Annotated in this window: 98 protein-coding genes (1 of these 98 running past the window's edge); 48 read left to right on the top strand and 50 right to left on the bottom strand. The window is 66.4% G+C overall.

From position 1 onward, the window contains the following. Both LQV39_RS17330 and LQV39_RS17325 read right to left on the bottom strand, forming a co-directional pair. Positions 1-438, bottom strand: the 5' portion of a protein-coding gene (locus LQV39_RS17330; protein ID WP_230027385.1) for a penicillin-insensitive murein endopeptidase. Its footprint begins 33 nt before the window's first position; the window shows 438 of its 471 coding nt (coding positions 1-438); it begins with the start codon at positions 436-438; the stop codon falls past the left edge of the window. 12 nt (positions 439-450) lie between these two features. After that, a complete protein-coding gene (locus tag LQV39_RS17325) occupies positions 451-942 on the bottom strand; it encodes a type VI secretion system tube protein Hcp (RefSeq protein ID WP_230027384.1) in 492 nt (163 codons plus the stop codon). A 230-nt stretch (positions 943-1172) separates the two neighbouring features. Here LQV39_RS17325 and LQV39_RS17320 point away from each other — a divergent pair, with 230 nt between their 5' ends. After that, positions 1173-2462 carry a sugar MFS transporter gene (locus tag LQV39_RS17320; protein ID WP_230027383.1) on the top strand — a complete coding sequence of 430 codons (1290 nt, stop codon included), beginning with the start codon at positions 1173-1175 and terminating at the stop codon, positions 2460-2462. Positions 2463-2474: 12 nt separating this feature from the next. After that, on the top strand, positions 2475-5039 hold the full coding sequence (locus LQV39_RS17315) for a family 20 glycosylhydrolase (RefSeq protein WP_230027382.1): 2565 nt from the start codon (positions 2475-2477) through the stop codon (positions 5037-5039). Between the two features lie 3 nt (positions 5040-5042). On the opposite strand, the gene LQV39_RS17310 is transcribed toward LQV39_RS17315, so the two are convergent. Genes LQV39_RS17310 through LQV39_RS17290 form a run of 5 tightly spaced genes read right to left on the bottom strand, consistent with a single transcriptional unit; the run spans position 5043 to position 11901 of the window. Beyond that, entirely contained in the window at positions 5043-5780 is a 738-nt protein-coding gene (locus tag LQV39_RS17310; RefSeq protein ID WP_230027381.1) for a FadR/GntR family transcriptional regulator, read from the bottom strand. A gap of 32 nt (positions 5781-5812) precedes the next feature. Beyond that, positions 5813-7123, bottom strand: coding sequence for an MFS transporter (locus tag LQV39_RS17305; protein WP_230027380.1), 1311 nt, complete (start codon positions 7121-7123; stop codon positions 5813-5815). Then, the gene (locus LQV39_RS17300) at positions 7120-8202 is read right to left on the bottom strand and encodes an alpha/beta fold hydrolase (RefSeq protein WP_230027379.1); all 1083 of its coding nucleotides are present in this window, start codon (positions 8200-8202) and stop codon (positions 7120-7122) included. The genes LQV39_RS17305 and LQV39_RS17300 overlap by 4 nt, the downstream gene beginning before the upstream one ends. Positions 8203-8216: 14 nt before the next feature. After that, positions 8217-10430, bottom strand: a complete 2214-nt coding sequence (locus LQV39_RS17295; protein WP_230027378.1) for a TonB-dependent receptor — start codon at positions 10428-10430, stop codon at positions 8217-8219. Positions 10431-10488: 58 nt separating this feature from the next. Beyond that, positions 10489-11901 (bottom strand): FAD-binding oxidoreductase, encoded by a 1413-nt coding sequence (locus LQV39_RS17290; protein WP_230027377.1) that lies wholly within the window; start codon positions 11899-11901, stop codon positions 10489-10491. A gap of 176 nt (positions 11902-12077) precedes the next feature. Between LQV39_RS17290 and LQV39_RS17285 the strand changes: the two genes are divergently transcribed. Beyond that, a complete protein-coding gene (locus LQV39_RS17285) occupies positions 12078-12812 on the top strand; it encodes an alpha/beta fold hydrolase (RefSeq protein ID WP_230027376.1) in 735 nt (244 codons plus the stop codon). On the opposite strand, the gene LQV39_RS17280 is transcribed toward LQV39_RS17285, so the two are convergent. Beyond that, a complete protein-coding gene (locus LQV39_RS17280) occupies positions 12790-16263 on the bottom strand; it encodes an indolepyruvate ferredoxin oxidoreductase family protein (protein WP_230027375.1) in 3474 nt (1157 codons plus the stop codon). The genes LQV39_RS17285 and LQV39_RS17280 overlap by 23 nt on opposite strands. A 128-nt stretch (positions 16264-16391) precedes the next feature. Here LQV39_RS17280 and LQV39_RS17275 point away from each other — a divergent pair, with 128 nt between their 5' ends. Continuing rightward, positions 16392-16862: an Lrp/AsnC family transcriptional regulator gene (locus LQV39_RS17275; RefSeq protein ID WP_230027374.1), complete on the top strand. Its 471-nt coding sequence runs from the start codon at positions 16392-16394 to the stop codon at positions 16860-16862. On the opposite strand, the gene LQV39_RS17270 is transcribed toward LQV39_RS17275, so the two are convergent. Continuing rightward, positions 16825-18219: a mannitol dehydrogenase family protein gene (locus LQV39_RS17270; protein ID WP_230027373.1), complete on the bottom strand. Its 1395-nt coding sequence runs from the start codon at positions 18217-18219 to the stop codon at positions 16825-16827. The genes LQV39_RS17275 and LQV39_RS17270 overlap by 38 nt on opposite strands. A 109-nt stretch (positions 18220-18328) precedes the next feature. On the opposite strand from LQV39_RS17270, the gene LQV39_RS17265 reads away from it, so the two are divergent. After that, a complete protein-coding gene (locus LQV39_RS17265; RefSeq protein ID WP_230027372.1) occupies positions 18329-18949 on the top strand; it encodes a TetR/AcrR family transcriptional regulator in 621 nt (206 codons plus the stop codon). Beyond that, a complete protein-coding gene (locus LQV39_RS17260; RefSeq protein ID WP_230027371.1) occupies positions 18946-19827 on the top strand; it encodes an esterase family protein in 882 nt (293 codons plus the stop codon). Before LQV39_RS17265 ends, LQV39_RS17260 begins: the two co-directional genes overlap by 4 nt. A 6-nt stretch (positions 19828-19833) precedes the next feature. On the opposite strand, the gene LQV39_RS17255 is transcribed toward LQV39_RS17260, so the two are convergent. Then, positions 19834-20187, bottom strand: coding sequence for a hypothetical protein (locus LQV39_RS17255; protein ID WP_230027370.1), 354 nt, complete (start codon positions 20185-20187; stop codon positions 19834-19836). A 199-nt stretch (positions 20188-20386) separates the two neighbouring features. Then, positions 20387-21031: a PEP-CTERM sorting domain-containing protein gene (locus tag LQV39_RS17250; protein WP_230027369.1), complete on the bottom strand. Its 645-nt coding sequence runs from the start codon at positions 21029-21031 to the stop codon at positions 20387-20389. Positions 21032-21296: 265 nt separating this feature from the next. On the opposite strand from LQV39_RS17250, the gene LQV39_RS17245 reads away from it, so the two are divergent. Beyond that, the gene (locus LQV39_RS17245; protein ID WP_230027368.1) at positions 21297-23504 is read left to right on the top strand and encodes a TonB-dependent siderophore receptor; all 2208 of its coding nucleotides are present in this window, start codon (positions 21297-21299) and stop codon (positions 23502-23504) included. Here the strand turns inward: LQV39_RS17245 and LQV39_RS17240 are convergent. Beyond that, a complete protein-coding gene (locus tag LQV39_RS17240; RefSeq protein ID WP_230027367.1) occupies positions 23455-24450 on the bottom strand; it encodes a GlxA family transcriptional regulator in 996 nt (331 codons plus the stop codon). The two genes, LQV39_RS17245 and LQV39_RS17240, sit on opposite strands and share 50 nt — an antisense overlap. A gap of 97 nt (positions 24451-24547) precedes the next feature. Here LQV39_RS17240 and LQV39_RS17235 point away from each other — a divergent pair, with 97 nt between their 5' ends. Continuing rightward, positions 24548-25339: an MBL fold metallo-hydrolase gene (locus tag LQV39_RS17235; protein ID WP_230027366.1), complete on the top strand. Its 792-nt coding sequence runs from the start codon at positions 24548-24550 to the stop codon at positions 25337-25339. Here the strand turns inward: LQV39_RS17235 and LQV39_RS17230 are convergent. Genes LQV39_RS17230 through LQV39_RS17215 form a run of 4 tightly spaced genes read right to left on the bottom strand, consistent with a single transcriptional unit; the run spans position 25323 to position 30393 of the window. Continuing rightward, on the bottom strand, positions 25323-26462 hold the full coding sequence (locus LQV39_RS17230; protein WP_230027365.1) for a serine hydrolase: 1140 nt from the start codon (positions 26460-26462) through the stop codon (positions 25323-25325). The genes LQV39_RS17235 and LQV39_RS17230 overlap by 17 nt on opposite strands. A gap of 51 nt (positions 26463-26513) precedes the next feature. Then, the gene (locus tag LQV39_RS17225; protein ID WP_230027364.1) at positions 26514-28838 is read right to left on the bottom strand and encodes a xanthine dehydrogenase family protein molybdopterin-binding subunit; all 2325 of its coding nucleotides are present in this window, start codon (positions 28836-28838) and stop codon (positions 26514-26516) included. After that, the gene (locus LQV39_RS17220) at positions 28835-29869 is read right to left on the bottom strand and encodes a xanthine dehydrogenase family protein subunit M (RefSeq protein ID WP_230027363.1); all 1035 of its coding nucleotides are present in this window, start codon (positions 29867-29869) and stop codon (positions 28835-28837) included. Before LQV39_RS17220 ends, LQV39_RS17225 begins: the two co-directional genes overlap by 4 nt. Further along, positions 29866-30393, bottom strand: coding sequence for a (2Fe-2S)-binding protein (locus tag LQV39_RS17215; protein ID WP_230027362.1), 528 nt, complete (start codon positions 30391-30393; stop codon positions 29866-29868). Before LQV39_RS17215 ends, LQV39_RS17220 begins: the two co-directional genes overlap by 4 nt. Before the next feature lie 485 nt (positions 30394-30878). Between LQV39_RS17215 and LQV39_RS17210 the strand changes: the two genes are divergently transcribed. From LQV39_RS17210 to LQV39_RS17200, 3 genes are all read left to right on the top strand, one after another. Continuing rightward, positions 30879-32786: a diguanylate cyclase domain-containing protein gene (locus tag LQV39_RS17210; protein ID WP_230027361.1), complete on the top strand. Its 1908-nt coding sequence runs from the start codon at positions 30879-30881 to the stop codon at positions 32784-32786. Between the two features lie 65 nt (positions 32787-32851). After that, positions 32852-34411 (top strand): GGDEF domain-containing protein, encoded by a 1560-nt coding sequence (locus tag LQV39_RS17205; protein ID WP_230027360.1) that lies wholly within the window; start codon positions 32852-32854, stop codon positions 34409-34411. A 21-nt stretch (positions 34412-34432) separates the two neighbouring features. Beyond that, positions 34433-34873, top strand: coding sequence for a MarR family winged helix-turn-helix transcriptional regulator (locus tag LQV39_RS17200; protein ID WP_230027359.1), 441 nt, complete (start codon positions 34433-34435; stop codon positions 34871-34873). 57 nt (positions 34874-34930) lie between these two features. On the opposite strand, the gene LQV39_RS17195 is transcribed toward LQV39_RS17200, so the two are convergent. Beyond that, complete coding sequence (locus tag LQV39_RS17195) at positions 34931-37405, bottom strand: TonB-dependent siderophore receptor (protein WP_230027358.1); 2475 nt, start codon at positions 37403-37405, stop codon at positions 34931-34933. 254 nt (positions 37406-37659) lie between these two features. On the opposite strand from LQV39_RS17195, the gene LQV39_RS17190 reads away from it, so the two are divergent. The 4 genes from LQV39_RS17190 to LQV39_RS17175 all read left to right on the top strand — a co-directional run bounded on the left by LQV39_RS17190 (position 37660) and on the right by LQV39_RS17175 (position 42986). Further along, positions 37660-38622, top strand: coding sequence for a LacI family DNA-binding transcriptional regulator (locus tag LQV39_RS17190; protein ID WP_230027476.1), 963 nt, complete (start codon positions 37660-37662; stop codon positions 38620-38622). 36 nt (positions 38623-38658) lie between these two features. After that, entirely contained in the window at positions 38659-41010 is a 2352-nt protein-coding gene (locus LQV39_RS17185) for a glycoside hydrolase family 65 protein (protein ID WP_230027357.1), read from the top strand. Next, positions 41007-41657, top strand: coding sequence for a beta-phosphoglucomutase (pgmB, locus tag LQV39_RS17180; RefSeq protein WP_230027356.1), 651 nt, complete (start codon positions 41007-41009; stop codon positions 41655-41657). Before LQV39_RS17185 ends, pgmB begins: the two co-directional genes overlap by 4 nt. 66 nt (positions 41658-41723) lie before the next feature. Beyond that, positions 41724-42986 (top strand): sugar MFS transporter, encoded by a 1263-nt coding sequence (locus tag LQV39_RS17175; RefSeq protein WP_230027355.1) that lies wholly within the window; start codon positions 41724-41726, stop codon positions 42984-42986. Positions 42987-43051: 65 nt separating this feature from the next. On the opposite strand, the gene LQV39_RS17170 is transcribed toward LQV39_RS17175, so the two are convergent. Together LQV39_RS17170 and LQV39_RS17165 are read right to left on the bottom strand one after the other, a co-directional pair. Beyond that, entirely contained in the window at positions 43052-45169 is a 2118-nt protein-coding gene (locus LQV39_RS17170) for a bifunctional diguanylate cyclase/phosphodiesterase (protein ID WP_230027354.1), read from the bottom strand. An 83-nt stretch (positions 45170-45252) separates the two neighbouring features. Next, positions 45253-46047 carry a hypothetical protein gene (locus LQV39_RS17165; RefSeq protein ID WP_230027353.1) on the bottom strand — a complete coding sequence of 265 codons (795 nt, stop codon included), beginning with the start codon at positions 46045-46047 and terminating at the stop codon, positions 45253-45255. 96 nt (positions 46048-46143) lie between these two features. Between LQV39_RS17165 and LQV39_RS17160 the strand changes: the two genes are divergently transcribed. The 4 genes from LQV39_RS17160 (at position 46144) to LQV39_RS17140 (ending at position 50896) form a co-directional block, all read left to right on the top strand. Further along, complete coding sequence (locus tag LQV39_RS17160; RefSeq protein WP_290368598.1) at positions 46144-47223, top strand: aldose epimerase family protein; 1080 nt, start codon at positions 46144-46146, stop codon at positions 47221-47223. Positions 47224-47393: 170 nt separating this feature from the next. Then, on the top strand, positions 47394-49070 hold the full coding sequence (locus LQV39_RS26420; RefSeq protein ID WP_290368597.1) for a methyl-accepting chemotaxis protein: 1677 nt from the start codon (positions 47394-47396) through the stop codon (positions 49068-49070). 198 nt (positions 49071-49268) lie between these two features. Then, positions 49269-49964, top strand: coding sequence for a fumarylacetoacetate hydrolase family protein (locus LQV39_RS17145; RefSeq protein WP_230027352.1), 696 nt, complete (start codon positions 49269-49271; stop codon positions 49962-49964). Further along, positions 49961-50896 (top strand): 2-hydroxyacid dehydrogenase, encoded by a 936-nt coding sequence (locus LQV39_RS17140; protein ID WP_230027351.1) that lies wholly within the window; start codon positions 49961-49963, stop codon positions 50894-50896. The genes LQV39_RS17145 and LQV39_RS17140 overlap by 4 nt, the downstream gene beginning before the upstream one ends. A 123-nt stretch (positions 50897-51019) precedes the next feature. On the opposite strand, the gene LQV39_RS17135 is transcribed toward LQV39_RS17140, so the two are convergent. Genes LQV39_RS17135 through LQV39_RS17120 form a run of 4 tightly spaced genes read right to left on the bottom strand, consistent with a single transcriptional unit; the run spans position 51020 to position 55624 of the window. Beyond that, a complete protein-coding gene (locus tag LQV39_RS17135; protein ID WP_230027350.1) occupies positions 51020-52177 on the bottom strand; it encodes an HlyD family efflux transporter periplasmic adaptor subunit in 1158 nt (385 codons plus the stop codon). Between the two features lie 24 nt (positions 52178-52201). Then, on the bottom strand, positions 52202-53629 hold the full coding sequence (locus LQV39_RS17130) for an efflux transporter outer membrane subunit (protein WP_230027349.1): 1428 nt from the start codon (positions 53627-53629) through the stop codon (positions 52202-52204). Between the two features lie 19 nt (positions 53630-53648). Then, positions 53649-55148 (bottom strand): MDR family MFS transporter, encoded by a 1500-nt coding sequence (locus LQV39_RS17125; RefSeq protein WP_230027474.1) that lies wholly within the window; start codon positions 55146-55148, stop codon positions 53649-53651. Between the two features lie 26 nt (positions 55149-55174). Next, entirely contained in the window at positions 55175-55624 is a 450-nt protein-coding gene (locus LQV39_RS17120) for a MarR family winged helix-turn-helix transcriptional regulator (RefSeq protein WP_230027348.1), read from the bottom strand. Between the two features lie 130 nt (positions 55625-55754). Here LQV39_RS17120 and LQV39_RS17115 point away from each other — a divergent pair, with 130 nt between their 5' ends. Continuing rightward, a complete protein-coding gene (locus LQV39_RS17115) occupies positions 55755-56612 on the top strand; it encodes a hypothetical protein (RefSeq protein ID WP_230027347.1) in 858 nt (285 codons plus the stop codon). A gap of 249 nt (positions 56613-56861) precedes the next feature. Here LQV39_RS17115 and LQV39_RS17110 read toward each other — a convergent pair whose 3' ends face one another. Further along, positions 56862-57896, bottom strand: coding sequence for an asparaginase (locus LQV39_RS17110; RefSeq protein ID WP_230027346.1), 1035 nt, complete (start codon positions 57894-57896; stop codon positions 56862-56864). A 279-nt stretch (positions 57897-58175) separates the two neighbouring features. Between LQV39_RS17110 and LQV39_RS17105 the strand changes: the two genes are divergently transcribed. Then, positions 58176-58550 (top strand): hypothetical protein, encoded by a 375-nt coding sequence (locus LQV39_RS17105; RefSeq protein ID WP_230027345.1) that lies wholly within the window; start codon positions 58176-58178, stop codon positions 58548-58550. A 58-nt stretch (positions 58551-58608) separates the two neighbouring features. Here the strand turns inward: LQV39_RS17105 and LQV39_RS17100 are convergent, their stop codons facing one another. Continuing rightward, positions 58609-59466 carry a pirin family protein gene (locus LQV39_RS17100; RefSeq protein ID WP_230027344.1) on the bottom strand — a complete coding sequence of 286 codons (858 nt, stop codon included), beginning with the start codon at positions 59464-59466 and terminating at the stop codon, positions 58609-58611. A gap of 111 nt (positions 59467-59577) precedes the next feature. Between LQV39_RS17100 and LQV39_RS17095 the strand changes: the two genes are divergently transcribed. The 7 genes from LQV39_RS17095 (at position 59578) to LQV39_RS17065 (ending at position 70338) form a co-directional block, all read left to right on the top strand. Then, entirely contained in the window at positions 59578-61110 is a 1533-nt protein-coding gene (locus LQV39_RS17095; protein WP_230027343.1) for a dipeptidase, read from the top strand. Between the two features lie 330 nt (positions 61111-61440). Continuing rightward, complete coding sequence (gene galT / locus LQV39_RS17090; RefSeq protein WP_230027342.1) at positions 61441-62556, top strand: galactose-1-phosphate uridylyltransferase; 1116 nt, start codon at positions 61441-61443, stop codon at positions 62554-62556. Then, complete coding sequence (locus LQV39_RS17085) at positions 62553-63656, top strand: Xaa-Pro peptidase family protein (RefSeq protein WP_230027341.1); 1104 nt, start codon at positions 62553-62555, stop codon at positions 63654-63656. Before galT ends, LQV39_RS17085 begins: the two co-directional genes overlap by 4 nt. Beyond that, positions 63653-64753, top strand: coding sequence for a galactokinase (gene galK / locus LQV39_RS17080; RefSeq protein ID WP_230027340.1), 1101 nt, complete (start codon positions 63653-63655; stop codon positions 64751-64753). Before LQV39_RS17085 ends, galK begins: the two co-directional genes overlap by 4 nt. Beyond that, a complete protein-coding gene (locus tag LQV39_RS17075) occupies positions 64740-66548 on the top strand; it encodes a glycoside hydrolase family 2 protein (protein ID WP_230027339.1) in 1809 nt (602 codons plus the stop codon). The genes galK and LQV39_RS17075 overlap by 14 nt, the downstream gene beginning before the upstream one ends. A gap of 154 nt (positions 66549-66702) precedes the next feature. Continuing rightward, entirely contained in the window at positions 66703-69351 is a 2649-nt protein-coding gene (locus tag LQV39_RS17070; protein WP_230027338.1) for an NAD(P)-binding protein, read from the top strand. 3 nt (positions 69352-69354) lie between these two features. Beyond that, positions 69355-70338: a TraB/GumN family protein gene (locus LQV39_RS17065; RefSeq protein WP_230027337.1), complete on the top strand. Its 984-nt coding sequence runs from the start codon at positions 69355-69357 to the stop codon at positions 70336-70338. Here the strand turns inward: LQV39_RS17065 and LQV39_RS17060 are convergent, their stop codons facing one another. The 7 genes from LQV39_RS17060 to LQV39_RS17030 all read right to left on the bottom strand — a co-directional run bounded on the left by LQV39_RS17060 (position 70339) and on the right by LQV39_RS17030 (position 75319). Continuing rightward, positions 70339-71064 carry a hypothetical protein gene (locus LQV39_RS17060; RefSeq protein ID WP_230027336.1) on the bottom strand — a complete coding sequence of 242 codons (726 nt, stop codon included), beginning with the start codon at positions 71062-71064 and terminating at the stop codon, positions 70339-70341. It abuts the gene before it with no gap. 148 nt (positions 71065-71212) lie between these two features. Beyond that, on the bottom strand, positions 71213-71593 hold the full coding sequence (locus LQV39_RS17055) for a VanZ family protein (protein WP_230027335.1): 381 nt from the start codon (positions 71591-71593) through the stop codon (positions 71213-71215). Positions 71594-71724: 131 nt separating this feature from the next. Then, the gene (locus LQV39_RS17050) at positions 71725-72045 is read right to left on the bottom strand and encodes a hypothetical protein (protein WP_230027334.1); all 321 of its coding nucleotides are present in this window, start codon (positions 72043-72045) and stop codon (positions 71725-71727) included. Positions 72046-72513: 468 nt separating this feature from the next. Then, positions 72514-73278, bottom strand: coding sequence for an SDR family NAD(P)-dependent oxidoreductase (locus tag LQV39_RS17045; protein ID WP_230027333.1), 765 nt, complete (start codon positions 73276-73278; stop codon positions 72514-72516). Between the two features lie 56 nt (positions 73279-73334). Continuing rightward, positions 73335-73856, bottom strand: a complete 522-nt coding sequence (locus tag LQV39_RS17040; RefSeq protein WP_230027332.1) for a TPM domain-containing protein — start codon at positions 73854-73856, stop codon at positions 73335-73337. After that, complete coding sequence (locus LQV39_RS17035; protein ID WP_230027331.1) at positions 73856-74716, bottom strand: YgcG family protein; 861 nt, start codon at positions 74714-74716, stop codon at positions 73856-73858. Before LQV39_RS17035 ends, LQV39_RS17040 begins: the two co-directional genes overlap by 1 nt. A gap of 15 nt (positions 74717-74731) precedes the next feature. Continuing rightward, positions 74732-75319 carry a LemA family protein gene (locus tag LQV39_RS17030; RefSeq protein WP_230027473.1) on the bottom strand — a complete coding sequence of 196 codons (588 nt, stop codon included), beginning with the start codon at positions 75317-75319 and terminating at the stop codon, positions 74732-74734. A 192-nt stretch (positions 75320-75511) separates the two neighbouring features. Between LQV39_RS17030 and pyrF the strand changes: the two genes are divergently transcribed. Next, entirely contained in the window at positions 75512-76333 is an 822-nt protein-coding gene (pyrF, locus tag LQV39_RS17025; RefSeq protein WP_230027330.1) for an orotidine-5'-phosphate decarboxylase, read from the top strand. Between the two features lie 3 nt (positions 76334-76336). Here pyrF and sbcB read toward each other — a convergent pair whose 3' ends face one another. Continuing rightward, positions 76337-77791 carry an exodeoxyribonuclease I gene (sbcB, locus tag LQV39_RS17020; protein ID WP_374199440.1) on the bottom strand — a complete coding sequence of 485 codons (1455 nt, stop codon included), beginning with the start codon at positions 77789-77791 and terminating at the stop codon, positions 76337-76339. Positions 77792-77880: 89 nt separating this feature from the next. Continuing rightward, positions 77881-78840, bottom strand: coding sequence for a diguanylate cyclase (locus LQV39_RS17015; protein ID WP_230027328.1), 960 nt, complete (start codon positions 78838-78840; stop codon positions 77881-77883). Positions 78841-78948: 108 nt separating this feature from the next. Here LQV39_RS17015 and LQV39_RS17010 point away from each other — a divergent pair, with 108 nt between their 5' ends. Continuing rightward, positions 78949-79755, top strand: coding sequence for a helical backbone metal receptor (locus LQV39_RS17010; protein WP_230027327.1), 807 nt, complete (start codon positions 78949-78951; stop codon positions 79753-79755). On the opposite strand, the gene LQV39_RS17005 is transcribed toward LQV39_RS17010, so the two are convergent. From LQV39_RS17005 to LQV39_RS16985, 5 genes are all read right to left on the bottom strand, one after another. Further along, a complete protein-coding gene (locus tag LQV39_RS17005; RefSeq protein ID WP_230027326.1) occupies positions 79749-80132 on the bottom strand; it encodes an HPF/RaiA family ribosome-associated protein in 384 nt (127 codons plus the stop codon). The genes LQV39_RS17010 and LQV39_RS17005 overlap by 7 nt on opposite strands. Before the next feature lie 76 nt (positions 80133-80208). Continuing rightward, positions 80209-80889, bottom strand: a complete 681-nt coding sequence (locus LQV39_RS17000; protein ID WP_230027325.1) for a DUF1345 domain-containing protein — start codon at positions 80887-80889, stop codon at positions 80209-80211. Beyond that, positions 80886-82124, bottom strand: coding sequence for an MFS transporter (locus LQV39_RS16995; RefSeq protein ID WP_230027324.1), 1239 nt, complete (start codon positions 82122-82124; stop codon positions 80886-80888). Before LQV39_RS16995 ends, LQV39_RS17000 begins: the two co-directional genes overlap by 4 nt. A gap of 215 nt (positions 82125-82339) precedes the next feature. Further along, positions 82340-83077 (bottom strand): class I SAM-dependent methyltransferase, encoded by a 738-nt coding sequence (locus tag LQV39_RS16990; protein ID WP_230027323.1) that lies wholly within the window; start codon positions 83075-83077, stop codon positions 82340-82342. 30 nt (positions 83078-83107) lie between these two features. After that, positions 83108-84136 (bottom strand): CDP-6-deoxy-delta-3,4-glucoseen reductase, encoded by a 1029-nt coding sequence (locus tag LQV39_RS16985; RefSeq protein ID WP_230027322.1) that lies wholly within the window; start codon positions 84134-84136, stop codon positions 83108-83110. A gap of 12 nt (positions 84137-84148) precedes the next feature. On the opposite strand from LQV39_RS16985, the gene LQV39_RS16980 reads away from it, so the two are divergent. Together LQV39_RS16980 and LQV39_RS16975 are read left to right on the top strand one after the other, a co-directional pair. Further along, positions 84149-85057 carry an NAD-binding protein gene (locus tag LQV39_RS16980; RefSeq protein ID WP_230027321.1) on the top strand — a complete coding sequence of 303 codons (909 nt, stop codon included), beginning with the start codon at positions 84149-84151 and terminating at the stop codon, positions 85055-85057. A gap of 147 nt (positions 85058-85204) precedes the next feature. Continuing rightward, positions 85205-85474 carry a hypothetical protein gene (locus LQV39_RS16975; RefSeq protein WP_230027320.1) on the top strand — a complete coding sequence of 90 codons (270 nt, stop codon included), beginning with the start codon at positions 85205-85207 and terminating at the stop codon, positions 85472-85474. Between the two features lie 62 nt (positions 85475-85536). On the opposite strand, the gene LQV39_RS16970 is transcribed toward LQV39_RS16975, so the two are convergent. The 3 genes from LQV39_RS16970 to LQV39_RS16960 all read right to left on the bottom strand — a co-directional run bounded on the left by LQV39_RS16970 (position 85537) and on the right by LQV39_RS16960 (position 90468). Further along, on the bottom strand, positions 85537-86313 hold the full coding sequence (locus tag LQV39_RS16970; RefSeq protein WP_230027319.1) for a hypothetical protein: 777 nt from the start codon (positions 86311-86313) through the stop codon (positions 85537-85539). Between the two features lie 293 nt (positions 86314-86606). Next, positions 86607-88457 (bottom strand): CHASE domain-containing protein, encoded by a 1851-nt coding sequence (locus LQV39_RS16965; RefSeq protein WP_230027318.1) that lies wholly within the window; start codon positions 88455-88457, stop codon positions 86607-86609. A gap of 253 nt (positions 88458-88710) precedes the next feature. Then, a complete protein-coding gene (locus tag LQV39_RS16960) occupies positions 88711-90468 on the bottom strand; it encodes a glutamine--tRNA ligase/YqeY domain fusion protein (protein WP_230027317.1) in 1758 nt (585 codons plus the stop codon). A 124-nt stretch (positions 90469-90592) separates the two neighbouring features. Between LQV39_RS16960 and LQV39_RS16955 the strand changes: the two genes are divergently transcribed. The 8 genes from LQV39_RS16955 to LQV39_RS16920 all read left to right on the top strand — a co-directional run bounded on the left by LQV39_RS16955 (position 90593) and on the right by LQV39_RS16920 (position 95336). After that, a complete protein-coding gene (locus LQV39_RS16955) occupies positions 90593-90742 on the top strand; it encodes a hypothetical protein (protein ID WP_230027316.1) in 150 nt (49 codons plus the stop codon). 61 nt (positions 90743-90803) lie between these two features. After that, on the top strand, positions 90804-91094 hold the full coding sequence (locus LQV39_RS16950) for a DnaJ domain-containing protein (protein ID WP_230027315.1): 291 nt from the start codon (positions 90804-90806) through the stop codon (positions 91092-91094). Positions 91095-91127: 33 nt separating this feature from the next. Continuing rightward, a complete protein-coding gene (locus LQV39_RS16945; protein WP_230027314.1) occupies positions 91128-91643 on the top strand; it encodes a hypothetical protein in 516 nt (171 codons plus the stop codon). Further along, the gene (locus LQV39_RS16940) at positions 91640-92437 is read left to right on the top strand and encodes a hypothetical protein (protein WP_230027313.1); all 798 of its coding nucleotides are present in this window, start codon (positions 91640-91642) and stop codon (positions 92435-92437) included. The genes LQV39_RS16945 and LQV39_RS16940 overlap by 4 nt, the downstream gene beginning before the upstream one ends. Before the next feature lie 17 nt (positions 92438-92454). Then, the gene (locus LQV39_RS16935; protein ID WP_230027312.1) at positions 92455-93339 is read left to right on the top strand and encodes a hypothetical protein; all 885 of its coding nucleotides are present in this window, start codon (positions 92455-92457) and stop codon (positions 93337-93339) included. A 47-nt stretch (positions 93340-93386) separates the two neighbouring features. After that, positions 93387-94595 carry an MFS transporter gene (locus LQV39_RS16930; protein ID WP_230027311.1) on the top strand — a complete coding sequence of 403 codons (1209 nt, stop codon included), beginning with the start codon at positions 93387-93389 and terminating at the stop codon, positions 94593-94595. A 76-nt stretch (positions 94596-94671) separates the two neighbouring features. Then, a complete protein-coding gene (locus LQV39_RS16925; protein WP_230027310.1) occupies positions 94672-94899 on the top strand; it encodes a hypothetical protein in 228 nt (75 codons plus the stop codon). Positions 94900-95012: 113 nt separating this feature from the next. Next, positions 95013-95336 carry a hypothetical protein gene (locus LQV39_RS16920; RefSeq protein WP_230027309.1) on the top strand — a complete coding sequence of 108 codons (324 nt, stop codon included), beginning with the start codon at positions 95013-95015 and terminating at the stop codon, positions 95334-95336. Positions 95337-95415: 79 nt separating this feature from the next. Here the strand turns inward: LQV39_RS16920 and LQV39_RS16915 are convergent, their stop codons facing one another. Next, positions 95416-96660: a CaiB/BaiF CoA-transferase family protein gene (locus tag LQV39_RS16915; RefSeq protein WP_230027308.1), complete on the bottom strand. Its 1245-nt coding sequence runs from the start codon at positions 96658-96660 to the stop codon at positions 95416-95418. 35 nt (positions 96661-96695) lie between these two features. Next, positions 96696-98459 carry a cation:proton antiporter gene (locus LQV39_RS16910; protein ID WP_230027307.1) on the bottom strand — a complete coding sequence of 588 codons (1764 nt, stop codon included), beginning with the start codon at positions 98457-98459 and terminating at the stop codon, positions 96696-96698. A 131-nt stretch (positions 98460-98590) separates the two neighbouring features. Between LQV39_RS16910 and LQV39_RS16905 the strand changes: the two genes are divergently transcribed. Further along, positions 98591-100393, top strand: coding sequence for an ATP-binding protein (locus LQV39_RS16905; RefSeq protein ID WP_230027306.1), 1803 nt, complete (start codon positions 98591-98593; stop codon positions 100391-100393). On the opposite strand, the gene LQV39_RS16900 is transcribed toward LQV39_RS16905, so the two are convergent. Together LQV39_RS16900 and LQV39_RS16895 are read right to left on the bottom strand one after the other, a co-directional pair. Next, positions 100383-101300, bottom strand: a complete 918-nt coding sequence (locus LQV39_RS16900; RefSeq protein WP_230027305.1) for an MORN repeat-containing protein — start codon at positions 101298-101300, stop codon at positions 100383-100385. The genes LQV39_RS16905 and LQV39_RS16900 overlap by 11 nt on opposite strands. A 13-nt stretch (positions 101301-101313) precedes the next feature. Then, a complete protein-coding gene (locus LQV39_RS16895; protein WP_230027304.1) occupies positions 101314-102147 on the bottom strand; it encodes a hypothetical protein in 834 nt (277 codons plus the stop codon). A 146-nt stretch (positions 102148-102293) separates the two neighbouring features. On the opposite strand from LQV39_RS16895, the gene LQV39_RS16890 reads away from it, so the two are divergent. Next, positions 102294-102725: a hypothetical protein gene (locus LQV39_RS16890; protein ID WP_230027303.1), complete on the top strand. Its 432-nt coding sequence runs from the start codon at positions 102294-102296 to the stop codon at positions 102723-102725. Positions 102726-102740: 15 nt separating this feature from the next. Here LQV39_RS16890 and LQV39_RS16885 read toward each other — a convergent pair whose 3' ends face one another. Next, complete coding sequence (locus LQV39_RS16885; RefSeq protein WP_230027302.1) at positions 102741-105068, bottom strand: family 1 glycosylhydrolase; 2328 nt, start codon at positions 105066-105068, stop codon at positions 102741-102743. A gap of 286 nt (positions 105069-105354) precedes the next feature. On the opposite strand from LQV39_RS16885, the gene trpS reads away from it, so the two are divergent. Continuing rightward, positions 105355-106383 (top strand): tryptophan--tRNA ligase, encoded by a 1029-nt coding sequence (gene trpS, locus LQV39_RS16880; protein WP_230027301.1) that lies wholly within the window; start codon positions 105355-105357, stop codon positions 106381-106383. 120 nt (positions 106384-106503) lie between these two features. Continuing rightward, a complete protein-coding gene (locus LQV39_RS16875) occupies positions 106504-107553 on the top strand; it encodes a zinc ribbon domain-containing protein (protein ID WP_230027300.1) in 1050 nt (349 codons plus the stop codon). A 10-nt stretch (positions 107554-107563) separates the two neighbouring features. Here the strand turns inward: LQV39_RS16875 and LQV39_RS16870 are convergent, their stop codons facing one another. From LQV39_RS16870 to LQV39_RS16860, 3 genes are read right to left on the bottom strand one after another with little or no spacing between them, the layout of a single operon-like run. Next, positions 107564-108688 carry a HAMP domain-containing sensor histidine kinase gene (locus tag LQV39_RS16870; RefSeq protein WP_230027299.1) on the bottom strand — a complete coding sequence of 375 codons (1125 nt, stop codon included), beginning with the start codon at positions 108686-108688 and terminating at the stop codon, positions 107564-107566. Positions 108689-108731: 43 nt separating this feature from the next. Continuing rightward, complete coding sequence (locus LQV39_RS16865) at positions 108732-109196, bottom strand: DUF3597 domain-containing protein (protein WP_230027298.1); 465 nt, start codon at positions 109194-109196, stop codon at positions 108732-108734. A gap of 17 nt (positions 109197-109213) precedes the next feature. Beyond that, positions 109214-109729: a hypothetical protein gene (locus LQV39_RS16860; protein WP_230027297.1), complete on the bottom strand. Its 516-nt coding sequence runs from the start codon at positions 109727-109729 to the stop codon at positions 109214-109216. Positions 109730-109897: 168 nt separating this feature from the next. Between LQV39_RS16860 and LQV39_RS16855 the strand changes: the two genes are divergently transcribed. The 4 genes from LQV39_RS16855 to LQV39_RS16840 all read left to right on the top strand — a co-directional run bounded on the left by LQV39_RS16855 (position 109898) and on the right by LQV39_RS16840 (position 113793). Then, on the top strand, positions 109898-110872 hold the full coding sequence (locus LQV39_RS16855) for an alpha/beta fold hydrolase (RefSeq protein WP_230027296.1): 975 nt from the start codon (positions 109898-109900) through the stop codon (positions 110870-110872). A gap of 47 nt (positions 110873-110919) precedes the next feature. Next, positions 110920-111252, top strand: a complete 333-nt coding sequence (locus LQV39_RS16850) for a DUF1294 domain-containing protein (protein ID WP_230027295.1) — start codon at positions 110920-110922, stop codon at positions 111250-111252. A 4-nt stretch (positions 111253-111256) separates the two neighbouring features. Next, on the top strand, positions 111257-112033 hold the full coding sequence (gene ugpQ, locus LQV39_RS16845; protein WP_230027294.1) for a glycerophosphodiester phosphodiesterase: 777 nt from the start codon (positions 111257-111259) through the stop codon (positions 112031-112033). 77 nt (positions 112034-112110) lie between these two features. Further along, complete coding sequence (locus LQV39_RS16840) at positions 112111-113793, top strand: flagellinolysin (protein ID WP_230027293.1); 1683 nt, start codon at positions 112111-112113, stop codon at positions 113791-113793. The last annotated feature ends 173 nt before the right edge of the window (positions 113794-113966 follow it).

Raw genomic sequence — 113966 nt, 5'->3', positions numbered from 1 at the left:
ATGATGCACCAGGGGCAAAACCAAATGGTGAAGCTCCGGATCGTTGAAATAAATCTTTCCCACTCCAGGATAAGCACGGAAGAGCTCAATTAGCTTCGCTGTAGCTGTCTGATCGTACTGATCGCTCCATTGCCAGTACACCGGTATCCGCTTCCCATCCTTCCGTAGAGGACGTACATCGACTTCCAATCCCGTTTTGTGGGACCGGTGTTTTGCATATTCGCCACCGCCCGCCAAACTGATGTTCCCGATGACAAACTTCCGGCTGTCCAATGTCAACCACTGCCTTTCAACGAAAAGGAGCATGCTCATCATGGCTGGATGTGCGTATTGTCCCCCGCCTTCGCCTGGCGTCCCGTACACGTAATAACCCGCTCCTTCAGGCACTTGGGGCAACATGAAGTAACCCCGCTTGTCCTTTGGTTGGACTTCGAGCATGGCCGTCACCAATCAAGCGATCTTATTGCTCGCCAAGTCCCAGCCGCCGGATGTATTCCCGCCAGCTCCGCCGCCAATCTTCTGCTGGGTGTACTTCCATTTGATCTTGGAGAAGCGCAAAGCGACGGAATCCTGAAGCAGACCACCTTCATGGATCGCCTGGTTGACGCTGGCGATAAGCACATTTTCCATCTCGACTTCGTAGTATTTGATTCGCTCCCCGTGTCCATCGGCACGGAAGAACTCGAGCTTGGCTTTTGGGATCGTTTTGCCTGCCGAGGAAGTTTGCATCAGCATCGGCGAAGAGAGGTCAGCTAATTTCGTGAGTGTGACGCTCCGGTGTTCGCAGCGTTCGGCAGTATGGCCGCCCCCGGTCGATGCGGTTGCCGACTTGGGTTGATTAACCCCCCATTGAGCAGAAGTAATCTCGATCCAGTCTTTGTGCTTGTCGTCTTGGGATTCGCCCTTGATACCGTCGATCTGCAAATACACGTCAATTGCCATGTTGTTCTCCGAAGTTGATGAGGTCAGCGGATTCAAGAGCGCATTGTTGCGCTGAGCTGATCTACGGTATTTGGCTGGAGTCAACGCAAAGCACTTCGGTCCAAGAAGTTCTCTTTTAAGAGGACTTGTTTACTAGAACGAACGAGACATCCCTCAACAAATCCCCAACGCTAGACTTGCCCCCAACCCACTGCTAGCATGCCTCATCGACAACTCCCAAGGCACCGAGCATGGAACTCAGCGCAAGCCCGCAAGAAGAACAAGCGACCAGCTCGACCCGCGACGTCATTACCGGCATGCTCTTCGTCGGCCTGCTGTTCTTCATCCTCGGCTTCGTCACCTGGCTGAACGGCTCGCTGATTCCCTTCCTGAAGATCGTCTGCCAGCTCACCAACTTCCAGGCGCTGCTGGTCACCTTCGCTTTCTACATCGCCTACACCGTCATGGCCCTGCCGTCGGCGGCGGTGCTCAAACGGGTTGGCTACAAGAAGGGGATGACGCTGGGCCTGGGCGTCATGGGCATCGGCGCTTTGCTCTTCATCCCCGCCGCGCAGAGCCGGCACTATGAGCTGTTCCTGGCCGGGCTGTTCACGCTGGCCACCGGCATGACCTTGATGCAGACTGCGATCAATCCCTACATCGTCTGCCTCGGCCCGCGCGAGAGCGCCGCCATGCGGATCAGTATCATGGGCCTGTTTAACAAGGGCGCGGGCATCGTCGTGCCGCTCATCTTCGCCAGCCTGATGCTGAAGAATGTGGACACCGCATCCCAGGACGTGCTGGCCGAGCGCCTGATCTTCCCCTATGCCTGCATGGCCGCGGCGCTGTTCGCGATCATGGTGTTCATCCACTTTTCGAAACTGCGCGAGATTCCACCGGAAGTCGACGGCGCCGATGGCCGCATCGATGCGACCTCGGTGCTGCAGTTCCCGCAGCTGGTGCTGGGCGCGCTGGCGCTGTTCGCTTATGTCGGCGTGGAGGTGATCGCCGGCGACACCATCGGCCTGTACGGCCACGAGCTGAAGGTCGCGAACTTCGGCGTGCTCACTTCGTACACGATGATGTGCATGGTGATCGGTTACCTGGTCGGCGTGGTGGCGATTCCGCGCTATCTGTCGCAGCAGCGGGCGCTGGTGCTGTCCGGCCTCGTCGGCCTGCTGCTGACCATTGGAGTGGCGGTCGGCTCGACCCACAACACGGCGCTGTCGCAGATGCTGCTGGGCTGGACCGGCGCGCCGCTGGTGCCGAACACTGTCATGTGCCTGGCGCTGCTCGGCCTCGCGAATGCCATGGTGTGGCCGGCCATCTGGCCGCTGGCCCTGCAGGGACTGGGACGCCATACCGCCAGCGGTTCGGCCGTGCTGGTGATGGCGATCGCCGGCGGTGCGCTGCTGCCGCTCTTGTATGGCCATCTGTCGGACATCGTCACCCCGCGCAGCGCCTACTGGCTGATGCTGCCTTGCTATGCGCTGATCCTGTGGTACGCCGCGGCGGGCCACAAGATCCGCAGCTGGCGCTAATTGGAGAACACCTTGAGTCACCGACCACTGGCTGCGCGTACGCTGGCCTTGTTGATTGCGCTCGCCGCGCCGATGGCGATGGCGGAAGCGCCGGCCCCTGTGACGCAGCAAGCACACGCGAACCTGAACCAGGTCGCCAGCGCCACTAAACTTCAACTGCGCTGGGACCTGCAGCGCAACCTGTTCAGCGCCCAGGCCCCGCACGGCCGTACGCAGGCCCGCCTGATCCTGACCAACCACGACAGCCAGCCTTTGCCGGCGCAGGGCTGGTCGCTGTACTTCAACTGCCTGGACCGCCTGCAGCCAGGGCCGCTAAAAGGCAATTTAACACTCGAGCAGGTCGCAGGCTCCCTGTTCCGCCTGCGTCCGGGTCCCGGCTTCGAAGGCCTGGCGCCGGGGCAGACGCTCAACATCGACTACAACTACGCGGGCCTGGTCATCAAGCTGTCGAAGGCGCCGGTCGGCTTCTATCTGGTCTACGATGCCGCGCCGGACGTGGGCGTGGCGATCACCGACTTCGCGCTGCTGCCGGTCACGCGCCCCGAGCAGCTGGACCGCGGCACAAGCGGCCACAAGCCGGTGGTGACACCTGCGGACACCTACCGCCGCAACGCCCAGGCCGACCTGCTGCCGGTGAACGAGGTGCCCCCGGTGCTGCCGACGCCTCTGCACATCCAGCCGGGCGAGGGCAAGCTGCTACTGAGCGCCCAGCCGACGATACAAGCGCCGCCCGCACTGAAAAACGAAGCCGCGCTGGCGCGCTCGCTGTTCCGGCAGTCGCTGACGGCAGGCGGTCCGCCGCTGAAACTGAGCGTTGGCACGGTGCAAGGGCAGGCTTCGCCGGAAGCCTACCGCCTGACGATCCAAGCCGGCAAAGGCATCGCCATCGTCGGCAACAGCGCCGCCGGCGTCGCCTACGGCCTGCAAACCCTGCGCGACCTGCTGCCGCTGCCCGGTGCGAAAGAGCAGGCGCTGGATGAGCTGACCATCGTCGACGCCCCGCGCTTCGGCTACCGCGGCTTCCAGCTCGACGTCGCCCGTAACTTCCACGGCAAGCAGACGGTGTTCAAGTGGCTGGATCTGATGGCCCGCTTCAAGCTGAACAAATTCCACTTCCACCTCACCGACGACGAAGGCTGGCGCCTCGAGATCGCAGGCCTGCCGGAGCTGACGACGATAGGCGCGGTGCGCGGCCACAGCGCCAAGCCGGGCGTGCGCCTGCAGCCGGCTTACGGCTCCGGTCCCGATCCGAAGGACCCGAGTGGGAGCGGCTACTTCAGCCGCGCCGACTACATCGCCATCCTGCGCTATGCCCAGGCGCGCCACATCGAGGTGATTCCGGAAATCGAGATGCCCGGCCACATGCGCGCCGCAGTGCAGGCGATGGAAGCACGCTACTACCGCATGAAGGCGGCCGGACGCAAGGACGCGGCCAAATATCTGCTGAACGATTTCGAGGACCAGTCCAAGTACAGTTCGGCGCAGTACTTCAGCGACAACGTCATCAACCCCGGCCTCGATTCGACCTTCAATTTCATCGACCACGTGGTTACGCAGATCGTGGCACTGCACGTTGAAGCCGGCGTGCCGCTGCGGACCATCCACATGGGCGGGGACGAGCTGGCCAACGGCGCCTGGGAAAAGTCGCCGGCCAGCCTCGCGCGCATGAAGAAGGAAAAGCTGGCGACAACGGAAGACTTGTGGGATTACTTCTACGACCGCGTCGACGGCATTTTGCGCCGCCACGGCGTGTCGACCTCGGGCTGGGAGGAGCTGGCCGCGCGCAAAACGAAACTCGCCGGCCGCAGCAAGCTGATTCCGAATCCGCGCTTCACGACGCGCGGCTTCACGGCCTGGGTCTGGAACAACACGCGCGGCGCCGAGGATCTCGCCAACCGCCTGGCCAACGGCGGCTACGACATCGTGCTGGCGCCGGTATCAAGCATGTACCTGGACATGGCGGCCAATCCGAATCCGGAGGAGCCGGGCGTCAACTGGAACGACTACGTCGAACTGGACACCGTCTACGACTTCGTCCCCTTCGACATGCTGCGGAATCTGAGCGAGACTGCACGCGCAAGCAAGGACGGCCTGACCGACTACGGCAAGGGTCATGTGCGCGGACTGGAAGCGACCCTGTTCAGCGAGACCGTGCGCAACGACGAGCGCATCGACTACCTGGTCATGCCGCGCCTGGTCGCACTGGCGGAACGGGCCTGGGCTGCGGACCCGTCCTGGGCGCTCGAAACGGATCCGGCCAGGTCGGCTGCGCTGCACCGCAAGGCATGGTCGGGCTTCGTGAATGCGCTGGGCCAGCGCGTGCTGCCGCGCCTCGATCTCGAGCAGCCGGCGGTCGCTTACCGCATCGCGCCGCCGGGCCTGATGCTGGATGGCGAGCAGGTGCTGGTCAACCACGTCCTGCCCGGCATCACGCTACGCTACACCAGCGACGGCAGCGATCCCACCGCAGCCAGCAAGCCGGTCACGGGGCCGATCGCGGAGCATGGGCTAATCAAGGTGGCGGCCTTCGACCGCAGCGGCAGGCCGGGCCTGGTGGCCAGCATCGACCGCCGCTGAGCCTCAGGCCGTGGCCGCGGGCAGCTCCGCTTCCTTGCGGATCACGTGCAGGATCGAGATATCGAAGTGGTAGGACATCGCGGACACCGCGCCCATCGCATCGCCTTCGCAGATGCGGTCGACCACGGCTTCGTGGGCGTCGATCACGCGCGCCAGTTCGGCTTCGCTGCGGCGCCTGTCGGAGTGGATGCGCGCCGATGCTTCGAGCGGCGTGCGCAGGGCGGCCAGCAGGATGCTGTTCAGCGGATTGCCGCTGGCCTCGGCGATGACGGTGTGGATGGCGGTGTCGCAGGTGGCGCGGCGCACGTCGTCGGCGCCGGCCGAACGCATTTCGGCCATCAGCTCGCGCAAGGTCTGGCGCTGCTCGGGCGTGGCGTAGCGCGCGGCCAGCTGGGCGCTTTGCAGCTCGATGGCGCGGCGCGTTTCGATCACATGCGCGACGCTGACCTGGGCCGTGTTCAGCGCGTAGTCGAACACTTGCGCCAGCACCTGCGGGTCGATGGCGCGCAGGCGCGGGCGGCGGCCGCCTTCGATTTCCAGGATGCCGAGGGCGGCCAGCGTGCGGTAGGCTTCGCGCACGCTGCCGCGGCTGACCTTCAGGTCGAGGCCGATCTGGACTTCGCTGGGGACGGTATCTCCCGGGCGCAGCTGCTCGCGCTGCACCAGCGCCAGCAGGTGGCGCGCGACCTGCGCCGACAGGGTCGGGCGTTCGAGCGTGGAGATGGGAGCAATGGAATTCATCCGGCTAAGCCTAAACCCTGGCGCCTGACCTGTCAAACAGGATGGCCCGGCTGTGCGGGCGGGTAAACACGGTCGATGCGGCGCGACAGCGTCCAGAAAAACAGCCCGGTCAGCAGGTTGATGGAGGCGATCGCCGTCATCGCCATGCGCAGTCCACCGACGCCGCCGCCGGTGGTGTTCAGCGCATCGCTGAGCATCCCGACCAGCATCGGTCCCATGCCCTGGCCGATGATCACGCCGGCCACGCCGATGATGGCGACCGCGGTGGCACGCGCCTGCGGCGCCACCAGGTCCTGCACCGTGCCGAACACCGGGCCGGCCAGGGTGCCGGCCACCAGGAAGGCGACGAACAGCAGGGCCATCGCCACCAGCGGCTGCGGCACGTAGAAGCTGGCGATCAGCGGCACTAACACGCCCCAGCTGACCCAGGCCGAGTAGCGCGCGCCGAGCGAGCGGGACTTCTTCGCCTGCGCCACGCTGATCTTGCCGCCGACCAGGGCGCCGATGCCGCTGGCCAGGCCGATGCACAGGCCCAGGCCCAGGCCGATCATCGCCGGCGTGAGCGCGAAGGCGCGCTCGAAATAGCTGGGCAGCCAGGCCATCACCGAGCCTGCCAGGCCGACGAAGGCGAAGGCCAGCACCAGCATGAAGAAGCATTGCAAATCGCCCAGCTGGCGCCAGATGCCCTTGCCGATCGTGTGCGCGGGCGGCTGGTCGACGCGCAGCGGTTCGCGCACCGTGAAGTGGAAGACCAGGGCCAGCACCATGCCGCCGATGCCGAGGGCGATGAAGCCCATGCGCCAGCCGACCGTCTGCACCAGGATGCCGCCGCCCAGCATCCCGCCCAGCATGCCGAGATAGACGCCGCTGAAATGCGCCGCATAGGCCTTGCCGCGCAGCTCGCGCGGATAATAATCGCCCAGCATCGAGTGGCTGGCCGGAACGCAGCCCGCTTCGCCGACGCCGACGCCAATACGCGCCGCCAGCAGCAGCACGAAGCTGGTCGCCATGCCCGAGGCGCCGGTCATGAGGGTCCAGGCGATGAACGAGAGCACGATGATCCACTTGCGGTTGCCGCGGTCCGCCATGCGCGCCAGCGGAATCGAGACCAGCCCGCCGAGCAGCGAGAAGGCGAGGCCGTTCATCAGGCCGAGCTGGGTGTCGCTGAGCAGGAACTCCTTCTTGATCGGCTCCATGAACATCGAGATCACGACCTTGTCGACGGAGCACATGAAGCCGACCACGGCCAGCGCCACCAGCACGTAGGTGCGGTAGGCGGCGGACATCGGCTTGAGCGTCGCTGGCGACGCCGCTGCGGAAAGCATATCGGTAGCGGGCTTCATGCTGCCTCCTCGCGATTGCGATCGAGCGCATCGAAGCCGGCCGCCTGCCATTCGGAAGGCGGGCAGGCCATGAACACGCGCAGTTCGTCGGCCCACAGGGCGGCGTCGGCGCCGGATGCGAAGTGGCCCTTGTCGCTGTCCAGTTCCACATACGAGAAGTTATCGGCGCCCGGCAGCCGGCTCACCTCGCGCGCCAGCGCGGGCGAGAACATCGGGTCGGTGCGCGACAGCACGTACAGCACGGGAATGCCGGCTGCCGCAATCGCCGGCAGCGCGGGCCGCACGTCGAAGCCTTCGGCGGCGCGCATCAGGGTTACCAGCGACATCGGATCGAATTCCTCGGCCCATTCGCGCGCCAGGCGCGCCACCTCGGCGGCGCGCCTGGCCGGATCGGGAATGCGCGGCGTCAGCTCGGCATCGACGCCATATAAGGTCAGGGTCTTGATGCGCTGCGCGGTCAGGTAGGGCAGCATGGCTTCGCGGTCGCCTGCGCAGTAGGCGGCCCAGCCGGCGTCCGCCTCCAGTGCCTGCAGGATCGCCGACGAAGCGCCGGGCGGCCCCGGATGCCAGGGTGCGCCGACGGCCGCCACCACGCGTTCGACCAGCTGCGGATAGCTGGCCGCCCACTGGAAGGATTGATAGGCGCCGAAGGAGGGACCGGCCACCGCCGCCAGCTTCTTCACGCCCAGCCCGTCCAGCAAGGCCTTCTGCGCGTGCACGATGTCGCGCGCCGTGATGTCCGGGAAGGCCGGACCGTAGGCGCGCCCGGCGACGGGCGAGATGCTGGCCGGCCCGGTCGAGCCGTAGCAGGAGCCGAGCATGTTCGGGCAGATCACGAAGTACTCGTTCGAGTCGATCGGCTTGCCCGGTCCCACCAGTTCGGCCCAGGAACCTTCGGCCACGTTGGCGCCGGCTTCCAGCATGGTCGGGCCGGTGGTGTAGCCGTGCAGGACCAGCACCGCATTGTCGCCGGCTTCGTTCAGGGCGCCGAGCGTACGGTAGGCCACCGTCATCTCCGGCAGCACGGCGCCGCTCTCGAGGCGGAAGTCGCGCAATGTAAAGGCTTGTCGTGTCGTCATGGCGGATCCTGCGCTCAGAAGCGGTAGCCGAGTTCCGCGCCGATGGTGCGCGGGGCGATCACGCCGGCGGCGAACGGGCTGCCGGTCGGGGTCAGGGACATCGACTTCACGAAGGTGATGCCGCGCTTGTCGCCGATGTTCTTGGCGTACAGCGACAGGCGCCAGTTGGCGTTCTCGATGCCGCCGCTCAGATTGACCGTGGCGTAGGAAGGCACGTCGACCACGCCGCGCTGGCTGAAATCGGAGCGGCGCTCGCCGGTGTAGTTGACCGAGGCGCCGGCGGAGGCGGCCCAGTTGCCGAAGGCGTTCCAGCGGTAGTTGGCGCCAAGCGATCCGGTCAGCTTGGGCACGAAGGGCAGGCGGTCGCCCGAGATGCCGCCGGCCGCCGGCGCGTCTTCGGTCAGGTAGGCGTCGGTGTAGCCGGCGGAAGCGCGCAGCGACAGGCCGGCCATCGGGAACACCATGAGCGAGGCTTCGGCGCCGCGGCTGGTGGCGGCGCCGCCATTCACCAGGAAGTTGAAGCCCGAGGCGCTGGTCTGCACCTGGATGTCCTTCCAGCTGGTGTTGAACAGGGCGGCCTCGATCGAGACCTTGCCGCCCTGGAGCACCGACTTGTAGCCGACTTCATAGCTGGTGAGCGTGTCGGGCTGGAAGGTCTGCGGGGCGTTGGCGATGCCGGTCGGCGGCAGCGCGTTCGGGCCGCCCGGGCGGTAGCCGGTGGCGACGCGCGCGTAGAAGGCGTCGGTGGTCGAGGGCTTGTAGCGCGCCGTCGCCAGGTAGGTGGTCTTGTTGTTCTTCGAGCCGGAATCGATCAGCACGGGCGCCGGGCCGACCAGCAGGCCGCTGTAGTCCTGGTGGTATTTCTGGTCGTCCTTGCCGTAGCGGATGCCGCCGAGGATGTCGAACTGCGGCGTGATCGCATAGGTCGCGTTGGCGAACAGCGAGTATTCCTTGTAGTTGGTGTCGATCGAGGCCTTGACGATGTTCGGCAGCGGGTAGGCCAGGCCGGTGGTGGTCGAGAAGGGGTTGAAGCCGGGGATGCGGTTGGTGTCGTCTTCCTTGGTGTAATACAGGCCGCCCTCGTAGTCGAGGCGGTTGTCGAGCGCCGAGGAACGCAGGCGCAGTTCCTGCGACACGCGGTGCGTCGTGGTCGACTGCACCGATTTGATGCCCAGGTCCGGGATGCCGAAGGCCGCGCCCAGCGCCACGCCGTAGCCGAAGCTGCCGTCCGCGCCCTGGTCGGCATCGACATCCTGCACGGTGGTCGAGGACACCAGCTCGAAGGCGCCCAGCTGGCCGTGCACGGTGATGTTGGCGACGTCCAGCTTGACCGAGTTCGGCTCGCTGGTGAAGCGCTTCTGCTTCAGGTCTCCGTACAGCGGGGCCAGGGTGCCCGGCGCGACGTCGACCACGCTGCTGGCGTCCGAGCTCACGCGCTGGGTGAGGGCAGAGGCGTTGACTTTCCAGTCCGGGTTGATCATCCACGCGAAGGCGGCGCGGCCACCCTTGATGCGGGCCTTGTTGACGTCCTGCTTGCCTTTCACATCGTCGATGAAGCCGGCGTCGGTGCGGTCGAAGGCCGAGACGCGCAGCGCCATGTCGTTGTCGCCGAAGGGGATGTTGAGCGAGACGCGGCCCACCGAGCCGTTGCCGCCATTCTTCACCTTGCTGCCGCCGACGGTCACGCTGCCGTGCATCTTGCGGAAGTCCGGCGGCGCCGTCACGTAGCGCACCAGGCCGCCCATTGCGCCGGCGCCGTACAGCGTGCCCTGCGGGCCTTTCAGGATCTCGACGCGCTGCAGCTCGGCCGGGTCGATGTCGGGCGTGACCGCGCTGCCGGCGGTGTAGGCGTTGACCGAGCCGATCGGCGCTTCGTCGATGTAGAAGGCGGTGGTGGAGGCCGACTGGTTGACGCCGGTGGTGATGCCGCGCAGCGCGACCTGGGTGAAGCCCTGGCGATACGAGGACAGCGACAGGCCCGGCACCTGGGCCACGTAGTCTTCCAGCCTGACCTTGCCGTCCCTGGCCAGCTGTTCGGTGTTGACCGAGGTGACCGAGGCCGGGACGTCGATCGCCGCCTGTTCGCGCTTCTGCGCGGTGACGATCACCTTGTCGATGGTCTGGTCATCGGTGGCCTGCTGGGCTAGCGCGGGCAGGGCCTGGGCGGCGCATAGCAGGGCGGTGGCGGCGGCGATGGCGGTACGGGTAGTGCGCGGTGCGTTTTGCATGATGTCTCCAGTATTTTTATTTGAGTGCTGCGCCGAATATGTTTTCGGCTGCCGCTTCTTAACTACAGATCTTGCCGGGGTTGAGAATGCCATTCGGGTCCAGCGCCTGCTTGATCGACGCCATCAGGCCGACGACCTCGCCGCCGTATTCCTGCAGCAGCTTGGCCTTCTTGCCCATGCCGATCCCGTGCTCGCCGGTGCAGGTGCCGCCGGCCGCCAGCGCGTGCTCGATCAGCGCGCCATAGACGCGGTCGACGGCTGCATGCTCTTCCGGCTGGTCCGGCATCGGCATGAACAGCACGTGGAAGTTGCCGTCGCCGACGTGGCCGAGGATGGGCGCGATGAGTCCCTCTTTATCGATCATGGCGCGGGCCTCGCGCACGCAGTCGGCCAGCGCGGACATCGGCACGCAGATGTCGGCCACCACCGAGGTGCAGCCGGGACGCAGCGCCAGCGCCGCGAAATAGGCCAGGTGGCGCGCATGCCACAGGCGCGAACGGTCTTCCGGCCGCGTCGCCCACTGGAAGTCGATGCCGCCGTAGGACGCCGCGATCTCCTGCGCGAGTTCGGCCTGCTCCTTGACCGCCAGTTCGGTGCCGTGGAATTCGAGGAACAGGGTCGGCAGCTCTTTCAGGCCCAGCTGGGAATGCAGGTTGCAGGCGCGGACCTGGATATCGTCGAGGAATTCGATGCGCGCGAAGGGCACGCCGGTCAGCGACATCTCGGTGACGGCTTCCACCGCCGCATCCAGGGTCGGGAAGGCGCAGGCGGCGGCCGCCACTTCGGTCGGCAGCGGATGCAGGCGCAGGGTGATCTCGGTAATGACGCCGAGGGTGCCCTCGGCGCCCGTCATCAGGTGCACCAGGTCGTAGCCGGCCGAGGACTTGCGCGCGCGCGAGCCGAGGCGCACCAGGCGGCCGTCGGCCAGCGCCACTTCCAGGCATTGCACGTTGTGCGCCATCGAGCCGTAGCGGATCGTGGTGGTGCCGGAGGCGCGGGTGGAGACCATGCCGCCGATGGTGGCGTTGGCGCCCGGGTCGACCGGGAAGAACAGGCCGGTGCCTTTCAGGTGGGCGTTCAGGTCTTCGCGGGTGATGCCCGGCTGGACCACGCAGTCGCTGTCGGCCGGGTTGACCTGGATGACGGCGTTCATGCGCGACATATCGATGCACACGCCGCCGTAGGGCGCGCTGACGTGGCCTTCCAGCGAGCTGCCGGCGCCGAAGGCGATGACCGGCACGCGGTGAAGGTTGCACAGGGCGAGGATGGCGCAGACCTCGTGTTTGTCGAGCGGCCAGACGACGGCATCCGGCGCCAGGCTGGTGGCCAGTCCTTCGCCGCGCGCATGCTGCTCGCGCACCGCCCTGGCCACGCTGACGCGCTCGCCGAAGCGCGCCTGCAGCTCGCCGACGATATGGTCGACCGCGCCAAAGGCAGCCTGGGCCGGCTGCTGCGGATCGTGCTGATTCATGTGTCTCCTCGTTTTTAGGACTTGTTGAGGCGAGAGTAACCCCCAAATATCCAACCTGTCAAACATGTTAAACATGTTGTATCGGTGCGACTGCATTGGCTGTCATAGTCAGCACTTGCCTGCCAGCTCGGTGTAACCTGTAAGATAGGTTAATAAAAATATGAGAAGGAGACGACATGCAGCCGACCATCATCCTCATCCACGGCGCCACCCTGAACGGCGCTTCCTGGGCGCCCGTGCGGCGTCGCCTCGAATCCAGCTGGCGCGTGCTCGCGCCGGACCTGCCCGGCCACGGCAGCCGCCGCGGCGAAGCCTTCACGCTGCAGGGCGCGGTCGATACCGTGGTTTCAGCCGCGCGCTCGGCGGGAGGGGCACCGCTGGTGCTGGCCGGCGATTCGCTCGGCGCCTACACCGCGCAGGCCGCCGCCGCTTCGCTGCCGCGCGAGCAGCTCAAGGGACTGGTGCTGGGCGGCGCCAGCCAGGAATTCCGCGGCCCGCAACTGTGGCCGCACCAGCTGAAGGCGCTGATGTTCCGCCTGATCTTCGCTTTGAAGGACGAGCGCAGAATGGTCGACGCCAAAATGCCCGGCGCACTGCGCGATCTCGGGCTGGATGAGGAAGACGCGCGGGCGACCATGGACGCGGGCGTCAGCATGACCGTGTTCCCGCAGGCCGTGAAGGAACTGCGCGGCTTCGATTTCAAGTCGGCGCTGGCGGCGATCGAACAGCCGACGCTGTTCGTCAACGGCGACCAGGACAGCTTCCACGTACGTGGCGAGGCCGCCTACGTCGCGGCCGCACGTGACGCTACCGTGCACCGGTTCGCCGATTGCGACCATGGTGTCAGCCTGCGGCGTGCCGCAGGCTATGCCGACCTGGTCGACGGCTTCACGCGGCGCGTGTGCGCTTGAGCGAGCCGTCCTGCGCGTTGCCGCCCGCATCGCGCAGTGCGTCCAGGCGCTGCCGGTAGGCGTCCATCGCCTGCTGCTTGACTGGGCCATAGCCGCGGATGTCCTGCGGCAGGCGCGCCAATTGCACGGCGTTCGCGTGGCGCTTCCCGTCCAGCGACGCAGCCTCGCTGCGCACCAGAGCTTCGAACTCGTCCACCAGCCGCCGTTCCATGCGCCGTTCGGCGCTGTAGCCGAATGGATCCCAGCGGGTGCCGCGCAAGGCCTTCATGCGCGCCAGCAGGCGAAAGGCCGTGAAGACCCAGGGGCCGAACTTGCGTTTGCGCGGCCGCCCCGTGGCCGGGTCGATGCGCGACAGCAGCGGCGGCGCCAGCCACAGCGACAGCTTGCCGGTGCCGGAAAACGCCGTGTCCAGGCTGGCGCGGAAAGCCGGTTCCGCGTACAGGCGCGCGACCTCGTACTCGTCCTTGTAGGCCATCAGGCGGTATGCGCTGAGCGCCACCTCGCGCGCGAATTCCTCGGACGGTTCGGGAAGGCGCCGTTCGGCGACCCGCGCCAGTTCGACCAGTGCACGATAGCGCGCCGCGTAGCGCCCATCCTGGTAGGCGCTCAGGTCGCGCACGCGCTCTTCGATCAGGCCGTCGAGGGTCGCGGCAGCGGGCGGCGCGCCACGGCCGCGCACGCGTTCCAGCACGTCCGCATGCATGGCGGCGATGCGGCCCCACAGGAAGGCGCGCCGGTTCTGCGCCACCGCGGCGCCGTTCAGCGCGATGCCGCGATCGATCGTCTCGTTCGACAGCGGCACCAGGCCCTTTTGCCACGCGTAGCCCAGCATCAGCGTGTGGGCCGTGACGGTATCGCCGAACAGGGCCTGGCTGAGCGAATTCGCCGGCAGCGTATGAAAGTGGCCCGGCATGCAGCGTCGGCGGATCCGCTCGGCCATGTCCGCCGACGGCTGGACGGCGTCGCGGTTGCGCACGATTTCCGACGTCGGGGTTTCGTCGCTGTTGAGCACTGCCGCCGAGCGCCGCGACGAGAGCCGGGCCAGGTTATCGGCGGCCGCGGCCACGACGGCATCGGCGCCCAGCAGCAGATCGGCGCCACCGGGCCCGATGCGGACTGCCTTGACGCCGTCCGGCGCCGGCGCGATCCGCACCTGGCTCACCACGGCGCCATTTTTCTGCGCGAGTCCGGTGAAGTCGAGCACGGTGGCGCCCTTGCCTTCAAGGTGGGCGGCGCCGCCGAGCAGGGCGCCCATGGTGAGCACGCCGGTGCCGCCGATGCCGGTCACCAGCACGTCGAAGCGGCCGCTGGACGCGAGCATGGCCGGCATCGGCAGATCGGCGGACAGCTCGGCTTCCAGTACCAGCAAGCGCTCTGCGTCGGGCTGGCGCAAGCGCGCCCCGGACACTTCGACGAAACTGGGGCAGAAGCCTTTCGCGCACGAGAAATCCTTGTTGCAGGCGCTCTGGTTGATCCTGCGTTTGCGGCCGAAGGCCGTTTCCAGCGGTTCGATCGAGATGCAATTCGACTGCACGCTGCAATCCCCGCAGCCTTCGCAGACGCGCTCGTTGATGAAGACGCGGCGGTCGGGGTCGGGCAGGGTCTTGCGCTTGCGTCGGCGCCGCTTTTCGGCCGCGCAGGTCTGTTCATAGACGATCGCGGTCACGCCCGCGATCTCGCGCAGCGCGCGTTGGACGGTGTCGAGCTCGGCGCGGTCGTGGACCGTGACCGAAGAGGCCAGTGCGCGTTCGCTGCGCCAGCGTTCGGGTTGGTCCGATACCAGTGCGATGCGCTCTACCCCTTCGGCTTCGAGCTGGCGGGTGATGCGGGCCGGGTCGAGCGCCCCCTCGGCTGCCTGGCCGCCGGTCATCGCAACCGCGTCGTTGTAAAGGATCTTGTAGGTGATGTTGGCCTTCGCGGCCACGGCCGCGCGGATCGCCAGCAGCCCGGAATGCTGATAGGTGCCGTCGCCGAGGTTCTGAAACATGTGCCTGGTGGCGGAAAAGGGCGCCGCGCCTATCCATTGCGCTCCTTCGCCGCCCATCTGCGAAAAGGTGGTAGTGCGCAGTTCCGGCTGCGCCAGCGCCATTACGTGGCAGCCGATGCCGCCGCCTGTGCGTGAGCCGTCCGGCGTCCTGGTCGAGGTATTGTGGGGGCAGCCGGAACAGAAATAGGGCGCGCGGATCGGGATCACCGAAGCGGATACTGGCTCCCGCGCGGCTTCCAGGGCGGCGAGCCGTTCCCGCAGCAGCGGCAAGGCGGCGCCGAAGCTGGACGCCAGCGCACGCGCGGCAATCAGCGGGCTGAATTCAGATACTTCCGGCAGCAGCGCCACGCCGCCGGCGGTGGATTTGCCGTCGATGCGCGGACGGTCGCCGGCCGCCAGATGGTAGAGCGCGTCCTTCAGTTGGGTCTCGACATTGGCGCGCTTTTCTTCCATGACCAGCAAGGCTTCATGACCACGCGCGAAGGCGGCCGCGCCTTCTGTCTCCAGTGGCCAGCTCATCGCCACCTTGTACACCGAGATGCCCATTTCTTCCAGCGCCGCGTGCTCGAGCCCGAGGTCGTCGAAAGCCTGCATCAGGTCCTGGTGCGCCTTGCCGACCGTGACGATGCCGAAGCGGCGGCGCGGCGCTTCGATGATGGTTCGATCGAGCCGGTTGGCGCGGGCCCAGGCGCGCGCCGCCGGCAGGCGCAGCTCGATCAGGCGGCGTTCGAGCTCGGCCCGCTGGCCCGGCCAGGCAATGGCTGGATCCCAGTTCAGGCCGGCCGCCGGGGCGCCGGCAGGATCGGCGAAATTCGGCAGGCCGCCGAGGTCGAACGAGGCCGCCGTCTCGACGACTTCGGCGATGGTCTTCAAGCCGACCCACAGGCCGCTGTAGCGCGACAGCGCAATGCCGGCCAGCCCGAGCTCGACGACTTCGCGAACGCTCGCCGGCTGCAGAACGGGTATCGACGCGGACTGGAAGATGCCGTCGGTCTGGTGCTGATACATCGACGATTGGGCCGCGTGGTCGTCGCCCGACACCGCCAGCACGCCGCCGAGCGCCGAGGTCCCGATGACGTTTGCGGTACGGAACACGTCGCCGCTGCGGTCGACCCCCGGGCCCTTGCCGTACCAGATCCCGAACACGCCATCGACGCGGGTGTCGCCGAAGGCCTTGTGCATCTGGGCGCCCCACAGCGCGGTCGCGGCCAGGTCTTCGTTCAGGCCGGGCTGGAACACGATGTCGTGCGCCGCCAGCTCCTTGCTCGCCTTCCAGAGCTGCTGGTCGTAGGCCCCCAGCGGGGAACCCCGATAGCCGGAGACCAGGCCGGCCGTGTTCAGGCCGCGCTCGCGATCGCGCCGCCGTTGCAGCATCGGCAGCAGGACCAGGGCCTGGATGCCACTGAGGAAAACGCGGCCCTGCGTGGCGGCGTAGGGACTCGTATTGGATGCTGCTTTGTTCATGGCTGTCGGTAGGTGGTGGCTAGTCGAAAAATATTAAGCCAAGGACCCGAGTAAATTTCGCCAATCTCGATTACGATATTCTATGAAATTAGTGAAAATGACTAACCGCGACGATTATTTGGGTAAATATGGCTAGTACAAGCGAGCTCGACAAGATTGACATGAAGATCCTGAAGGAGCTGGCGCTCGACGGCCGCCTTGCATGGAGCGCGCTGGCAGAGGAAGTGGGGCTGTCGCTGACGCCCACGCTGCGCCGCGTGCATCAGCTGGAGGAGGCAGGCTATATCAAAGGCTATGCGGCGCAGCTCGACGAGGCGCGCCTTGCGGGGCGCATCAGTGTGTTCGTGGCGGTTACCCTGAGCGCACAGGCCGAGGACGTGATTGCCCGCTTCGAGGAAAGGATCGCGCTCGCGCCCGAAGTCATGTTCTGCTTCCAGATGACGGGCGACGCCGACTATACATTGCGGGTGGTGGTGCCCGACCTCGAGGCTTACCAGCAGTTCCTGACACGGACCCTGACCCGTATTCCAGGCGTCGCCCACATCAAGTCGAGCTTTGCGCTCAAGACTGTACTGATGCGTCCTTCGCCATTGCTGTAGCGGCGTCCATGGCTGCGCGCACCGCCTGCTCCAGGCGCATATCGCCAGCCAGCTCGCCCCACAACAGGGGCTGGTCGCAAAATACTGCGACCGGATCGCCGGCGGCGCAGATGGCGCCGGCCACTGCCGCGTCATAGGCCTGGTCGCGGTAGTGCACTTCCAGCCGTCCCGCGTGCCAGCGCAGCAGCACCTGGAGGAACAGCGCGGGCAGCACGGCGGCGCTGTCCAGCGGCAGGCTGCGGCGGATGCGCTCGCGGATCGTCGGCACCACAAAGCCGGGCAGCTTCGAGAAGCTGTCGGCCAGCACGCGCTCCACCGTATCCCGGTTCGACACGCTTGCAAAGCGCTCCAGAATCGAATCGCGGTAGGCCTCGAGATCGATGGGGCTGGGGCGCAGGCAGTCGAATACGGCGTCCGTGATCCACGCGTGCGCGAGCGCGCGGATGCGGGTGTCGCGCAAGGCCTCGTCGATGAAGCGGTAGCCGGCCAGGCTGCCGGCCCAGGCGATCGCGCTGTGGCTGGCGTTCAGCACGCGGATCTTCGCTTCCTCATAGGGTTCGACCGCTTGTACCAGCTGCGCGCCCACGTTTTCCCAGGCTGGGCGGCCGTTGCGGAAATCGTCTTCGAGCACCCACTGGAGATAGCTTTCCGCGCCGACCGCGGCCAGGTCTTCGCGTCCCGTGGCGGCGCGCACGCGTTCCTGCAGGGCGGGCGTGGCGACCGGCGTGATGCGGTCGACCATGGTGTTCGGGAAGCTGGTGTTGGCCGCGGTCCAGGCGGCCAGTTCGGCGTCGCCGGCCAGCGCCAGGAAGTCGGCGAACGCGCGCTGCACGCGGCGCCCGTTGTGGCGCAGGTTGTCGCAGCAGAGCAGGGTGATCGGCCCGGCGTTGCGGTCGCGGCGAAGGCGCAGGATCGCGGCCAGCACGCTGTAGATGCTGCCGCCCGCGCGGCCGGCCTGGGCGTCCGCCACGGCCTTTTGCACCTCGCCGGCGGCGGCATCCAGGCGGCCTTCGCTGTCGAGCTGGTAGCCGGCTTCGGTGACGGTGAACGACACGATGCGCGTCGACGCTTCCGCGCCCACGGCCAGCAGTTCGCCCAGGCCGGGCGTCCAGGGCAGGGCGTCGCGCAGGGACGTGATGCGGCGCCAGGTGCGCTCGCCGGCCGGGCTCACGGTTTCCAGGGTATAGGCGCATTCCTGGCTGCGCAGGATGACGGCCGGGTCGAGCGGGTCGGGACGGATGTTCCCGCTGACGTAAGCCCAGCGCGTGTCGCCGGCATCGTGGAGATCCTGCATGGTGGCCAGCTGGTGGGCGCGGTGGAAGGCGCCCAGTCCGAGGTGCAGCACGGTCGACGTCATATTCGCAACCTGTCCGATAGGATTGATAAAAAATGCCAGGAAATTTGATCCACTGAGTAAATTCTACAGTAACATGTATGACAGGTTTAAACAATAAACGGAGGCGACCATGACCTTCCTGCGTAAATCGGAGACAACCCGCGCCGCCATCATCGAGCGCGCCCTGGACCTGGCCAGCCACGAAGGCCTGGAGGCGCTCACGCTCGGCTCGCTGGCGGATTCCATGAAGATGAGTAAAAGCGGGGTGGTGGCACGCGTCGGCTCGCGCGAAACCCTGCAGCTGGCGGTGCTGGACGATTACCGGCGCCGCTTCGAAGCCCAGGTGCTGCGCCCGTCCACGAGCCGGCCGCCGGGATTGCCGCGCCTGCGCCTGCTGTTCGAGATGAGCCTGGCGCAGGTGGGCGAGGGCCGTACCGCCGGCTGCTTCTACATCAGTTGCGCCGCCGAGTACGACGACCGGCCCGGCGCGCTCAGGATTGAGGTCAGCAGCAGCGTGGCCGCCTGGCGCGAAGCCTTCGAGCGCAGCGCCGCGCAGGCGGTGGCGCTCGGGCAGCTGGCGTCCGACACCGATCCGGCCCAGCTGGTCTTCGAGATCTACGCCCTGCTGCTGGCCGCCCAGCACGACACCCGCCTGCTGGAGCGCAGCGAGGGCATCGCCCACGCCCGCGCCGGCTTCGAGCGCCTGCTGGCGCGCTGCCTTCCTTCCGATAAAGCGACAATCGCACCATGAACCCACTCGAACCCATCATGCAGGCGCTGGCCGCCCAGCTGCCCGGCATCCCCGAGCGCGACCTGGCGCACTTCGCACGCGCCCTCAGCATCGCTGAACCCTACCGTGCGCAGGAGGTGGCGGACAGCGTCCCGACCGGGCAGCTGATCGAAAGAAGACACCGATCGGATAGCGTCTATCCCGGCGTCGAACGCGCCTACGTGCTTTACGTGCCGGCGCAATACGACGACAGCGTCGACGCCGGCCTGCTCGTGTTCCAGGACGGCGCCCGCTATCTCGGCCCGGAAGCGAATGCCGCCCGCGTGCTCGACAGCCTGATCGCCGAGGGCAGCCTGCCGCCGGTCATCGCCGTCTTCGCCGAACCCGGCGAGCAGGGACCGGGCCTGCCGCTGTACGGCGGCAGCGGCAACCGCAGCGTCGAATACGATGCCGCCGACGACGCTTATGTGCGCTTCCTGCTGGAGGAGCTGCTGCCCGAGGCGACCGCCGGCTACCGCGTGACGCAGGATGCGCGGCAGCGCGCCATCGCCGGCCTGAGTTCGGGCGGCATGTGCGCCTTCAACGCCGCCTGGGAGCGGCCGGACGCCTTCGGCAAGGTGCTGAGCCATTGCGGCAGCTTCGTCGACATCCGTGGCGGCCACCTGATGGCGCAACGGGTGCGGCGCGAGGCAGCCAGGCCGCTGCGCGTGTTCCTGCAGACCGGCGAGAACGACCTCGATATCGTCTTCGGCAGCTGGACGCTGGCCAACCGCACGCTGGCGGCGGCCCTGGCCTATCGCGGCTATGCGCACAAGCTGGTGGTGGGGGAGGGTGGACACTCCCTGAAGCACGGCGGCGCTTTGCTGGCGGAAGCGCTGCGCTGGCTATGGCGGGAATAGGCGTATTCAGCGCGCCCGCGCGCGGCGCGGCCCGCCGCTGCGGCGCTCCTCTTGCGGCGCCGGCTGGATCGCATAGGCCGGCATGGCGCCGTTGCCGTCGATGCCGAATTCGATCACGCGGCGCAGCCCGCGCAGCGTGACCGGCTTGGGCAACACCGCGATGCGGCCCGCGTGGTAATGCGGGACATGGGTTTCGTTATCGAGCAGGAGCACCACCGCGGCCTGGGGCGCCAGCCGGGTGATCTCGCCGATGAAGGAACGGCGGTCGTCCGCGTTGAAAGTGGTATAGGTCAGGACCAGGTCGAAGCGCACCGTCTGTGCCGTGTTCAGGGCAGCGCGTGGGCTGTCGGTGGTCGCCACGATGTATCCGAGCGATTTCAGCAGGGCTGCAATTTCCCCACAGGCTACAGGATCATGTTCTACGAGCAGTGCGCATCTCATTGGGTATCCTCCTGATGGATGGATGACGACTCCCAAGAGAAGTTCAAGCGCCGATTTGTAACAATTATTCTCATCCATACGCGCTGCCGGCCTGGCCCGGCAACGCGTTGGAGTCGATTTATCGCGGTGCGCGCTTCATGGTAGCGCCGCGGCGGCGCGCAAACCAGCCGGCCAGTCCGCCCGCCGCAAGAATGGCCAGGCTGCCCGGTTCCGGCAGCGGCTGTTCCTGGGGCAGGGGCCCCGTGCTGAACATCCGGCCAAGTTCGCCACTGCAGGGACGATAGGCAAAACCGCAGCCTTCCGCTTCGTCACTGTGGGCTTCCACCATCGTAAACATCGAACCGTCGCTCTGCATGGTGAAATCGGAAAAGCCATCGTTTGCCATGATCGAGCCGGCCAGGTGGCCATCTTCCAGGAATCGCAGCGTCATCGAGAACTGCTGCCAGCCCGGCAGCATTTCATCCCGGTACTTGTAATCGATCAGATTCCACGTTTTGTCGCCGTCGGGTCCCGCATACCAGTAGCGCAGCGACAGCAGACTGTCCTGTTGCTCCTCGCAGTATCCCGCCGACGCGCACAGGTTTGTGAAGGCTAGTGTCAGGTTGCGTTTGGCGACGGCAGCATCGCTGAAAGTCATTTCGAGGTGCAGACCGTCCGGCATGGTCGAAACATGTTGTACCTGCTGCCAGGAGTAGACGACATTCGCCGAAGCGGCTTGGGTAAAAAGGGCGGTGGCGGCCAAACAGAGAATCTTGCGCAACATTTTGTGTCTCCAAAAAAGATTCCATTTAACAAGCAAATATTGCGCCTGCATGTGCAACTTCTTGATTTGAAAAAGAATTTAACAATGATTTGTGATTCCACGTCACAAATGTGTAAAGCGCACCGACAGTGCCCAACCGTACATATCGCCATGCAGCATTTCGCGCCCGATTTTCGACGCTTCGTCGCATCGCCCTGTCGGGTGTACTTACTGCAGGGCATGATGCGGGCTCGATCAACCGCTCATCGCCACTACAACAAGAACCATGTCACGCCAGAATACGAACACCCTCGTCCGCCTGCTGCTCGCTTCGCCCGCCATCTTCGGCATGTTCAGCGCCCATGCGGCGGAGCAGGCCACCACCGCCGACAAGCCGGCCGCCGACAAATCCGCACAGATGCAGAAGGTCGAGGTAAAGGGCCAGGCTGCCGCCTACGACGCGCGCCGCGACGACACCGCCACCAAGATCGTCGTCAACCAGGAAGAGATCCTGCGCCATGGCGATACGACCCTGGGCGAGGTGCTGAAGCGCCTTCCGGGCATCACCGTGGGCGGCGTGCAGGGCCGCGGCGGCAACGTCCGCATGCGCGGCCTGGGCAACGGCTATACGCAGATCCTGCTGAACGGCGAGCCGGCGCCGCCGGGCTTCTCGCTGGACCAGGTGTCGCCGGAGATGGTCGAGCGCATCGAGATCATGCGCGCCGCCACCGCGGAGTACAGCACCCAGGCCATCGCCGGCGGCATCAACATCGTGCTGAAGCGCCAGGTACAGACGGCGCAGCGTGAACTGAAGACCGGCGTCCAGGCGGAGCACGGCGCCTACGGTGCGGTGTCGACCTTCCAGCTGTCGGACAAGAGCGGCAAGATGTCGTACGCGATGAGCGGCAACCTGCTGTACGGCCGCCAGGACCGTCCTTCGCACATCGTCACCGAAGGCTATGACGCGGCCGGCCGCGAAGTCCTGCACCGCGTTGCTTACGACGGCAACCGCGGCCGCCTGCTCGGCATCGGCCTGTCGCCGCGCATCAACTGGAACATCGGTCCCGGTGAAGTGATCACCTCGCAGAACTTCATCAACGTCGCCCGCTCGCACGGCGATGCGCCGGAAACCGTGGTGACTTCACTGGGCGCGCCGCCGCGCTACGTCGCCACCGCCACCGACGTCGAGAACAAGATGGAAATGCTGCGCAGCGACCTGTCCTGGACCAAGCGCCTGGAGCAGGGCGCCAAGCTGGACGCCAAGTTCGGCGTCAACTACGCGCACCGCGACAGCAACATGGGCCAGCAACAGTACTACGCCGACGAGGTGCTGGCGCTCGACCGCGACATCGCCAACGACGTCACCGAAAAGGGCTGGAGCAGCACCGGCAAGTATTCGCGTCCGGTCGGCGACGGCCATTCGATCGCGGTCGGCTGGGACGGCGCCTACAGCCTGCGCAACGAAGCCCGGCTGCAGCTGGAGACCACCACCGTCGGCGCGCCAATCAATAACCGCGACGAAGGCTTCGACGCCACCGTGCGCCGCCTGGCCCTGTTCGCCCAGGACGAATGGAGCGTGACCAAGCAATGGTCGGTGTACTTCGGCCTGCGTTGGGAAGGCATCCAGAACAAGAGCGAAGGCAACAGCTACGCGCCCATCGACAGCAAGTCGAGCGTCTTCAGCCCGGTGTTCCAGACCCTGTACAAGATCCCGGGCTCGAAGAACGACCAGCTCCGCGGCGGCATCACCCGCACCTACAAGGCGCCGAGCCTGGCTGCGCTGGTGCCGCGACGCGGCATCGCCTCCAACAACAGCCCGACCACGCCGGACACCATCGGCAACCCGCAGCTCAAACCGGAACTCGCCTGGGGCCTGGACCTGGCCTATGAACACTACCTGCCGGGCGGCGGCCTGCTGAGCGCCAGCACCTATGTGCGCCACATCGACGACATCACGCACTCGCGCGTGTTCTTCATCGATGGTTTGTGGGTGTCGATGCCGGTGAACGACGGCGCGGCGAACACCCGCGGCATCGAGCTGGAAGCCAAGCTGCCGCTGCGCCAGATGTTCCCGGGCTGGCCGGCGCTGGACCTGCGCGCCAACGTCTCGCGCAGCTGGTCCAGCCTGTCGATGGTGCCGGGCCCGGACAACCGCCTGGACCAGCAGACGCCGCTCTCCGGCACCTTCGGCTTCGACTACAAGTTCGACGGCCTGCCGGCCACCTTCGGCGGCAGCCTGAGCTTCCAGAACGGCGGCCCGGTGCGCATCTCGCAGAACCAGTACGGCTATGCGGGCGTGAAGCGCGCGCTGGATCTGTACGGCGTGTGGAAGTTCACGCCCAAGGTGCAGCTGCGCATGTCGCTGGCGAACACCCTGCGTCAGGAGAACGTGACGGCATCCACCTACGTCAGCGGCGACGGCAGCCGCCTGACCGACACCACCTTCACGCCGACCTTCGTGCAGGTGCGGGCGATGCTGGAGACGAAGTTCTGAACTGCTTGCGGTAGGCCGCCGGCGAGGTCTGGAGCGTGGACCTGAAATGCTGGCGCAGCGACAGGGCCGAGCCGAAGCCGGCCTGCTGCGCCACCCGTTCGACCGGCGCCTCGCTGGTCTCGAGCAGCGTACGCGCATGCTGCAGGCGCTGCTCCAGCAGCCACTGTTTGAAGGACATGCCGGTGGCTTGCCGGAAGTGGCGCGTGAAGTTGCGCCGGCTCATGGCGGCGCGCGCGGCCAGCGCATCGAGTTCGTGTTCGGCCTCGAGGTTGCGGCCCACCCATTCCAGCACCCTGGCCAGGCGGCCGTCGCTGGGCGATACCGGCAGCGGCTTCTCGATGAACTGGGCCTGGCCGCCCTGGCGGTGCGGCGCAACCACCAGGCGGCGCGCCACCGCATTTGCCGTTTCGGCGCCGCACAGGCGGCGCAGCAGGTGCAGGCAGCAGTCGATGCCGGCGGCGACGCCGGCCGAGGTCAGCACGTCGCCCTCGTCCACGTACAGCACTTCAGGATCCACCTTCACCTTCGGATGGCGGCGCGCCAGCTCGCCGGCCGCGGCCCAGTGCGTGGTGGCCGCGCGCCCGTCCAGCAGGCCGGCTTCCAGCACCGGAAACGCGCCCAGACACAGCGCCATCACGCAGGCGCCGCGCGCGTGCGCCTTGCGCAGCGCTTCCAGCAGCGCCGGCGGGGCAGGGCGGCAGTCGTCGTGCCAGGCCGGCATGACGACGATATCGGCCCCCTCCAGGCCGTCGAGTCCATGGCTGGGGCGGATGCCGAAGCCGGCGCTGGTGGCCAGCATGGCGGCGTCCAGTCCGCACACGCGCAGTTCGAAGCCCTGCCGGGCGCCCAGGCTGCTGCCGAACACCAGGCAGGGCACCGATAAATGGAAGGGCGTCATGCCGTCGAAGGCAATGACGGCAACATGAATGGTGTGTTTGCTTGTCATGGCCCGATTCTATCGCATGCTGGCTTGCGGGCCACTGTCAGTCCTGATAGCTGGCCGCGACAATGCTCCTGTTTTCACCTTCAACACAGGAGCCCTCATGCACATCCAGCAGATCCGCAACGCCACCCTCCGCATCGACTACGCCGGCAAACGCTTCCTGGTCGACCCCCTGCTCGCCGAACAGGGCGCGTACCCGGGCTTTCCAGGCACCGCCAACAGCCACCTGGCCAACCCGCTGGTCGGGCTGCCGGTGCCGGTGGTGGAACTGCTGGACGTCGACGCCGTCCTCGTCACCCACCTGCACGCCGACCACTGGGACGAGGCGGCGCGCCGCCTGGTGCCGCGCAGCCTGACGATCCTGGCCCAGAACGAGATTGACGCGACGGCCCTGCGCGCCGACGGTTTCGAGGACGTGCGCCTGTTCGGCGACGCTGCGTCCTTCGACGGCATCACCCTGCACCAGACCGGCGGCCAGCACGGCAGCGACCAGGTGATGGCCGTGATCGGCGACCGCATGGGTATCGTGAGCGGCGTGGTGTTCAGCCACCCCGGCGAGCCGACCCTGTACGTCGCCGGCGACACGGTCTGGAACCAACACGTCGCCGAGGCCCTGGCCAGCTACAAGCCGGACGTCGTCGTCCTGAACTGCGGCGATGCCCAGGTGCCCGGCCTGGGCGCCATCATCATGGACGAACATGACATCGTGAAGGTGGCGCAGGCGGCGCCTCGGGCCACCGTCATCGCCAGCCACCTGGAAGCCGTGAACCACTGCGTGCTGTCGCGCGCCGACCTGCGCGGCTTCCTCGATGCCCAGGGCCTGCGCAGCCGCGTGCTGGTGCCCGAGGATGGCGAGGTGTGCGCCTTCGAGGTACTCAGCGCGGCGGCGTGACGAAGTTGTATTCCCAGGCCCAGGGCATGTCGTTCTCGCCCAGCACGCGCCGCGCCAGCTCGGGGTAGATACGCTCGGCGCGCACGTCGTTGGACAGCATGAGCACGCAGCGGCGTTTCGCATCCAGGCAGATCACCATGTTGGCGGTGGTGTCGTTGTGGCCGCCCTTGAACCAGCCGGCGCCGCCGCTGCGGTCCTGGAAAGTCACGACGCCCAGGCCGGCGGCCAGCCGCTGCGGCCAGCTGGCGCTGCCTTCCTCGAAGGGCGGGAACTGGTGCCGCGATGCGATCGGCAGCCAGCCTTTGCTTAGGGCCGCGCGCGAGGCCGGGCTCAGGCCGTCGCCGCGCACGATGCCGGCCCACAGCCTGGCCTGGTCCTCGATGCTGGTGTCCATCGAGCCGGCCGCGCGGACGTTGCTGCGTTCATCGTGCGGCTCCATCTTGCCGTTTTCGTCGTAGCCGTCGGCCAGGTTGTCCGCGAAATCCGGGCGCCACTGCATGCTGGTGTTGCGCATGCCGAAGCGGTCGAACACGCGGCGCTGCATCTCCGCTTTCGTGTCGAGCCCGAGGCCCTGTTCCAGGATCAGCTGCAGCAGATAGAAGCCTTCGCCGGAATAGGCGTAGCGCGCGCCGGGATCGAAGTGGAAGCGCAGCTTCTTGTCCGGTTCGAGCCAGCGGAAGTTGGCGAAGCCGCTTGAATGGGTCAGCAGGATGCGCGGCGTGATCCGGCGCCAGCGTTCGTCACCGGCCAGGTCCGCGTAGTCGAAGGGCTTTTTGTACTCGGGCAGGGGGCGCGGCAGCAGGCGCTCCAGCGGCGCGTCGAGATCGAGCTTCCTTTCGTCGACCAGCTGCAGCAGCATGTAAGCAAAGGCGGCCTTGGTCAGCGAGGCGCCGTACATGATGGTGTCCTTCTGCAGCGGCAGCTTCTTCCCGGCATTGCGCCAGCCCCAGGTGCGCACGCTTTTTATTTCACCGTCGTCGATGACGGCCAGGGCCAGCCCTTGCAGCTGTTCGCGCTGCATGAGCTGGACGACCTCCTGATCGGAAGGGATGGGGGCCTGCGCGAGCGGCGTCGACGCGCAGGCGGACAGCAGGACAGCGAACAGCGGCAGGAAGCATTTCATCGGCATCTCCGGTTGAACGGCCAGACACCGATGATGCCACAGCCGAAGCGGCTACTCGAACTGCGGCGGTTTCTGCACCGGCACCTCCTGGTCGCCCAGCAGCAGCTTGTCCGGCGACATCGGCGTGCTGCGCAGGCGCTTGCCGGTGGCGTGAAAGATCGCGTTCGCCACCGCCGCCGACACGCCCACCAGGCCGATCTCGCCCACGCCCTTGGCGCCCAGCTGCTTGCTGACCACGCGGTCGTCCTCGTCGGCGAAGATGACCTGGATATCGTGGATGTCGGCGTTCACCGCCACATGGTATTCGGCGTAATTGTGGTTCATGAAGCGGCCCAGCCGGTGGTCGGTGTAGGTCTCTTCGTGGAGCGCCTGGCTGATGCCCCACACCACGCCGCCGACGATCTGGCTCTCGGCCGTCTTGGCGCTGATGATGCGCCCGGCCGCGACCGCGTTCACGACCCGCGTCACGCGCACGATGCCGAGCTTCTCGTTGACCCGCACCTCGCAGAACACGGCCGAGTGCACGGCGCGCGTGTACTTGCGCTGCTTGAGCATCTGCGGCGTGAGCAGGAATTTCTCCTCGACGCTGTCCTTGCCCGCATGCGCCAGCACCTCGGCCAGCTCGACGCCGTTGGCCGGCTGGCCGCGCAGGTGCAGGCGGCCGTCGTTGAATTCCACCTGGCGCAGCTGCAGCTTCTTGAAGATGGAGTCGGGCATGGCCTGGGCCATCTTGAGCAAGGCTTTCTGCAGCTTCTCGCAGGCGCCGGCAACACCCGAGCCGACCGTCGCCACGTGCGAGGAGCCGCCTTCGATAGGCGCCAGCGGCAGGGTCGAGTCGCCCAGCTGGAAAGTCACTTTTTCCAGTGGCATGCCCATGGCTTCCGCCGCGATCATGGACATCACGGTATAGGTGCCGGTGCCGATGTCGGAGGCCGCGCTGGAGACCACCAGGCGGCCGTCCGCATGCAGCACGGCCGACACGCGCGCCACCAGCACCAGCGAATCCCACATGCCGGTCGCCATGCCCCAGCCGACCAGTTCCTCGCCGTCCCGCATGCTGCGCGGCTCGAGCGGCCTGTCTTTCCAGCCGAAGCGCTCGGCGCCTTTCCGGTAGCACTGGCGCAGCTCCTTGGTGGAATAGGGCTTGCCGTCCATCGGGTTGACCTCGGCATAGTTCTTCAAGCGGAAGGCCAGCGGATCCATCTTCAGTGCATGGGCCATCTCGTCCATCGCCACTTCGAGCGCATGCACGCCGTGGGCGGCGCCGGGCGCACGCATGTCGATCGGCGAATAGCGGTCCTGGCCCACCAGCTTGTAGCCGAGCTTGATGTTGTCGCAGGCGTACATCTGGCCGGACCAGTTGACCACCACCTCGACGTAATCCTCCAGGCGCGAGGTCTCGTGCACCGCGTTGTGGACGATGGCCTGCAGCTGGCCGTCCGGGTTCGCCGCCAGCTTGACCTGCTGCCAGGTCTCGGGCCGGTGGCCGAAGCTGAACATCTGCTGGCGCGTCAGCACCACCCGCACCGAGCGTTTCAGCTGCAGGGCCGCCATCACCGCCAGCGGCAACTGGTACTGGGGGCGCAGGCCGGAGCCGAAGGCGCCGCCCACATAGGGATTGCGCACCGTGACCTTGTCCTTGGACAGGCCGAACACGTGCGAGACGTACCAGCGGCAGTTCTGCGAGCTCTGGTTCTTGTCGTAGACGGTCAGGTGGCCGTCCTCGCCATGGACGACGGTGGAGGCGAACATCTCCATCGGATTGTGGTGCTCGACGCCGTGGTAGAACTGGGACTCGATCTTCACCGGCGCGGCCTCGTAAGCCTTGTCGGCATCGCCTTTCGAGCTGGGCGGCGTGAAGCCGGCCTTCAGCGGGCGCGGCGTGTAGGCGCGCTCCAGGCTGGCCAGCAGATTGGTGTCGTGTTCTTCGACCTCGTAGGTCAGGCTGACCAGGGCGGCCGCATGGCGTGCGGCCTCGAAGGTCTCGGCCACCACCAGCGCCACCGGCTGGCCGCTGTAGAAGATGCGGTCGCTATATAAAGGGCGGAAGGGCGAGCCGCCCGGCGCCGTCATGTCCTTGTAGGCCAGGTCGTTGCCGCGCATCTTGACCTTGCGGTTCTCGTGCGTGATCACGGCGATCACGCCCGGTACGGCTTCGGCGGCGCCGGCATCGATGTTCTTGATGCGCCCCCTGGCCACGGTGCCGCTGACCACCACGCCATAGGCCAGGTCCGGCGCCCCATGCTCGGCGGCGTATCTGGCGGCGCCGGTCACCTTGGCGATGCCGTCCACGCGCGACACGTGCATGCCGCTCTTCACGCGGCCCGTGCCTGCCGGGGCGCTCGGGGTGCGCAGTTCTGGAATCAGGTCCGTCATTCTTTCTCTCCCCTGGCGTAGGCGGTGCCGCGCGTGGCGCTCATGAGTGCCTGCACGATGGCGTTCTTCGCCAGCGGCAGCTTGAAGTCGTTCTGGCCCCAGCCGCGCGCGCCCTCCAGGATGCGCTCGGCAGCCTGGGTGAACGCGGCCTCGCCGGCCTGCTTGCCTTCGAGTTCGCGCTCGGCTTCCTCCACTCGCCAGGGCTTGTGGGCGACGCCTCCCAGCGCAATGCGGGCGCCGCGGATGGCGTCGCCGTCGAGGTCCAGCGCGGCCGCCACCGACACCAGCGCAAAGGCGTAGGACAGGCGTTCGCGCACCTTGATGTAGGCGGAGTGGTCGACGAAGCGGGCGGCGTCGGGCAGGGCGATGTGGGTGATCAGCTCGCCCGGCTGCAGGGTGCTGTCGAGTTCCGGGCGATCGCCGGGCAGGCGGTGGAATTCGCCGAAGGGGATCTCGCGCCCGCCGTCCCTGGCGCGCACGTGGACGACGGCGTCCAGCGCGCGCAGGGCCACGCACATGTCGGACGGGTGGGTCGCGATGCAATGCTCGCTGGTGCCGAGAATCGCGTGCTGGCGGTTGATGCCGTGCTTGGCCGGGCAGCCGGTGCCGGGCTCGCGCTTGTTGCAGGGGACACCGACGTCATAGAAATAGACACAGCGGGTTCGCTGCAGCAGGTTGCCGCCGTTGGTCGCCATGTTGCGCAACTGCGGCGAGGCGCCGGCCAGGATCGCGCTGGACAGCAGGGGATAGCGCTCGCGCACCAGCGGGTGGTAGGCGGTATCGGCATTGCGGGCCAGCGCGCCCAGGCGCAGCCCTTTGCCGGATTCTTCGATGCGGTCCAGGCCCGCCGTGGCAATCGCGTTGATGTCGACGAGTTCCAGGGGCGTCATGCCTCCGGAAGGCGTGCCGTACACGCCTTCCTTCATCAGGTCCAGTAAATTGGTGCCGCCGGCGATCGGACGCGCGCCATTCGCGAGCCTTGCCAGGACGCCGTCGATGTCCTTCGGCTGGGTATAGGAGAAGGGATTCATACCAGCACCGACCCGGTCGTAAACGGCTTGCCCTCGTCGAGGGCGGAAGCGTCCAGTTCGAGCACCTGGGCCACCGCGCGCACGATCTGCGGATAGGCGCCGCAGCGGCACACGTTGCCGCTCATGAGTTCGCGCACGTCGGCGATGGTTTTCGCCTGGCCTTCAGCGATCAGGCCGGCGGCCGAGCAGATCTGGCCGGGGGTGCAGTAGCCGCACTGGAAGGCGTCGCAGGCGATGAAGGCCTGTTGCAGCGGATGCAGTTCGTCGCCCCTGGCCAGGCCCTCGACCGTGGTGACTTCATGGCCGTCCTGCATGACGGCCAGGGTCAGGCAGGAATTCACGCGGCGGCCGTCGAGCAGGACCGTGCAGGCGCCGCACTGGCCGTGGTCGCAGCCTTTCTTGGTGCCCGTCAGGCCCGCGCGTTCGCGCAGGAGATCGAGCAGGGTGACCCAGGATTCGACGTCGAATTCCCGGTCCTGCCCGTTCAGGCGCAGGCGGATCGGATGCTGCTGGTGAGGGTCCATGGCCGTCCTTTCGTCGTAAGACGCCCACCATACGGGGCCAGCCCTTCCTGCTCGGTTAGATGACACACATACTGTTTGATTACTTCGACGATGAGCGGTGTTGCCGTTTCGTTTATGTCCTGGTGTCCAGAGTATTGGAGAGAAGGCAATCTTTCATCTGTTCGCGCAGTGATCGTCAAATCGGGCTGTTGTGCCGGTCCAACTCCGCCGCAGGGGCGAGGCTAGCCGGAGGGTGTCGGCAAATTTGCCAAATCATGAAGAAGATTCCCGGCACGCCGCAGCGGGCGCGCGGCAAAACCGCGCGAAAGAATTGCGTTATGTGCAATAATTTCCGTATGGAAATCATAATGGATATACTGCACAGCTCGGTTGAAATCCTCTAGAATCGTTCCCCTCAGGCAAAGCGCCTGTGTTTTCGCGCTTTACCATCCCCCGGCTGGAATCTGCCGGTTGATTTGTTGGCCGCTCGGCGGTAAGGACGATTCATGCTCAGTCAACAGGAACACGCAGAAGAAGAGCGCGTCAGGGCCTTGCGCGCCCTCGGCGTGCTCGACACGCCGCAGGAAGACCGATTCGACCGCTACACCCGGATCGCCGCCGCCGCCTTCGGCGCACCGATCGCCCTGGTGTCGCTGGTCGACGCGCAGCGCCAGTGGTTCAAGTCGCGCGTCGGCCTGGAAGTCAGCGAGACGCCGCGTTCGATGTCCTTCTGCAGCCACGCGGTGGCCCTGGACGATCTGCTGGTCGTGCCCGACACCCACCTGGATGAACGCTTTGCCGGCAATCCGCTGGTGACGGGCGCCCCCTCCATCCGCTTCTATGCGGGCCAGCCGGTGCACAGCGTCGACGGCCAGCCGCTCGGCACCCTCTGCATCATCGACCAGCAGCCCCGCATGTTCGGTGACGCCGAAAAACGCATGCTGCGCGACCTCGCGCAGATGGTGCAGGACGAATTGAACCGCGGCGTGCTGGTGGCCGCGCGCGATGCGGCCCAGATGGCGCTGCGCGAGCTGAACGTACAGCTGGAACGCCGCGTCGAAGACCGCACCCGCGAACTGCATGCCAAGAACGCGCAGCTCGAACAGGAGGCGCAGCAGCGCCTGCAGGTCCAGCAGGTGCTGGAGCAGAAGCAGGCCTTGCTCGACGCCGTGCTGGAATCGGTGGACGTCGGCGTGGTTGCCTGCGGCGCCGACGGCGCCCTGAGTCTGTTCAACCGCGCGGCGCGCGACCTGCACGGCATGGACGCCGATGCCCTGGCGCCGGTGCAATGGGCGGGCCACTACCGCCTGTTCGAGGACGACGGCCTGACCCCGCTGGAAGAAGCCCGCATTCCGCTGGCGCGCGCCCTGCGCGGCGAGAACGTCAGGGATGCGACCATGGTGGTCAAGCACCCGCAAGGCCGCGTCCACCGCGTGCTGGCCAGCGGCCGCGCCCTGAAGGGAGCGGAAGGCGAGGCGCTGGGCGCCGTGGTGGCGATGAAGGATGTGACCGAGCTGGCCGCGGCGCGCGTGCGCGCGGCCGAGAACGAGGAGCGCCTGCGCACCATTGCGGATAACGTGCCGGCCCTGATCGCCTACATCGACACCGGCATGCGCTATGCCTTCGCCAACCAGCGTTACCAGGAATGGTTCGGGGTGAAGAGCGCCGACATGCTCGGCAAGACCGTGCCGGAAGCCATGGGCGAGGCTTTCTTCGCGCCGCGCCGCGCGGCCCTCGAACGCTGCCTGGACGGCCATGCCTCGGCCCTGGAGATCGAGGAAGAGCGCCGCGGGCGCCGCCGCGTGCTCAGCACGACCTACCTGCCGCACGTGCGCGACGGCCTGGTGCATGGCATCTACGTGCTGTCCACCGACGCCACCTCGGCGCGCGAGTACGAGCGCCAGCTGCACGCGCTGGCGCACTCCGACCACCTGACCGGCCTGCCGAACCGCCGCAGCTACGAAGAGCGCCTGGCGCAGGCGATCGCGCGCGCGCGCCGCAGCGCGATGGCGATGGCGCTGGTCTATCTGGACGTCGACCACTTCAAGCAGATCAACGACACGCTGGGCCACGCCAGCGGCGACGCCGTGCTGCGCGAATTCGCCAAACGCCTGTCGGCCAGCGTGCGCGCCACCGACACCGTGGCGCGCCTGGCCGGCGACGAATTCGTGATCGTGCTGGAGCAGGTCGGCTCCGCGCGCGAATGCGGACGCATCGCCGACAAGCTGCTGGAGGCGATGCGCGCCGACTTCCTGGTCGACGGCCAGCCGCGCCAGGTCTCGGCCAGCATCGGCATCGCCTGGTCCGCGCATCCGGAGCATGGGGCGCTGGCGCACACCGCCGACGAAGCCCTGTACCAGTCCAAGCGGGCAGGGCGCAATACGGCCTCGGTGCTGGTGGCCGGCGGACACTGAGGGGCGCTGGACTTATCGGGACAGGGCGTCTATCCTCCCCGATATCCCAGCCAGCCTCCTTGCCGATGCCGCCGAGTTCCGCGCCCCACCTCGATCACCTGGACCAGATACGCCGCCCGCTGGTGGGCCGCTCGATCGCCCTGCTGGCGGCGTTTTGCCTGCTGCTGGCCGGCGTGTACGCCTGGAGCCTGTGGTCGGCGCGCCAGGGCCAGCTGGAGCAGACCGCGGCCAGCACCTCGAACATGGCGCGCGCGCTGGCGGCCCAGGCCGAGACCTCGTTCAAGATCGCCGACGCGATCCTCGCCGAGACCGTGGAGCGGGTCGAGCATGACGGCATCGAAGGCGCGGCCGGCGACCGCCTGCACGAGCGCTTCCTGCACATCGCGGCCCATTCGGCCGAAGTGCACGGCCTGTTCGTGTACGGCGCGGACGGCAGCTGGCGCGTGACTGCGCTGGCCAACGCCGTCAACGCCAACAATTCGGACCGCGACTACTTCCGCTATCACCAGACCCATACCGACCGCCGCACCCACGTCGGCCGGCCGGTGCGCAGCCGTTCGAGCGGCGTGATGGTGATCCCGGTATCGCGCCGCATCGACCGCGCCGACGGCAGCTTCGGCGGGGTCGCGCTGGTGACCCTGGACCTGGGCTACTTCGGCCGCTTCTACGACCGCTTCGACGTCGGCCGCCAGGGCACCATCGTGCTGGCGCTGGACGACGGCACCCTGATGTACCGGCGCCCGTTCAACGAGAACCTGGTCGGCAAGGACATGAGCAAGGGGCAGGTGTTCCAGATGCTGCGCAGCGCAGGGCCGGTCGGCACCGCGATGCTGACCTCGGCCGTCGACGGCATCGAGCGCCTGTACAGCTACCGCCACCTGGAAGGCTATCCGCTGATCGTGGCCAGCGCGCAGTCGAAGGAAGAAATCCTCGGCCACTGGTGGAGCACGGTGCTCAAGATGAGCGGCGTGGTGGCCTTTGCGCTTGCCGTGCTGGTCTGGGGCGGGGTGCGCATGATCCGCCAGATCCGCATCCGCGAGCAGCTCGAGGACGAATTGCGCCGCGCCGGCGCCACCCTCGAGCAGCAAAACGCCGCGCTCAAGACCCTGGCCGACAGCGACGGCCTGACCGGACTGGCCAACCGGCGCCTGTTCGAAGACGCCCTGGCCGGCGAACTGGCGCGGGCGCGCCGCAGCGGCAGCCAGTTCGGGTTGATCCTGTGCGACGTCGATTTCTTCAAGAAGTACAACGACCGCTACGGCCACGTGGCCGGCGACGATTGCCTGCGCCACGTGGCCGCCGCCATCGCAGGCGGCGCGCGCCGTCCCGGCGACCTGGCGGCGCGCTACGGCGGCGAGGAATTCGCGGTGATCCTGCCGGACACCAGTCTGGAAGGCGCCATGGCCGTGGCCGACGCCATCCGCGCCTGGGTCGCCGCGCTGGCCATCGAACATGCGGATAACCCGGTTGGGACGGTGAGCCTGAGCCTGGGCGTGGTAGCAGGCAAGGTCGGCCCGGAGCCGGACAGCGCCTGGGTCGAAGCCGCCGATAGCCTGCTGTACGACGCCAAGTCCGGCGGCCGCAACCGCGTGGCCGCCTGTTCCGCATCGCTTGCAATCGGATAGCGCGCGATCTAACATCGCTGCATGGAATCGAACGAACCGAACCCGACCCCCTTGCTGGACGACCAGCTGTGCTTCGCGCTGTACTCGACAGGGCTGGCGATGAACAAGCTGTACCGCAAGCTGCTGCGCAAGCTGGACCTGACCTATCCGCAGTACCTGGTGATGCTGGTGCTGTGGGAGCGCGAGGGCGTGACCGTGTCCGATATCGGCGCCCGCCTGTTCCTCGATTCCGCGACCCTGACCCCCCTGCTCAAGCGTCTCGAAAGCGCCGGCCTGGTGGCCCGGGCCCGTTCCACGCAGGACGAGCGCCAGGTGGTGGTCAGCCTGACCGAGGCCGGGCGCGCGCTGCGCAAGGAGGCCGCGGCGGTCCAGGAAGGGGTAATGTGCGCGGCCGCCTGCGCGCCGGGCGACCTGCTTGCCCTCAAGGGCCTGCTCGAGACATTGCGTGGGAAGCTGGCATAAAAAAGGCGGACCCGCAGGTCCGCCAAGAGGTGACAACGCAGTGAAACGGTAAAGCGCTCAGAAGCGGTAGTTCAGCGAGGCTTCCCAGGTGCGGCCAAAGATCGGGCGCGCGTTGATCGGCCCGGTGCTGGCGCCGACCAGGCGAGAATTTCCCTCGGTCAGGCCGAGCGCGTTGTTGACGTTGGTGCCGCTCAGGCGCAGTTCCAGCTTGTCGGACAGCTCCGCCAGTACGCCCAGGTCCAGCATGTTATAGGCCGGCAGGTACTGGGTGTTGGCCTGGTCCGCCCAACGGCTGCCGATGTGCGAGTAGGTGCCGTACAGCTTGAACGCCATGTCGCCCACCGGGATCCGGTAGCTCGGCGAGAAGCGGTACTGGAACTTCGGCTGGCGCTGCACCGCATTGCCGTTGATGGCCGGGTTGTCCTTGTATTCCGAATCCTGCCAGTCGCCGGTCAGCTGCAGCTGCAGGCCGGCCAGCGGGCGCACCGCCAGTTCGAATTCCACGCCCTTGCCCTTCGAGCCGCTGACCGAGTACAGCACATCGGTGGTCGTGATCTGCTGGAAGGAGATGCCGGTGAAGTCGGTGAAGAAGGCGTTCACGTAGGCGCTGTACAGCGGCGTCGCGGTCTTGAAGCCGACTTCGTACTGGGTCACTTTCGGGTTCGGCACGCGGTTGCGGTCGTTGACCACGTCCTGGGTGCCGGCGTTGCGCAGGTCGTCGAAGTAGACGAAGGTGTGGCCCTGGTTGGCGCGCACGAACACGCTCGCATTACGGGTCAGCTTGTACAGGCCGCCCACCGTGAACGAGTTGGCCGAATCCGAGCGCGACAGGCCGGTATAGCTGCCGTTCGGCTGCGAGGTGCCGTTGTTGTACACGGTCAGCGGATTGTTGTCGGTGTCGCCGGAGGCCAGGTTCGAGATCGAGCCCGAGATGCGCTGGCGTTCGTGGCGCATGCCGGCATCGACCTTGATGCGGTCGTTGATGCGCCACTCGTCGGCCACGAAGACGGCCGTATTGTCGCCGCTGTAGGACGCGATCGGCGCGTAGAACACATTGCCGTCGGTGCCGTTGTTGGACACCACCACGCCGTTGTTCAGCTTCACGTTGATCAGGCTGGCGTTCGGGGTCGCCGTCATCAGGTGGCTGTTGCCGAGGTACCAGACGTCGTGCGAGGAGTAGTTGGCGACGTAGGCGCCGACGGTCAGGGTGTTGTTGTAGCCGATGTCCTTCGACACGCGGAACTCGTCGGTGAAGGAGCGCAGCTTCTTCTCGACCGCCCACAGGCCGGCCTGTACCACCTGCTGGCCGGGAGCGACTGCCGCGCCGCCGGTCGTATAGGTGATCGCGCCGCCGGTTGCGGCCACGCCGCCGGCCGCCGCCAGGGTCGCCGCGTTGCCGTTGTTCGACGCGATGGCCTGGGCCAGGTAGTCGGCCGCCGTCAGCGGATTATTACCGGTGAACATGGCGACCGTATTCAGGTCGCCGCTGAAGTAGTTCAGCTTGTTCGACACGTCCCAGCCGTTCAGCTTTTGCTGGAAATCGGCGCCGATCAGGTTCGAGTTCAGGCCGCGGCCGTTGCCCAGGTCGTAATTCAGGGTCTTGCCGGGACCGGCTTCGACCGTGAAGTTGCGCATCTCGTTGCTCATCAGGGTGCCGGTCAGCGGATCGAAGCCCGGGAAGGACGAGATCGTGTGGCCGTTGTTCGACGAGATCAGCGGCACGCCCGTGTAAAAGGCGTTCTTGTCGGAGGTCGAGCGGGCGTACACCGTCAGCTCGCCCTGATCCAGCTTGCGGGTCAGGGAAGCCGACAGCTGGCCGCCGTCGTCGGCCGGGAAGCCGGCGTCGCGCACACCATTGGTGGTGCGGTAGAAGCCGCCGATCATGCCGTACCAGCCGTCGGCGATCTTGCCGCTGTAGACGCCGTCGACGCGGCGCAGATTGCCGGTGCCGGTGGTGAAGCGCAGGTTGCCTTCCGCGGTGTCGCCGCCTTTCTTCATGATGAAGTTCATGGTGGCGCCGGGCTGGCCAACCGAGTAGATGGTACTCGGGCCGCCGCGCAGCACTTCGACGCGCTCGATCGTATCGTCCAGGCGGAACGCCGACGAGCCCTCGAAGAAGGACAGCACCGGCACCGGATAGACCGGGTCGCCATTCATCTGCACCGACACGAAGGGCGAATCGCTGCCCGAGGGGAAGCCGCGCACCTCGATGTTGGCGCCCGACTGGCCGCCGGTGGACTCGGCATACACGCCCGGCACGATCTTCAGCACGTCCGCGGTGCTGCTCGGCGACGCCATCTTGAGCTGTTCCTCGGTGGCGGCGGTGATGGAGAAGCTGGTGTCGATCTTGCGGGTGCCGCGTGCGGAGGCCGTGCCGGTCACGACGACCTGCTGGATTTCTTTCTGCGTGCTGTCCTGGGCAGGCAGGGGAGAGGATTCCTGGGCCATGGCCTGCGACTGTGCAACCAGGGCAAGCACGGCGAGGGCGACCGCGGACAATTGCGGGGCCGGGAACGGGACTGGGTTTTTCATGTTGTTGAGCTCTCTTTTTGGGATGGGGATCCGGCTGCTGACGGGGCGTCTCCTCCCCGTTTGTTTGCATTGAAACAAAGAATGTTATCGATGTCAACGAAATTGTTATCGATGTCATTCTTTGTCGACAAAGCAAAGAAATCTGTCATAATGCGTCCCGGCTCAGGCATTCTTCGATCACTCACGTTCTCATGGCGCAAGCGAAAAAAACAGCGGTCACGGCACCGCGTCCTGCAAGCGACTCCGCGGTCACGATGGAGGATGTGGCGCGTGTCGCCGGCGTCTCCACGATCACCGTGTCCCGTGCGCTGCGCGACAGTCCGCTGGTGACCGAGCAGACGCGCGAGAAGATCCGCCGGATCGCCGCCGAGCAGGGCTACCGCTTCAACATCAGCGCGCGCAACCTGCGCATGCGCCGCTCGTATTCGGTGGCGGTGGTGGTCGAGATGACGCCGGTGAAAGGCCGGCCCATGTCCGATCCTTATCCGCTGGAGCTCCTGGGCGGCATCACCCAGGAACTGACGACCGCCGGCTACAGCGTGGTGCTGACCTCGCGCCAGTTGCTGGACACCGCGCCGGTACAGGGCGCCGACGGCCTGATCCTGCTGGGCCAGGGCTCGCATGGCGAGGCGGTGCGCGCGCTGCAGCAGACCAGCATGCCCCTGGTCGTGTGGGGCGCGCCGGAACCGGAGTCCAGCTATGTGGTCGTCGGCAGCGACAACCGCAAGGGTGGGGCCAGCGTGGCCGAACGCTTCCTGGAGCAGGGCCGGCGCAAGCTGATCTTCGTGGGCGACGTCGACCACGCCGAGGTGCAGGAACGCTGCGCCGGCTTCATCGACGCCCTGTCCGGCCGCGCCACCGTGCACATCCTGCGCCCCAAGGCTTTCACCTTCGAGGCCGGCTTCGACTGTGTGAATGCGCTGCTGAAGAAGAAGGCCGGCCACAACTGCGACGGCCTGTTTGCCGCCAGCGATCTGCTGGCCATGGGCGCGATCCGCGCCCTGACCGAAGCCGGACTACGGGTGCCGGACGATATTTCCGTCATCGGCTACGACGATACGCCGGGTGCGGCCAGCTTCGTGCCGCCGCTTACGAGCGTCCACCAATACCTGCGCGACGGCGGCGTGCTGCTCGCGAAAAAAATGCTGGCCATGATCGAAGGCCAGCCTGCCCAGTCCGAAATGCTGCCCACGACGCTGATCGTGCGGCATACCTGAATCAATCCAATCGACGCAAAGCCAGAGCAAACCAGCATGCCTACAAATGATATCGATAACATTGGAGCCGGGCCCGGCATCGAAGCCGAGCCCTGGTGCATCCGCGAGCGCAGCCTCGATCCCGATGCGCGCTTCCTGCGCGAGACCCTGTTCACGCTGGGGAACGGCTACATCGGCATGCGCGGCACGCCCGAGGAAGGCAGCGCCGCGCCCAAGGGACAGACACTGGAAGGCACTTACCTGAACGGCTTCTACGACTCCGAGCCGATCGTCTATCCCGAGAACGCCTACGGCCTGGCGCGCACCAACGAGTTCATGCTGAATGTGCCGAACGCCAAGCGGGTGGGCGTCGAAGCCGATGGCGAAGTCTTCGGGCTGGAGCGCGGCAGGGTGCTGGCCTGGGAGCGTGTGCTGGATTTCCGCACCGGCCTGCTGACCCGCAGCGTCGACTGGGAGTCAAGCAGCGGCAAGCAGCTGCGCATCGTCAGCCGGCGCCTGGTGTGCTTCGCGCGCAAGCATGTCGCCGCCGTCGAATACGCGGTCACGCCCCTGAATTTTTCGGGCCGTCTGCGCCTGCTTGCCGACATCGACAGCCAGGTCAGCAACCTCCAGGCCGGCGACGATCCGCGCGTGGGCTCGGCCATCACCGGCCCCAGCCTGCAGCCGGCAGGGAGGGACAGTTGGGTGCGCGGCGCGCAGCATGGCGTGCTGGTCCTGCAGCGCACCCGCCACAGCGGCTTCCTGCTGGCCAGCGCCACCGAGTCCTGCGTAAGCGCTACCGCGCAGGTGGAGGCGCTGGAGCAGGGCCACGCGTTCGAGATCGACGCCGCCCAGGGACAAACCGTGGTGCTGCACAAGTTCATCGCCTACGCGACCTCGCGCGACATGGCGGAAGATGCGGTCGGCCCGCACGCACGCGCCGCGCTGGCGGGCGCCGCGCAAGCCGGCTTCGAGGCGCTCGCCGCCGAGCAGGCCGCCTGGCTGGCCGAATTCTGGGACCAGGCCGACGTCGGCATCGACGGCGACGACGCCCTCCAGCAGGGCGTGCGCTTCAACCAGTTCCACCTGCTGCAATCGGTGGGCCGCGACGGCCGCACCAACATCGCCGCCAAGGGCGTGACGGGCGAGGGCTACGAGGGGCATTATTTCTGGGACACCGAGATCTATGTGTTCCCCTTCCTGTTGTTCGCGAAGCCCGAGATCGCGCGCGCGCTGCTGCAGTACCGCTACACGATCCTGCCCAAGGCGCGCGTGCGGGCGCGCCAGATGGGGCATGAGCGCGGCGCACTCTACCCATGGCGCACCATCGCCGGCGAAGAATGCTCGGCCTACTTCCCGGCCGGCAGCGCGCAGTATCACATCAACGCCGACATCGCCTACTCGATCCGCCTTTACCTGCTCGCCACAGGCGACTTCGACTTTCTGGCCGAGCAGGGCGCCGAGATCGTGCTCGATACGGCGCGCATCTGGACGGGCATCGGCAGCTACGACCGCCAGCAGCGCTTCTGCATCAATGCGGTGACCGGACCGGACGAGTACACGGCCATCGTCAACAACAATTACTACACCAATGCGATGGCGCGCATGCACATGACCTTCGCGGCCGATGTGGCCGAGCGCCTGCGCGCCGAGCGCCCGCAGGACTATGCGCGCGTGGCCCAGGCGATCGGACTGGAGGAGGGCGAGATCGCGGCCTGGCGCGCGGCCAGCGGCGCGATGCGGCTGCCCTACGACGAAACGCTCGGCATCCACGAGCAGGACGACAGCTTCCTGTCGAAAAAGCCCTGGGACTTCGCCGCCACGCCCAAGGAAAACTATCCGCTGCTGCTGCACTACCACCCGCTGGTGATCTACCGCCACCAGGTCTGCAAGCAGGCCGACGTGGTGCTGGCCCTGCTGCTGCTGTCCGACGAGTTCACGCTCGAGGACAAGCGCCGCGACTTCGACTTCTACGAGCGGGTGACCACCCACGATTCCTCGCTCTCGTCCTGCATCTTCAGCATGGTGGCGAGCGAGGTCGGCTACCGCGACAAAGCCTACGCCTACTTCATGGAAACGGCGCGCCTGGACCTCGACAACACCCACGGCAACACCGAATACGGCGTGCATACGGCCGCCATGGCCGGCACCTGGCTGGGCGTCGCCTACGGCTTCGCCGGCATGCGCATCGACGGCGCCGGCCTGCGTTTCGCGCCGGTGCTGCCGGAACAGTGGCAAGGCTACCGCTTCAAGGTGCACGTGCACGGCGCGCTGCTGGGCGTCGAGGTCGGCGCCGGCGGCGCCAGCTACCGCCTGCTGCAGGGCGACCGGCTGCACTTTTCGCATTGCGGCCGCGCGGTCGCGCTCACCCCGCAGCAACCCGAGCTTCGCATGGAGGACAAGGCATGAACCAGCACCGATACAAGGCAGTGATCTTCGACCTGGACGGCGTCATCACCGACACCGCGCGCTTCCACTACCTGGCCTGGAAGCGCCTGGCCGACGAGGTCGGCGCGCCCTTCGACGAAGCCTTCAACGAACACTTGAAGGGCGTCGACCGCATGGGATCGCTGGCACTGATCCTGGCGCGCGCCCCGCGCACGTTCACGGACCAGGAAAAGCTGCTGCTGGCCGATGCGAAGAACCGCCATTACCAGGAACTGGTGGCGACGATGACGCCGGAAGACCTGCTGCCAGGCGCCCTGCGCGCCCTGGAAGAGGCAAGGGCCGCCGGACTGAAGATCGGCCTGGCCTCGGTCAGCAAGAACGCTTTTACTGTACTGGACCGTCTCGGCATCCGTGGCCGCTTCGACGACGTGGTCGATGCCGCGACCATCGCCAACAGCAAGCCGCATCCGGAAATCTTCCTGACCGCGGCAAGCCACCTCGGGGTGGCGCCGGCCGACTGCCTGGGCGTGGAGGATGCGGCCGCCGGCGTGGCCTCGATCAAGGATGCGGGGATGACGGCGGTCGGCGTCGGCGATGCGCAGGTGCTGGCGCGCGCCGACTACAACATCCCGGCGATGGACAGGTTCAGGCTGGCCGACTATCTGTAAGACCATCACTATAAAAACCTGGGTACCCGCCTGCGCGGGTACGACGACGACTTGATGGAGACACCCATGAACAACCGCCGCATCCTGCTGGCACTCTTCCTGATCTACTTCGTGTTCGCCATCCTGCTCAACAGCGTGGGGACGGTGATCCTGCAGGTCATCAACAGCTATGGCGTGGACAAGACCTCGGCCAGCGTGCTCGAAGGCTTCAAGGACCTGCCGATTGCCGCGGTGTCCTTTCTGGTCGCAGCGAGCCTGCCGCGCTTCGGCTACAAGAAGGCGATGCTGGCGGCGCTCGCCATCGTCGCCTGCGCCACCCTGGCGATGCCGATGTTGCCGGGTTTCGCCACCGCCAAGCTGCTGTTCCTGTGCGTGGGCGTGGCCTTTGCGCTGGTGAAGGTGTCGGTGTACTCGTCGATCGGGCTGGTGGCACAGGACCCGAAGCAGCACGCAGGCATCACCAATATGCTGGAAGGCTTCTTCATGGTCGGGGTGCTGAGCGCCTACTGGATCTTCGGCTTCTTCATCGACTCCAGCAATCCCGCTTCGCTCGGCTGGCTGAACGTCTACTGGCTGCTGTCCGGGCTGTGCGCGGCGACCTTCCTGCTGGTGCTGTTCACCCGCTTCGACGAGCACGCCGCCGCCCCGCCGCACAGCCGCGGCCCCGCCTCCGACTTCGTGGAGATGCTGCGCCTGTTCATGCGGCCGCTGGTGTGCGTGTTCGTGCTCACCGCCTTCCTGTACGTGCTGGTCGAGCAGAGCGTCGGCACCTGGCTGCCGACCTTCAACAACGAAATCCTGAAGCTGCCGGCGGCGATGAGTGTGCAGGTCACCAGCATCTACGCGGCCTGCCTGGCGCTGGGCCGCCTGTCGGCCGGCGTGGTGATGCGCCGCCTGAACTGGTTCCCGGTGCTGGCCGGCTGCATGCTCGCGATGGGCGCGACGGTGCTGCTGGCGCTGCCGCTGGCGCGCGGCATCGCCCACGATCCGAACGTCGGCTGGTCGACTGCGCCGGCTGCGGCTTTCCTGTTCCCGATGATCGGGCTGTTCATGGCGCCGATCTACCCCGGCATCAATTCGGTGATGCTGTCTTCGCTGCCGCGCCACCAGCACGCGCCGATGACAGGCCTGCTGGTGATCTTCTCGGCGCTTGGCGGCACCACCGGATCCCTGATCACGGGCTATGTGTTCGGCCGCTACAACGGCCATTTCGCGTTCTACCTGACCCTGGTGCCGATCATGCTGATGCTGGTGAGCCTGTGGTTCTTCAAGCGCCAGGTGGAATTTAAAAGTGTCATTCCCGCGAACGCGGGAATCCATGCTGAATAACAGGATTCGCCTACTTCGGCGGCTCAGTATGGATTCCCACCTTCGCGGGAATGACGATTTTAAGGCTAACTATTCGCCGGGCCGGCCTGGTCGCAGCCCGGATCCGCCTGCTGCGGCGCCGCACTCTGCGCCATCAGCAGGGTCTGGAATTCGCTGGCCGGCATCGGCTTGCCGATCAGGTAGCCCTGCAGCACGTCGCATTCGGTCGAACGGATCGCGCTGGCCTGCGCCTCGGTCTCGATCCCTTCGCAGATCACCGCCAGCTTGAGCGACTTGGCGAAGGCGATCACGCCGTTGACGATGTCCAGGCAGCGCCGGTCTTCCTCGATCTCCTGCACGAAGGAGCGGTCGATCTTGATCGTCGTGATCGGGAACTGGCGCAGGTAGGAGAGGTTCGAGTAGCCGGTGCCGAAGTCGTCGAGGGCGATCCGGAAGCCTTCTTCCTGCAGGGAGCGCAGCACGGCGGCGGCCTTGACGATGTCCTGGGTCAGCATGCTCTCCGTGACTTCCAGCTTGATGCAGCCGGTGTCCAGTCCGTAGTGCGCCACCAGGTTCTTCAGCAGCGGCGGCAGGTTCTCGTCGGTCAGCTGGCGCGCCGAGACGTTCACGGCCATCTGCAGCTGGAAGCCGAGCTGCTCCCACTCGCGCGCCTGGCGGCAGGCTTCCTCGCAGACCCAGGCGCCGACCGCGGTGATGGCCGGCGAATCCTCGAGCATGGACAGGAAGGCGCCGGGCGCAATCACACCCAGGCGCGGGTGGTTCCAGCGCAGCAGGGCCTCGGCGCCGACCACGGCGCCGTTGGCGGCGCTGATCTGCGGCTGGTAGAACAGCACGAACTGGCGCCGCTCCAGCGCGGAAAACACTTCCTGGCGCAGCTGCAGGCGCTCCTTGATCATCTGCGCCGACTTGGGCGAGAACACGCTGAAGGTGTGGCGGCCGTTGTCCTTGGCTGCGTACATGGCCGCGTCGGCGTTGTTCAGCAGTTCGTCGGCCGTGTGCTCGCGGGCTTTTCCGAGGGCGATGCCGATGCTGGCGCCGACCGTGACCTTCAGGTCCTCGACCGCGATCGGCTCGGCCATGCGCTGCAGCACGCTGGCCGCCAGCGCTTTTGCTTTCTCGACGCTGGCGTTGGCTTGCACGATCACGAATTCGTCGCCGCTGATGCGCGACACCGTGGTCTCGCCGTCCCCGAAAGCCGCCAGGCGGCGCCCGATCTCCCGCAGGGCAATGTCGCCGGCGCGGTGGCCGTGGGCGTCGTTGACTTCCTTGAAGTGGTCGAGGTCGATGAACAGCACGCCGACCATGCTGTCCGCGGCCAGGCACTCGTCGAGCGCGCGCAGGCAGCTGAAGCGGTTGTGCAGGCCGGTCATGCTGTCGTGGGTCGCCATGTGGACCAGGCGCGCCTCCGCTTCCTTGCGCTCGGAGATGTCGGCGAAGAAGACCGTCAGCCCATCGTGCGACGGATAGGCGCGTGCCTCGAGCCAAAGGCCCAGCGGTTCGTAGAAGGTTTCGCAGCTGGCGTATTCCTGGCACTCGATCGCGTGACGATAGGTTTCGTAAAAGGGACCGCCCACCGCGTCGGGAAACGCATCCCAGATCACCTTGCCCAGCAGCTCTCCGGCGGGACGCCTGAGCCAGTGGGCACCCTTGCTGTTGACGTAGGTGAAGCGCCACTCGCGGTCGAGTGAGAAGAAGCCGTCCGAGATGCTCTCGAGGACTGTACTGAGGTGCTCGCGCGTGCTCGTTACCTGGGCCTGGGCGCGGACCGCAGCGCTGACGTCTTCGAGGAAGGCGGCGAAGTTGACGGCACAGCCCTTGCTGTCCTTGATCGGGAACACGTGCATCCGGCTCCAGAACAGGCTCCCGTCCTTGCGGTAGTTGCGCAACGTGCAGGTGTGATTGCGGCCGGCCGCGATGGCCTCGCGCAGGCCGGCGAGCTCCGGCTGGCTGCGGTCGCCGTTCTGCAGGAAGCGGCAGTTACGGCCGATCACCTCGGCCAGCGCGTAGCCGGACACCTGCTCGAAGGCCGGATTGACCCAGGCGATCGGGTTATCGTCCTGCAGGGCGTCGGTGATGACGATGGCCGTGCTGCTCGCACGAATCAATCCCTTGAAGAATGACGCGGGCTTGTCCTCGAGGTTGACGAGGGGGAGCTGGTTGTATTCCCACGAAAAAGTCGACATGTTCCCTGCCTTGAGACTGGACGCTGGACAGCCCCAGTGTAATCGCCGCAGTCAATATGCGTAGCACGCAAGCGGACCCGGCCTTAGTCCATGGACGCCATCCCCAGCGCCGCCATTTTCTCGCGCAGGGCAAGGCGGTCGGCGTCGATCTGCGCGCCGTTCGTGCGGCTCGACAAAGCGCTTTTCTCCTTGCGGCCGAGGAAGTAGGCGATGCGTTCCATGTTCGCCCCGGAAGGGTGGGGCAGTCCATGCAGGATACGGCGTTCGTCGAGCATGCCTCGCCGCGCCAGCCAGCTCAGGGCCAGGCCGACCTTGGGGCCAAGCGGCACGAACACGGCGTCCCGGATTTGCGCCGCCTCCTGCCCGAAATAGTCGAGCAGCTGTTGCTGCAGCAGCGGTGTGGTCAGCATGTTTGGATTTGCGCCATTGTAGTTAAGGCCGTCGACGAAGACCGCCTGGCGCAGCGCCCCGGTCACGTGCATCAGGTGGGCGTGCTCGCCGAACAGGGTGGCGCAACTGGCGATGCCGAGCCAGCGCTGCAGGCCGATGTGGTCCAGCAGGGCCACCAGGTTGGGACGGATCGCGCCGCTGAAAGCGCCCGTGTACTTGGCCGCGCGCAGCAGCTCGGGCAGAGGCAGGCCGTCGCGCAAGCCCTGCTGCGCGGCGCGCATCGCGTTCTTCCACTGCACGAAGCCGGGCGAGATCCCGACCAGCACCACGCGCGCCTCCGGATTCACGTAGTCGAAGGGGATGTAGCGGGCCTCGACGCGGCCGGCGCGGGCGAGCAGGAAGGCATCCGGGATCAGGGCGGCGCTGGTGACGAGCTCAAGCTCGGTGGCGGCGATCGGGCCGGCGAAATCGGTGAACTGGGCAGGCATGGCCGCATTGTGCCACGGCGCGCCGGGCTTGCCGGGCCTCGTGCTAGGATCGGGACCATCATGCCGCCCCGGCGGCGCCCACTGACAGGATTTACCGTGCACGCGCAAACCGACATCACCCCAGGCATCACCCAGGCGCCGTTCGGCAGCTTGCCCGACGGCGCGCCGGTCACCGAATACACGCTGGTCAACCGCCACGGCATGCGGGTTGCAATCCTCGACTTCGGCGGCATCATCAGGCGCATCCACGTGCCCGACCGCGACGGCCGCTTCGCCGACGTCGCCCTCGGCTTCGACGAACTCGAGCCCTACCTCGGCGCCAGCCCTTATTTCGGCGCCCTGATCGGCCGCTACGGCAACCGCATCGCGAAAGGACGATTTGTGCTTGACGGTCACAAATACGAACTGGCGACCAACAACGGCAACAACCACCTGCACGGCGGCGACCGCGGCTTCGACAAGGTCCTGTGGCAGGCCGAAGCCGTGGGCGGCGAGCTGCGGCTGCGCTACTTCAGCCCGGATGGCGAGGAGGGCTATCCCGGCAACCTGGACGCCCGCGTGGTCTACAGCCTCACCGACGACAACGAGATCGTGGTGCGCTTCTCCGCCACCACGGACAAGCCGACCCCGGTAAACCTGACCCAGCACAGCTACTTCAACCTGGCCGGCATCGAAGGCTGCGGCGACATCCTCGGCCACGAGATCCTCATCGACGCCGCCGGCTTCGTGCCGATCGACGCCGAATCGATCCCGCTGGGCGGCGTGCGCCCGGTCGAGGACAGCGCCTTCGACTTCCGGCAGGCGCGCACCATCGGCAGCCGCATCGGCGAGCAGGACGAACAGCTCGCCAACGGCCAGGGCTACGACCACTGCTTCGTGCTCGACCGCCCGGCCGGCGGCCGTGCACTGGCGCGCGCGGTCCGGGTGCGCGATCCGGGCTCGGGACGGGTGCTGGAGCTGCTCACCCAGGAGCCTGGCGTGCAGTTCTACAGCGGGAACTTCCTCGACGGGACCCTGGCCGGCAAGGGCTGCGCCTATCCCTTCCGCGGCGGCTTTGCGATCGAACCCGAGCATTTCCCGGATTCGCCGAACCAGCCCGATTTTCCCAATACGATCCTGCGGCCCGGACAGACCTATGCGACCGAGTCGCGGTTCAGGTTTTCGGTGGACGATTAGACAATTGTGTACAGACGAGTGTTGCTACAACTACTCATCATTTAAAAATATTGCCATGGCTTAACTATTTTCTATCGACCTTGCACCAAGTTGGGTCGTAAGCTTGCGCGTCGTAGGTGTAGTCCTACAAATTTCATTAAAAGACGCGGAAGAATATGAAAATTACGGATATGAAGATCGGAACCCGTCTGGGCATGGCTTTCGGTGTTGTCTGCCTGGCCCTGGCGTTCACCGTTGGGCAGGGCTTGACCAGTCTGGGCCGGGTGAATGCCGCCAGCGACACCATCGTGGCCAAACGCATGCCGCGCATTGACCTGACCAGCCGCCTGCTGGCCGAAGTGAACGACATTGCGATCGCCTTGCGCAATGCGATGTTGAACGACGATCCTGCCGACCGTGCGAAGCAGGTCGACGAAATTATGTCCTCGCGTAAGGAAATCGAGACCGATCTCGCCATGCTCGACAAGATGCTGGAAAGCCAGCAGGGCCGGGCGCTGCTGGCCCAGCAGCAGGACTTGAACGCCAAGTACGTCAAGGCGCAGGACGAGCTGCTCCGCTTGATCAATGCGAATGAGCTGGACGGCGCCAAGGCCTACCTGACCAAGGAAGTGCGTCCGGTGCTCGCCGCCTACAAGAAGGCAGTCGCCGAGCAGATCGAGATGCAGAAGGGCCTGGCCAAGCGCGATGCGGACGAGGCCACCGTCACCTATGAATTCGCGCGCAATCTGTTGCTGGCGCTGGGCGTGCTGGCCGTGGCCGGCGCCGGCGCGCTGGCCTGGTGGATCAGCGCCTCGATCGTGCGTCCGATGCGCCGCGCACTGGACGTCGCCAACGCCGTCGCCGCCGGCGATCTCACCACCCGGGTCGAGGTCACCAGCAAGTGCGAAGCCGGCCAGCTGCTGGCTGCCCTGAAGACCATGAACGAGAACCTGGTGCAGACCGTCGCTACCGTGCGCAGTGGCACCGAGGCGATCGGCACTGCCTCCAGCGAAGTCGCGGCCGGCAACCACGACCTGTCGAGCCGCACCGAGCAGCAGGCCAGCTCGCTGGAAGAGACGGCGTCCTCGATGGAAGAGCTGACCTCGACCGTCAAGCAGAACGCCGACAACGCGCGCCAGGCCAATACCATGGCCGCGGCGGCATCCGGCGTCGCCGCCCGCGGCGGCCAGGTGATCCACGAGGTGGTCGCCACCATGGAGCAGATCCACGAAGCCTCCGGCAAGATCGCGGACATCATCGCGGTCATCGACGGCATCGCCTTCCAGACCAATATCCTGGCGCTGAATGCGGCCGTCGAAGCGGCGCGCGCGGGCGAGCAGGGCCGCGGCTTCGCGGTGGTGGCGGGCGAGGTGCGCTCGCTGGCCCATCGTTCGGCCGCCGCCGCCAAGGAGATCAAGACCCTGATCGACGACTCCAGCGAAAAGGTCGGCACCGGCAGCCGCCTGGTGCAGGAGGCCGGCAGCACCATGGGCGACATCGTCGACAGCGTGCGCCGCGTGACCGACATCCTCAACGAGATCAGCTCGGCCAGCCAGGAACAGAGTGCCGGCATCGAACAGGTCAACGAAGCCATCACCCAGATGGACACCGTGACCCAGCAGAACGCCGCGCTGGTCGAACAGGCGGCGGCTGCCTCGCAATCCATGCAGGACACGGCGGCGCAACTGTCGGCGGCGGTGGCGGTGTTCAAGCTGGACCAGCGAGTGGCGCCGGTGGCCGCTGTTGCTGCCGCACCGGTGGCTGTGCGTGCAGCCTTGCCCGCGGCGCGTCCGGCGCCGGTGAAGCCTGCGCGCCCCGCGCGTCCGGCCAAGGCCGCACCGGTTGCAAGCGATTGGGAAGAGTTCTGATCGTTACCGCGTAGGCGTCGTTCCCGCGAAGGCGGGAACCCAAGTTGCATGAGCTATCGAGATGCATCCAACTTGGGGCCTCGCGCAGCGAGGCGCCTCCGCGGGGACGACGTGACTCTCAAGCCGGCGCCGATTATGTTAGGCTGTCCGACGCGCCTCCCCTCGGTGCGCCCGGACATTGTCTTTACAAGGATCAGCATGACTGGCTTCGTCATCACCCCGCCCAACACGCCGGCGCTTGCCATCGCAGGCTCCGACCAGACCTTCCCGCTGCGCCGCGTCTTCTGCGTCGGCCGCAATTACGCCGCCCACGCGCGCGAAATGGGCGCCGACCCGGACCGCGAACCGCCGTTCTTCTTCTCCAAGCCCGCCGACGCGGTGGTGCCGGCCGTCGGCACGCTGGCGTATCCGCCCGCCACCAAAGAGCTGCACCATGAAGTCGAGCTGGTGGTGGCCTTGAAGGAGGGCGGCGCCAACATCGCTCCCGAGCAGGCGCTGGACCTGGTGTGGGGCTATGCGGTCGGCCTGGACCTGACCCGCCGCGACCTGCAGGCCGTCGCAAAGAAGGATGGCCGGCCGTGGGACATGGCCAAGGGCTTCGACGCCTCGGCCCCTTGCAGCCCGCTGCAGCAGGCGACATGGACCGGCCACCCGCACGAAGGCCGCATCTGGCTCGAGGTGAACGGCGAGCCGCGCCAGGAAGGCAATTTGAACGAGATGATCTGGCCGGTGCCCGACGTCATCGCCTACCTCTCGCGCTTCGTGACCCTGGCGCCGGGCGACCTGATCTTCACCGGCACCCCGGCCGGCGTCGGCGCCCTGCACCCGGGCGACCAGGTGCGCGGCGGCGTCGACGGCGTCACCACCTTCGAACTTACTGTCGGCGCTCAATGAAGCCGGGGCTGCTGCAGATCGGCAGCTTCCCGCCTGAGGTGCAGTCCCGGATCGACGCCGAGTTCGAGCGCCTCGATGTCCAGGACTTCGAGCGCGCTCCCGCGCGTGCCGGCGACATCCGCGCCATCGTCACGCGCAGCAACCTGGAAGTGCCGGCCGCGCTGGTCGAGCGTCTGCCCAGGCTCGAGATCATCGCCACCAATGGCGTGGGTTACGACCTGATCCCGCTCTCGCTGGCGGCGCGCCGCGGCATCGCGGTGTCGAACACGCCGGACGTGCTGAACGCCGCCGTGGCCGAGCTGTGCATCGGCTCCTTGCTGGCCCTGCTCCGACAACTGCCGCAGGCCGACCGCTACGTGCGCGAAGGCCGCTGGGCCGGCGCCAGCTTCCCCCTGACGACCAGCCTGGCCGGCAAGCAGGTCGGCATCGTCGGCCTCGGCCGCATCGGCAAGGACATCGCGCGCCGCCTGGAGCCCTTCGGCGTGGCGCTGGCCTACCACGGCCGCAGCGACCAGCAGCTGGCATGGCGCTTCGAGGCCGACCTCGGGGCGCTGGCGCGCGACGCCGACATCCTGATCGTGGCGGCGCCGGGCGGCCGCGAGACCGCGCGCATGATCGACGCACGCGTGCTGGATGCGCTGGGGCCGCGCGGTGTTCTGGTGAACGTGGCGCGCGGCTCGCTGGTCGACGAGGAGGCGCTGCTGGCGGCGCTGGCGGAAAAGCGCATCGCCGGCGCGGCGCTCGACGTCTTCGACGGGGAGCCGGACATCGATGCGCGCTTTTTCGGTCTGGAGAACGTGCTGTTGATGCCGCACATCGGCAGCGCCACGCAGGAGACGCGGGCGGCGATGGCGCAGCTGATGCTGGATAATTTGCGGAGCTGGTTCGGGAGTGGGCGGGTTTTGACGCCGGTGCCGCTGCCTGGGCGCTAAACAAGGTCGCAATCCTTAAGACCGTCATTCCCGCGAAGGCGGGAATCCAAGTTGCACGCGTATCGATAGCTCAAGCAGAACTTGGGTTCCCGCCTTCGCGGGAACGACGGTTTTACAGCCAACTTAATTCGCCATATTCTTGGCCACAATCGCATCCGTAGCCATCTGCGCCTCCTGCAGCGGCTGGCTCAGCACATCGGTCGCGTAGGTCTGCGCCGGCGTGGCCACGCTGCCCAGCGCGCCGCCGCCCTGGTTGGCGATGTCGATGTCGACGGTGGCCGACAGGCCCACGCGCAGCGGGTGCTGGGCGAGTTCCTTCGGATCGAGCGAGATCCGCACCGGCACGCGCTGCACCACCTTGATCCAGTTGCCGCTCGCGTTCTGCGCCGGCAGCAGGGAGAAGGCGCTGCCGGTGCCCGCCGCCAGGCCGACCACCTTGCCGTGGTAAGTGACCTTGCTGCCGTAGATGTCGGCCTCGATCGTGGCCGGCTGGCCGACGCGGATGTCGCGCAGTTCCGATTCCTTGAAGTTGGCGTCGATCCACAGCTGGTCCAGTGGCACGATCGACAGCAGCGGCGCGCCCGGAGCGATGCGGCTGCCCACCTGCACGCTGCGCTTGGCCACGTAGCCGCTCACCGGCGCGACGATGGCGTTGCGGCGCGCCGCCAGCCAGGCCGACAGGTAATCCGCTTTCGCCGCCAGCACGTTCGGGTGCTGGGCCGGGGCCACGCCGGCCACCGCCACGCGGGCCGCGGCCACCTGCTTCAGCGCCACGTCCAGTGCCGCCTTCGCATCGTCGACGGCGCGGCGCGCGTGCGCCACGTCTTCGCCCGAGACCACGTTGTCGGCGGACAGCGGGGCACGGCGCGCCAGGTCTTCCTGGGCGCTCTTGAGGGCCACGCGGCGCTGGTCGACCACGGCGTTCAGCTGCTCGACGTTGGAATAGCGCTCGCGCTGCTGGCGCACGGCCGTGCCCAGGCGCGCTTCGGCCTGGGCCAGCGCCACCTCGGCGTCGGAGGGATCGAGGCGGACGATCTCGGCGCCGGCTTTCACCAGCTGGGTCTCGTCGGCGCGGATCTCGATCACGCTGCCGGTCACCTGCGAGGACACGTTGACGAGGTTGCCGCCCACGTAGGCGTTGTCGGTCTCGACGCGCTTCGAGGCGACCAGCGTGTAGTAGGCGGCATAGGCCGCACCGGCGGCGAGGAAGGCGACGGTGATGCTGGCCAGGACGAGGCGGCGCTTGCCTTTGTTCGGGACTTGATTGGTATCGGTGCTCATGGTCTTGGGTTCTGAATTATTTGATTAGTTAGCGTGATAGCCGCCGCCGAGCGCTTTCACCAGCGCCACCTGGGTCTGCAGGCGGGCATCCACCAGCTGCAGATCGGTGTCCTGCTGGCGCAGGAGCGTCATCTTTGCCTGCAGCACGCCGGCGCGTTCCAGCAGGCCGCGCTTCAAACGCGCCTCGGCGCTGGCGACCAGCTTGCGGCCGGCCTCGAGCGCGGCCTGGTGGGTCCGGGTTTCCTGTTCCAGGCCCTGCAGGGTCGCGCCTTCCTGCGCGACTTCGCGCACGGCGGCCAGCACGGCCTCGTTGTACTCGGCCACCAGCTCGTCGCGCTGGCTGCGGGCCACGCCAAGCTGGGCTTTCAGGCGGCCGCTGTCGAACAGCGGCAGGTCGAGGGTGGCGCCGAGCAGCGGCGTGCGGCTCGGCCAGCGCAGCAGCTTGCCGAGCGAGACCGCGTCGAGGCCGAGCGCGCCGACCAGGTTGATGTCGGGACGGAAGGCGGCTTCGCTGGCGGCCACGCGGCCGAGCTGGGCCTCGACCCGCCAGCGCGAGGCCTGCAGGTCGGGGCGGCGCGCCAGCAATTCCATGCCGAGTTCGCGCGGCAGCGCATTCGCGCCAGGGGCGGGCTTGAAGCGGGCGAGGTCGGCCAGCGCCTGGGCGTCGCCGCCGATCAGGGCGCGCAGCGCTTCGCGTTCGCGCAGCGCCTGGGTGTCCAGGCGCGCCGACTGTTCTTCCAGCACGCCGAGGTCCAGCTCCGCGCTGCGCAGCTGCTCGTCGGTGGCCAGGCCGTGGGCGATGCGGGCCTTGCGGCCGGCCACGATCTCGCGCTGGATGCCGGCCAGCAGCTTCAGGTTGTCCTGGCGCGCCCACATCATCTGCAGGCGGAAGTAACTCTGGGCGACGCTGGCGGCGATCGCCTGCGCGGCTTGCGCGGCTTCGGCCTGGCGCGCATTCGCTTCGCCGAGGCTTGCTGCGACCAGCGCGCGGTGCTTGCCCCACCAGTCGACATCGTAGGAGGCGCGCAGCTGCACGTTGGCGTCGTTGAACCAGCTGCCGCCGATCGGCGCCGGGAAGAAGCCGTTCGAGGAATAGCGCTGGCGATTCAGGCCGGTCTCGAGGCCGACCTTGGCGCCTTCGTCGGCACGCTCGGCGCGCACCACCGCCTGGGCGCCGGCCACGCGCGCCTGCACCGTGGCCAGGCTGGGGTTGTCCTTGAGCGAACGCGCGATCAGGGCGTTGAGTTGCGGGTCGCCATAGGCCAGCCACCATTGTTCGGCGGGCCAGGCGTCGGCGGGGAGGACGATGCCTGGCGCGTGCTGGGCGCGCGCGGCCAAATCGATGTTGGCCGGCTTGTTCGTGTCGGCCGGGACGCTGATGCAGCCGGCCAGCAGCGCCAGCACGGCGCCTGCAAGCGCCGCGTTTTTCAGGATGAAGGAGGTATGTCGCACTTTGTTCTGGCTTTCCAAATTAATCGAGGTGCACGTCGACCGGGGCCGGGGCGCTCGCGGCCTTCGGCGGGCGGATCAGGATCAGCAGCGGAATCACGGCCGCGGTGAGCAGCATCATCAGCCAGTAGTCGTCGACGTAGGCGATCATCGAGGCCTGGCGCGTGACTTCGTTGTTGATCATCGCCGCGCCGAGCTGGCTGCTCATGTTGTAAAGGCTGGACGGGTCGTTCAGCGCCGGGTTCGCATTCGTCACCTGGGTGGTCAGCGAAGCATGCGCGATCTGGGTGTTGCGGACCAGGAGGGCCTGCACCATCGCGATGCCGATCGAGGAACCGATATTGCGGACCAGGCTATACAGCGCCGTGCCTTCCGCGCGCATCTGCGGCGACAGGGTCGCGAAGGTGGCGGCCGACAGCGGCACGAACACCAGGCCCAGGCCCACGCCCTGGATCACGCCGGGCCAGACGATGTCGGCCTGCGACAGCACCAGCGTGTACTGGGTCATCTGCCACAGCGAGAAGGCGGTGATCGCAAAGCCGGCGCCCAGCAGCAGTCGGAAGTCGACCTTGCCGGTCAGCTTGCCGACCACCAGCATGGCCGCCATCGTGCCCAGGCCCGAAGGCGCCGTCACCAGGCCGGCCAGCGCGGCCGGATAGCCCATCAGGCCCTGCAGCATGGTCGGCATCAGCGCGCGGGTCGCGAACAGCACCATGCCGACGATGAAGATCAGCAGCAGGCCGGTGACGTAGTTGCTGTTCTTGAGCAGGCGGAAGTCGACGAAGGACTGGCCGGCCGGGCGCGTCAGCGTGTGGCCGATGAAGTAGGACGCGGCCAGCAGCATCAGCACCAGCTCGACCCAGGTTTCCATCGACGCGAACCAGTCGTTCTGCTCGCCGCGGTCGAGCAGCATCTGCAGCGCGCCGATCGCGATCGACAGCGTGAGGAAGCCGAACATGTCGAAGCGCACGCGGCGCGCCGCGCTGGTCGGGTGGATGTAGCGCCAGATGCCGTAGAAGGCCACCGCGCCGATCGGCAGGTTGATGAAGAAGACCCAGCGCCAGCTGTAGCTGTCGGTCAGCCAGCCGCCCAGCGTGGGGCCGAGAATAGGGCCGATCATCACGCCCATGCCCCATACCGCCATCGCCGAGCCGTGCTTCTCTTTCGGGTTGATGTCGAGCAGGACCGATTGCGACAGCGGCACCAGGGCCGCGCCGAACACGCCCTGCAGCATGCGCGAGACCACGATCTCGGTCAGATTCATCGACAGGCCGCACAGCGCCGAGGCGATGGTGAAGCCGGCCACGGATACGAGGAAGACTTTCTTGAGGCCGAAACGGTCGACCAGCCAGCCGTTCAGCGGGGTGGCGATGGCCGCCGCCACGATGAAGGAGGTCAGCACCCAGGTGATCTGGTCCTGCGAGGCCGACAGCGCGCCCTGCATGTGCGGCAGGGCGACGTTGGCGATGGTGCCGTCGAGCGCCTGGATGATGGTCGCCAGCATGATCGACACCGTGATCATGGTGCGGTTGATGGGTGGGGCTGCGCTCACAGCTGCTCCTCGATGCGGGTACGCAGCAGTTCCAGCAGCTCGGTGGCGGCCTGGAGCTGGGCCGGGGCGATGTCGCCGAGCAGGGAAGTGCGCACGGCGTTCGCCTGCTCTTTCACCTGCTGGTAAAGGGTGGTGCCGGCGTCGGTCAGGTGCACCAGCTTGACGCGGCGGTCGGTGGACGAGGGCGCACGCGTCACCAGGCCTTCGCGCTCGAGGCGGTCGAGCATCGAGACCATCGACGGCCCTTCCACGCCGACCAGGTCGGCCAGGGCGCGCTGCGACATCGCTTCTTTCGACTTGGCGACCATGGCGATGGTCATCCAGCCGGCCTGGCCGATGCCCAGGTGCTTGAGCTGCTTGTCGATCAGGAGACGCCAGCCGCGCGCGGTGCCATGCACGGCGGCGGAGAAGCGTTCGCCGACCGGAGAATCAGGTTGATTACACATCATTAGCAATCGAATCGATAGGAATCTATCGATTTTATGTTATGCAACTTGCGTTGTAAAGAGCGATGCTCGGTGAGCGATCGTGTCAGAATTGTCTTAACGTAGAGTCAAGCTTGCTGAGGAGGCCGCCATGTCACAGACCGCACTGCTGACCGTCCATGGGATGGGAGAAACGCCGCGCGACTACGCCGAGAAATTGTTCGAGGCGGTGGCGGGGCGGCTGGGAGGGCTGGCGTCCCAGGTCGATTTCCGCTCGGTGTATTACCAGGACATCTTGAAACCCAACCAGGAAACGGTGTGGGCGCGCGTGGGCCAGACCGCCCACCTGCGTTATGCCGAGCTGCGACGCTTCCTGCTGTTCGGCTTCGGCGACGCCGCCGGGCTGGAGAACCGCAAGGAGATCGACGGCTCGGTGTACGAACTGGCGCAGGAAGCGATCGCGCGCCAGCTGCTGGGCGTGGCCAGGCACGACCCCTCGACCAGTATCGTCTTCCTGGCGCAGTCGCTGGGCGGGCAGGTGCTGTCGAGCTATATCTACGATGCGCAGAAGGCGCTGTCCGGCGGACGGGTGCAGGCCGGGATATGGAAGGACGTCGACGCCTGGGCCCTGCGCGCGCTGGGCGAGCGCCTGACCGAGCCCGAAAAGCGCTTCCTGGCGGGCGCCACCTGCGCCTCCTTCGTCACGACCGGCTGCAACATTCCGATCTTCTGCGCCGCGCACAAGCAGATGGACATCAAGCCGATCGCCCGGCCGACCGAGCGCTTCGAGTGGATCAACCTCTACGACCCGGACGACGCCCTCGGCTGGCCGCTGCAGCCGCTGTCGCCGGGCTACGCGGCGCTGGTCGACGACCGCCCGATCAACGCGGGGCAGGGCGTGGTGACCTGGATCCTGAAAAGCTGGAACCCGCTGTCGCACACGGCCTACTGGAGCGACGGCCAGGTGCTGGACGTGCTCACGCAGCGCCTGCGCCTCGAAGTCGCCTGAATTCCTAAATTCGGGGTCAGACCACTTTTTTAAATTTGGGGTCAGACCACTTTTTCGATCAATGTTTTGAAAGCATGTTTTGTCATGATCGGCAACGGATGTCCGCTGCGCGCTTCTATGGCGTCATCGCCTGGATGCGGTGCGAGACATGCGCCAAAGCACTTGCCCCAAAAAGTGCTCTGACCCCGAATTTACTGACCCCGAATTTTGACGCTGAAAAACCGGGCTCTGACCCCGGTTTGCGATTGCTTAAATCGGGGACAGTTCGGGCTTGAGGGTGAAGACGGCGCGGACTTCGCCGGCGATGTTGCCGCGGGCGTTGCGGATGGCGGGGGCGCGCCAGGGTTCGAGGAGTTCGCGGCGGTGGGCGTCCAGCAGGCCGAGTTGTTCCAGCGCGCTGAAGGTGGCCGGATGCAGGGCGCGCACGGCGCCGTCGGCGACCTTGATCGCGATGCCCAGGCCGGCCGAGCGGATGCCGATTGCCTGCACCGCGTCGGCGCCGATCTTCGCCACCCAGTCGCCCTGGCCGGCCGACATCCACGCGAGGTCGGTGCGCGCTTCGCCGGAGACCATGTCGGGCCGCTTCGTCATCGCATCGAACAGGTCGCCCAGCGCGCTGCCCAGGCGCGCATCGCGGCTGCCTTGCGCCAGCCGCGCATATAAATGGGCCAGGCGCGCCAGCGGCATCGCGTAGTTGGGGGCGGAGCAGCCGTCGACCCCTAGCGGCAGCTGGTCCTCGCCCATCTGCACGGCCTCGGCCAGGGTGCTGCGAATCGCCTGCTGCAGTGGGTGCCGCGGGTCGACGTAAGCCTTGGTCGGCGCGCCGTGCAGGCGGCACCAGGCCAGGAAGCCGCTGTGCTTGCCCGAGCAGTTGTGGTGCACGGTGCGCCAGCGCCGTCCGGCCGGGGGCGGCAGGCCGACCGCGTCGTAGTACAGCGGGGTGGCGCAGCCGCATTCGAGCTGGTTCTCGTCCAGGCCGATCTTGCCGAGGATGGATTCGACGCCCGCCAGGTGCATTTCCTCGCCCGAGTGGCTGGCGCACAGCAGCGCCAGTTCGTCGAGCGTGAGGTCGTAGCGCGCCGGGCCGTCGGCCAGCACGAAGGGCAGGGCCTGGAAGGGCTTCAGGGCCGAGCGCGTGAAGACCATCGCGTCGGGGTCGCCGCTGGAATACAGCAGGCGGCCGGCGGCGTCGACGACGGCGATCGAACCGAAGTGGATGTTCTCGACCGGGTAGCCGGTATCGGGATAGCCACGCGAGGTGGCGACAAGCGGGACTGGGTGCATCCGCCTAGTCTAGCGGATCGCGCCGGGCCGCGGTGCACGCCAACTTTTGTATGTATCGCCAGCAATCCGAGCCCGCTTTTCGACGTTTCATCCCGCGTTTTCGACGCTTCGGCGGATGCCCCCTGACGCTTGCGGGAAGCGTGAATACACTTGCATCACTCGCCGCACATTTTGGGATGCGGCGATATGAAAAACGGTGGACCTGCAGCGTACTCGACAAATGTTCAGCTAACGCACAACTGGTCCGTTATTTATATCGAAAAATGAATTGGAGCAATCATGCGTATCAAACAAGTCCTGGCTTTCATCGGCGCCGCTGCCGTCTCGACCCTGGCCCTGGCGGAACCCGCCGCGCCGGTTTCTGTCAGCGCCGACGGCAGCACCGTCTTCGTGCAGGGCGACCCCAGCCCGGTCTTCCGTTTGTCGCCGGGCCAGGCCGAGGACACCAATGGTTCCTTCAAACTGGATGACGGCCGTGTCCTGCGGCTGACCAGCCACCAGAACAAGGTGTTCATGGAAGTGGACGGCAAGCGCGAACAATTGCTCCCGCTGTCGCGCACCGAATTCGTGGCGAAGAAGACCGGCGCCCGGGTCGAACTCGATGAAGAAGCCTTCGCCGGCAAGGTCACGCTGACCCAGCTGCGGGCCAAGTGAAGAACGCCAGCCGGCCTGGCCACTGGGACCGGGCCGGCTTATTTTTTCGTAGGAAGCCTCAGATCGGCGCCCCGAAGCGCCCCGCCTGGTAGTCCAGGATCGCCTGGTTGATTTCTTCGCGCGTGTTCATCACGAAGGGACCGTGCGACACCACCGGTTCGCGGATCGGCTCGGCGTGCCCGAGCAGCAGCAGGCAATCCTGCTCGGCGCGGATCTCCAGCTCGTCGGCCACGGTGTCGAGTTCGGCCAGGTGGAAGGCGGTGATGGTGTCCGGCGCAATGTTGATCACGCCCCGCACCACGTAGAGGAACACGTTACGCTCCAACAGCTTGTCGAGGTAAAGCAGGCCGCCGGCCTTCATCTCCACCGTGCTCATGAAGACGCCCGTCAGCGACTCGAACGGGCCGGTCACGCCGCCGTATTCCCCAGCCACCAGCTGCATGCGCACCTTGCCGTCTTCGGATTCGATCACCGGGATCTGGTCGCGCTGCAGGCCCGTATAGCGCGGCGCCGTCATCTTCAGCGCGGGCGGCAGGTTCACCCACAGCTGCAGGATCTCGAGCGGGCCGCCGGCCTGCATGAATTCGCGCGGCGACACCTCGGCGTGCACCAGGCCGCGCCCCGCCGTCATCCACTGCACGCCGCCCGGCCCAATCACGCTTTCGTGGCCGGCGCTGTCGCGGTGGGCCAGCAGGCCGTCGAGGATGAAGGTGACGGTCTCGAAGCCGCGGTGCGGATGCGGACCGAAGGGCAGGCCGCGGTTGTGCGGCGGGTAGACCTGCGGTCCGTGGTGGTTCAGGAAAAGGAAGGGATCGACCTGCTCGATGCGCGGTCCCGGCAGCGGGCGCTGCGTGATCAGGTCGCCGATGTCGTCGCGCATGGCCGGGTGCAGGCGCTGGACGGTCTTGTAGCTCATGCCTTTCCTCTTGATGTTGTTCGTTTGCCTTCTACGATACCCGATTGCGCCGGACCGCGGCGGTCGGCACAGGCATGCTATGCTCCTTGCGCTTTAGAAATAAGGAGACACATGCAAACAAGAACCACCATCGCCGGCCTGCTGCTGGCGCTGATCGCCGGCACCGCCGGCGCCGCCCCGTCCACGGCTGCGGTACCCGGCGAGCCTTCCGTCAAGGCCGCCAAGCACGCCGTCACCGCCTACCGCGACGAAGTCGTCGATACGCTCGCGAAACTGGTCAGCTACAACACGGTGGCCGACAAGGACATTCCCTTCGAGCGCAATCCCCAGCACCTCGGTTTCAAGAAGTTCCTGAAGGAAGAAGCGGCGCGCCTGGGCTTCGATTTCGCCGACTATGGCCACGTGCTGGTGATCGGCCTAGGCCCGCAGGACGCACAGGAAAAGGTCGGCATGATCGCGCACGGCGACGTGCAGCCGGTCGACCCGTCCAAGTGGAAGAAGTCGCCCTTCGAACTGGACCGCACGAGCGAGCCCGGCAAGCTGCTGGCGCGCGGCGCCGAGGACGACAAGGGACCGATCGCCACCGCCCTGTACGCGATGAAGTCGCTGAAGGACCAGCAGGTGCCGCTGTCGAAGCGCATCGAACTCTACGTCTACATGGCCGAGGAATCGGACTGGGAGCCGCTGGTCGCTTTCGTCAAGTCGCACCCGCTGCCGCAGGTGAACATCACCCTCGACGCCGAGTACCCGGCGGTAACGGCGGAGAAGGGCTACGGCACGGTCGCAGTCACCTTCCCGAAGGCGGGCGTCGATGCGCCGGCGGGCGAGCCGGCTGTCGCGCAATTCAGCGGCGGCTTCTTCGGCAGCCAGATCCCCGAGGATGCGCAGGCCCTGGTCACGCATGCCAGCCCGGCGCTGGAAGCCCAGATCAGGCAGCGCGCCGCCAGGCAGACCGGTATGCGCTACACCTTCGAACGCAAGGGCGAGGACCTGGTGGTCAATGCGAAGGGCGTGTCCGCGCATTCCTCCAAGCCGGAGGACGGCCTGAACGCGATCAGCATGCTGGCCGATGCGCTGGCCGTGCGCACCTGGCCGGACAGCGCGGCCGGCGCGATGGTCAACTTCCTCAACGAGATGGTCGGCACCGGCTACCTCGCCGAGAAGTTCGGCAACATCGCCTACCGCGACAACTTCATGGGCCCGATGACGTTTGCGCCCACTGTGATCAAGCAGAACGCCGAAGGTCCGCAACTGGCCATCAACATCCGCCGTCCGCAGGGCAAGACCGCGCAGCAGCTGAGCAACGAGATCAATGCCGCGCTGGCGCAATGGCAGGGCGCGCACCAGGCCGTGCAGCTGGCGGACGTCAAGGTGCAGATCGGCGACCCGTGGATCCAGCAGGACGCGCCGCAGCTGCCGGTGCTGATGAAGGTGTTCTCGTACTTCACCGGCGTCAAGGATCCGAAGCCGGTGGCGGTGGGCGGCGGCACCAATTCGCGCCTGTTCCCGCATGCCGTCAGCTTTGGCCCGGCGATGCCGCACACGGTCTATACCGGCCACTCCGAGCATGAGTTCATCACGCTGAAACAGTTGCTGCTGAACCTGGAGATGTACACGGCCGTCCTGGCCGAGCTCGCGCAGTAATCCGCTCTGCCTTCCAGGGTCCCGCGGGCTCATGCCCGGGACCCTTGTCCGACCCCCGCCGTCCGCTTCGATCCCACGTTTCGCCGTGTAGGTCGGAGTCTCGCCAAAACCTGCGATTTTTTCTAATCGTTCTGTAGGTTTGGGCCTACAAAAGCCCTTGCTTCATAGGGAAAAATGCCCTCTGTTTCGTGCTCTCCCTAGGAGGGCAGGCAGGCGGGCCTGTCGCTGCTTTGGCGACTCCGCATGAGCTTGTTGATGCCCGGAAAACCTCTCGCTGACACCCGGAAAATGTGTCGAAAACGCCATGATAGGATCGTTCACCGACCCGTTATGAGCCGACCTATCATCGCCATGCACATCCAAGAACTCGTAAAACCAGACGGACGACAACTCACCCTCTACAGTAACCAGCCGATCCCGGCCGGCCTCGTTGCGCCGAGCCCGTTTCCCGACCCGCAGAATGCGAATCCGCACCTGCGCTGGCATCCGCTGCGCGGCGAGTGGGTGACCTATGCGGCGTTCCGCCAGAACAGGACTTACCAGCCGCCGCCGCAATACAACCCGCTGGCGGCGACCAGCGATCCGGCGCATCCGACCGAGATGCCGGCGGGCGATTACGAGATTGCCGTGTTCGACAACCGCTTCCCGTCGCTGGCGCTGGAGTCGCACGATCCGCCCACGCTGACGGTGCCGACCGCACCCGCCAACGGCAAGTGCGAAGTGGTGGTGTTCACCCAGGATCCGCAGGCCGCGCTGAGCCGGCTGCCGCTGTCGCGCATCGAGCTGCTGCTGCAGGTGTGGGGCGACCGCACCACGCGGATCGGCGGCCAGCACCACATCCAGTACGTGCTGCCGTTCGAGAACCGCGGCGCCGAGGTCGGCGTGACCCTGCACCATCCGCACGGCCAGATCTACTGCTATCCCTTCGTGCCCGCGGTGCCGGCGCGCCAGCTGGCGCAGGAACGCGAGTACTACCTGCAGCACGGCTCCAGCCTCCTGTGCGACATGGCGCGCGACGAAGCCGCCGACGGCAAGCGCGTGCTCTACCAGGACGAGCACGCGATCGCCTTCGTGCCGCCCTGCGCGCGCTACCCCTACGAAGTCTGGGTGATGCCGACCGGGCCCTGCAAGGACTTCGCGGCGCTGACCCCGCCGCAGCGCGCAAGCCTGGCGCGCGCCCTGAAGACGGTGCTGCTCAAGTACGACACCCTGTGGGACCGCCCCTTCCCCTACCTGATGGCCTGGTACCAGGCGCCCACCGACGGCGCCGAGCATCCGGAAACGCAGCTGCACTGCCAGTTCTACCCGCCTTACCGCACCCGCGACCGCCTCAAGTACCTGGCCGGTACCGAGCTGGCGGCCGGCATGTTCGCGATGGACGTGCTGCCCGAGACCACGGCCTACGAACTGCAGCAGGTCGAAGTCAATCTGGAGGAGCACGCATGAGCGTCACGGCCGACCCGCTGGCGTTGCGCGGTGCCGAGGCCGCGGCCAAGCTGGCATTGCTGCGCGAGGCGCTGGCCCAGGCCGGCGCCGGCGCGATCCGCCTGCGCGGCGAGGACTGGTTCGCCTGGGCGACCGCCGGCGGCCAGGTGCTGGCGCCGGGCGGCTGCGAGACCGGCAGCGTCGAGCTGCTGGTCACCGCCGACGAAGCCTGCGTCCTCACCGACGAGGTCGAGGCCGAGCGCCTGCGCCGGGAAGAAGCGCCGCCGGGCTTCACTTACCACATCGCGCCCTGGACCGACACCGAACTGCACGAGACCTATGCGCTGGGCGCGGCCGGCGGGCGCGCGGTGCTGTCCGACCACCCGCACAACGGCGACCAGCCCCTGCCGGCCAGCCTGAAGCTGCGCCGCATGGTGCTGGGCCAGGAAGAGCAGGAACGCTACCGCACGCTGGGCCGCGCGGCCGCCGAGGCGATCGGCGAAGCGCTGCGCGCTGCGCGCCCGGACTGGACCGAATACCAGCTGGCCGGGGAGGGCGCACGCGCCCTGCTGCGGCGCGGGATCCAGCCGGCCCTGATGCTGGCTGCGGGCGAGCGCCGCTCTGCGCAATGGCGCCGGCCGACACCTTCGCACGATGCCCTCGGCGCACGCGCCACGCTGGCCTGCTGCGCGCGCCGGCACGGCCTGGTGGCGAGGCTGTCGCGCTCGGTGAGCTTCGGCGCCGCGCCCGGCACCCAGCAGGAGCTGCTGCGCCTGGAAGCCACCGGGCTGGATGCGGTGCGCCCGGGGCAGTCGCTGGCGGCGGTCTACCACGCCTTCGACGCCGCCTATCGCCACGCCAACCAGCCGGATGCGATCCGCGAGCGGCGCCAGGGCGGCATCGCCGGCTACCAGGCCTGCGAGCTGGCCGCCAGCCCGAGCACCGCGACCGGGCTCGAGACCGGCATGGCCTTCGCCTTCAGCCCCGGCTTCGACGGCATCGGCATCGAAGACACTTTCCTGCTCGGCGATGCCGGGCTGGAGAACCTGACGCTGGACCCCACGTGGCCGGCGGTGAACATCGGCGGCCGCGCGAGGCCGCTCTGGCTGGAGCTGACATGACGAGTGCAGAAACCTTCTTCGGCGGCGCCCCGGAGGCGTGCGCACAGGCGCCCGGCCGGGTCAACCTGCTGGGTGAACATACCGACTACAACGACGGCTTCATGCTGCCGGTCGCAACCCCGCAGGGCACCACGGTGGCGCTGGCACGCAGCCAGGACGACCAGCACCACCTGTACTCGGGCACGCTGGACGGCAACGTCACCTTCGCGGCGAAGGGCGGCAGCCCGGCGCAGGGCTTCGGCAGTTATATCGAAGGCTGCATCCGCCTGGTCGAAGCGACCGGGGTCGAGGTGCCGCCGCTGCGCGTGTTCGTCACGACGAACCTGCCGGTCGGCTCCGGATTGTCCTCGTCCGCGGCGCTGGAAGTGGCGACCCTGCGTGCGCTGCGCCAGCTCCTCGGCTTCGAGCTCGACGACGTCAAGCTGGCGCAAATCGCCCAGCGCGCCGAGATCGACTACGCCCACGTCAACTGCGGGATCATGGACCAGATGGCGTCCAGCCTGTGCGACGAAAAGCACATGCTCTTCATCGACGCCCGCACGCTCGAGCACCGGCTGGTCGAGATGCCCGCCGGGACCGAGCTGATCGTGATCGATTCCGGCATGCCGCGCACCCTGGCCGCCAGCAAGTACAACGAGCGCCGCGCCGAGTGCGAGGAGGCCTCGCGCAAGCTGGGCGTGAAGGCGCTGCGCGACGTCACCGATCCGCAGCTGGTCGAACAGCTGCCCGAGCCGCTGCGCCGCCGCGCGCGGCACGTGGTGCTGGAGGATTTGCGCGTGCTGGAAGCGGCGAAGGGCGTGTCGGCCGAGCGCTTCGGCGAGCTGATGAACGCCTCGCACGCCAGCCTGCGCGACGATTACGAAGTATCGATTCCCGAACTCGACAAGCTCGTGGCTGCCTTGCAGGCTGCGCCCGGCGTGCTCGGCGCACGCCTGACCGGCGCCGGCTTCGGCGGGGCCTGCGTGGCGCTGTGCCGCGCCGGCCAGGCCAGGGCCGCAGCAGAAACCGCACTCTCCAATTACAACAAAGAGGGACGCAAGGGACGCATATTGATCCCGGTTCCCGCCCAAGGAAAGGAAAACAATGAGCCAGTTTGAGTACCCCCGCCCCCAGCTGGTACGCGACAATTGGATCAACCTGAACGGCAAGTGGCGCTTCCGTTTCGACGACGAGGTGAGCTGCAGGATGCCGCAAGGCGTGACCGGCTGGACCCATGAGATCAACGTGCCGTTCGCGCCGGAGACCGAGCTGTCCGGGATCCAGGACACCGGCTTCCACCGTTTCTGCTGGTACGAACGCGACTTCGAACTGCAGCCCTCCGAGCAGCGCACGATCCTGCATTTCGGCGCCATCGACTATTCCGCCAAGGTGTGGGTCAACGGCCAGCTGGTGGCCGAGCACGAGGGCGGCCACACGCCGTTCTCGGCCGACATCACCGAAGCCCTGAAGGCCGATGGCAAGCAGGTCGTGACCGTGTTCGTCGAGGACGACCCGGCCGACCTCGCCAAGCCGCGCGGCAAGCAGGACTGGCTGCTGGAGCCGCACTCGATCTGGTATCCGCGCACCACCGGCATCTGGCAGACCGTGTGGATCGAACAGGTCTCGCGCACCTTCATCCGCTCGCTGCGCTGGACCCCGATCTTCGAGACCTTCGAGATCGGCTGCGAGGTGTTCGCCGGCGGCGACATCCAGGAGAACATGTTCGTCGAGGTCAAGATCTGGCACGGCGATACCCTGATGGCGGATGACCACTACAAGCTGCTGCAGGGCGAGGCGAACCGCAAGATCGCACTGTCCGACCCCGGCATCGACGATTCCCGCAACGAGCTGCTGTGGAGCCCGGAGCGTCCGACCCTGCTAGACGCCGAGGTGATCCTGCGCTGCGGCGACAAGGTGGTCGACCACATCAAGTCGTATACCGCCTTGCGCTCCTTCCACATCAACCGCGACCGCCTGCTGCTGAACGGCCGCCCGTATCCGCTGCGCCTGGTGCTGGACCAGGGCTACTGGAACGAATCCTTCATGACCGCACCCAGCGACGAGCACCTGAAGCGCGACGTCGAACTGGCCAAGCTGATGGGCTTCAACGGCGTGCGCAAGCACCAGAAGATCGAAGACCCGCGCTACCTGTACTGGGCGGATAAACTCGGCCTGCTGGTGTGGGAAGAGATGCCTTCGGCCTACCGCTTCAGCCCGCATGCGATCAAGCGCATCGTCAAGGAGTGGACCGAGGCGATCGAGCGCGACTACAGCCACCCCTGCATCATCGTGTGGGTCCCCTTCAACGAATCCTGGGGCGTGCCGAATCTGACGCTGACCCAGGCGCATCGCAATGCGGTCGAGGCCCTGTACCACCTGACCCGCACCCTGGATGCGACCCGCCCGGTGATCGGCAACGACGGCTGGGAAGCCTCGGCCACCGACATCCTGGGCATCCACGACTACGACAGCGATCCGGAAAAGATCAAGGCGCGCTACGAGGTCAGCGACCCCGTGCGCACCCTGTTCGATCAGCGCCGTCCCGGCGGCCGCATCCTGACCCTGGACGGCTTCCCGCACCGCGGCCAGCCCATCGTGCTGACCGAATTCGGCGGCATCGCCTACGATCCCAACGCCACCCCCGAGGACGGCACCTGGGGTTATACCCGTTCCCGGACAGCCGAGAGCTATCACGCGCTGTACGAAAGGCTGCTGAAAGTGGTCAACGAGACCTTCATGTTCAGCGGCTTCTGCTACACCCAGTTCGCCGACACCTTCCAGGAAGCCAACGGCCTGCTCAACGCCGACCGTACCCCGAAGCTGCCCTTCGAGGTGATCAGCGCCGCCACCCGCAACGTCCCGCTGCAGCCGCAAAATCCGGAAAAGGATGGGGAGGGACAAGGCGGAGCCTGAGTACTTTTACAAGGTAACAGGGGCCTCGATAACCGTCGCGAGCGGCCGCAGGAGTGGCCGAGAAGCGGAGCCGTACTTCCGGTACGGCGAGCATCGCAGGCCGCTCCTGCAACGCGCAGCAGGTTAGCGAGGCTCCCACCACAGGAGCCATGTCATGAGCACGACTACGATCGTCGTTTTCAGCCATCTGCGCTGGGATTTCGTTTTTCAGCGGCCGCAGCATCTGCTGTCGCGGCTGGCCCAGCACTATCCGGTCCTGTTCGTCGAGGAACCGGAACACGATGATGGCGCCCCGTTCATGGAGCGGTCCAACCCCGCACCGAACGTGACCGTGTGCCGCGCGCACACCCCGATCCATGCCACCGGCTTCCACGACGACCAGCTGCGCCTGCTGCAGCCCATGATCGCGCAGCTGGCACCACCGGGCGAGCGCACCATCGCCTGGTTCTATACGCCCATGGCCTTGCCCCTGCTGCAGTCGCTCCAGCCCGCTCTGGTGGTCTACGACTGCATGGACGAACTGGCCTCGTTCAAGAATCCGCCGAAACAGCTGCTGCAGCGCGAGAGCGCACTGCTGAACATCGCCGACCTGGTGTTCGCCGGCGGTCCCAGCCTGTACGAGGCGAAAAAGAACCGCCACCCGAACGTGCACTGCTTTTCCAGCAGCGTCGACGTGGTCCACTTCCAGCAGGCGCTCGACCGCAGCCGCGTCCATCCGCAGCAGCGCGACATTCCGCATCCGCGCCTCGGCTTCTACGGCGTGCTGGACGAACGCTTCGACCCGGAACTGGTTGGCGAGCTCGCCGACGCCCATCCGGAATGGCAGCTGGTGCTGGCCGGCCCGGTGGTCAAGATCGACGAGGCGCGCCTGCCGCGCCGCGCCAACATCCACTATCTTGGCCAGCAGCCCTACAGCGCCTTGCCCGACCTGCTGGCCGGCTGGGACGTCTGCCTGATGCCCTTCGCGATCAACGAAGCGACCAGATTCATCAGCCCGACCAAGGTCCTCGAATACATGGCGGCCCAGCTGCCGATCGTGAGCACGCCGATCGCCGACGTCGCCAACCCCTACGGTCATGTGGTCGCCATCGCCAGCGGGGCGCGCGAATTCGTCGCCGCCTGCGAAGCGGCGCTGGCCCTCAGCCCGGAGCAGCGCGCGCACATGATCGCGGCCATGAACGCCGTGGTCGCCGCCACCTCCTGGGACAACACCGCGAAGCACATGCACGAGCTGCTGGACGCGACGCCCGCGCGCAGCGAAGGCACGGCCGCACAGCGCGCCGCCAGTTCGCATGCCGCCGTGCAGCCGGCGCCGCAGCTTGCCGGGGCCGCACCGAAAGTCAACGCGCTGCGCAGCCAGGGCGCGCGCCACGTCGGCACCGTCATCGTCGGCGGCGGCCCGACCGGGCTGTCGGCCGCCTACCACCTCGGCGCCGACACCCTGCTGCTGGACCGTAACGAGACGGTCGGCGGCTGGTGCCGCTCGATCGAGGACAAGGGCTTCACCTTCGATTACGCCGGCCACATCATGTTCTCGAACGACCCCTATGTGCTCAAGATGTACGAGCTGCTGCTGGGCGATAACGTGCACTGGCAGAACCGCGAAGCCTGGGTCTGGAGCAAGGGCGTGTACACCCGCTATCCTTTCCAGGGCGCGCTGTACGGCTTGCCGCCGAAGGTCATCACCGAGTGCTTAATGGGTGCGATCGAGGCCCATAATGAAGCAAAAGCGGACGCCAGCGATGCGCAGGTTTCGAATGACGCGAAGGCGGTCGAGGACTGCTGCGCCGACGGCACCACGGACGTCTGCAATACCGACCGCTCGGTGCGCGGCGAGGTGAAGAATTTCGAGCAGTTCATCTACAAGGTCTGGGGCAAGGGCATCGCCAGGCACTTCGCCATTCCCTACAACCGCAAGCTCTGGACCGTGCCGCCGTCCGAGATGGAGACATCCTGGCTGGGCGGGCGCGTACCGCTGCCGAACCTGGAAGAGATCGTCCAGGGCGCACTGGAGCCGGCGCCGAAGCCGGTAGGGCCGAACGCGCGCTTCGGCTATCCGCGCAAGGGCGGCTTCCAGGCCCTGATGAACGGCTTCCTGCCGCACATCAAGGGCAAGGTCGAGCTGGGCGCGGCGGTGGTGCAGGTGCTGCCGCGCGAGCACATCGTCGCCCTGGCCGACGGCCGGCGTTTCCGCTACGACGACCTGATCTCGACCATGCCGCTGCCGGAGCTGATCAAGGCGGTCGGCGAGGAAGCCCCGGAAGAGGTGAGGCGGGCCGCCAAAGGGCTGCGCCACGTGTCCATCCGCTGCGTCAACATCGGCATTGGCGTCGACAACGGGCGCGTGGTCACCGACAAGCACTGGATCTACTATCCGGAAAACACGATCTTCCACCGCATCTTCGTGCAGGGGAACGCTTCGCCGCAATGCAATCCGCCGGGCGGCTTCGGCTTCACCTGCGAAATTTCGTATTCGCCCACCAAGCCGCTGCCGCTCGATGGCGAGGAACTCATCGCGCGCGCGATCGAGGATTGCCGCCGGGTCGGCTTCATCCTGGACAAGGACCGGATCCTGGTGGCGAACCAGGTCGACCTGCCTTACGCCTACGTGCTGTACGACCACCAGCGCGCACGCAATGTCGAGACCTGCAAGGCCTGGCTGAAGCAGTTCGACATCACCCTGGTCGGCCGCTACAGCGAGTGGGAGTACTACAACTCCGACCACGCCTTGCTGGCCGGCAAGCGCGGCGCAGAGGCCGTGCTGGCCAAGCGCAGCCGCGCCCAGAAAGTCGGCGCGGAGTAGGCCATGCTGCCGTCCGCCTGGCGCCGCCGGGCGGCGGAAAACTGTGCCGCGCTGATGCTGGCGCTGCTGGCCTGCGCCGGCGTGCGGGCAGGGGAGGCCGCGCCCGCGTCCGCAGAATATCTGCCTTATGGCTCCGTAGCGGACAACCCGCGCCCGGTGGCGGCGCCGCACCAGGGCGGGCTGTTCCGCGTCAGCCAGGGCGGCCGCGTGGCCTATCTGTTCGGCACCGTCCACGTGGGCATGCGCGGCTTCTATCGCTTGCCGCCCGAGGTGGAACGCGCACTGGTCGGCGCCAACCGCATCGTCGTCGAACTGGACACGCGCGCCAACACGGCCTGGTTGCGCGCGCTGGCCCTGCACGGCAGCTATGCACCCGGCGACGACATCCGCCGCCATCTGCCGCCGTCCACCCTGCGCGCGCTGACGGACGCGCTGCACGCGCAGGGCATCAGCATGGCCAGCATGGCCGGCTACAAACCCTGGCTGGTCGCCAATCTGCTGCTGAGCATGGAACTGGAACGCAAGGGCTACCGCCGCAGCCAGGGTGTCGAGCAGGCCCTCTTGAGCCAGGCGCGGCGTCATGGGCTGAAGGTGGCCCAGCTCGAAAGCGCCGAGTACCAGCTGGCCCTGTACGACACCATGGGCGAGCTTGACGCGGCGCGCTACCTGGAAGAGGTGCTCGGCGGGCTGGAGAACGGGCGTGCGCTGCGCACCGCCCAGGCCGTCATCGAAGCCTGGTCCTCGGGCGATGCGCGCGCCCTCGACGTGGTGTTGCAGGAAAGCACCACCGGCCCGGGCGTGGTGGCCGAGTTCACGCGCCGCGTGCTGCTGGGGCGGCGCAATCCCGACATGGCCAGCCAGATCGAGCGCCTGATGCGCGAGGACAGCGTGACCTTCGTCGGGGTTGGTCTGCTGCACCTGCTCGGCGCCAATGGCTTGCCCCAGCTGCTCGCACGGCGGGGCTATTTGGTTGAGAGAGTTTACTGATCAGTGCTGGATCATCCCGCCGGCCAGGTTGACCCGGTCCCCGCTGCGGAAGTCCGGCGTGGTTTCCTGGGTGATGACCTGGGTGCTGCCGTCGTCCATGCGCAGCGTGACGCGGTAGACGCGGTCGCTCGAGGCGCTGCCGGTGGTGCCGGTGGCGCCGCTGCCGCCCACTGCCGCCGCGCCGACCGAGCCTGCGCCGGCGACCCCGCCCGCGGTGCGCGGTACGACTTCGACCGCCACGACCGTGGCGTTCGGGCTCGAGCTGGCCGCCGTCGAGGCGCCGGCGCTGGATGCGCCCATGGAACCCTGGCCGGTGGTGGCGCTGGCCGTGCCGCCGCTGGTGCCGGTGGTGCTGGTGCCCGTGCCGCTGCCGCTGTCCTGCGAGGTGCCCGAGCTGCCGCTGGTGCCGGAACTGCCGCTGGTGCCACTGCTGCCCGAGGTGCCGGAGCTGCCGGAGCCGGACTGGTCGTAACCGGAGCCAGTGGAGGTGCCCGAGCTGCCGGAGGTTCCCGAGCTGCCCGAGCTCCCGGTGCCGCCGCCCCAGCCGGCCGATCCGCTGCTGCCGGTGCCGGCGCCGGTGCCGGACATGCCGCCGCTGCCGCCGCTGCTGGTGGAGCTGCCGCTTTCCATACTGCCTTTGTCGCCCTGCATGGATTTACACGCGGACAGTCCGAAAGCCAGCGCCAGCAAGCCTGTCAGGAGCACGCTCTGGTGTTTTAGCTTCATGATCAACTCCTTCTGATGGGATAGATATGTCAGGTATGTGCGTGACGATGCCGCGTGCCACTCGGGTAAGAGGGGCGTTTGGAAGCGACGTTCCAGCTGACTCGGGTTGGGCATGAGCCACGTCAAGGACGCGGCAAGCTTGGGGAATTTAGCGTGGTGCTTTCGGCAGCGCGGCGCACAGGGCAAGCACGGCCAGGACCGCCGCCGTGCAGTCGACGGCCCAGTCGCGCACGGCGGCGCCGCGGTAGGGGAAGAAGCTCTGGATGAACTCGTCGCCGGCGCCCATCAGGGCGACCGCCAGCACCGCCTTGACGGCGCGCGCGCCCAGGCTGCCTGTGCTGCCCAGGAAGCACAGGCAGGCAAGCACGGCATAGGCGATGGAATGCAGCACGACGCCGGACGCAAAGTGGCCGATGTCCGCGCGTGCTCCCGGGATATTGCCCGCCACGACGATCAGGAGGTACATGAAGATGACGCTGGCGATGCAGAAGGAACGCAGGCGGGGATGCAGCAGCAACTGGGACAGCATGGCGGTCATGGCAGGCGAGAGCGGAAAACGCACACCTTACCATGACGCATGCCTGGACGTTGTTGCAGTTGGGATGTTGCCCCTGCACCGGCGCGCCGTCTTGCGGAACGTCGGCCAAGGGCGGGAGCGCGTCAGATCGTGAGCGCGGGCGTCCCGTTGGGGTAATGGGCGTCGTAACAGCTTTCGCAGTCGGCGCAGAAAAGATGGGCGACGCGTACGGTCTGCTGTCGCAATACGAGTTTGAGCTGGTGTGTCCGGCACTTCGGGCAGATCTCGCGGACGCTGCCGAAAGTCAGTACGTGAAGAGGCAATTCTTCATCGTCGAAATGGTCGATGACCATGCGCGGATTCAGTTCGCTGAGGACCAGGTAGTCGTCGGCGTTGTGCTGTCGGCGGCGCGATGGCTGGGAGTGCTGCTGCGGGGTGGGCGACATCGTTTCAGGTAAAGTCATAAGGCATGGCCTCCATGAAAAAACGCAAGCGCGACATTCATCATAGCGAAATCCTCGACCGGATCAAGCTCCGCGGTAAAAAAAAATGCCCGCCAACGAAGGACGGGCACAACCCAAGATAGGGCCAAGAGACGCAGAATCCGGTGCGGCGCACCGCTTTGCGGCACGCCTTTCTACGATCACGCATATCGGTTGCGTGTATGCAGATGAACCCAGTATAGGAGTCGAATGTGACCCGGACATGACACGCCTCAAGCGAACGCCGGGTTGAAAGCGAACGATCGCGGCTGAGACTGGTCTATCGCCGATACGGGCAAAAAAAAAAGCCCGCTTTGAGGGCGGGCTTCAAACTATTTTCTTGGAGGAGAATAGTGGAGACAGGTGAGATTATGCTGCGCTGCGATATATATGTCCAATTTTGAATTTGGATAGCAGACATTCGCCGCAGTGATAATTGCTGAGCTCCGATTACGCTTTTACCGGCACCGTGTAGTTCAGCGCCATCCGGCCGCCGTCGGCATACAGTGTCTGGCCGGTCATGTAGGAAGCGTCGTCGCTGGCCAGAAAGGCCGCGATGCCGGCGATCTCTTCCGGTTCGCCGCAGCGTCCCAGCGGGGTGCGCGACAGGATGGTATGGCGCGCCTCGGGGCTGCCCATCACCGCATTTTTCGCCAGCTCGGTCAGGATGGTGCCGGGGCCGATCGCGTTGACGCGGATGCCGTGCTCGGCCAGGGCAATCGCCGCCACGCGGGTCAGCTGGTTCACGCCGCCCTTCGAGACCACGTAGGGAATCTGGTTCGGGATGGTCAGTTCGGCGTTCACGCTCGACATGTTGATGATGCAGCCGCTGCCACGCTTCACCATTTCGCGCGCCACCGCCTGGCTGCACAGGAACATCGACTTCAGGTTGACGCGCAGGACGCGGTCGAAGTCCTCCTCGGCCAGTTCGAGAAAGCCGGCCGCATGGGTGACGCCGGCATTGTTGATCAGGATGTCGACATGGCCGAAGGCCGCCAGGGTAGCGGCCAGCATGGCGTCGACGTCCGATTTCTGGCTGACGTCGGCGACGACGAAGCGGGCGTTGTCGCCCAGCGCCTCGGCGGCCGCCGCGCCTTCCGGACGCACGTCGACCAGCATCACGCGCGCGCCTTCGCGCACCAGGCGCTCGGCGCAGGCATAGCCGATTCCGCGGCTGGCTCCGGTAACGATGGCGACTTTCTGGGCAAGTTTCATGGCGGGTGTTCCTGATGGCTATGGGAAAACGCCATTGTACCGGCCGGAGCCAGGCGCTAGAGCATCAAAGGCTTGTCCGGCAGCTCGTTCGGCCGCGCGCCGTTCGATGGGAAATGCTGGCGCAGCAGCGCATTGACCTGCTGGACGGCCTCGAGCGTGGCGTCGTGGAAGCGGCCCTGGGCAAAGCCGGCGGTCATGGTGTTGCAGATCGCCTGCCAGGTGGCGGGTTCGATGCGGCGGTTGATGCCGCGGTCGGCCACGATGTCGACCTTGTGGTCGGCCAGGTTGACGTAGATGAGGACGCCGCAGTTATCCTCGGTATCCCAGATTGCGTAGTCGGCAAACAGGGCCAGCGCGCGCTGGCGGTTGCTCATGGCATCCCACACCGCCGACAGCGGCAGGGATTTCTCGACGATCAGGCGGACTTCGCCGCGGTGGGTCTGTTCGCCGGCCGTGATCGCTTCGGCGATGGCTTCCAGGGTCGCCGGCGGAAACAGGCGGGCGGCTTCGGTCCGCGTGCTGAGCAGGTGGCGGAGGCTGCGCCTGAAGCGGCCGGGATTGTTCTGTGCCGTGTCCATTACCAGTCTCCCGAGGCGCCGCCGCCGTCGAAACTGCCGCCGCCGCCGCCGGAAAAGCCGCCGCCATCCGAAAAGCCGCCGCCGCCCGAGAATCCGCCGCCGCCGCGGTAGCGTCCGCTGTTCATGTTGCTGAGGATGCTGCCGAGGATGAAGCCGGTGGCGCCGCTGTTCCAGCCATTGTCGAAGCGCCGCCCGATGCCCGGCTGCGACAGCCGCGAACGGCGCGGGCTGAACACCGAGCGCAGCACCGTCAGGGCGATGACGATGAAGAAGATGCTCATCACGATGCCGGGGCCGCCGTCCTCGTCCTGGGCCTGCTGTTGCGCCTGGCCTTGCCCGGCCTGGGGCGCGGGGAATTTTTCCTGGTTGAGGAGGGCGGAAATCGCGCCGACCCCGGCGACCAGGCCGCCGTAGTAATCGTTCTGGCGAAAGTGCGGGGCGATCGTGTCCTGCAGGATGCGTTTCGACTGGGCGTCGGTCAGCACGCCCTGCACGCCGCGCCCGGCTTCGATGCGCAGGCGCCGCAGCGACGACGGATTGTCGCGCGCGACCATCAGCAGCACGCCGTCGTCGACGCCCTTGCGGCCCAGCTTCCAGGCCTCGGCCACGCGGATGCTGTACTGCTCAATGGCCTCGGGTTCGGTCGACTTCACCAGCAGCACGGCGATCTGGCTGCCGGTCTGGGTTTCATAGTCGGCCAGCACGCGCTCCAGGTTCTGGCGTTGCTCGGGCGTCAGCATCCCGGCCTGGTCGGTCACGCGCGCCGTGTACGCGGGCACGGTTTTCAGCTGCGCCGATGCCTGCCCGGCGTAGAGCAGGGCAAGCGCGAAGATCCAGAGCAGGCGCAGCAGCGGTTTCATCGTCCGGGCGTCCGCTTACTTGCCGAAGTCGACCTTGGGCGCGGTCGAGATCGAACGCTCGTTCTCGACCGTGAACGAAGGCTTGGGCGCGTAGCCGAACATCTTGGCCGTCAGGTTGGTCGGGAAGCTGCGCGCCAGCACGTTGTAGTCCTGGACCGCGGCGATGTAGCGCTGGCGCGCCACCGTGATGCGGTTTTCGGTACCCTCCAGCTGCGATTGCAGGTCGCGGAACTGGGTATCGGCCTTCAGGTTCGGATACGCCTCCGACACCGCCATCAGGCGCGACAGCGCGCTCGACAGCTCGCCCTGGACCTGCTGGAACTTCTGGAAGGCTTCCGGATTGTTCAGGACTTCCGGCGTGATCTGGAAGCTGGTCGCGGCGGCACGCGCGCGGGTGACGGCTTCCAGGGTTTCGCGTTCGTGGGTGGCATAGCCCTTGACGACGTTGACCAGGTTCGGAATCAGGTCGGCGCGGCGCTGGTACTGGTTGACCACTTCGCCCCAGGCGGCCTTGGTCGCCTCGTCCTTGGCCTGGAACTGGTTGTAGCCGCAGCCGGACAGCAGCGCTCCAGTCAACAGCGTGGCCAGGACCGTGGCCAACATTTTGGCGGCCCAGCGCGTGAACAGGGAAGGCGCCGCAGAAGATTTCTTCATGATGAAGTCCGTCGCGAGTTGTCGAATGACTAAAAATATACCTGAATTGGCCGAGCGGCGGCGTCCGGCCGAAACGCGGACGGCAGCGCCGGTTTAGCGCGGTACAATAGAGGGTTTGCAACAAGTGACCAAGGGCCTGCCATGAACTTCATCGACAAGCTGAACGCCGCCTGGCGCAGCAACGATTCCCTGCTGTGTGTGGGACTCGACCCGGATATCGAGCGCTTCCCCGCGCACCTGCGCGATCACCCGGAAGGCATCGCCGAATTCTGCAAGGCCATCGTCGACGCGACCGCCGACCTGGCCTGCGCCTTCAAGCCGCAGATTGCCTATTTCGCGGCGCTGGGCGCGGAAGACCAGCTGGAAACCGTGTGCCGCCATATCAAGGAGCACTATCCGCAGGTCCCGCTGATCCTGGACTCGAAGCGCGGCGACATCGGCGCCACGGCGCGCCAGTATGCGCGCGAAGCCTTCGACCGCTACGGCGCGGATGCCGTCACCGTCAGCCCCTACATGGGCTTCGATTCGGTGGAGCCCTACATGGAATGGGCGGACCGCGGCGTGATCGTGCTGTGCCGGACCTCGAACGCGGGCGGCTCCGACCTGCAGTTCCTCGACGTCGGCGGGCGCCCGCTGTACCAGCACGTGGCGCAGCTGGTGGCCGAAAAATGGAACAGGAACGGCCAGTGCGCGCTGGTGGTCGGCGCCACCTTCCCGGAAGAACTGGCCCAGGTCCGCGCCATCGTCGGCGACATGCCGCTGCTGGTGCCGGGCATCGGCGCCCAGGGCGGCGACATCGCGGCGACGGTGAAATCGGGCCGCACGGCGCACGGCGCGGGGATGATGATCAATTCCTCGCGCGCGATTTTGTACGCGCAGCCGCAGGGCGATGAGGATTTCGCCGCCGCGGCGCGGCGGGTGGCGATGGAGACGCGCGACGCGATCAACCAGTATCGCGCGTAATTTTCAATACCGCTGCGGGGCGATGGATTCAGCGTAATCGTACAGCGCGCCCAGAATCGCCTCCGCCCGCTCATCCGCCGTCTCCGACAGCGCATCGATCTCGGCAAACAACTGATCGATCGTCCTCGCCCCGCCGGCGCCCTCGAACAGGCGCGCGGCGCGGTGCGCTTCCCAGCTTTCCATTTCCGCTTCCTGCAAAGTATGCGGGAAGTTGCGGCAGCGATAGCGGAACAGGATCTCGGACAGCCGTTCATCCTCGAAACTCGGCTGCCGGTCCATCAGGCGGGCCGGATGCTCGCCGCGCAGCGACTCCAGCTGGCGCCGGTCGCCCTGCGAAACAAAACCGTTGTACAGGCCTTCGTCGACGTCGGTCCCGGCCCCTGACTCGCTCCCGGGTCGCTGGAACACCTTCTGCCACACCGCGCTCATGTCCGGCCCATCGGCGGCGATGCGCGCATGCGCCATGCACTGCTCGATATCCAGCTGCCATTTCGCCGCCAGCTTCGGGTCCAGCGTGCGCAGGTTCCCGACCAGCATCGGCGATTTATTCAGGTGCACGCTCTTGATCGGCAGGCGGGATACCCCTTCCGGCATCTCGGCGGCGCGCGTGAACAGGCGCTCGCGGATCGTCTCCACGCTCAGGCCAAAGAGCTCGGATGGATCGTGGCGGCAGTCCCAGACCAGCACCTCGTTCTTGTTGGTCGGGTGCGAGGCCAGCGGCCACACCAGGCCCAGGCAGCCGCGCTCGGCCGGGAACATGCCGGACACGTGCAGGACGGGGCGGCGCTGGCCGCGCTCCAGGTGCAGGCCCATCTCGCTGGCCACCTTGTCCTTGCGGCGCAGCTCCAGGCAGAAGTCGAACAGCTTGGGCTGCTTGCTGCGGATCAGGCGCGCCATCGCGATGGTCGCGCGCACGTCGGACAGTGCGTCGTGCGCGGCTTCGTGCACCAGGCCGTTGGCGCGGGTCAGGTCTTCGAGGCGGAAGCTGGGCTTGCCGTCTTCCTTCATCGGCCAGCTGATGCCATCCGGGCGCAGCGCATAGGTCATGCGCACCACGTCCAGCAGGTCCCAGCGGCCGCAGCCGTTCTGCCATTCGCGCGCATACGGGTCGATCATGTTGCGCCAGAAGAGGAAGCGGGTGACTTCGTCGTCGAAGCGGATGGTGTTGTAGCCGACCCCGATCGTGCCCGGCTCGCTGAAAGCTTCGCACACGCGTTTCGCGAACTCGTGCTCCGGCACGCCGTGCTCCAGGCAGTGCTGGGGCGTGATGCCGGTGATCAGGCAGGCCTGCGGATCCGGCAGGTAGTCGGGCGCCGGCTGGCAATAGATCATGACCGGTTCGCCGATCTCGTTCAGTTCCGCGTCCGTGCGGATCGCGGCGAACTGGGCCGGGCGATCGCGACGCGGCACCGCGCCGAAGGTTTCGTAGTCGTGCCAGAGGAAGGTATGGTTGCTCACGGAGGCGCTGCTCATGAATTGCGATATGCCATTCTAACTTGCCGCTCTGTTCATTCCCAAGCCCGGCCGCAAGCCTGAAAACGGAACCTTCACACGTGGATGCGGTCCCGTCCCGCCTCCTTGGCGCGGTAGAGCGCCGCATCGGCGGCCTCGACCAGGCTGCGCTCGTCCTGCTCCGCGCCCAGGCTGGCAACGCCGAAAGAGCCCGTCAGGTGGGGCAGGGCGATGCGCATGTCGTCGAACACGACCGCCTCGCGCATCCGCGCGCACAGGCGCTCGGCCACCATCATGGCGAGCGTGCGGTTGGTGTTCGGCAGGATCGCCATCAATTCCTCGCCGCCATAGCGCACCGCAAAGTCCGAGGGGCGCAGGGCGCTGCGGATCACGGCGGCGGCGGTGGCCAGGGCCGTGTCGCCGGCCATGTGGCCGTGGGTGTCGTTGAAGCGCTTGAAGTGGTCGAGGTCGATCATCACCAGCGACAGCGGGGTGCGGTCCATGCGCGCCCGCGCCACCAGCTTGGGCAGCATGTCGTTCAGCCAGGCGCGGTTGTAGAGGCCGGTCAGGCCGTCGTTCATCGACAGCTGGCGGTAGAACTCGCCCAGCTTTTGGCGCCGCCGCAGCAGGGCATTGGCGGCGCGGATGCGGAAAGACAGCAGGCGCAGCAGGTTGCGGGCGACGCCGTTGCCCTCGTCGATCAGGCGCCAGACCAGGGCCGGCTCGATCACCAGCAGCTCGCTGTCGTCCAGCGCCGTGATGGCGTCCAGGTTGGCCGCATCGTCCAGCACCGACTGCTCGCCCACGCTCTCGCCGGGCAGGACGCGCTGGATCTCGCCTTCGCCGGCGGCCGTCGCCGGCTGCACGCCGAGCGAGCCGGACAGCACGACGTAGAGGCGCGCGCGCAGGCCATCTTCGACCGGTTCGCCCTTCGCCACCTTCACCACCGGGCACGCAGCCAGCAGCGCCGCCACCGGCGGGGTGTCGGCATCGCGAAACAGCTCCAGCTCGCGGATGGTGTAGCGGGACGCGCCGAAGGCGCCGATGATCTTCAATGCAACCCCAGGTAGATGACGAATATTGACGAGCTCGAAATCATACCGCATTGCAACTTCTAAACCGACACTTGGCGTCCGATAAACAACAGTGTTTCAATACTGCCTATGAATCCATCGCCTACTTTCACCGACGCGCTCGGCCAGTACCACGCAGCGGCCCCGGACGCCCGCATCGTCTGCCTGGTGCCCTCGATTACCGAACTGCTGTGCGAACTGGGCCTGGCCGGTCGGCTGGTCGGGCGCACCGGCTTCTGCATCCACCCGCAGGACATCGTGGCCGCCATCCCCAAGGTGGGCGGCACCAAGGACGTCAACATCGACAAGATCCGCAAGCTGGCGCCGACCCACGTGGTGGTCAACATCGACGAGAACGAGAAGCCGACCGTGGACCGGCTGGCCGAATTCGTGCCGCACGTGGTGGTCACGCACCCGAACGCGCCGCGCGACAACCTCGACCTGGCGCGCCTGATGGGCGGGATCTTCGGTGCGGAGGACGCTGCCGAACGCTGGTGCGCCGCATTCGAGCAGGAATACGCGGCCTTGAAAGCGCTGCCGCCGGGACCGGCGAGGACGGTCCTGTACTGCATCTGGCAGGATCCTTGGATGACGGTGTCGGGCGAAACCTATATCGCCAGCATGCTGGCCGAACTGGGCTGGCAGGTGCCGCAACTTGGGAAGGGGGAGCGCTATCCGCGCTTCGAGTGGTCGCAGGCGCTGGTGGACGGGCTGGATGCGGTGCTGCTGTCGACCGAGCCCTACCGCTTCACGGAAGAACATGCCGACGCGCTGGAAAAGCAGCTTGGCATTCCGGTTTATCTGGTCGACGGGGAGATGATGTCCTGGTACGGCAGCCGGGCCCTCGAAGGCCTGCGCTATCTGCGCAGGCTCCGGGAGATGCTTGAAACTTATTGATTATCGGTCAGGCCCTTGACCGACAGCGGATCGACATCTTCCCCGATCGGCAGCGGTTCGCGCTTGGCCTTGTCGTTCAGGCGGCCCAGGGCGCTGTCCAGAGCGCGCTTGAGCTTGTTGGCCGCACCCGAAATCGACAGGTGCAGGTTCTCGGCGTGGGCATGCACGACCACCGCGTCGTAGCCGGCCACGCGCGCTTCCATCATGCAGTAATTGTCGCCGTCCGCGTGTTTCTGACCGTTCTGGTTGCTCAGGTGGACGTCCACGCGGCGGACCTGCTCGAAACGTCCGACGCTGGCTTCGACGGCTTCGCGCACGCGCTCGTCGAGGCCCTGGTGGCGGTCGATGGTGTTGTCGGTATTAACGTTGATTTCCATAAATCGCTCCAATAGTTGACACTGTTGAAACGATCTTACACCGTCCGGTGAATTCGCCGCGCCCAGATGAAAGCGCTCAGGCGTTCACCAGGCTGGCGGCGATATTGATCGACAGGCCGAGGATGGCCAGGTTGAAAAAGAAGGCCAGCACCGACTGGCCCAGCACCAGCTTGCGCATGGGGCGCGACATCACCGTCACGTCCGAGGTCTGGACCGCCACCGCGATGGTGAAGGAAAAGTAGAGGAAGTCCCAGTAGTTCGGCTCGAGGCGCGCGCCTTCCTGGTCCTGTTCCGGGAAGCGCAGCGGGCGGCGGTCCTGCGGCGCGCGGTAGTACAAATGGGCGTAGTGGAAGCAGAACAGCACCCCGACCAGCAGCCAGGAGCCGATCACGGTCAGCGCCGTGAAGGCATAGCGCAGCGCGGCCTGGTCGGACGGCAGGTGGTCCATGCGGGTCAGTTCGGAGACGATGGCGTACAGGCTCAGCACGGCTGCGACGACCAGGGTGAACAGCACCAGGCCGGCGTTCTCGTCCTGCCGGCTGGCGATCTCGCGCACCTTGCGATGGTCGGCGCGCGTCATCAGCCAGGCCATCCCGAGCAAATAGATCCAGACCCCGGCGTTCCAGCCGATCAGGGCACGGCGCAGCCAGGGATGCGAATCCGGCCAGGCCAGCCCGACCACAGCACCGAACCCGATCGCCAGCGTCAGGTGCGGGCGCGAACGGATGAAGCGGTGCAGCAGCAGTTTGTCCATCATCCCGCCTTGCGCGCGGCTTCCTCGGCTTCGTGGTGCGGGAAGCGGTCCATGCGGGACAGCACCGGGAACAGCTTCATCCAGGTGCCGGTGACCACCAGGGTGGCGGCGCCGCCGAGCAGGATCGCGCGCACCAGGCCGAACCAGCTGGCGGTAAGACCCGATTCGAACTCGCCCAGTTCATTCGAGGCGCCGATGAAGACGGAGTTGACGGCGCTGACGCGGCCGCGGATCTCGTCCGGGGTCTCGTACTGCACCAGCAGGTGGCGGACGTAGACGCTGACCATGTCGCCGGCGCCCAGCAGGAACAGGGCGGCGAGCGCGATGGCGAAACTGCTGGTCAGGCCCATCGTCACGGTGGCCAGGCCGAACAGCGCGACCCCGCCGAACATCCAGGCGCCGACCTTGCGGCGGATCGGGAAGAAGGCCAGCAGGATCGAGCACAGCGCGGCGCCGGCGCCGGGCGCGGTCCGCAGCAGGCCCAGGCCGGTCGGGCCGGCCGCCAGGACATCGTGCGCATAGGCGGGCAGCAGGGCGGTGGCGCCGCCGAACAGCACCGCGAACAGGTCGAGCGAGATCGCGCCCAACACGATCGGGCGCGACCACACGAAGCGCAGGCCCTCCAGCAGCGTGTGCCAGCTGACCGGCGCCTTGTTCATGACCTGCGGCGCGCTTTTCGTGGCGGCCATCAGCAGCACCGACAGCGCCAGCAGCACGCTCGATACCGTGTACACCACGTTCGGCCCGAACACGTACAGCAGGCCGCCCAGCACCGGGCCGGCGATCACGGCCACGTGGAAGGTCGAGGAGCTGAGCGCCACCGCCTGCGAGAAGTCCTGGGTCGGCACTAGGTTGCGCAGCACGGCCTGCGAGGCCGGCATCATGAAGGCGCGCGCGCTGCCGTACAGGACCAGGATCGCGAACACCGGCCACACGACGTGGCTGCCGGACAGCGTGAAGCCGACCAGCAGCAGGCTGCACAGCAGCTGGGTGCACATGCACAGCAGGATGATGGTGCGGCGGTTGTGGGTGTCGGCCACGTGGCCGGCCCACAGGATCAGGGCCAGGAAGGGCGCGAACTGCGCCAGGCCGATCAGGCCGAGGTCGAACAGGCTTTGCGTGATCTGGTAGACCTGCCAGCCGACCGCCACGCTCTGCATCTGGACTGCCAGGGTGCCCAGGAAGCGGGCGGAAAGATAAAAGGAGAGATTACGGTTACGCAGGACGCCGAGTGACATGAGATGTAAAGAAGGTGCTGGCTGGAATGCCAACGCGCATTGTGCCTGATGTCGGATGAACTCGCAGTCCATACGCTTGGCGCTTGGACTCGTGCGTTGAAGCGTCGTTCCCGCGCAGGCGGGAACCCAAGTTGTATGCGCTAAGGCAAGGCCTGCAAACTTGGGTCCCCGCCTTCGCGGGGACGACGAGTTAACTCGCGGGGACGACGCGTTAACTATTTCTTGAATCGGACAGCAAACTTGTCGTCCGGCGCATCCATCTTGAAGAAAGGCTGCTCGTGCGGATCCGAGGCCACGTGCAGGTAATCGCTGCGGCCATCGACCTTGAAGCCGGCCTTGGTCACTTCGTCGACCAGCGTCTCTTCGTCGATGCGGTGCAGGGTCTTGGTGGCGGACAGGCCCGCACCCTTCTTGGCCGCGTTGTCGACGATGACCAGCAGGCCGCCCGGCTTTAGGGCCTGGTACAGGCGCTTGTTCATCGCCGCGCGGTCGGCCGGGGTGTTGGCGATGTCGTGGTAGGACATGTTGATGGTGATGAGGTCCAGCGGCGGCGTGCCTTTCGGGACCGGGTCGTTGAAGTCGGCCACCACTGCGTGCAGGTTGGGCAGGGTCGCGTTGCCCACGCGTTCCTGCAGCCTGGCGTTCGGCTTCGCGTTCTGGGCCCACACTTCGCCCTTCGGTCCCACCGCAGCGGTCAGCAGGGCCGCGGTGGCGCCGGCGCCGGAGGAGACGTCGAAGGCCTTCATGCCGGGACGGACCTGCGCGAAGGCCAGGAACTCGGCCGGCTTGCGCTTGGCGTCGGTCTTGCGGTCGTCGTCGGTGCGGATCGGGCTGGCGATCGCGGCCTGGTAACTGGAGGCGTTTGCCTGTCCGGCGGCATGAGCGGGCAAGCCGGCCAGCAGGGCGGCGGAAATAGCGGAGAAGACGAGGGCGGAACGAAGCGAAGTACGCATGGACAAGCCTTTCATCGATTGAAAAAGCAATCAGGACTGCGCGAGGTCGGCCTCCGTCGTGAATGCGTCCGCGTAGAATTCCTCGGCCGGCAAGCCGCACTGCGCCACGTAGTCGGATCTGGCCGAATCGACCATCACCGGCGCACCGCAAGCATACACCTGGTAGCCCGACAGGTCGGGAATATCCTGCATCACGGCGGCGTGTACGTAGCCGGTGCGCCCAAGCCACGCATCTTCCGGCAGCGCGTCCGAGATCACCGGTACGTAGCGGAAGTGCGGCAGCTCGCGCGCCCACTGTTCGCACAGCTCGTGCATGTACAGGTCCTGCGGGCGGCGGCCGCCCCAGTACAGGTGGACCGGGCGTTCGGACTTCAGGTGCATCATGTGCTCGACCAGGGCCTTGACCGGCGCGAAGCCGGTGCCGGAGGCCAGCAGGACGATCGGCTTGCTCGATTCTTCGCGCAGGAAGAAGGTGCCGAGCGGGCCTTCGAAGCGCAGGATGTCGCGCTCCTTCATGGTCGAGAACACGTGGTCGGTGAACAGGCCGCCCGGCAGATGCCGAATGTGCAGTTCCAGCGGGCCGCTGAAGGAGGGCGCGTTGGCGATGCTGTAGGCGCGGCGCTTGCCGTCCTTCAGCAGGAACTCGACGTACTGGCCGGCGCGGTAGGCCAGGGCTTCGTTGGCCGGCAGCTGCAGGCTGAGGATGGCGACGTCCGGCGCGGCGCGGCGCAGCGCGGTGACGCGGGTCGGCATCTTGCGCACCGGGTAGTCGGTGCTGCCGCCCACTTCGCGCGCCTCGATCGTGACGTCGCCTTCGGGCACGGCGCAGCACATCAGCGCGAAGCCCTGCAGCTTTTCCTGCTCGGACAGGGCGCGCGGCTGGTGCGGCTTGTGGTGGATCGTGCCTTCGACGACCTTGCCCTTGCAGGAGCCGCAGGCGCCGTTCTTGCAGCCGTAGGGCAGTCCGATGCCCGAACGGATCGCCGCCGCGAGCACGGTTTCGTCCTGCTCGCATTCGTAGTGGTGGCCGCTGGGCTGAACGGTAATCTGGAACGTCATACAATCCTCGGAATGAATACTCAAAATAAGATCAGATTCGATAAGCCGCGCCTGCTGATCGTCGGCTGCGGCGATGTCGGCATGCGCCTGCTGCCGCTCGTGGCGAAGCGCTTTCGCGTGTTCGCCGTCACCAGCCAGCCGGCGCGCTGCGCGGCGCTGCGGGCGGCGGGCGCGGTTCCCATCGTGGCCGACCTCGACCGGCCGGCGACGCTGAAGCGCCTGGCGCGGCTGGCGCCACGGGTGGTGCACCTGGCGCCGCCGCCGCGGCAGGGCGCGCTGGACCTGCGCACGCGAAATTTGACCGCCATTCTACCCGAGGGCACCCATGTCGTTTATATCAGCACATCGGGCGTCTACGGCGACCGCGGCGGCGCCCTGGTATCCGAGACCGCGCCGCGCGCCGCCCGCAACGCCCGCGCGCAACGCCGCGTCGATGCCGAGCAGGTGCTGCGCGCCTGGGCCGTCGGGTCGAAAGGGAAGCTGTCCATCCTGCGCGCGCCCGGCATCTACGCGGCCGACCGCCTGCCGCTCGAGCGCCTGCGCCAGGGCACGCCGGCGCTGGCGCCGCAGGACGACGTCTACACCAACCACATCCACGCCGACGACCTGGCCCGGCTGGCGCTACTGGCGCTGTTCCGCGCCCGCCCTGGCCGCGCCTACAACGCCAGCGACGACACGCACATGAAGATGGGCGAGTACTTCGACCTCGTGGCCGACGCCTTCGGGCTGCCGCGGCCGCGGCGCCTGGCGCGCGCGGAACTGGAACAGGCGGTGTCGCCCATGCTGCTGTCCTTCATGTCGGAGTCGCGCCGGCTCGACAATGGCCGCCTCAAGCGCGAACTACGCGCGGCGCTGCGCTATCCCCGGGTCGAGGAAGCGGTGCTGCAGATGGCGGCACAAGGCGAAATAAGGCACTCTTAAGCAAAAGATAAGGGGTCCGTGTATCATTTGGGCTTGCTGCTCCGCAGCCATATAAATACTACAAATACCCCAAAACTAGCTTATTTTTCACGACCCCACGAGGAAAGTGAAGAATATCCCACGGACTGTCATTTTCGAAGGAAGACCATGCCTATCAGAAGGATACCGGACGGTGGTGTCTACGACCCCAACCGGGTTCTCGACGCCATCATCACCAAACTCAGGCTGAAGAACGATGCCGCGCTGTCGCGCGTGCTGGAAGTTGCGCCGCCGGTGATCAGCAAGATTCGCCACAACACGCTGCCGATCGGCGCCACCATCCTGCTGCGCATGCACGAGGTGTCCGATTTCAGCATCCGCGAGCTGCGCGCGCTGATGGTGCGCCACGATGCGGATGCGGGCCTGGGCGCGGCCTGAGCCGCCAATGAAAAGGCCCGCCCGGTGAGGGCGGGCCATGACGGCGCGCGCCGTCGCGTGCTTCAGGCTGCCAGTGCCGTTTTGGCTTCGCGGCTTGCAGCCGTGGTGATCGCCGCGCCGCAGTAGGCGGTCGAGGCTTTCACGGCAGCGCCGCAATACGCGGTAGCCGCCTTGACCGCCGCGCCGCAGTAAGCGACGTCGGTCTTCACAGCGGCCCCGCAGTAAGCGGTCTGGGCCTTGGTGGCCGCGCCGCAGTAGGCGGTTTCGGCTTTTACGGCCGCGCCGCAATAGGCCGTCTGCGCTTTCACGGCAGCACCGCAGTAGGCCGTGGCAGCTTTCACGGCAGCGCCGCAGTAGGCCGTCTGCATCTTCACGGCAGCGCCGCAATACGCGCTGTCGGCCTTCACCGCCGCACCGCAGTAAGCGGAAGCCTGGCCGGCAATGTCTGCCCGCAGTGCCGGGTAGGTCTCGCCGAAGGTCGCCTCATACAGTTCGCGCATGCGTTCCCCGCTGTCGACGCGCACCTGCTCATCGGATTCGCCGCCCATGCCGACGTAGGGGTAGTGATGCAGGAAGTAGCCGAACACCCTTTCGCAGTCGGTCGCGTATTTCATGGTGTCGAGAATGTGGTAATGCCAGAAAGTGTCGACGTCCACCAGTGGGGCAGTATCCGCCTGCGGATACTTTTTCATCAGGCACAGGAAACGGCGGTATTCCTTCTCGACGGCGTTGGCCTGTTCCAGGCTCCAGCCTTCACCAGATTCGACATGCATGAGCTTTACCTTGATCGGTTCCAGATCGAGTTCCATTACTGCTTTGAATTGGTCGTTCGCATTCATGGTCGTCCTCATTTTTTCGAATGTTTTTTATGGAATTGCAGTCCCTAGTTTTGGTTGTCGACGTGCTGAATGGTGAGTCCTCTCTTTCTGCTGTCAACCAGCAAATGGGATTGTTGTCGTTGAGCTGCCTTGCAGGAATTCAATGTAGTTGAGCAAAAACTGAGGGTGCTTGTGCAGGCGCAAATCTTCTAGAGATGATTCCTAAACGTTGCGAAACCGGCCTACACCCGAATGAATAGTTTTGGAACCGTGTAACCAGAATATTCTTATTGACTACTGCAGAAAAGCATCGGCTAGACGACGACCGGACTTGCTATCGCGTCTTGGGGCGGGAGCGCCATATCTTGTACATGGTTCACCGGCACTGAGACACTGACGACCGTGCCGCCTTGCGCGCCGCTGTAGATGGCGCAACTGCCGCCAAGGATGTGCACGCGTTCTTCGATGCCGACCAAGCCGAATGAGCCATGCTTGTTACGCCCGCCGGGCGGCAGGCCGCAGCCGTTGTCGCATATCTTCAGGTTCAGCATGCCGTCGTTCACGGCCAGATCGACTGTGACCTCGGTGGCGTGCGCGTGCCGCACAATATTCGTCAGCGATTCCTGGAGGATGCGGAAGACCGCCGTCGCGCAATGATCGCTGAGTGCTACCTCCTCGTGATCGTCGTGCAGTGTGCAGGCCATGCCCGTGCGCCGCTGAAACTGGTTGACCTGCCATTCGACGGCGGCCGACAAGCCGAGGTCCAGTACGGTCGGGCGCAGGTCGTTGATGATCTGGCGTACGCTCTTGATCGTGGTGTCGATCTGCATCAGGGTATTGCGGGCGCGCTTGTGCAGGTGCGGGTGGTTGGTCCTGGTGCGCTCGGTTAGCATCTCGGTCTCGATCCGCAACGCGAGCAGGTTCTGGCCGAGATCGTCGTGGATTTCCCGGGCGATGCGCTTGCGTTCGAGTTCCTTGATCTGGTATGCGTGGTCGGCCAGACGCCGCAGCTTGTGGTGCGAGCGCTGCAGCTTGTGCTGGCTCTCCCTGAGTTCCCGAGTCATTTCCTGCGCAATACTCAAGGCTGCCCGACGCGAGGACGCCAGCGTGTACAGCAGCGCATACAGCAGGATCGAGCCGATGAAGCCGAAGCTCATCATGAATCGCGGCGAATAGGTATCGAGACCGGTGTACATGGCCGACTTGCGTACGCTGTAGGTGGTTTTCCAGGGCCGGCCGATGAAATCGAGCGGAAGGGTGACGGAGAAGGCGCTGTCGTCGCTGTCGAGCGGGGGCGTGGGGTTCGCGTGCGTCCCCGCGCTGTCGAACAGGATCCGTGGACTGAAGCGTGCAGCGTCCTTCGTGGCGTCGGCGCGCGGGCCGGTGTCGAACAGGGTCATGCGCATGCCGGGCACCGGTGTTTCGTCGAGCACGCCTTGCAGCAGTTTGGGGACGCTGAAGGCGATACCGATCGAGCCCTGGTAGTAGGTACGGCGCTGCTCCAGCGTGTCGAGCGGCGCTCCATGCCGGTAGATCGGCATGCGGATGCCGAGGAAGATGTTGTTCGGTCCCGACAGTGCGGCAATCGGGGTGCCGGAAGCCTGCATCTTCCCGGAGTCGCGAGAGGCCAGGATTTGCCCTGCAACCCACGCGTTGGCCATCAGGTCGATGCCGTAGTGCTCGGTCGTCCTGGGCACGGGTTCAATGTACAGCGTTGCCAGATAGTGCTCGCGTACGCCGGGCGGCTTGATCGCGCCCTGTATCGGGCGCTCCATCAGATCGCTCATTACCTTGGTCAGGCGGGCTTCGAAAGCGGCGCGCTGGGTGTCGTCGATGTACACGCCATAATTCAGGGTTTCGACTGCGGGATAATGCTTGGCGAGGTGCAGACGCTGCACATAATCGTGAAACTGGCGGTAGTCGATGAGATCGGCGCTGCCCAACATGCTGCCGGCGTTGCGAAGGAGATCGCTGTAGGATTTGAGGCGCACGTTGATGATGCCCTGGGCTTGCCTGGCGTGGTTCGTGAAGCGTTCTTCCGCATCGCTTTCGATCGAACGCTGGGTGACCTCGTACAGCAGGCCGCCAATCAGTGACGACAGCAGTATCCCGCTCCAGAACGAAAACTTGGTGACCGAGAACCTGTCTCCCAGTACCCTCAGCATAGCTGGCTCCCCCGCAACGTCCCGGCGGCACTGCCGAAGATCGCATTGCCTAAAATTACGGAATTCGGAGGCAATTGCCAGCCTATCAGGTTGGAGAGTTGCCAATCCTATTAAGACGACTTTTTTGATTGATTTTTGTCAATTTTGTGTCTGGATTGTGAATGAAGGTTTGTGTTGTCGCATGCGCTTGCGATAAAAAAAAGCCCGGTTCGCAACCGGGCATCGTCCTTTTCAGGCAGTTTGCCGACTCGGCTTACTTGCCCCAGCTATCCTTCAGCGTGGTCACACGGTTGAACACGGGCTTGCCCGGCTGCGAATCGACGCGGTCGGCCACGAAGTAGCCATGGCGCTCGAACTGGAAGCGCTGCTCCGGTTCCGCCGCCTTCAGGCCCGGCTCCAGGTAAGCGGTGACGGTTTCCAGCGCGTTCGGGTTGAGCACTTCCCTGAAGTCCTTGCCGCCGGCGTCCGGGTTCGGGTCGCTGAACAGGCGGTCGTACAGGCGCACTTCCGCTTCCAGGGCCTGCGCGGCGCTGACCCAGGTGATGTTGCCCTTGACCTTGTAGTTGTCGGCGCCAGGCGTGCCCGATTTCGAGTCCTCGAAATAGTTCACGTGGACTGCGGTGACCTTGCCGTTTTCGTCCTTGTCGTAGCCGGTGCACTCGACCACGAAGCCATACTTCAGGCGCACGCGGGCGCCCGGCTTGTCGGCGGTCGGCGGGGTGAAGCGGTGGTAGCCCTTGCTCGGGACTTCCATGAAGTCTTCCTGCTCGATCCACAGCTCTTTCGTGAACGGGAAGGAGCGGGCGCCCATTTCCGGATGGTGCGGGTGGACCGGGGCGCTGCACTCGACCGCTTCGCCTTCCGGGAAGTTGTCGACGATGAGCTTCAGCGGACGCAGCACGGCAATCGCGCGCGGCGCCTTCGGATCGAGGTCGTCGCGCAGCGCGCCTTCCAGCGTGCTCATGTCGATCCAGCCGTCGGCCTTGGACACGCCGATGCGCTCGGCGAACAGCTGCAGCGATTCCGGCGTGTAGCCGCGGCGGCGCAGGCCGACGATGGTCGGCATGCGCGGGTCGTCCCAGCCGGTGACGACCTGCTCGTCGACCAGGGCGCGCAGCTTGCGCTTCGACATCACCACATAGGTGAGGTTGAGGCGCGAGAATTCGTACTGGCGCGGCACCGGGCGCTGGAAGAAGCCGCCCTCGGCCAGGGTCTCGACCAGCCAGTCGTAGAAGGGGCGGTGGTCCTGGAACTCGAGCGTGCACAGCGAGTGGGTGATGTTCTCCAGCGCATCCGAGATCGGATGCGTGTAGTCGTACATCGGGTAGATGCACCATTTGTCGCCGGTGCGGTGGTGATGCGCGTGGCGGATGCGGTACAGGGCCGGGTCGCGGTTGGTCATGATGGGCGAGGACATCGCGTCTTCGCTCATCTTGGCGCGCAGGATGTGCTCGCCGTCCTTGTACTTGCCGGCCTTCATGTCACGGAAGATCTGCAGCGATTCCTCGGCCGGGCGGTTACGGAAAGGCGAGTTGGTGCCCGGCGTGCCGAAATTGCCGCGGTTGCGCGACATGTCTTCGGCGCTCTGGCTGTCGACGTAGGCATAGCCCTTCTCGATCAGGTACTCGGCCATTGCGTACAGCTGGTCGAAATAGTCGCTGGCGTAGTGCAGGTGTTCCTGGCCGCCTTGCTCCCAGGAAAAGCCCAGCCACTTGACGCTGTCCATGATGGTGTCGACGTATTCCTGGTCTTCCTTTTCCGGATTGGTATCGTCGAAGCGCAGGTTGCAGCGGCCCTGGTAGTCGCGCGCCAGGCCGAAGTTCAGGCAGATCGATTTGGCGTGGCCCACGTGCAGGTAGCCGTTCGGCTCCGGCGGGAAGCGGGTGATGACCGAAGGCATGCCTTCGCGCGTGTGGGTGCCTGCCGCGAGGTCGGATTCGACGATCGCGCGAACAAAATTCGACGACGGCGCGGGCGTTGCCGCAGCCGCGGTGTTCTTATCAATGCTCATGAAAAAGGTGTTTGGATGGGTTAGATGACAGGCATTTTACCGTAGCTATGTGGTCAAGCGCACGGTTTGCAAAGGACGCCTCTGGGCATACTTGGGGATATTGTCTCTCACCACAAGGCCAAGCATGCAGACGCCAGCTTCCCACCGCGACCTCGTCACCGCCTATCTGCTGGCCCTGGCAGGGCTGCCGTTCACGCTGCGCCGCGACGCCGCCGGCCGCCCCCGGGCGCTGCCGCTGCCCTTGCCGGTCAGGGTGGCCCGTCTGTCAAGATAGCGCTTTCTATAGCATAATCGCGGATTATTGTTTTTTTCGGGCACCAGCCGGAGACTTCCAAGTGGAAAATTTATACGCGATCCTCGGCGTCGCGCCGAATGCGACGGATGACGAGATCAAGAAAGTCTACCGTTCGCTCGCGATGCGCTACCACCCGGACCGCAACCAGGCGCCGGGGGCGGAGGCGCGCTTCAAGGCCGTCACCAAGGCCTACGAGGTGCTGTCCGACCCGGCCAAGCGCGCCGAATACAACCAGAGCGTCAACCACCGCATCGTCCTCGACGCCGAAGGCGAGGCCTTCGAGCTGTGGCGCTCGGTGTTCGCGCTCAATGGCGTGAACCTCCCGCATTGATGGCGGCATTAACAGACAGAGATTGAAGCAACCATGAAAAAAGTACATCCGGAATTCGCCTTCCAGTCGCGCGAACTCGAAGGCCAGATCGACGGCACGCTCGGCGACCCGCCCAACCGCAAGAACTACGACATGATGGTGCAGGCCCTGGTGTCGGAATACGGCAACGGCGACGGCCTCGACGACGTCAACATGATGGCCTTCGCACTGGTCGACCGCATCCGCTTTACGGACCCGAAAGGCCTGGTCCGCGAAGCCATGGATTATGAAAGCGACGACCCCGCCAAGGTCTTCGGGATGGCGAATTGCGACGGCGACGACGAAGGCAAGGCCATGTACGCGGCCATCTGCGACAACCATCCTGAACTGGCGCGCCAGGCCATCGTCACCGCCTTCCTGTACAAGAACCAGGCGCGCTGGGAAGACGACGACCAGTCGCTCGACCAGCTGGCGCGCGGCGACGAGGGCGACGACGAGGACCTCGACGAAAGCGCGGCCGGCGACGACTTCACCCAACTCTTCGACCAGGACGGAGGTGACCGCGAATGAGCGACGAATCTAAAGCCAATGAATCCAAATCGAACTTGCCGGCGCTGACCCGCCAGGTCAATGAACTGGTGCTGGCCGGCTCCCTGCAGCACGCCGAGGAAGCCCTGTCCAAGGCCGCCGACGAGCACGGCGACTATGCCGTGGCCGAGGTGCTGTCGACCCTGCCGCCGCAGGTGACGGCCCTGCACCTGGCCGGCTTCGACGGCGCCAAGACCTCGGTCGCGACCCTGCTGGTGCCGCCGAAGGCCTGGGCCGAGAGCCTGGCCTACCTGGCCGCCACCTGGCCGGACGACATGATCGAGGACGATCCCGAGCGCATCGCCGAGAACCTGTTCAACCACATGCACGGCGTGGTCTACGCCACCGACGACGAAGACCGCCGCCACGAGCTGCTGAGCGAAGCCTCGTCCTCGGACTGGGGCGCGACTGCGTTCGCGATCGTCTGGTCGCTGGCGCCGAAGGAAATCCTGGAAGTGGCGGGCGAGATCGGCAGCAAGGGCCGCTACGTGACCGGCCAGACCAGCGCCGACAGCGACATCGTGCCGCTGGCGATCGACCTGGCCAAGGCCAGCGAAGACGGCTGGGAGCGTTCGCTGCTGGAACTGTTCCCGGAATTCCGCAATGCCGCCGACCTGGCCGACGTCGAGCTGCCGGAAGACGAGGACGACGAGTCCGAGTTCCCGCACCGTAGCACCCGCGAACTGCTGTACCGCCTGCGCAAGCAGGTGCCGTCGGTGCGCAGCGCGCCCAAGCGCAGCAGCCGCCGCAGCATGGGCACGGACATCTTCTCGTGAGCGGAGTTTCTGCATCCATGCTGCCTGCGATCGTCATCGAGAAGCTGCCGCGCCTGGTCCGCGCGATCCGCCACCTGGCGCAAACCGCGAGTCCCGACGAAGCCGCCGGCCTGGCCGACGAGCTGGCCGGCATCACGGCGATGGTGGCCGAGAAGTTCACCAACGACCGCACCGCCGAAGGCATCCAGCGCGCGCTGCTCTTGAGCGTCGGCGGCATGTCGCTGGGCCTGGAATACCTGATGGAAGACGAAACCGACGACGAAGTCGGCGACAAGGCCGCGGCCTCGCTGCTGATCTCGGAAGGGGCGGAGCTCGTGTTCCAGCAGGGCTTCCGCCTGGTCCGCGAACTCGCCGCGCTGCCGGAAGACAGCCTGGTGGGAGAGTTCGACACCGATCCGGTCTACGCCCAGCGCCGCCTGAAGGAACTGTTCGTCGACCTCTGCACCGCCGACCCCGGCGAGACCTGGTCGGGCTACGAGCGCTACCAGGCCCAGCTCAAGCAGCGCAAGAGCGTGCAGGCGATCGTGCGCGCGGCCCAGTGGCTGCGCCGCCATCACTACGAAGGCGCGGTGCAGGACCCGGACCTGAACGCCGAGGGCGTGATCGCGCTGGCGATCGTGTTCGGCATCGAAGGAGCAGGGCGGATCGTCGCGCGCACCAACCACAGGGAGTTCGAAGCCCTCGTCAAGACGGTGCGCAAGCGGAAGCCGGACTTCGAGGCCGGCTGGGCCAAGCTGCTGGAGAACATCCCGGCACCCCACCACGTGGTCATCGCCGAGCGCATCGCCCTCTACCGCAACAGCGACATCCTGCGCGACATCGCAGGCAGCACGCCGATGAAGCAGCTGTTCGTCGAGCTGGAAAACTTTGCCGGTTCGGAGCTGGACGCCGAGTATCCGTAGTTTCCCCGATAGACATGCCGGCCCGGTTTGCGAATATGATAACCGGCATGTCTCATACTCCCATCTCGGCAGGCAGCCCTGAATTCAGGCGCATCAACCGCGCCATGGTTTTCGGCGGCTTCTCCACCTTCGCCCTCCTGTATTGCGTGCAGCCGCTGATGCCGCTGCTGGCCCACGATTTCCAGTTGACCCCCGCGCAAAGCAGCCTGGCGTTGTCGGTGGCCACCGGCACCCTGGCGGTGTCGCTGCTGGCCTCCAGCGTGCTGTCCGAACGCTACGGCAGGAAGCCCTTGATGGCCGGCTCGATGTTCTGCGGCGGCGTCCTGACCCTGCTGGCCGCCTTCGCCCAGGGCTACGGCCAGCTGCTCCTGCTGCGCGCGCTGCTCGGCCTGCTGCTGGGCGGGATGCCGGCCCTGGCCATGGCCTACCTGAGCGAAGAAATCGCCGGCCCCTCGCTGGGCCACTCGATGGGCCTGTACATCGGCGGCAGCGCCTTTGGCGGCATGACGGGCCGGGTGCTGGCCTCCGTCATCAGCGACTTCTACGACTGGCGCATCGCCGTCGGCGCGATGGGCGCGATGGGCCTGTACGCGGCCTGGGAATTCAATCGCAGCCTGCCGGCATCGACCAACTTCCGCGGCGGGCAGGGCGGCTGGCGCGCGCTGTTCAGCGGCACGGCGAAGCATGTGAGCGACGCCGGACTTCCCTGGCTGTTCTCGCTGTCCTTCCTGCTGATGGGTGTGTTCGTCAGCATGTACAACTACATCGGCTACCGCCTGCTGGCGCCATCCTTCGGCCTGCGCCAGAGCGCGGTCGGCGCCCTGTCCATCCTGTACCTGCTGGGCATCTTCAGCTCGGTCTGGGCCGGCAAGCTGGCCGACCGCCTGGGTCGCCGCAACGTGCTGTGGATGGTGATGCTGGTGATGCTGGGCGGGCTGCTGCTGACACTCTCGAGCATGGTGCTGCTGATCGTCGCCGGCATGGGCCTGTTCACCTTTGGCTTCTTCGCCTCGCACTCGGTGTGCAGCAGCTGGGTCGGCCGGCGTGCGCGTCCGCCCCAGGCGCTGGCCTCGGCCCTGTACCTGTTCTTCTACTACCTGGGCTCCAGCGTGGTCGGCTGGGTCTCGGGCATCGTCTGGGCCTGGGCCGGCTGGGCCGGGGTGGTGAGCATGCTGGGGGCGGTGCTGCTGGCGGCGATGGCGGTGGCCTTGCGGCTGCGTGGGTTGGCGCCGCTGGAGCCGGTCAAGGTGGGCTGAACACTCTTACTCGATAGTTGTTGCTAGGATATTTTTTGAATAGACTGGTGAGCAACCAGTCAACAGAAAAGACGCCATGACCATTCCGCCGTTCACCGCCTTCGATGGAAAGCTGATGGTGTGCTATGGGCAAGCCTACGTGCTCAGCGCCGAATGCGAGATGCTCATGCCGGAAGACGCTTTTGCCGGCCAGCGGAATGGCCTCGGCGCCGCCGCGGTGTCTGGCGGTCTGTTCCTCGTCACCGGGCTGCATACCGGCTTGAATTCGGCAAATATATCGTTAGAAAACAGCGATCTAGCGTAAAAGCCAATCAAATCCGGCAGATTTAGCCATCTCAACCATACCGTTCGTGCGCCGCCACTCCGTCAAGGGGTCTACCATTTAGCTCCTGTTTCAACCACTGCAAGGAGCACGTCATGTTGCAAGCAAACGAAATCCAGCAGCGTTTTACCCACATCCAGCAAACCATCAAGGAAGCCGAGCAGGCCTGCCGTTCGGGCGGTGCGCCGGACGACCTGAAGGATTGCATCGAGAAAATGGCCCGCGAATCCCAGCAGGCCCAGCAGGTAATGCAGTCGCAGGATCAGCAGCGCATGGTCCAGGCCGTCGATGACCTGGAATCGATGGGCGACGAAGCCAAGCGTATCAGCCGCTCGGCATCGAGCATGTCGCCGCAGCTGGAGACGGCGGTCAGCAAGGTGCATGCTGAACTGTCCCAGCTCAAGCACCAGCTGCATTGAGAAGCTAATCGTGGGCATGTAAGTCAGTCCCCCGGACTGACTTACTCAGTCCCCCGGACTGATTTACCCCACCCTACGATCAAAGAACTTTCTTCTCACGCAGAGCGGCAATCTCCTCGCCGCTCTTGCCCAGGATCTCGGCCAGCACCTCCTCGGTATGCTGGCCGAGCAGCGGCGGCGCCTTGTCACTGGTGGCAGGCGTCGCCGACATCCGCATCGGGCTGCGCACCAGTTTTACTTCACCCGCGGTCGGATGGGGCAGGGCGATCTCGATGCCGCGCGCCTTGACCTGCTCATTGGCGAAGACCTCGTCCAGGTTGTTGATCGGGCCGCAGGGCACGCCCTTTTCTTCCAGCATTGCAATCCACTCGTCGCGGCCGCGCGTGGCAACCATCTCGGCCAGCAGCGGCACCAGTACGTCGCGGTTTTTCACGCGCTGGGGATTGGTGGCGAAGCGCTCGTCATCGGCCAGTTCGGGCCGGCCGCCGGCTTCCACGAACTTCCGGTACTGGCCATCGTTGCCGGCGGCGACGATGATGTGGCCGTCCGCGCAGGCGAAGGTCTGGTAGGGCACGATGTTGGCGTGGGCATTGCCCCAGCGCCTGGGGCGTTTGCCGCTGTTCAGGTAGTTGCTGCCGACGTTCGCCAGCATCGCCACCTGGGTGTCGAGCAGGGACATGTCGATGTACTGGCCTTCGCCGCTGCGGTCGCGGTAGGTCAGCGCGGCCAGCACGGCGATGGTGGCGTACATGCCGGTCATCAGGTCGGTCAGGGCCACGCCGGCTTTCTGCGGGCCGCCGCCCGGCAGCTCGTCGCGCTCGCCGGTCACCGACATCAAACCGCCCATGCCCTGGATCAGGAAGTCGTAGCCGGCGCGGTGCGCGTAGGGGCCGTCCTGGCCGAAGCCGGTGATCGAGCAGTAGACGATGTCGGGTTTGACTTCTTTCAGCGATTCGTAGTCCAGGCCGTAGCGCTTCAGCTGGCCGACCTTGAAGTTCTCCAGCACCACGTCGCAATGCCTGGCCAGTTCGCGCAGCAGGGCCTGGCCGTCCGGGCTGGCGATATCGACCGTCACCGAGCGCTTGCCGCGGTTCGCGGACAGGTAGTAGGCGGCTTCGCCGGTCGCCTTGCCGTCCGCGTCGGGCGCGTAGGGCGGGCCCCAGGCGCGGGTGTCGTCGCCGCTGTCCGGGCGCTCGATCTTGATCACGTCGGCGCCGAGGTCGGCCAGGTTCTGCGAGCACCAGGGGCCGGCCAGCACGCGCGAAAGATCCAGCACGCGGATATGGCTCAGCGCGCCGGGCAGGGTGTTCGTCTCGGATGCCATCTTGTCCTCAATGGATGCGTTATTGTCGGGCTGGATTATACGGCGCTGCCCGGCGCCGTCAGCGTCTGCGCGAACTGGTCGCGCTCGCGGTCGACGATGCTGTCGACCAGGCGCTCGTCCAGCCCCATCGATTCCAGCACGAAGGCAGACAGCTGCAGGCTGGCTTCCAGGGTCTCCGGCACCACCACGCTGGCGCCGGCCAGTTTGAGGGCGCGCGCATGCTTCTCGTCGCGCGAGCGGGCGAACAGCTGCGCGTGCGGGAATTCGCGCCGGATCCCGCGCACCGCCTGCAGCGCCGAACTCGGATGGTCCATGGTCAGCACGATGGCCGGCGCTTCGTCGGCATGCACGCGGCGCAGCAGCTCGGGGCGCGAGGCATTGCCGAAGTAGACCGGCACACCCTTGGCATGCAGCTCGGACACCAGCTTGGCATCGTTCTCGAAAGCGACGTAGGGAATGCCCTGGCTTGCCAGGAGCTTGGCCAGCTGCTGGCCGACGCGGCCGAAGCCGGCGATCACCACCCGTCCGCGCGCATCTTCGAGCTCGCCCTGCGCCTGCTGCGTCTCCTGTTCGCGCGCCTGGCTTTCGGCGCGCTCGCCGATGCCCTTGCCGATGCGCGCCAGCAGCGGCGTCAGGAACAGCGACAGGCCGACCGCCAGCATCACGCGCCCGCCCAGGCCGGGTTCCAGCAGCTTTGAGCTGATCGCATAGCCGATCACGATGAAGGCGAATTCGCCGCCCTGGCCCAGCAGCAGGGCGCCCTCGACGGCGCGGCCCCAGGACAGGCCGCCAAGCCGCATCACCGGCGCGATCACGATGGCTTTCAACAGGACCAGCACGGCCACCGCGCAGGCCAGCCACAGCGGCGCATGGAGGATCTGCAGCGGGTCCATGCCCATCCCGACCGTCATGAAGAACAGGCCCATGAGCAGGCCCTTGAAGGGCTCGACCATCAGCTCGACTTCGTGCTTGAACTCGGTCTCGGCCAGCAGCAAACCGGCAATCAGGGCGCCCAGTGCCATCGACAGCCCGGCCATGGCCGACAGGCCGGCGATGCCGAAGGTGCTCAACAGGATCAGCGCCATGAACACGTCCGGCTGGCGCTGGCGGGCGAAGGCGCGGAACAGCGGGTGGATCACCCGTCCGCCGATCAGGTAGATGAGGGCGATGGCCAGCGCCGCCTTTGCCATCGCCAGCAGCGCGATCATCGCCACGTTGTCATTCGCCCCGCTGCCGCCGCCGAGCGCGCCGATCAGGATCAGGATCGGCACCACCGCCAGGTCCTGCAGCATCAGCACCGCGAACGCGGCCTGGCCCAGCGGGGTGCCGGTGGTATGGCGCTCGCTCAGCAGCTGCATCACCACCGCGGTGGACGAGAGCGACAGCACCAGGCCCAGCACCAGCGAGGCTTCCATGGACTGGCCCAGCAGCAGCCACACGGCGCCGCCGAGCAGCAGGGCGCACAGCACTACCTGGGCGCTGCCGGCCCCGAACACCCAGCGCCGCATCGCCCACAGGCGCGCCGCCGACAGTTCCAGGCCGATCATGAACATCAGGAACAACACCCCGAGTTCGGCCAGCATGGCCACGTCCTCGTTGTTCGGGAAGGTGAACCAGGCCAGCCAGGCATGATCGACGGCCATGCGCCCCAGGCCGAAAGGCCCGAACAGGGCGCCCACCGCCAGGAAACCCAGCACCTGGTTGATGCGCAGGCGCTGTATTAGCGGGATCAGGATGCCAGCGAGGCTGAGGAACAGCAGGATTTCCCGGAGGAAGGGAAAGGGGTGTTGCTCTTGCACGGATGTCGGCCTTTCATGAAAAACATTGCGCGCCATTGTATAACGCTGCATGTGCAAAACTGTTAATATGGCAAGTTTGCTCATATTCAGCAGTTTTCCGCTGCGCTGCCTTCTTGTTGGAAGAATATTTGATGAAGACACGCACTTACCTACTTTTAATGCTGGTGGCGATCATCGTCCCGGTCGCCGGCCTGTCGATACTCGGCCTGTCGATGCTGCTGCGCTTCGAGCGCGAAGCGCGCATCCACGCCATCGAGGAAGTGGCGCGTTCGACCTCGCTGCTGATCGACAGCGAAATCGCCATCGCCGAAGCCTCCATCAACAATATCGCGAATTCGCAGGACATCGCGAGCGACAATTTCGAGCGCCTGCACCGGCTCCTGTCCGCCACCCGCAAATCGCCGCTGAGCTGGACCCTGATCGCCGATTACGAAGGCAACGGCCTGATGAACACCTACGTGCCTTACGGGACGCCGCTCGCCAAAAAATCCGGCAGCTGGGCCGCCGAGGTCTACGACAGCCGGAAGACCAGGGTGAGCGGGTATTTTGTCGGCGCCAGTTCGAAGCGCGGCGTGGTATCGGTGAGTGTCCCCTTGCCTGTCTCGGCCGGGAAGAAATACGTGGTCACCCAGATCTTCGATCCGAATTATTTCAACAAGGTCTTCAAGCGCAGCAACCTGCCGGCCAGCTGGATCGTCGGGGTGTCCGGCGTCAAGGGCCTCACCATCGCGCGCAGCAGGAATGCGGAGCGCTTCATCGGCGAGCCGGTGCGCCCGGAACTGCGCGCCGCGTCGCAAGCTTCGTACAGCGGCGTGCTGCGCCACCCGACCCGCGAGGGCGTCGAGGTCTACGACGTCTTCGTGCGTTCCGAGTTGACCGGCTGGACGGTGGCGATCGGCGTGCCGGTCGCGGAAATCGAGTCGGCATCGCGCCTGACCGCCTGGTCCGCGGCGATGGCGTTGCTGGTGGTGCTGGGCGGCGCGGTCGGCATCGCCTTCCTGTTCGCCCGCCGGATCGACAAGTCGCTCGGGAATGCGACCCTGGCCGCCCATGCCCTGGCGCGCGGCGAAGTCACGCCGGTCACGCGCTCGCAGCTGAAGGAGGCGGACGTGCTGCTGGGCGAACTGCACCGCACCAGCGTCGCCCTGTCGCAGGAGAGCGCCGCGCGCATGGCACTGGAGCACGAGCGCGAACGGCTGCTGGACAGCGAGCGCGCCGCGCGCAGGCAGGCGGAGGCGCAAAGCGAGGCCAAGGACACCTTCCTCTCCATGCTAAGCCACGAGCTGCGCAATCCGCTGGCGGCGATCAGCGGCGCCATCGCCGTGATCCGCCTGCCGAACATGGCGCCCGCCAGGCTGGACAAAGCCTGGGAAGTCGCGCAGCGCCAGCTGCGCCACCTGACGCGGATGGTGGAAGACCTGCTCGACGTGCGGCGGGTCCTGTCCGGCAAGGTCACGCTGGCGACGGAGCGGGTCGACATCGGCAAGCTGCTGCGCTTCTGCTGCGATTCGCGCAGCATGGCCGAGACCAAGCGCCACCGGTGGGACGTGCAGACCGTGGAAGCCTGGGTGCTGGGCGACCGCACCCGCCTGGAACAGGTGGTCGACAACCTGCTGGTGAATGCGATCAAGTACACGCCCGAGGGCGGCAGCATCACGGTGCGTAACGCGATCGAGGACGGCATGGTCGTGCTCGAGGTCCTCGATACCGGCGTCGGCATCGATGCCGAGGTGCTGCCGACGATCTTCGATTCCCTGGTTCAGGGGCCGACCACCATCGACCGCTCCCAGGGCGGCCTCGGACTCGGCCTGTCGATCGCCAAGGGGCTGGTCGACATGCATGGCGGCGCCATCGCCGCCGGCAGCGAGGGCCTGGGCAAGGGCAGCGCGTTCAGCGTGCGCCTGCCGCTGGCCGCCGACAGCCTCAGTAGCTGACGGTCAGCGACAGGTTGAAGGGCACCACGCCGGAGCAGGGCTGGCCGCCGCACTGCGCCGGCTTGTACTTGAGCAGGCCGGCGGCGGTGCCGATCGCGCGCTTGATGTCCGGCGCCAGCTTGCCGAAAGTGGTGACGCTGGTGACCTTGCCGTTCGCATCCACCGCCACGTACAGCAGGATGTCGTCGCGCAAGTTGAGGCGGCCCGCCAGCGTCGACAGGGCGGTGTACAGTTCCTGCGCGCCCTTGAGCGGGTAGGGCGGATCGTCGCCGACGTCGAGCGCCGGGTAGTAGGAGCGCACGAAGCGCTGCTGGTCGGCCGTCAGCTCGTCGAAGCCCTTGTCCAGCGGCAGCGTGCCGTAAGCCACCTTGTTGGGCAGGTGGGAGCCGGTGGGCGCGTTGCCCGTCAGCGAATAGCTGGCCGACCTGGTGGCCGCGGAAGGGCGCTCCACCGGCACGTCGACGCGCTGGCCGTTTTCGAAGCGCACCTCGGCGCTGCGGCCGCTGCCGGCAAACGTCATGATGCCCTTGCCGTGGCGGCGGCCCTTCTTCCACTCGCCCTCGTAGGAGCCGCCCAGCATGTAAGTCATCTTGCCGGCGCCGTCGGGCAGCCCATCCTTCCATTCACCCCGGTAGCGGTCGCCCTTCGGGGACAGGGCCTCGGCCGTGCCGGTGCGCTGCCCCATGTGGACTTCGCCTTCGTACTGCGTGCCATCCGGGTCCTGGAAATAGCCCTTGCCGTCGGGGACGCCGTTGGTGACGGTGCCGATGTAGGTGCCGCCGTTGGGCAGCTTGAGCTGGACTTCGTTTGGCGCGGTGGCCGGCGCCGGTGCGGGCGCCTGGGCGAAGGCGGTGGCGGCAGGGCTCATAGCCAGGCCGAGGGAGAACAGGAGGGTGACAGGTTTCATGACGGGCGCCTTATCATTGCAAAGCATTGATGTGCAGTTTCAGGTTGAAGGGCACGATGCCCGGGCAGGGCTGGCGGGCGCATTTCGCCGGCTTGTACTTGAGCAGGCCGGCTGCGGTGGCGATCATTTCCCTGAACTTGGGTTCGAGGGGGCTGGCCGCGCTTACCGAGCTCACCTTCGCATCCGCGTCCACCGCCACATAGACGAGTACGTCGTCCTTCAGCGCGTGGTAGCGGATCATCGACTCCAGCAGCTTGTACAGCTCTTTCCCGCCTGTCAGCGGATAGGGCGGGTCGTCGCCGGCATCCAGCGCCGGGTAGTAGGAGCGAACAAGGCCCTGCTGCTCGGGCGTCAGATCGTCGAAGCCGCGGTCCAGCGGCAGGGGGCTGTAGACAAGCTTGTTCCGGATGTGGGAACCCGTGATCTCTTCGTCCGACAGCAGGAAGAATCCGGTAGCGCTTGGTGCCGGAGGCGCAGGGGCGACCGCCACGTCGATCCTGCGATCGTCTGCGAAACGCACTTCGGCACGGCGGCCGCTGCCGGCAAAGCTCATGACCCCCTTGCCATCGCGCAGGCCATTCTTCCATTCGCCTTCATACGCACCGCCAAGCGCGTAGCGCATGGTGCCGATGCCGTCGGGCTTGCCGTCCTTCCATCCACCCTTGTAGGTGTCGCCGTTCGAGAACAGGCCGTCGGCGACGTTGTTGGCGACAGTGCCGGCAAAGCTGCCGCGGCTGGGCAGCTTGACATACACTTCGGGTTGCTTCGGCGTGGTCGCCTCCGCGAAATTGGTGGCGGCACATCCCAGCAAAAGGCCAAGGGTGGTCAAAAAAGCGGTGGGCTTCACGGGCTGGCTCCTCACAATGTCGGGTGCATGATTTTCAGTTGACTTGTGACGGGCAGTCAACAATATTGCCAGGCTGTGGCACGGCCGCGCTGAAAGTGTGCGCCTGCGACATTCGGAGAGTTTTTTACACGACTAAACTGATAAGCTTGCCGGTTGACACCCGAGCCGCGGCACATCGACTTGCTGGACCGGATCTTGTTCACCAGGCTGGACCCGATCGGGCAGGACCAGTTCACCAGCGACACCTGGGCCATTTCCATCATGAGCCGCTCGCCATCCATGCAGCCGATCTCGCGGCTGCACTGAACGAGGCCAACGAGTTTCACGGCAAGGCCAGTAAAACGGATTTTTACCACGGCCAGGGTAACTTCAATGCGATCAAGGCCTGCTTCCCGACGCCAGCCGGCGACATCATCGTGACCGGTGGCGCCGGGCACAAGACCTCGCTGGGCATGTGCAAATTCTATGTGCCAGCCGAGACCGACGTGGGCGCCGGAGCCGAAATCGCGTTCAACACGGAACCCGATATCGTGGTGCTGCAGTCGGTCTCGCGCGTCGTGAGCGCGCGGGCGCCCTGACGCCGCCGCGGCGCGTCAGGAACGCTGCGCCTGGAAAGCCTCCACCGGCGTTTCCTCCATCTGGCGCTGCTCGCCGGCCACCGGCTGGCGGGTTTCCATCGCCCGGATCAGTTCTTCCATCTCCGGATCTTCCTGGTTGCGCAGCTCGAGGTAGCGGGCCAGGGCATTGTCCAGCGCCGGCAGCAGGATGCCGCGCTCGCTGGTCATGGCCGTGTAGCCGGGGCGCGCGGCGACGAAGCCGCAGTGTGCAGCCGGCTTCGCTTCCAGGCGGCTGGCGTCGATGCCGGCCGCCTGTGCCGCCTTCAGGGCCAGCTCGGACCAGCTGACGCCGCCGGCATTCGACAGGTGCCAGATGCCGGCCTCGCCGTCGATGGCGAGGTCCAGGCAGGCGTGCACCAGGTCGGGAACATAGGTCGGCGAGACCGTCATGTCGCTCGCGGCCGTGAAGGGCTCGCCGCGCTCGAAGGCCTGCAGGGCCAGGGTGACGAAGTTGTGCTTGTCCCAGGGCCCGAAGAAGGCCGAGGTGCGCACCACCAGCGCGCCCGGATGCTTGTCCAGCACGCGCTGCTCGGCTTCCGCCTTGCTGCGGCCGTACACGTTCAGTGGCGATACCGCACTGCTTTCGACATACGGGCGGTCCTGCGCGCCGTCGAACACCAGGTCGCTGGAGAAGGTCGTCAGGTGGATCCCGTGGCGGGCGCAGGCGGCGGCCAGGATGGCCGGGCCGATGGCGTTCTCGCGCATGCAGCGCTCGACGTCGTTCTCGGCCTCGTCCACGCGGACGTAGCCGGCGGTGTTGACTACCGCCCAGGGCTGGTGATGGGCCAGCGCGCGCTCGACCGAGTCGGGGTCGGTGATGTCCATGTCCTGGCGCGACAGCAGGCGGTAGGCCAGGTTGCGCTTGCGGCACAGGCGCGCGAAGGCACGGCCAAGGGTGCCGCTGGCGCCCGTGATCAGGATCGGACGGGAGCCTTTGCCGACCAGGGTGTGGCCGTCCGCTGTGATCGAGGTGAGGGCGGCCGGGGTCGCCACCGGCGGGCACAGGAAGCGGCCCGGACGGCGCCACCAGCCCTGGCCGCGCAGCACCGGGTGCGACAGCGGCCGGTTCGAGGCCAGCTCGCGCATCATGCGCGCCAGCGCGGTCGGGCGCGGCTCGGGCGAACGCACGTCGAAAGGACCCGGCTCGTAGTAGCCGCGGTTCTGCGTGACGAGGCTGTTCCAGTCGAAGGAGCCGAGCAGCGACCACACCGTCACCGCGCGCAGGTCGACGCCGTTGTTGCGCGATTCCTTGGCCGCTTCCCATATCTCCAGCAGCCACCGCAGCTGGTCTTCGCGATTCGCGTCGATATGGGCTTCGGTGATGGCCAGCGGGATGCGGTAGCGCTCCCAGACCTCGGCCAGCAGCGGGGCGATGCCGGCGGTGGGCGTGGCCAGCGCGCGCGAGGCTTCGATGTCGGCGCAGGGGATGCCGTCGGCCACGCCGCGGTGGTGCGGCGGGTAGCGGTCCGGGCGGTGATCGAGCCAGCGCTCGCTGGTCACGTAGTAGTTGACGCCGATGATGTCGGGCGGGCAGGGGTTCTCGCGGAACCACAGGAATTCGTCTTCCGCGATGCCGGTTTTGGTGAGATAGCCCCACAGCGGGTGCTCGGGGTTGACCATGCCGCACAACAGGTCCCAGGCCAGCCAGCGGCGCTCGTTGTAGAACTCGGCCACACGGGCCAGTTCCGGCGTGCTGTAGGTTTTACCGAGGTCGTCGGTCTGCACCAGCTTGGCGTTCGGGTTGACGGCGCGGATCGCGCGCATAGCCAGCACCACCGCGCGGCACTGCACCAGCAGGGCCTCGATGAAAGTGCGGTCGTCGCGGCCGTGCGGGTACCAGACGCCGTACAGGCCGGCGAAACGTGCAGTGGTACAGGGTTCGTTGACCGGGGTGTAGTACTCCAGCCAGGGATAGCGCGCGGCCACCGCGCCGGCATACTCGGCCAGCTGTTCGGCGAAGGCGGGGTCGACCAGGCTGGTGTGGCGCGGCCCGCTGCCGTGGTGCACCAGGCCGGCGATCGGCGTGACGCCGGCTTCGCGCAGGGCGTTCAGGCGCTCGTCCGGCCAGGACCAGTCGGCTTTATCGACGCCATCCGGCGCGGTGCGCTCCCAGATGATGGGGTAGCGGATCGCGCGGATGCCGAGCGAGGCGAAACGCTCGATGTCGGCCGGGCGGGTGGCGTGGCCGTTGCGGTCGAGCTGGTGGAAGTAGTCGTCGCGGACGCGGTTGACGGTGCATTCGAGACCGCCCCAGAGCTGGAGCGGATGTTGATCGTGGCTGTTCGTGCTCTTCGTGGAATTCATATTTCACCAATCTAGTTAATTTTATTGCAACAAAAAACTCATGGCGGTCCCCGCCAGTCCATATGTCCGGGATCGACGGCGCGCATTGACGGTTGACAGCGATGCGGCAACCTGCAACCATGCCATCCATGAATTTTTCGAATACACATTCCGTCCTCGTTTCCTGGTGGCGCCGCTGACAGCGCGCGGCCAGAGAGTTGAATGTGAATCACTAAACGCCGCCTCGATTCAAGGTGGCGTTTTTGTTGGCGCGGCAGGATCGGGGCAAGGATAAAAAGGAACCCCGATGAGTCTGCAAACCCCTACCACTCCCGCACCAGTCATCCTCACCGGCGACCGTCCGACCGGACCGCTGCACCTCGGCCACTTCGTCGGCAGCCTGCGCAATCGCGTCACTTACCAGGATCAATATCGCCAATTCATCATGCTCGCGGACGCCCAGGCGCTCACCGACAACATGGATGACATAGGTAAGGTACACCGGAACGTGATCGAGGTGGCGCTCGATTACCTTGCCGTAGGGATCGACCCAAGCAAGTCGACCATCCTGATCCAGTCGCAGATTCCGGAACTGGCCGAGTTGACCTTCTATTACCTGAACCTGGTAACCGTCGCGCGCCTCGAGCGTAATCCGACCGTGAAGGCGGAGATCCTCCTGCGCGGCTTCGAGCGCGACATCCCGGCCGGCTTCCTGACCTACCCGGCCAGCCAGGCCGCCGACATCACCGCCTTCAAGGCCGGCATCGTGCCGGTGGGCGACGACCAGATCCCGATGATCGAGCAGTGCAACGAGATCGTGCGCAAGTTCAACCGCACCTACGGCCAGGACAAGGACATCCTGGTCGAGGCCAAGGCGATCGTGCCGGAAGTCGGCCGCCTGCCGGGCACCGACGGCCGCGCCAAGATGAGCAAGTCGCTGGGCAACACCATCAACCTGGGCGCCAGCGCCGACGAGATCCGCGCCGCCGTCAAGCAGGTCTACACCGACCCGCTGCACCTGAAGGTGTCCGACCCGGGTCACCTGGAAGGCAACGTCGCCTTCATCTACCTGGACGCCTTCGACACCGACAAGGAGACGCTTGCCGAGATGAAGGCCCACTACACCCGCGGCGGCCTGGGCGATTCGGTCGTCAAGAAGCGCCTCGAAGGCATCCTGCAGGACATGCTGGCGCCGATCCGCGAACGCCGCGAGGAGTTTGCCAAGGACAAGGGCCAGGTCATGCAGATCCTGAAGGAGGGGACTTTCAAGGCGCGCGAAGTGGCGGCGCAGACCATGGATGAGGTGCGCAAGGCGCTGGGGCTGTCGTACTTCTAATGTGCGCAGGGTAGCGCGATACGAAACCTGCGGTAGCGCAAACTGCCTGGTTTGCGCTTTCCGATAGCACCCTGCTGTCATCGGTGGCAACCTGCGGTTTTTAAACTGACGGAGGCTTCGATGAACAAAGGTTTGCGCTTGACCGAGGCATGGATGCGGCGAGCCCTGTGGCTAGTCGCGTTCGTGTTTGCCTGGTTTCTGATCGGCCTGGGCAGCAAGGTAATCGACAACCTGGCCTACCTCGGACCGGTGCCGACGGAAGACGCCTTCGTCGATCCGGTCAAAGCCGCGCCGCTCAAAGCGGCAATGGCGCAGGCCGGGCAGACGCGCGAAGCTGCCGGCGACGCACTGGAGCAGGCACAGCACAAGCACGAGGTCGCCGAGGCCAACACGCGCAGCGCCCGTCAGGCCTTCGACAATTGGGTCGCCACCCGCCAGACCACCGCGCGGCCGGACCAGGACAGCGAATTGATCACGCGCACCCGCGAGCTCGACAAGCTGGTCGCGGCGGAACATGCCGCCCTGGAGGCGATTCAGGCACAGCAGCAGGTCCTGCTCGACGCAAAACAGGCCGAGAACCGGGCCAGGGATGCGTATGACGCCTTGCTTGAACCTTCCCGCAAGCTGGTGATGGAACAGACCCAGCGCGAAGTGCGCAAGGTCTTCCTGCTGCGCATCGCCGTGACGGTGCCGCTGCTGGTATGCGCCGGCTGGCTGTTCAGGCACAAGCGCAACGGCACCTACTGGCCGTTCACCTGGGGCTTCATCTTCTTTGCCCTGTTTGCGTTTTTCGTCGAATTGGTGCCTTACCTGCCGAGCTACGGCGGCTACGTGCGCTATGGCGTCGGGATCGTCCTGACCGTCGTCGTGGGACGCTACGCGGTCCGTTGGCTCCAGATATGGCTGGAGCGCCAAAAAGCGGCCGAGGCCCTGCCCGAGCAGGAGCGGCGCACGACCATGCGCTACGACCTTGCTCTGGAAAGGATGGGCAAGAGCTTGTGTCCGTCCTGCGAACGGCCGACCAACTTCAAGGACAAGACCCTGGCCCACTGTCCGCATTGCGGCATCGGCCTGTTCGACCGCTGCCAGGCCTGCCGCACGCGCAAGAATGCGTTCGCACGCTTCTGCTTTTCCTGCGGCACGCCCGCCAACGCCAGCCTCGCGGACTGACGCCGCGCCCTCAGGTCGCGCAAACCTGGTTGAACTCCCGCCCGTCGATCGGGATGTCGAGCGTGAAGGTGGTGCCGGCCTGTTCCGAGCTGTCGAGCACCACGGTGCCGCCGTGGCGCTTGGCGACTTCCTGGACGAAGGGCAGGCCGATGCCCCAGCCGGTCTTGTCCGACTCTTCGCCGCGGTTCAGGTATTCGAAGATGTCCTTGCGGCGTTCGTCCGGGATCGGATTGCCGCAGTTGTGGACCGAGATGATCACGCGGCCGTGGGTCTGGGCGACGTTCACGCTGACCTGCTTGCCGTCGCCGTACTTGGCCGCGTTCAGGGCCAGGTTTTCGAGCGCGCGCCGCATCGCGCTCTCGTTCCACCAGCCGACCACCGGTTCGCCGCTGACCTCGCAATGCGCCGGAGTCGTGTCGTTCACGTGCTCGCCGACCTTGACCGCCAGCGCCAGCGCGTCGACTTGCGCGAGCTCCAGCGGCGTGGCCTGCGCGGTCGACTGGCTGAGGGCGTCGAGCTGTTCCTGGAACATGCGCTCCAGGCGCAGGCCGTTGTCGAGGATCTTCTGGACGATCTTGTCCGACTTGCCGGGATGCGCCGCCAGCAGCAGTTCCGCGCCCGAGATGATGACCGACAGTGGGCTGCGCATGTCGTGCGTGAGCGAGGCCGCGACCCGTTGGCGGAAGGACCGCTGCAGGGCCGTGAATTCTTCGATGGCGTCGCGGATCGCCTGGTCGAAGGAGGAGCCGATGACGCGCAGCTCCTCATCGCTGAAGCGGATGCCGCGCGCGTGAGCGACCTCCAGCAGGGCGTCGCGCAGCAGCTGGTATTCATACACGATTTCGACCGCCTGGTACTCGGTCGTGCGGGCCCGCTCGCTGCCATGGCCGGTGGCGGCGCTCGAATCCGCGGCGGCGTTTTCCCGGTCGTAGCCGGGGCTCAGCGCTTCCGCGATGTTCCCGTAGAACAGGGGCAGGGTGTCGAGCAGCACCGGATGGCTGACCTCGTCGGCGCCCGTGAGCAGCTTGCGCACACGTTTTTCCCATTCGGCAAAAACTTCGTCGCGGATCGCCAGTAGTTTCCTGGACTGTTCGGACAGCTTGCTGCTGCTGGATTGTTGGTTTGTCGAGAGCATGTTCACCTTGAGGCTGCGGCGGGCGTCCGCCGCAGCCCTTGCCTCAATCCTGCAGGTCGGCCGGCACCTTGCCGCCGTTTTGCGCGAGCTTAGTCATGACCTGCTTGTGCAGCCAGATGTTCATGCTGGCCGAGTCGTTGGTGTCGCCGCTGTAGTGCAGCTCGGCCGCCAGTTCCTTGCGCGCCTGCAGGCTGCTGTCCAGGTTCAGCAGTTTCAGCAGGTCGACGATCGAGGTGCGCCAGTTCAGCTGCTGGCCGGACTGCTTCTGCATGTTGGTCAGGACCTCCTCGACGTCCACCTGCTGGTTCAGGGTCGCGGCGGGCGCAGCTGCGGCGCCGGCCGTGCCTGTGGCGGCGCCGGCCGCAGGGGCAGGAGATGGCTGGGCCGGCGCGGGCGCCGGTGCAGCCTGAGGGGCGCTGGGCGCTGCCGTGCCGCCCGTCTGCGCTTGCGTGTTGGCCGGATGGTGGCCAGGGAAGATCTTGTGGAAGATGTCGCCGAGGATACCCATTGTGTTCTCCTTTTACGTTAGTGACGTTGCATGCCTTGCGCCATGTGGCCCAGCGCGATCGCCAGTGCGGCGCCGCCCAGGGCTTTTACCAGGGTCGGATGGTCCGAGTAGAAATTGCCCATCTGGTCGACGATGCTTGGATCCTGTTTTTCCGCGTGGGCGGCGATGTCCTGCACCTGGTCCGGCGAGAGCTGGGACGCCTGTTCCGGCGTCACGCGGTTCTGGCCGCCGCCGAGCAGATTGCCGAGCGCGCCGCCGGCCACGCCGGACAGCAGTTGCGGGCCGAGGCTGGCGATCAGCTGGTTGAGCATGCCGGCGCGCTGGTTGGGGTCGCTATGGCCGAACAGCTGGCCGACCATCTGCGGGAAGGGCGGCGTCTGGTCCGAGCGCAGCGCCTGGGTCACGCCGCGCGCCACCTCTTCGCGTGGGGCCTGCTGCGCCACGCGGTCGAAGTCGTCGGTGGCTTGCGCCTGGTTGGCGTTGGCGCCGCCGCCCAGGTACTGGTTCAGCAGGTTGCCTAGATCAAAGCCCATGATTTCCTCCTGTGTTGGGACAGTCGAAGGGGGAGGGTAGGCGCTTCGGCGGAATCGCTCCGTACGTTCATTAACGGACAGTGCGGACAGTGCGAACAGGCGGTCCGCTTCGCCTGCGCGCACATCGTCTCTATAATTGCGTAATTACAACAACAATGGGCTCCGACGATGATGCGTTCCGCGACACTCCTTACCGTTTTGCTGGCGGCGCTTGCCTGCCTGCCCGCCGCCCGGGCGGCTTCCACGACCGGCGCCATGCAGGCCGGCGAACACCAGGCTGTCGTCAACGATGTGCGCCTGTGGTACAAGGTCGCCGGCCGGGCCGGTGCCGGGACGCCGCCGCTGCTGTTCCTGCACGGCGGCCCGGGCTACAACAGTTACAGCTTCGAGGCCCAGGCCGGCAAGGCGCTGGAAAGCAAGCTGCAGCTGGTCTACCTGGACCAGCGCGGCAGCGGCCGCTCCGAGCGTCCATGGACCGGCGCGTATTCGATTCCGGCCATGGTCGAGGACATCGAAGCCCTGCGCAAACAGCTGGGCGTTCCGAAGCTGGCGCTGATGGGCCATTCCTTCGGGGGCGCCCTGGCGCTGGAGTACGCGGCTGCCTATCCGCAGCATGTCAGCAAGCTGGTGCTGGTCAGCGCGGCCTCGAGCATCCCCGACGCGTGCGCCGCCCGCGTCGCCTTCCTGGACAAGCGCTATCCGGCCGATCTCGCCAGGGCGCGCGCCGCCGCCGCCGAGCGCAAGGAGACGCCGGACGACTGCTTCTTCGCCTTCAACTCGGTGGCCGACGACATCCGCGAACGCGTCAACGACGAGACCATGTTCCCGGACATGAAAAAAGTCGCGGAGCAGCGCGCCGTCGATGCGAAAAGCGGCCTGCGCAATACCGGCGAGCTGGGCGGGGCACTGTGGAACAGCGGCTTCCTGTCCTACCGCTTCAGCCGCTTCGAGCGCCTGACGATGCCGGTGCTGGTGCTGGCCGGGCAAGAAGACCATGCGATCGGCCTGCCGGCCCAGCGGCTGCTGGCCAAGCAGTTGCCGAAGGCGACGCTGGTCGAATATGCCGGCGCTGGCCACTTCCCTTACCTGGACGCGCCGCAGCGATTCAACGAAGACGTCGTCCGATTCGTCCGAGGCAGGTAGGCGCTTGCCTGATGGACACGCCAGGCGGCAACGCGTAAGCTGCCGCCATGACGCCCTACCTGCCCATCCTCGTGTTCGCGCTGCTGTACGGCGGCACCACTTTCGCCTGGCACGTGCCGCCGCTGGTGGGCGCCGCCTACCTGGTGATGAGCCTGGTCTGCTTCTGCAGCTATGCGCTGGATAAATCGGCGGCGCGCAAGGGGGAGCGGCGCACGCCGGAAAGTACGCTGCTGATGCTTGGCCTTTTCGGCGGCTGGCCTGGCGCTGTGTTGGCCCAGCAATGGCTGCGCCACAAGACGGTCAAGCAGCCCTTCCGCCAGATATTCTGGTTCACCGTCGCGGCGAACCTGGCGTTCTTCCTGTGGCTGTCGAAGAGGTAAGACCATGTGGCGATACCCGAAAGTCCTTGCCCACCGCGGCGGCGGCACCCTGGCCCCGGAAAACACCATGGCCGGCCTCCTGCGCGGCATGCGCGCGGGCTTTCGCGCCATCGAATACGACGTGATGCTGGCGCGCGACGGCGTGCCGGTGGTGATGCACGATCCCTTCCTGGGCCGCACGGTGCCCGGTTCCGGCCACGTTGTCGATTACGATGCGCTGGAGCTGGCCGGCATGGACGCCGGCGGCTGGTTCGGCCGCGAGTACGAGGGCGAGGGTGTGCCCCTGTTCGTCGAGTTCGCGCAGTTCTGCAAGGCCCACGGCGTGTGGATGAACATCGAACTCAAGCCGGCGCCGGGCCACGAGATCGAGACCGGCGGGGCGGTGGCGCGCATCGCGGCCGCCATGTTCGCCGACGAGCTGGAAGACCGGAGCACCCCGGGCCGGCTGGAACGGGCGCCGCTGCTGTCCTCGTTCAGCATGGACGCCCTGCTGGCGGCGCACGAAGTCGCGCCGCAACTCCCGCGCGCCTTCCTGATGAGCGAACTGCCGCCCGACTGGGAGCGCCGCGCGCGCGAGGTGGACGCCGTCGCCATCCACGTCAACCACCGCCACCTGACGCCACAGCAGGCGCGTGAGGTCAAGGCGGCCGGCTTCGGGCTGTTTTGTTATACCGTCAACGAAGCGGCACGCGCCGCCGAGTTGCTCGGCTGGGGTGTGGACGCCTTCTGCACGGACCGGATCGATCTGATCGGCCCCGACTTCATCACCCAGGTTAAATAATTGACATCTTGCCCTTCAGAATTGTAAGCACATGTCGTTAAGGACTGATTACTGCCCAATCGGCTCCCACGACGACCATGACCCTGTCGATCAATAACAATACCTTGTCGCTGCAAGCGCAGCGCCAGCTTGCCGAGCATACGGCCGCGGCCACGAAGGCGATCGCAAAGATGACGTCGGGCGCGCGCATCGACAGCGCCAGCGACGACCCCGCCGGGCAGGCGATTTCGGAGCGCATGTCCTCGCAGCTGCGCGGCATGAGCCAGGTCATGCGCAACATCAACGACGGCACCTCGATGCTGCAGGTGGCCGACAGCGCCATGGCCAGCATCGGCGACAGCCTGCAGCGCCTGCGCGAGCTGGCCGTGCAGTCCGGCGACGGCGGCATGTCCGACACCGACCGCGGCGCCCTGCAGCAGGAAGCGACCCAGATCCTGGCCCAGATCAGCGACGTCGGCAAGTCGACCCAGTTCAACGGCCAGACCCTGTTCTCGCAGGACACCAGCAGCATCGGCGGCGACGCCAAGGTGCGCAAGGTGATCGACGGCCTGAAAACCGGCTGGCTGGGCAACGCCGAGGCAATGATCAAGAAGTATTACGGCATCGAGGGCGATGGCGCGGACCTGAAACTCAATCTCAGCGCGATCGACGACGGTCAGTGGAACGTGCTGGCCTCGGTGTCCGGGTCCACGGAATCCAACGGCAAGGTCGGAACCCTGAGCCTGAACCTCGACATGTCGGACTTCGGCAGCGGCGATACGGCCGACGGCGGCACATCCTCGTCCTTCTATAACGACCGCACCATTGCGCACGAGATGGTGCACGCCGTCATGGACCGCTCGATGAACATGGTCTCGCTGCCGAAGTGGTTCAAGGAAGGCACGGCGGAGCTGATCCAGGGCGCGGACGAGCGCCTGGCCGGCGCGATCGCCGGCGGCGGCGTGGCGGCCGTCGTCGCCGGCGCGGCCGCGCCCGATCCCAGCTACGAGGGCGCCTACGCCGCCTCGCGCTACCTGCACGACCAGTTGAAGAAGTTCGGCGTCGAAGGCGGCATGAAGGGCCTGATGACCTACCTGCACGAGCACCAGAGCGCGAACCTGGACACGGCGCTGAGTGCTGTCACGAACAACAACATTGCCAGCGCCAGCGCGTTCATGAACGACTTCCAGACCAATGGCGCGGCCTTTATCGGCACCATGAACCTGAGCAATGCCGACACCGGTGCGATCGGCGGCCTGGATGCCGACGGCGGCCCGGTGCGCAATGCGAAAGACGTGGTGTCCGACATCGGCTATACCTCGGCCGACAAGCCGCTGCAGAGCTTCAACATGGACTTCGGCATCCTGGACGACGGCGCCGGCGCCGGCGTCAACCGGATGCAGATCCAGGTCGGCGCCGGCACCAGCAAGGACGACTTGATCAACCTCGAGTTCTCGGCCATGAATTCCTCGGCCCTGGGCCTGTCCGACCTGGACATGAAGAAGACCGCGGTGGCGCTGCTGCACATCGACCAGGCGATCGATTTCGTCGACAAGCAGCGGGTGGTGGTGGGCGCGGCCAGCAACCGCCTCGACGCGGCGGCCGCCAACACCCAGACCTCGTCGATCAACCTGGCGGCGTCGCAAAGCCGCATCCAGGATGTTGACTACGCCAGCACCACGGCCAAGCTGACCCGCTCGCAGATCCTGCAGCAGGCGGCGTCGGCGATGCTGACGCAGGCGAATGGGCAGCCGAGCGCGGTGCTGGCCTTGCTGCGCTAAATATTGCCGTCGTTCCCGACATTGCCGGAAACGACTTCCCGCGCAGGCGCACTGCTGTCCAAGATAGTTCGTTACCTCTTCGTTAAAGTCTACGTCGCTGTCTCGGTTGTAGTGTCCGGGCCTTTTTTCGACACGTTCGAAAAGGCTCGGGGTCGACAACAGGTGGCTCGAAG

The sequence above is a fragment of the Massilia sp. Bi118 genome (genome assembly GCF_918697865.1).
Classification (GTDB): Bacteria; Pseudomonadota; Gammaproteobacteria; order Burkholderiales; family Burkholderiaceae_D; genus Telluria.
The sequence above is the reverse complement of the archived record's forward strand: the minus strand, read 5'-3'. Positions and strand labels throughout refer to the sequence as shown.

Excerpts from the sequence above, each read along its gene's own strand:
- LQV39_RS17325 (WP_230027384.1), bottom strand. The coding sequence starts at position 942 with ATGGCAATTGACGTGTATTTGCAGATCGACGGTATCAAGGGCGAATCC.
- LQV39_RS17320 (WP_230027383.1), top strand. The coding sequence starts at position 1,173 with ATGGAACTCAGCGCAAGCCCGCAAGAAGAACAAGCGACCAGCTCGACC.
- LQV39_RS17310 (WP_230027381.1), bottom strand. The coding sequence starts at position 5,780 with ATGAATTCCATTGCTCCCATCTCCACGCTCGAACGCCCGACCCTGTCG.
- LQV39_RS17305 (WP_230027380.1), bottom strand. The coding sequence starts at position 7,123 with ATGAAGCCCGCTACCGATATGCTTTCCGCAGCGGCGTCGCCAGCGACG.
- LQV39_RS17300 (WP_230027379.1), bottom strand. The coding sequence starts at position 8,202 with ATGACGACACGACAAGCCTTTACATTGCGCGACTTCCGCCTCGAGAGC.
- LQV39_RS17295 (WP_230027378.1), bottom strand. The coding sequence starts at position 10,430 with ATGCAAAACGCACCGCGCACTACCCGTACCGCCATCGCCGCCGCCACC.
- LQV39_RS17290 (WP_230027377.1), bottom strand. The coding sequence starts at position 11,901 with ATGAATCAGCACGATCCGCAGCAGCCGGCCCAGGCTGCCTTTGGCGCG.
- LQV39_RS17285 (WP_230027376.1), top strand. The coding sequence starts at position 12,078 with ATGCAGCCGACCATCATCCTCATCCACGGCGCCACCCTGAACGGCGCT.
- LQV39_RS17280 (WP_230027375.1), bottom strand. The coding sequence starts at position 16,263 with ATGAACAAAGCAGCATCCAATACGAGTCCCTACGCCGCCACGCAGGGC.
- LQV39_RS17275 (WP_230027374.1), top strand. The coding sequence starts at position 16,392 with ATGGCTAGTACAAGCGAGCTCGACAAGATTGACATGAAGATCCTGAAG.
- LQV39_RS17270 (WP_230027373.1), bottom strand. The coding sequence starts at position 18,219 with ATGACGTCGACCGTGCTGCACCTCGGACTGGGCGCCTTCCACCGCGCC.
- LQV39_RS17265 (WP_230027372.1), top strand. The coding sequence starts at position 18,329 with ATGACCTTCCTGCGTAAATCGGAGACAACCCGCGCCGCCATCATCGAG.
- LQV39_RS17260 (WP_230027371.1), top strand. The coding sequence starts at position 18,946 with ATGAACCCACTCGAACCCATCATGCAGGCGCTGGCCGCCCAGCTGCCC.
- LQV39_RS17250 (WP_230027369.1), bottom strand. The coding sequence starts at position 21,031 with ATGTTGCGCAAGATTCTCTGTTTGGCCGCCACCGCCCTTTTTACCCAA.
- LQV39_RS17245 (WP_230027368.1), top strand. The coding sequence starts at position 21,297 with ATGTCACGCCAGAATACGAACACCCTCGTCCGCCTGCTGCTCGCTTCG.
- LQV39_RS17240 (WP_230027367.1), bottom strand. The coding sequence starts at position 24,450 with ATGACAAGCAAACACACCATTCATGTTGCCGTCATTGCCTTCGACGGC.
- LQV39_RS17235 (WP_230027366.1), top strand. The coding sequence starts at position 24,548 with ATGCACATCCAGCAGATCCGCAACGCCACCCTCCGCATCGACTACGCC.
- LQV39_RS17230 (WP_230027365.1), bottom strand. The coding sequence starts at position 26,462 with ATGAAATGCTTCCTGCCGCTGTTCGCTGTCCTGCTGTCCGCCTGCGCG.
- LQV39_RS17225 (WP_230027364.1), bottom strand. The coding sequence starts at position 28,838 with ATGACGGACCTGATTCCAGAACTGCGCACCCCGAGCGCCCCGGCAGGC.
- LQV39_RS17220 (WP_230027363.1), bottom strand. The coding sequence starts at position 29,869 with ATGAATCCCTTCTCCTATACCCAGCCGAAGGACATCGACGGCGTCCTG.
- LQV39_RS17215 (WP_230027362.1), bottom strand. The coding sequence starts at position 30,393 with ATGGACCCTCACCAGCAGCATCCGATCCGCCTGCGCCTGAACGGGCAG.
- LQV39_RS17210 (WP_230027361.1), top strand. The coding sequence starts at position 30,879 with ATGCTCAGTCAACAGGAACACGCAGAAGAAGAGCGCGTCAGGGCCTTG.
- LQV39_RS17205 (WP_230027360.1), top strand. The coding sequence starts at position 32,852 with ATGCCGCCGAGTTCCGCGCCCCACCTCGATCACCTGGACCAGATACGC.
- LQV39_RS17200 (WP_230027359.1), top strand. The coding sequence starts at position 34,433 with ATGGAATCGAACGAACCGAACCCGACCCCCTTGCTGGACGACCAGCTG.
- LQV39_RS17195 (WP_230027358.1), bottom strand. The coding sequence starts at position 37,405 with ATGAAAAACCCAGTCCCGTTCCCGGCCCCGCAATTGTCCGCGGTCGCC.
- LQV39_RS17190 (WP_230027476.1), top strand. The coding sequence starts at position 37,660 with ATGGAGGATGTGGCGCGTGTCGCCGGCGTCTCCACGATCACCGTGTCC.
- LQV39_RS17185 (WP_230027357.1), top strand. The coding sequence starts at position 38,659 with ATGCCTACAAATGATATCGATAACATTGGAGCCGGGCCCGGCATCGAA.
- pgmB (WP_230027356.1), top strand. The coding sequence starts at position 41,007 with ATGAACCAGCACCGATACAAGGCAGTGATCTTCGACCTGGACGGCGTC.
- LQV39_RS17175 (WP_230027355.1), top strand. The coding sequence starts at position 41,724 with ATGAACAACCGCCGCATCCTGCTGGCACTCTTCCTGATCTACTTCGTG.
- LQV39_RS17170 (WP_230027354.1), bottom strand. The coding sequence starts at position 45,169 with ATGTCGACTTTTTCGTGGGAATACAACCAGCTCCCCCTCGTCAACCTC.
- LQV39_RS17165 (WP_230027353.1), bottom strand. The coding sequence starts at position 46,047 with ATGCCTGCCCAGTTCACCGATTTCGCCGGCCCGATCGCCGCCACCGAG.
- LQV39_RS26420 (WP_290368597.1), top strand. The coding sequence starts at position 47,394 with ATGAAGATCGGAACCCGTCTGGGCATGGCTTTCGGTGTTGTCTGCCTG.
- LQV39_RS17145 (WP_230027352.1), top strand. The coding sequence starts at position 49,269 with ATGACTGGCTTCGTCATCACCCCGCCCAACACGCCGGCGCTTGCCATC.
- LQV39_RS17140 (WP_230027351.1), top strand. The coding sequence starts at position 49,961 with ATGAAGCCGGGGCTGCTGCAGATCGGCAGCTTCCCGCCTGAGGTGCAG.
- LQV39_RS17135 (WP_230027350.1), bottom strand. The coding sequence starts at position 52,177 with ATGAGCACCGATACCAATCAAGTCCCGAACAAAGGCAAGCGCCGCCTC.
- LQV39_RS17125 (WP_230027474.1), bottom strand. The coding sequence starts at position 55,148 with ATGATCACGGTGTCGATCATGCTGGCGACCATCATCCAGGCGCTCGAC.
- LQV39_RS17120 (WP_230027348.1), bottom strand. The coding sequence starts at position 55,624 with ATGTGTAATCAACCTGATTCTCCGGTCGGCGAACGCTTCTCCGCCGCC.
- LQV39_RS17115 (WP_230027347.1), top strand. The coding sequence starts at position 55,755 with ATGTCACAGACCGCACTGCTGACCGTCCATGGGATGGGAGAAACGCCG.
- LQV39_RS17110 (WP_230027346.1), bottom strand. The coding sequence starts at position 57,896 with ATGCACCCAGTCCCGCTTGTCGCCACCTCGCGTGGCTATCCCGATACC.
- LQV39_RS17105 (WP_230027345.1), top strand. The coding sequence starts at position 58,176 with ATGCGTATCAAACAAGTCCTGGCTTTCATCGGCGCCGCTGCCGTCTCG.
- LQV39_RS17100 (WP_230027344.1), bottom strand. The coding sequence starts at position 59,466 with ATGAGCTACAAGACCGTCCAGCGCCTGCACCCGGCCATGCGCGACGAC.
- LQV39_RS17095 (WP_230027343.1), top strand. The coding sequence starts at position 59,578 with ATGCAAACAAGAACCACCATCGCCGGCCTGCTGCTGGCGCTGATCGCC.
- galT (WP_230027342.1), top strand. The coding sequence starts at position 61,441 with ATGAGCCGACCTATCATCGCCATGCACATCCAAGAACTCGTAAAACCA.
- LQV39_RS17085 (WP_230027341.1), top strand. The coding sequence starts at position 62,553 with ATGAGCGTCACGGCCGACCCGCTGGCGTTGCGCGGTGCCGAGGCCGCG.
- galK (WP_230027340.1), top strand. The coding sequence starts at position 63,653 with ATGACGAGTGCAGAAACCTTCTTCGGCGGCGCCCCGGAGGCGTGCGCA.
- LQV39_RS17075 (WP_230027339.1), top strand. The coding sequence starts at position 64,740 with ATGAGCCAGTTTGAGTACCCCCGCCCCCAGCTGGTACGCGACAATTGG.
- LQV39_RS17070 (WP_230027338.1), top strand. The coding sequence starts at position 66,703 with ATGAGCACGACTACGATCGTCGTTTTCAGCCATCTGCGCTGGGATTTC.
- LQV39_RS17065 (WP_230027337.1), top strand. The coding sequence starts at position 69,355 with ATGCTGCCGTCCGCCTGGCGCCGCCGGGCGGCGGAAAACTGTGCCGCG.
- LQV39_RS17060 (WP_230027336.1), bottom strand. The coding sequence starts at position 71,064 with ATGAAGCTAAAACACCAGAGCGTGCTCCTGACAGGCTTGCTGGCGCTG.
- LQV39_RS17055 (WP_230027335.1), bottom strand. The coding sequence starts at position 71,593 with ATGCTGTCCCAGTTGCTGCTGCATCCCCGCCTGCGTTCCTTCTGCATC.
- LQV39_RS17050 (WP_230027334.1), bottom strand. The coding sequence starts at position 72,045 with ATGACTTTACCTGAAACGATGTCGCCCACCCCGCAGCAGCACTCCCAG.
- LQV39_RS17045 (WP_230027333.1), bottom strand. The coding sequence starts at position 73,278 with ATGAAACTTGCCCAGAAAGTCGCCATCGTTACCGGAGCCAGCCGCGGA.
- LQV39_RS17040 (WP_230027332.1), bottom strand. The coding sequence starts at position 73,856 with ATGGACACGGCACAGAACAATCCCGGCCGCTTCAGGCGCAGCCTCCGC.
- LQV39_RS17035 (WP_230027331.1), bottom strand. The coding sequence starts at position 74,716 with ATGAAACCGCTGCTGCGCCTGCTCTGGATCTTCGCGCTTGCCCTGCTC.
- LQV39_RS17030 (WP_230027473.1), bottom strand. The coding sequence starts at position 75,319 with ATGTTGGCCACGGTCCTGGCCACGCTGTTGACTGGAGCGCTGCTGTCC.
- pyrF (WP_230027330.1), top strand. The coding sequence starts at position 75,512 with ATGAACTTCATCGACAAGCTGAACGCCGCCTGGCGCAGCAACGATTCC.
- LQV39_RS17010 (WP_230027327.1), top strand. The coding sequence starts at position 78,949 with ATGAATCCATCGCCTACTTTCACCGACGCGCTCGGCCAGTACCACGCA.
- LQV39_RS17005 (WP_230027326.1), bottom strand. The coding sequence starts at position 80,132 with ATGGAAATCAACGTTAATACCGACAACACCATCGACCGCCACCAGGGC.
- LQV39_RS17000 (WP_230027325.1), bottom strand. The coding sequence starts at position 80,889 with ATGATGGACAAACTGCTGCTGCACCGCTTCATCCGTTCGCGCCCGCAC.
- LQV39_RS16995 (WP_230027324.1), bottom strand. The coding sequence starts at position 82,124 with ATGTCACTCGGCGTCCTGCGTAACCGTAATCTCTCCTTTTATCTTTCC.
- LQV39_RS16990 (WP_230027323.1), bottom strand. The coding sequence starts at position 83,077 with ATGCGTACTTCGCTTCGTTCCGCCCTCGTCTTCTCCGCTATTTCCGCC.
- LQV39_RS16985 (WP_230027322.1), bottom strand. The coding sequence starts at position 84,136 with ATGACGTTCCAGATTACCGTTCAGCCCAGCGGCCACCACTACGAATGC.
- LQV39_RS16980 (WP_230027321.1), top strand. The coding sequence starts at position 84,149 with ATGAATACTCAAAATAAGATCAGATTCGATAAGCCGCGCCTGCTGATC.
- LQV39_RS16975 (WP_230027320.1), top strand. The coding sequence starts at position 85,205 with ATGCCTATCAGAAGGATACCGGACGGTGGTGTCTACGACCCCAACCGG.
- LQV39_RS16970 (WP_230027319.1), bottom strand. The coding sequence starts at position 86,313 with ATGAATGCGAACGACCAATTCAAAGCAGTAATGGAACTCGATCTGGAA.
- LQV39_RS16965 (WP_230027318.1), bottom strand. The coding sequence starts at position 88,457 with ATGCTGAGGGTACTGGGAGACAGGTTCTCGGTCACCAAGTTTTCGTTC.
- LQV39_RS16960 (WP_230027317.1), bottom strand. The coding sequence starts at position 90,468 with ATGAGCATTGATAAGAACACCGCGGCTGCGGCAACGCCCGCGCCGTCG.
- LQV39_RS16955 (WP_230027316.1), top strand. The coding sequence starts at position 90,593 with ATGCAGACGCCAGCTTCCCACCGCGACCTCGTCACCGCCTATCTGCTG.
- LQV39_RS16945 (WP_230027314.1), top strand. The coding sequence starts at position 91,128 with ATGAAAAAAGTACATCCGGAATTCGCCTTCCAGTCGCGCGAACTCGAA.
- LQV39_RS16940 (WP_230027313.1), top strand. The coding sequence starts at position 91,640 with ATGAGCGACGAATCTAAAGCCAATGAATCCAAATCGAACTTGCCGGCG.
- LQV39_RS16935 (WP_230027312.1), top strand. The coding sequence starts at position 92,455 with ATGCTGCCTGCGATCGTCATCGAGAAGCTGCCGCGCCTGGTCCGCGCG.
- LQV39_RS16930 (WP_230027311.1), top strand. The coding sequence starts at position 93,387 with ATGTCTCATACTCCCATCTCGGCAGGCAGCCCTGAATTCAGGCGCATC.
- LQV39_RS16925 (WP_230027310.1), top strand. The coding sequence starts at position 94,672 with ATGACCATTCCGCCGTTCACCGCCTTCGATGGAAAGCTGATGGTGTGC.
- LQV39_RS16920 (WP_230027309.1), top strand. The coding sequence starts at position 95,013 with ATGTTGCAAGCAAACGAAATCCAGCAGCGTTTTACCCACATCCAGCAA.
- LQV39_RS16915 (WP_230027308.1), bottom strand. The coding sequence starts at position 96,660 with ATGGCATCCGAGACGAACACCCTGCCCGGCGCGCTGAGCCATATCCGC.
- LQV39_RS16905 (WP_230027306.1), top strand. The coding sequence starts at position 98,591 with ATGAAGACACGCACTTACCTACTTTTAATGCTGGTGGCGATCATCGTC.
- LQV39_RS16900 (WP_230027305.1), bottom strand. The coding sequence starts at position 101,300 with ATGAAACCTGTCACCCTCCTGTTCTCCCTCGGCCTGGCTATGAGCCCT.
- LQV39_RS16885 (WP_230027302.1), bottom strand. The coding sequence starts at position 105,068 with ATGAATTCCACGAAGAGCACGAACAGCCACGATCAACATCCGCTCCAG.
- trpS (WP_230027301.1), top strand. The coding sequence starts at position 105,355 with ATGAGTCTGCAAACCCCTACCACTCCCGCACCAGTCATCCTCACCGGC.
- LQV39_RS16875 (WP_230027300.1), top strand. The coding sequence starts at position 106,504 with ATGAACAAAGGTTTGCGCTTGACCGAGGCATGGATGCGGCGAGCCCTG.
- LQV39_RS16870 (WP_230027299.1), bottom strand. The coding sequence starts at position 108,688 with ATGCTCTCGACAAACCAACAATCCAGCAGCAGCAAGCTGTCCGAACAG.
- LQV39_RS16865 (WP_230027298.1), bottom strand. The coding sequence starts at position 109,196 with ATGGGTATCCTCGGCGACATCTTCCACAAGATCTTCCCTGGCCACCAT.
- LQV39_RS16860 (WP_230027297.1), bottom strand. The coding sequence starts at position 109,729 with ATGGGCTTTGATCTAGGCAACCTGCTGAACCAGTACCTGGGCGGCGGC.
- LQV39_RS16855 (WP_230027296.1), top strand. The coding sequence starts at position 109,898 with ATGATGCGTTCCGCGACACTCCTTACCGTTTTGCTGGCGGCGCTTGCC.
- LQV39_RS16850 (WP_230027295.1), top strand. The coding sequence starts at position 110,920 with ATGACGCCCTACCTGCCCATCCTCGTGTTCGCGCTGCTGTACGGCGGC.
- ugpQ (WP_230027294.1), top strand. The coding sequence starts at position 111,257 with ATGTGGCGATACCCGAAAGTCCTTGCCCACCGCGGCGGCGGCACCCTG.
- LQV39_RS16840 (WP_230027293.1), top strand. The coding sequence starts at position 112,111 with ATGACCCTGTCGATCAATAACAATACCTTGTCGCTGCAAGCGCAGCGC.